Here is a 114599-nt window from a genome sequence, read left to right as displayed (position 1 = left end):
GCTGCTCATGCCGAGCCAGTCGGACGAGTTCCAGCCGGCCGAATTCCTGCGCCTCCCGGTGGAGGCGATCTTCGGCGCCGCGCTGCTGATCGTTCTGCCCCGCCGCCCGCGGATCGCGCTGTCGGTGGCCGCCGGGCTGGCCCTGGGCGTGCTGACCGTCCTGAACATCCTCGACATCGAGTTCAACGAATACCTCGGGCGGGGCTTCAACGTCGTCCTCGACTGGTCGCTCTTCAGCGACGCGCAGGGCTACCTCCAGGACACGTTCGGCCACGGCGGCGCGCTCGGCATAGCGGCCCTGGCCGTGGCGCTCGTGATCGCGATAGTGGCCCTCATGACGATGTCGGTCGTCCGGCTGGGCAACCTGGTGTCCCGGAACACCGCCACGGCGACCCGTACGACGCTGGTCCTGGCCATGGCCTGGGTCACCTGCGCGACGCTCGGCCTGCAGTACACGGGGGTGCCGATCGCCTCCGAGCACGTCGCGCTGGTCGTCCAGCAGCGGGCGGCGCGGGTGCGGCAGACCCTGCGGGACGAGGCCGCGTTCGCCAAGATCTCCAAGAAGGACGCCTTCGCGAACACGCCGCCCGGCGAGATGCTCACCGATCTGCGCGGCAAGGACATGATCATCACGTTCATCGAGAGCTACGGCCGCAGCGCGATCGAGGACCCGCTCATGGCGCCGCGCGTCGACGCGACGCTGACCGCGGAGAACAAGAAGCTGACCCGGGCCGGTTTCGCGGCGAAGAGCGGCTGGCTCACCTCGGCGACGTACGGCGGCAGCAGCTGGCTCGGCCACTCGACGTTCCTGTCGGGCCTGTGGATCAACAACCAGCAGCGCTACCGCACGGTGACCGCCGGCGACCACCTCTCCCTGATCAGCGCCTTCAAGAAGACCGGCGACTACGACACCGTGGGCGTCATGCCGGGCATCCAGAAGGGCTGGCCCGAGCAGAAGTTCTACGGCATCGACAAGCTCTACGACGCCTTCCACCTCGGCTACAAGGGCCCGAAGTTCAGCTGGTCGACCATGCCCGACCAGTACGCCCTGACCGCGTTCGAGCGCCTGGTGCACAGCAAGAAGCACGACAAGCCGCTGATGTCGACGATCATCCTGACCTCCAGCCACCAGCCCTGGGCACCCATCCCCAAGACGGTCCCCCAGGACCAGGTCGGCGACGGCTCGGTCTACAACGCCATCGAGAAGGCCGGCAAGCGGCCCTCCGACATCATCACCAGCTCGCCGAAGTCGAAGGTGGAGTACGGCAAGGCGATCTCGTACTCGGTCACGAGCCTGATCAACTACCTGGTGAAGTACGGCAACAAGAACACCGTGCTGATCTACCTCGGCGACCACCAGCCGATCGCCCGGGTCAGCGGCGACCACGCCAGCCGCGACGTGCCCGTCTCGATCGTCGCCAAGGACCCGAAGGTGCTCGACAAGATCGCCGACTGGGGCTGGACGGACGGTCTGCAGCCCGAGCACGACGCCCCGGTGTGGAAGATGAGCTCCTTCCGCGACCGCTTCCTGACGGCGTACGGATCCACTCCGCACCCGTAGGTCCCGGCGGGAGCGGCTCCTCGTCCGCGGGCGGTGGTCACGGCCGGAGCCGTCGGCCGCCGCCCGCGGTCGTGATGCGGGCGGCGGCGGGAACCGGTGCCGTCGTCACAGCCAGGTCAGCCGCCAGAGGCGGAAGACGCCGGTCCCGTCGGACAGGTACTGGCCGCCGCTGACGTCCTCGCTGCTGACGACGTAGTCCTTGCGCTGCCACAGCGGGATCAGCGGGACGTCCCGGGCGACGTCCGTCTGGAGCCGCCGGAACGCGTCCGCCGTACGGCTCCGGTCGGCGTCCTTCCGGGTCTCCTTGATCAGCCGGTCGACGTCCTTGCTGCTGTAGCCGTTCTTCATGGTGTTGCCGGTGCCGACGAGCGGCGCCCCGAAGGTGTCCGCGTCGGGATAGTCGGCGACCCAGCCGACCGCCCAGGCGTCCAGTCCGCCCTCCGCGTACTTCTTCTGGAACTCGGTCCACTCGAACCCCTCGGTGGTCACCTTGAACAGCCCGTCCGCCTCCAGCTGCTGCTCGAGCTCGGCCGCCTCCTCACCCGCGGCACCCCGCCCCTCGGCGAACCCGTAGGTGAAGCGCACGGGCAGTTGGACCCCGGCCTCGGCCAGCAGGGCCCGCGCCTTCTTGGGGTCCGGCTGCGGATAGTCGTCGAAGAACGAGGTCGCGTGTCCCGTGATCCCCGCCGGGATCAGCCCGTACAGCGCCGCGGTGGTCCCCCGGTACGTCCGGGCGACCAGCTTCTCGCGGTCGATCAGCAGGGCGAGGGCCTGCCGCACGCGCCGGTCGTGCAGCGGCGAACTCCCGCGCACGTCGAGGACGAGGTTGCGGGTCTCGGCGCTGTCGGCCTCCGTGACGCGCTGCGCGGGGTCGCTCGGCGAAAGCGCGGCGAGCTCGGCGGACGGCAGCTGACGGGCCACGACGTCCAGTTCCTTCGCCCTCCATCCCACCAGCAGCGCCTGCGAGGTGGCGTAGTAGCGCAGGACGACCGGACTGCCGGGGCCGTCGACCGCGCCCTCGTAGCGGGGGTTGGGGGCGAGGACGGCCTTCACGCCCTGCGTGTACGTCTTCAGGACGTACGGCCCCGTGCCGTCGGCGCCGGTGTCGGTGCGCAGGCTGCGCCGGGGGTAGCTGGTTCTGTCGACGATCGACCCGGCGCCGGTCGCCAGTTTGAACGGGAAGGTCGCGTCGGGCGAGGACAGATGGAAGGTGACGGTCAGGCCGCGGGCGTCCACGCTGCCCAGGGTGGACAGCAGCGAGGCGGGTCCCACCTCGTCGTTGATGCGCTTGACCCGGTCCAAGGAGAACTTCACGTCCTCCGCGGTCACCTCGCGCCCGCTCGCGAACGTCAGGTCGTCACGAAGCGTGCAGCGATAGGTGCGCAGCCCCGCGTCGGTGAACGCGCAGCTCCTGGCAGCGTCCGGTTCGGGCTCGGCGCCGCCGGGCTCGAAGGTGAGCAGCGACTGGAAGACATTGCTGAACAGGGCCCAGGATCCGGCGTCGTAGGCACCGGCCGGGTCGAGCGATGTGACGGCGTCCGTGGTGCCCACCGTGATGGTGCGGTTGCTGTTCTCCCCCGCCGGCATCAGCTGCCGGCCGGCCACACCGACGCCCGCGACGACGAGCAGCGCAACCAGAATCCATAAGCGAACCGATCGCATCGGTGCCCTCCCCAGGCGCCCCGCACGTCACTCCCCTAGTGACGCGGATCACCTAACCACAGGAGTTTCAGCCGGGGAAGGGAATCGGGAAGAGTGCCCGGGAGCGGCGAAAACGATCTTTTCCGCCGCTCCTCACAGGGGATTCTCAGGCTTCGCGCGAGGCCAGTTCGACGACCGTGATGTCCGAGGGCGCGCCGACGCGGGTCGGCGGCCCCCAGGCTCCCGCGCCCCGGGAGACGTACAGCTGCGTGTCGCCGTAGCGCTCCAGGCCGGCGACCGTCGGGTTGGCGGCGGCCGCGACGAAGTTGCCCGGCCACAGCTGTCCGCCGTGGGTGTGTCCCGACAACTGGAGGTCGACCCCGTGGCGCACCGCTTCATGGATCTGCACCGGCTGATGGGCGAGCAGCACACAGGCCCGGGTCCGGTCGCGGTCCCCGAGCGCCTTGCCGAAGTCGGGCCCCTGTCCCTCGCTCTCGCCCTGGAGGTCGTTGACGCCGGCGAGGTCGAATCCCGCCAGCTCGGTCCGCGCGTTCTCCAGGGGATGGATCCCGAGCTCCCGCACCTCCCGGATCCACTGCTCGGCTCCGGAGAAGTACTCGTGGTTCCCGGTGACGAAGTAGGACCCGTGCCGGGCTCGCAGGCCGGCGAGCGGCGCGGCCGCGGGGCCGAGGTTCTTCACGCTGCCGTCGACCAGGTCGCCGACGACGGCGATCAGGTCGGGCTGCGTGGAGTTGATCGTGTCGACGACCTTCTGGGCGAAGCCGCGTCCGAGCACCGGTCCGAGGTGGATGTCGCTCACGACGGCGATCCGGAAGCCGTGGGCGGACCGGGGCAGCTTGGCGAGCGGCACGGTGACCCGCTTCACCCCGGGCCCGCGCAGGACGCCGTACGTCCCGTGGCCCACGGTCCCCACCGCGACGGCCGCGGCCGCGCCGCCCACGACCCGTGAGACGAACAGCCGCCGCGACGGCGCCCGGAGGGCCCCCGCCGGTTCCGCGGGCTCCGCCCCGGCCCCCGGTTCAGCCGATCGCGCCGGCTCCGCGGGTCCCGCCTCCCCCGTCGGTTCGGCCTGTCCCGCCGGTTCGGCCGGCCCCTCAGGTTCCGGCGACGCCGCCGGCTCCGCGGGTCCCGGCCGTTCCGTCCCCGCCGGTGCCGTGCCGGAGGCGGGGCGCACGCTCTCGCGCGGCTCCGCCTGTCCGGTCACGGCGGGGGACCCGGCCCCGCCCGTCTCCCGCCGTCCGGCGGCCCGGCGCTCCAGGGCCCACCGCAGGACCGGCCGTACGAACTCGCCGGCCAGCAGCGCCAGGACGAGGTAGAGGCCCAGCGGCATCCACAGGAACCCGGGCCAGGACAGCGTCCGCTGGAGCCAGAAGGGGGCGCCCGCCCGCTCGCTCGCGACGGCGCCGACCATCAGCAGCGGCCCGGCGACGAAGACGGCCGCGCCCAGCCGCCGGACCGGTCCGGGGCCGTTCGTGGTGTCCCGCACCAGCCGGCGGTAGGCGTACCAGTGCAGTCCGCCGAGCACGGCCAGCGCGGCCAGGCCCGCCGACACGAACAAGATGACCATGACGCCGTATCCCCCGTTATGACGTCTGGCGCAAAGCGCGTACGCCGCGCAACCCGATGACCCCGACGACCGTCCCAAGGACAAACGACACGACGGCGAGCGTCAGGTGCACCCAGAAATACGCGGTCGGATCACCCGCGTCGTCGAAGGCGAGCCCACTGGCGTCTTTCCAGAGATTCTTAGCGAAAGTGACCCAAATGACCCAGCTCCACACCCCGAAGGCGAGCAGGAACCAGGACACGGGGCGGCTGAGCTTCATGCGTTCAGTATCGCCGTCGCCCACCGTGATCCGGCGCCGGGGTGGAGCGGGCGGGACGGCTTCCCCGAACGGTGACGGGAATTCAGGTCACAACCCCTGTACGTTCTCGATCGTGCCCGCCTCGAAAATGACCATTCAGCGATCTCTACTGATCACTTCCGCCGCCTTGTTGACCCTTTCTCTTGCTGCGCCCGCGTTCGCCGACACCACCGACGCGAGCCCCACGGAGAGCCCCACCGCCTCCCCGTCGGCCACGCCCCCGGCGGCCATGTCGACCCTCGGCGGCGAACGGCTCGGCCGGCCCGGCAACCAGGTGAACCTCGGCGCCGGCGCCCCCGTCCTGCCCGCCGACGTCACCGCCCGCTCCTGGATCGTCGCCGACGCGGAGTCGGGCGACGTCCTGGCCGCCCACAACGCGCACTGGCGGCTGCCCCCGGCGAGCACCCTGAAGATGCTGTTCGCCGACACGGTGCTGCCCAAGTTCCCCAGCACCACCTCGCACAAGGTGGCCCCCTCCGACCTGGCGGGCATCGGCGCGGGCTCCAGCGTGGTGGGCATAAAGGAGAACCAGACGTACACCGTCCACGACCTGTGGCTCGGCGTCTTCCTGCGGTCCGGCAACGACGCCGTGCACGTGCTGTCCGCGATGAACGGCGGCGTCCCCGAGACGGTCAAGGACATGCAGGCGCACGCCGAGGACCTCCAGGCCCTCGACACGCACGTGGTGAGCCCGGACGGCTACGACGCCAGGGGGCAGGTGTCGTCGGCGTACGACCTGACGCTGTTCGCCCGTTCGGGGCTCCAGAAGAAGGACTTCCGGGAGTACTGCTCGACGGTGCGGGCCAAGTTCCCCGGCGTGACGGCCAAGAAGGGGAAGGGCGCGGCGGGCCGCTCGACCTTCGAGATCCAGAACACCAACCGGCTGCTGGCCGGTGACAGCGACGTGACCCCGTACCAGGGCATCGCGGGGGTGAAGAACGGCAACACCACCAACGCCGGCGCCACCTTCACGGGTGTCGCCGAGCGCGGCGGCAAGGTGCTGCTCGTCACGGTCATGAACCCGGAGAAGAAGGAGCACAACGAGGTCTACAAGGAGGCCGCGCAGCTGCTCGACTGGGGATTCCAGGCCGCGGACAAGGTCCAGCCGGTGGGCGAACTGGTCGCGCCCAAGGGAGTCGACACCACCGCGCAGCCGGGCGCGAACGCGTCGGACGGAACGAGCCCCGGCACGGGCACGGGTTCCGGTACGGGCACCGCGCACGCCTCCACGAAGCCGGTGGCGGCCTCCGCCTCCGCGGCGAAGGGCGGTGCGAGCGGCATCGGCGTCGCGCTCGGCCTGGCGGGCGGCTTCCTCGTGCTGCTCGCGGCCGGCGTCTTCCTGGTCAACCGCCGCTGGCCGCTGCCGGACCTGATGCGCCGCCGCCGCTGACCACCCGGGGCTCCGGAGCCTTCGCGTTCTTCGGAGCCCCCTCGGGTCCCTCAGGCCCTACGGGGTGGCCGGTTCCCGGGAGCCGGCGGGCTCGTCCGGAGCCTCGGGTCCGTCCGGAGCCGTCGTCTCCCGGTCCCGCCCCTCGCTGCGTGTCGCCGTCCAGGCGGCGGAGTACAGCAGCAGTTTCGAGGTGAAGTTGATCCACAGGAGCAGCGCGATCGGCACCCCGAAGGCGCCGTACATGCTCTTCGACGCCACGCCCCGCATATAGCCGCTGAGCAGCAGTTTGAGCAGCTCGAACCCGACGGCGCCGATCAGCGCCCCGACGATCAGCCGGTGGCGCGGCGGCTCGACGCCGGGCAGCAGCGTGAGGACGTACAGCAGGACCAGGAAGTCGGCGAGCACGGCCACCGCGAAGGCGATGACCTGGAGCAGCGTGCTCCCCCAGCCGTTCTCGTCGACGCCCACGTGCCGCGCCGACCAGCCCATCGCCGTCGACGCGAGGGTGGAGACGGCGATGGTCAGGAGCACCGCGCCGCCGAGACCGACGAGGACTCCCCCGTCCTTGAGCTTGCGCAGCAAGGGGTTCTCCTCGCTGTCGGGCAGCTCCCAGACCGCGCGCAGACACTCCCTCATCTGGCCGACCCAGCCGATGCCGGTGATCAGCAGCAGCACGCCCGCGACGAGCCCGATCGTGCCCGCGTTCTGGACGAGGGCGTGGATGTCGAGCTGGTCGGAGATGCCCGGCACCTGATCGGCGAGCTTGTCCTGGAGGTCCTTCTGCTGCTGGGGACTCAACGTGGCGGCGGCGATCGCGGCGGCCACGGTCAGCAGCGGGAACAGGGCCACGAAGCTGATGAAGGTCATCGCGGCGGCGAGCCGGGTCCACTTCACGCGGTCCAGCCGTTCGTACGACCGCCACGCGTGTGTGGTCATCAGACGCACGACCAGTGGCCCCACGCCGGGAATCTTTTTCAGCCAGTCCATGATCCGACTCCACCCTCACCTCGGAAAACCAGTGCACGGGTACCCCAGAAACGCAGGACAGTGGCGAGCGCCATGCCGGTTCCCGCACCGGAGACGGTGTCCGCGCGCGGCGAGGTGAACCCGAACCCGTAGTGGCCGACGGCGATGCACAGCAGCTGCACGAGCGCGCCCGCGGCGTTCACGGCGAGGAAGACCGGGTACGGGCGCGGCCGCGGGCCGCGGGCCGCGGGTGTGCCGGTAGGTGCCGTGCGCGTTCCCGGCGTAGGCCACCGAGCAGCCCGCGAGGAAGGACAGCGCCTTGGCGGTCAGCGGGTCCGGGCCCGCCGGACCGCGGAGCCGGACGAAGAGGCCGAGGTCGGTGGCCATGGTCGTCAAGCCGCCGATCCGTCGCGTCACGGTCGTCGAGGTCGTCCATGTGATGCCACTTTTCTAGGGAGTGACACCAGAACTATGGAGATCTTTAACGACATCCCATTAATCACCCATTTCGGTGAGGAGCCGGGAGTGCTGGGGAGATTGCCCCGTTGTGCCCCCTCGGCGGCGCTACGGTCACGGGCATGCCCGCCGACTCCGTCTCCGTCACGGGTCGGGGCCGCACCGCCCCGGCCACCGCCCGTCCGGTCCGCCCGCGCACCTGCGGGGAGGCGGCCGCCGTCCGGGAGTGCGGGGCGCGGGGAGGGGTCGCCCGGGGGCTCGGACGGGCGTACGGCGACGCCGCGCAGAACGCGGGCGGGGCGGTGCTCGACATGACGGGCCTGCCGGGCCTCGGTCCCTTCCTCTACGAGCTGGACGAGGAGGTGGCGGGCGCCGGGGGGCGCGTGTACCTCGCCAAGGACGCGCGGCTGCGGCCCGACCTGCCGGCCGCCATGTATCCGCGGCTCGGCGCGTTCCGGTCGCTGCGCCGGGAACTGGACCCGCGGGGCGTCTTCACCTCGGACCTGTCCCGCCGTCTCGGCCTGTAGCGCCCCTCGCCGCTCCCGCCCCGCGCCCCTTCCCGTCCCCGTCCGGTTCCCCGTCTGAAGGAGCTAGCTGTCATGAAGGACGCCTTCGGTATCCCCCGGTCCCTGCTGGTCCTCGGCGGCACGTCCGAGATCGCGCTGGCCACCGCGCGCCGGCTGATCACCCGGCGCACCCGCACGGTGTGGCTCGCCGGACGGCCGACGCCAGCCCTGGAGGAGGCCGCCGAGCGGCTGCGCGGGCTCGGCGCGGACGTCCGTACCGTCGCCTTCGACGCCCTCGACCCCGAGTCCCACGAGGCGGTGCTCGGCAAGGTCTTCGCCGAGGGCGACATCGACATGGTGCTGATGGCCTTCGGAGTGCTCGGCGACCAGGCCGTGGACGAGAAGGAACCGGTCGCGGCGGTCCGGGTCGCGCAGACGAACTACACGGGCGCGGTGTCCTCGGGCCTGGTGTGCGCACGGGCGCTGCAGACGCAGGGGCACGGCTCCCTGGTCGTGCTGTCCTCGGTCGCGGGCGAACGCGCCCGCCGCTCGAACTTCATCTACGGATCCAGCAAGGCGGGCCTGGACGCCTTCGCGCAGGGTCTGGGCGACGCCCTGCACGGCACCGGCGCGCACGTCATGGTCGTACGCCCCGGGTCGGTCCGCACGCGGATGACGGCCCATCTGCCTCGGGTGCCGCTGTCGACGACGCCCGAGGCGGTGGCCGCGGCGATCGAGCTGGGACTGCGGCGCCGTTCCGAGACGGTGTGGGTGCCGGGGGCGCTCCGGATGGTCATGGCCGCGCTGCGGCACACGCCTCGGACGCTGTTCAGGCGGCTGTCGCTCTGAGGTCCGGCGCCCGGCGCAGCGCCGGGACAGGCCCTAGAGCGCCGGCAGTGTGGTGTCCCGCTCGGGCGAGGAGGCCTGCGGGGGCACCACGGCACTGCCGAAGGCGAACTCGCGGAGCTTGCGCCACACACCGTCGGCGCCCTGTTCGTAGAGGGCGAATCCGGTGCAGGGCCACGCGGCCTCGTACCCGGAGAGCGCCTCGAAGGCGTGGTCCATGGCCTCTTCGCCGATGCCGTGGGCCACGGTGACGTGCGGGTGGTACGGGAACTGCAGCTCGCGGGCGACGGGGCCCGAGACGTCCCGGACCTGCTGCTGCAACCAGGTGCAGGCCTCGGCGCCCTCGGCCACCCGTACGTACACGACCGGTGACAGGGGGCGGAAGGTGCCCGTGCCGGACAGCCGCATCGGGAACGGGCGCCCGGCGGCCGCGACCTCCACGAGGTGCGCCTCGATCGCGGGCAGCGCCGAGTCCTCGACCTCGGTCGGCGGCAGCAGGGTGACGTGCGTGGGAATACAGCAAGCCGCGGGGTCGCCGAAGCCCGCGCGCCGCTCCTGGAGCAGGCTGCCGTGAGGCTCCGGGACCGCGATCGACACACCGATCGTTACGGTCCCCACGTCGTCTCCTGTCGTTGTCGGTGCTCAGGGCTGTTCGGTGGTGCTGCGCGGGCGGGGGCGACCGCTCGGCCTGCTCCGCTTTCGACTGTACGGCGGTACGACCCTCAATCGGCCGTCACAGGGGTGTCGCGCTCGTCTCGTACTGACTGCCGAAGGTGGTGTGGTAGGGGCCGTGGCGCCGCCGAGGCCGGGGCGCGCCCGGCTTCGGCGGCGGCCCCGGCCGTCAGTGCTTGGCAGGCAGGAATCCGACCCGGTCGTACGCCTGGGAGAGCGTCTCCGCGGCGACGGCGCGCGCCTTCTCGGCACCCTTGGCCAGGATCGAGTCGAGGGTCTCGGGGTCGTCCAGATACTGCTGGGTGCGCTCCTTGAACGGCGTCACGAAGTCGACCATGACCTCGGCGAGGTCCGTCTTGAGCGCGCCGTACATCTTGCCCTCGTACTCCTGCTCCAGCGCGGCAATCGAGGTGCCGGTGAGGGTGGAGTAGATGGTGAGGAGGTTGCTGACGCCCGGCTTGTCCACCGCGTCGTAGCGGATGACGGTGTCGGTGTCGGTGACGGCGCTCTTGACCTTCTTGGCGGTCACCTTCGGGTCGTCGAGCAGGTTGATGAGGCCCTTCGGCGTCGACGCCGACTTGCTCATCTTGATCGACGGGTCCTGGAGGTCGAAGATCTTCGCCGTCTCCTTGAGGATGTACGGCTTGGGGATCCTGAACGTCTCGCCGAAGCGGCCGTTGAAGCGCTCCGCGAGGTCACGCGTGAGTTCGATGTGCTGGCGCTGGTCCTCACCGACCGGGACCTCGTGGGCCTGGTACAGCAGGATGTCCGCCACCTGCAGGACCGGGTACGTGAAGAGGCCGACGCTCGCGCGGTCGGCGCCCTGCTTGGCGGACTTGTCCTTGAACTGGGTCATGCGGGAGGCCTCGCCGAAACCGGTGAGGCAGTTCATCACCCAGGCGAGCTGCGCGTGCTCGGGGACATGGCTCTGGACGAAGAGCGTGCAGCGCTCCGGGTCGAGGCCGGCGGCGAGCAGCTGCGCCGCCGCGAGCCGGGTGTTGGCGCGCAGGTCCGCGGGGTCCTGCGGGATCGTGATCGCGTGCAGGTCGACGACCATGTAGAACGCGTCGTGGGACTCCTGGAGCGCCACCCACTGGCGGACGGCGCCGAGGTAGTTGCCGAGGTGGAACGAGCCTGCCGTGGGCTGGATTCCGGAGAGCACGCGAGGACTGTCAGAGGCCATGTTCACCATTCTCTCAGGTACCGGGGCCCGCTCCGGAACTGGCCGGAAAGAGACGGGACCCGGGTGGGCCGCCGCCGCGGTCCCGGGAACCGGGCCCTCCGGACCTCCGGCCCGTCGGCACAGACGGTCACCATTTCGCTCAACTGAGCGTCTTTCCAGCACTCACCGTCAGGAAAGTGCAACGGTGAGGTGACATTCCTGCTGGAGGGGGTGTTTTTCGAGGTCACCGGCGCTTAAGAATGCCGAATCGCCCGGTACCGGATTCGGCAGGGCGGAGCGCTGCTCGGACGTCGCCGTCGAGGGGAACCCCCGGCGGGTCCGTCGGCGCACCCAGGAAGTGGCACAACGGTGTGCGGGCCGGCTCTGCGTCGGCCGTTTGGGGGTTCCATGCGCGGGCTTCGTGAACTGGTCACGGTGGTGGGGGCGTTGGGTGCGACCACCGCTGCGGTGGTGTCGGTGGCACCGTCCGCCCTGGCCGGCCCGACGGCGAGTGCGCCGGTGGTCTCCCAGGCCGTGCTGGAGAGCGCTGCGGAGCTCTCCTCGGTGGACAGCCCGGACGTCGCCCTGACCATCGCCGGTGACACGGGACGGACGACCACGCTGCACAACGAGGATCCGGACTTCGGACGGCTGTGGCGGCTGCTGTCGCCCCGGTACACGGGAACGGAGAAAGCGCCCGACGGGTGGAAGGACGGCCACCTCCCCGAACCGCAGGCCACGGTGATCTGGGGGGTCACGGGTCCCTCGGACGGGACGCGGACCGCCCATCGGACACCCGGCGGTGACGTCACCATCAGCCGCCAGGACCAGGTGTACCTCTCCGTGGACGGTACGCCGTGGGTGCGGTCGAACCTGTCGCCGGACTCGATGAACCACGACATCCGCTGGCATCCGGCGTCGCGCTCGGTGTTCGACGAGCTGGTGAAGGACGGCAGGCTCTTCGGCTCCGGGGTGACCGTGTCCGCCCCCGAGGTGGAGCTGGACCCGGCGGCGTGGGCGGTGCCCGGACTCGCGGCGGGCGTGGCGCTCGGCGCCGGGGCCGCGTGGTTCATCTCGCAGGCGGCGTTCCGGGCGCGGCGCGCGAACGCCGGACCGCTGCTGGGGCCCCGCCAGGAGCTGATCGAAGCCCAGTGACCGACCGCCCCACCGCCCCGGCCCGCCGTCCCGATCCCGGCCCCGCCCAGGGCCGGACGGCCCATGAGCCGGTACGGCGCCGGTGACGGCCCCGGCCCCGGCCCCGGTCCCGGTCCCGGTCCCGAGGCTGGAACCGGTCCCGGCGCCGGTGCGGTCCGGCGCCGGTGACGGGCGTCAGCCGAGGTCGATCTCCGGGTAGAGGGGGAAGCCGGTGAGCAGGTCGCTCGCGCGGTGGGCGATCTCGTCGGAGATCTTCGGGTCCAGGACGTGCTGCGCCTTGGACGGGGCGCCCTTGGCGGTGGTGCCGGGCTCGGCCGCGGTCAGGACCCGGTCGATCAGCGCGGCGATCTCGTCCATCTCGGTCGCGCCGAGACCACGGGTGGTGAGCGCGGGCGTGCCGATGCGGATGCCGGAGGTGTACCAGGCGCCGTTCGGGTCGGCGGGGATCGCGTTGCGGTTGGTGACGATGCCCGAGTCGAGCAGCGCGGACTCGGCCTGGCGGCCCGTCAGGCCGTAGGAGGAGGCGACGTCGATGAGGTTGAGGTGGTTGTCCGTGCCGCCGGTGACCAGGGTGGCGCCGCGGCGCATCAGGCCCTCGGCCAGGGCACGCGCGTTGTCGACGACGGCCTGGGCGTAGTCGCGGAACTCGGGGCGGCGGGCCTCGGCGAGCGCGACGGCCTTGGCGGCCATGACGTGGGGCAGCGGGCCGCCGAGGACCATCGGGCAGCCGCGGTCGACCTGCTCGGCGAGGCTCTCGTCGCACAGGACCATGCCGCCGCGCGGGCCGCGGAGCGACTTGTGCGTGGTGGTGGTGACGATCTGGGCGTGCGGGACCGGGTCGAAGTCGCCGGTGAGGACCTTGCCCGCGACCAGGCCGGCGAAGTGCGCCATGTCGACCATGAGGGTGGCGCCGACCTCGTCGGCGATCTCCCGCATGATCCGGAAGTTCACCAGACGGGGGTAGGCGGAGTAGCCGGCGACGATGATCAGCGGCTTGAACTCGCGGGCGGAGACGCGCAGGGCCTCGTAGTCGATGAGGCCGGTGGCGGGGTCGGTGCCGTAGGAGCGCTGGTCGAACATCTTTCCTGAGATGTTCGGGCGGAATCCGTGGGTGAGGTGACCGCCGGCGTCCAGGGACATGCCGAGCATGCGCTGGTTGCCGAAGGCCTGGCGCAGTTCGGCCCAGTCGGCCTCGGAGAGGTCGTTGACGTTGCGGACGCCGGCCTCGGCGAGGGCCGGGGCCTCCACGCGGGCGGCGAGGACGGCCCAGAAGGCGACGAGGTTGGCGTCGATGCCGGAGTGCGGCTGGGCGTAGGCGTGTTCGGCGCCGAACAGTTCACGGGCGTGCTCGGCGGCGAGGGCCTCGACGGTGTCCACGTTGCGGCAGCCGGCGTAGAAGCGGCGGCCGACAGTGCCCTCGGCGTACTTGTCGCTGAACCAGTTGCCCATGGCCAGGAGGGTGGCCGGGGAGGCGTAGTTCTCGGAGGCGATCAGCTTCAGCATGTCCCGCTGGTCGGCGATCTCCTGGCCGATGGCGTCGGCGACGCGGGGCTCGACGGCCCTGATCACGTCGAGGGCGCTGCGGAAGGCGGTGGACTCGGTGGAAAGGGGCTCTGGCATGACGGCCTCCGGACGTTGTCTTCAGCGTTCACGGGTCGGCCCAGGCGCACGGCACTCGGTTGCCGCGACTCCTCGCCCGGAACTCCGGGCCCCTCACGACGGCCTGCTTCTCCGTCCTGAGGTCCGGGATCGCCCCGGGGAAGCCACAGCGCGGGTGCCGCTCCCCGATGGTCGGTCCCATCCCAGCGCGCCAGTCACGGCCCCGCCGGTCAGCCTACCGGGCGCGCCGGATCACCGGGGTCCCCGGTCCACCATGCGAGCGACGATAGGAAAGAGGACACAAGCCCGCCCTCGCGCGAACGGAGATCCCGTGACCACCATGGATGCCAGGGAGACGACGCAGGCGTTCATCGCCTCGGCCGACGCGCACAGCGCGCACAACTACCACCCGCTGCCGGTCGTCGTGGCGACGGCGGACGGGGCCTGGATGACGGACGTCGAGGGGCGCCGTTTCCTCGACATGCTGGCCGGATACTCGGCGCTGAACTTCGGCCACGGCAACCGGCGGCTGATCGAGGCGGCCAAGGCGCAGCTGGACCGGGTGACGCTGACCTCCCGGGCGTTCCACCACGACCGGTTCGCGGACTTCTGCCGGGAGCTGGCCTCGCTGTGCGGCATGGAGACGGTGCTGCCGATGAACACCGGCGCGGAGGCGGTGGAGACGGCGGTGAAGACGGCCCGGAAGTGGGGGTACAAGGTCAAGGGCGTCCCCGCCGGGATGGCGAAGATCGTGGTCGCGGGCAACAACTTCCACGGGCGTACGACGACGGTCATCAGCTTCTCGACGGACCCCGAGGCCCGGGCCGACTTCGGCCCGTACACACCGGGGTTCGAGATCGTGCCGTACGGGGACCTGACGGCCCTGCGGGCGGCGGTCACGGAGAACACCGTGGCCGTGCTGCTGGAACCGATCCAGGGGGAGGCCGGGGTGCTGGTGCCGCCGACCGGTTACCTGCCGGCCGTGCGGGAGCTGACCCGGGAGCGGAACGTGCTGTTCGTCGCGGACGAGATCCAGTCGGGGCTGGGACGGACCGGCCGTACGTTCGCGTGCGAGCACGAGGGCGTGGTGCCGGACGTGTACGTCCTCGGGAAGGCGCTCGGCGGCGGGGTGGTGCCGGTGTCGGCGGTGGTGTCGAGCGCGGAGGTGCTGGGGGTGTTCCGGCCCGGGGAGCACGGGTCGACGTTCGGCGGGAATCCGCTGGCCTGCGCGGTGGCCCTGGAGGTGATCGCGATGCTGCGGTCGGGCGAGTACCAGGAGCGGGCGGCCCGGCTCGGGGAGCGTCTGCACCGGGAACTGGGCCTGTTGAAGGACTCCGGTCACGTCACGGCGGTGCGCGGGCGCGGCCTGTGGGCGGGCGTCGACATCGCTCCCGGGCACGGAAGCGGCCGGGAGGTCTCGGAGAAGCTGATGGAACGGGGCGTCCTCGTCAAGGACACCCACGGTGTCACGATCCGGATCGCCCCGCCGCTGGTCATCACCGAGGAGGACCTGGACTGGGGGCTGGCCCAGCTGAGGGCCGTCCTCGGGGCATAGGGCCCCTGGCCTCCCGCTCCGGCTCCGGCTCCGGCCCCGGCCCCGGCTCCGGCTCCGGCTCCGGCTCTACAGGATCACGTGGGGCAGGAAGCGGGCGTACTCGTCCGTGACGAGGCCGGAGGACTCCCGGATGCCGAGGCCCGCCGGCTCGTCCCCGACGACCCACGCCCCGAGGACGACCCGGTTGCCGTCGAAGGACGGGAGCGGCACCAACTCCTGGTAGCAGCAGTCCTCTTCGCGTACGACGGGGGCGGCACCGGGTTCGTGGATCGTCACACCGGCGCCCTCGCGGCCGAGCAGGGGCTTGGCGACGTAGCCGGTCGTACGGGCCAGTTCACGCGGGCCGTCGAGGTGGGCGGCGAGCAGGTTCGGGTGGCCCGGGTACAGCTCCCACAGGACGGCGAGGAGGGCCTTGTTGGACAGGAGCATCTTCCAGGCGGGCTCGATCCACAGGGTCGTGCCGGTGCCGCCGCCGTTGTCGAGGGTGTCCAGCACATGGCCGGCGAACGCGTCGGTGGTGAGCCATTCCCAGGGGTAGAGCTTGAAGCAGCTGCGGATGAAGCCGAGCCGGTTGTCGACGAACCGCCCGGAGAGGGGATCCCAGCCGATCTCCTCCATGGAGATCCAGTCCGTGTCGAGACCGGCCTGCTGCGCGGTCTCCTTCAGATAGGCGACCGTCATCAGGTCCTCGCCGAGCTCGTCCTCCGCGGAGTGCGCGAAGTAGAGCGGGCTGCCGGGCGGGAGCAGGGCGCCCTGCCTCTTCCAGGCCGCGACGAGGCGTTCGTGGAGGGAGTTCCACTGGTCGGCGCCGGGGAAGCGGTCCTCCATCCAGAACCACTGCGGGCTCGCGGCCTCGACCAGCGAGGTCGGTGTGTCGGCGTTGTACTCGAGGAGTTTCGCCGGGCCCGTTCCGTCGTAGCGGAGGTCGAAACGGCCGTAGACGGAGGGGAGTTCGGCGCGCCGGTGCCAGGACTCGGCGACGGCCGCCGCGACCCGGGGGTCGTCGATGCCGAGGTCGGCGAAGCGCTCCCGTTCGACGATGTGAGCGGCCGCCGTCAGGCACATGGCGTGCAGTTCCCCGACGACCTCCTCCAGCGCCTCCACCTCGGGCAGCGAGAAGGCGTAGTAGGCGCTCTCGTCCCAGTAGGGGCGCAGGGAGTCGTCGGGGTGGCGGGTGAGCGGGTAGACGAGCCCCTGCTCCTCGACGGTCTGCTGCCAGCCGGGGCGGGGGTCGATCGTGCGGCGTTCCATGGGGCGGGCGGGTTCTCCGTCTCGGCGGGCGGGGGTATTCCGTGTCTTGGCGGGCGGGCGGGTCGGGGCCGGAGCCCTCGCTCCGGCCCGCCGGGGCCGGGGATCAGCGGCCGGGGCCGCGGATCAGCCGCCGGAGCCGCCCTTGCCGCCGCCGAAGCCGCCGCGGTGGACGCCGCCGCCCGAACCGCCGGAGCCGCTGGGCCTGGTGAAGGAACCGCTGTCGATCCAGCCGCTCTTCTTGCTGCCGCCGTAGTACCAGGTCCCGCCGGACGAGGTCGTGGCGGACGTGCAGTTCTTGTCGGCGACGACCTTGTAGCCCTTGCCGGCGTTGTAGCTGTCGCGGTCGACGCAGCGCTTGTCCGGCTCCGAGGAGCAGGCGGTGAGCGCCACCGCGAGAAGTCCCATGCCGCCGAGGACGACCGTGCCCGAGCGCAGTTGACGCCGTACGTCCGCCATTTTCTTTCCCCCGCTTGCTCTCTTCGGATCAGTTCTTGAGCGAAAGAGACAGATTAGAGGCTGCATGGCGCGTTCACTACGGCCCCCGGCCGACACACCGTCCCCTAGAGTCACTTCGTGTTCTTTGGAATGGTGTGCGCCCTTGGTGCCTCGGTCTGTTTCGGTACGGCGACGGTTCTGCAGGCGATGGCCGCGCGGGCCGCGGGTGCGGGCGGGACGGGCGGCGGCGCCGCGGCCCTGCTGCTGCGGGCGCTGCGGCAGTGGCGCTATCTGGCGGGCCTCGGCCTCGACGGGGTCGGGTTCGTGCTGCAGATCGTCGCGCTGCGGTCGATCCCGATCTACGCGGTCGGCGCGGCCCTCGCGGCGAGCCTGGCCGTCACCGCGGTGGTCGCCTCACGGCTGCTGCGGGTGCGGCTGAGCCGGGTCGAGTGGAGCGCGGTGGCCGTGGTGTGCGCCGGGCTCGCGATGCTGGGGCTGGCGTCCGGGGCGGAGGGGGACCGGACGGGGTCCCTGGCGCTGAAGTACGCGATGCTGGGGACGTCCGTGGCCGTCCTGGTGCTGGGGCTCGTCGGCGGACGGCTGCCCGACCGGGGGCGGGCGCTCGCGCTGGGTCTCGGGGCGGGGTTCGGGTTCGGCGTGGTCGAGGTGGCGGTGCGGCTGATCGCCGACCTCGATCCGGGGACGCTGCTGGCCAATCCGGCGACGTACGCGCTGCTGATCGGCGGCGGTGCCGCGTTCCTGCTGCTCACCACGGCCCTGGAACGGGGTTCGGTGACGACGGCGACCGCCGGGCTGGTCATCGGGGAGACCATCGGGCCGGCGCTGGTGGGAGTGGTGTGGCTGGGCGACCGTACGCGCGAGGGACTGACCTGGCTGGCGGTTCTCGGTTTCGCCGTGGCGGTGGCGGGGGCGCTGGCGCTGGCGCGGTTCGGCGAGGCCCCGGAGACGGAGGAGCGGACGTCCGTGTCGGTGCCGTCGTGACGCCTCACGGACCCGCGTGCCGTCATGACACCTCACGGACCCGCGTGCCGTCATGACACCTCACGGACCCGCGCGGAGTCGTGACGCCTCACGCGTCTTCGTGAACCCGCTCGGGCAAGGTCCCCTCAGGGGAGCGCCCGGCACAGCGCGTCCAGGGCGCCCGACCAGGCGTGGTCCGGCGGGGTGCCGTAGCCGACGACCAGGGCGTCCTGGTGCGGGACGAGCGCGTCCGGGTGGCGGTGGTGGGAGAGGCCGTGGACGGCCAGACCCTGGAAGGCGGCGGCCTGGACGACCGGCCCCTCGGTGCCGGGCGGAAGCCGGAGCACGGCGTGCAGCCCGGCCGCGATGCCGGTGGCGTGCACGTCGGGGGCGCGGGCGGCGAGAGCCGCGACGAGGGCGTCCCGGCGGCGCCGGTAGCGCAGCCGGGCGGCGCGGACGTGCCGGTCGTAGGCACCGGAGGTGATGAACTCCGCCAGGGTCAGCTGGTCCAGTGCCCCGGTGGACCAGCCGCCCTCCCCCTTCAGGGAGACCACCTCGTCCACGAGCGAGGGCGGCAGGACCATCCAGCCGAGGCGCAGCGCGGGTGCCAGGGACTTGCTGGCGGTGCCCAGATGGACCACGTGGTCGGGGTCCAGACCCTGCAACGCGCCGACGGGCTGCCGGTCGTAGCGGAACTCGCCGTCGTAGTCGTCGTCCAGGACGAGTCCCCCGGTGCGGCGGGCCCAGGCGACGACGGCGGCCCGGCGGTCCGGGTGCAGCGGCACACCCATCGGGAACTGGTGGGCGGGGGTGAGGAGTACGGCCCGCACGCCCGCCATGTCCCGTGTGTCGGTGCCGAGTTCGTCGAACGGCAGGGGGGTCGTGCGCAGGCCCGACCGGTGCAGGAGGTTCCAGTGCACGTCGAGCCCGTACGACTCCACGGCGACCGAGCGCGGCCCCCGTCGGCGCAGGACCGTGCCGAGCAGGGTGAGGCCGTCCGAGAAGCCGGAGCAGATCACGATGCGCTCGGGGTCGGCGCGGACGCCCCGGGCGCGGGAGAGATAGCCCGCGAGGGCGGTGCGCAGTTCGGGACGGCCGCGGGGATCGCCGTAGCCGAGGGCTTCGTGCGGGGCGCGGGTCAGGGCGCGGCGGGCCGCCTTGAGCCAGGCGGCGCGCGGGAAGGACGCGAGGTCGGGACGCCCGGGAATGAGGTCGTAGGCGGGCCGGGCCGGTTCGCGGCGGCGTGGCGCGGCCTCCCGCGCCGGTCGTACGACGCTCCGCTCCGCCACCCGCGTGCCCGAGCCCTGGCGTGCGGTGAGCCAGCCCTCGGCGACGAGGTCGGCGTAGGACTCGGCGACCGTGTTGCGGGCGATGCCGAGGTCGGCGGCGAGCGAGCGGGAGGACGGGAGACGGGTCCCGGGGGCCAGCCGGCCGCTGCGGACGGCCTCGCGCAGCGCTTCCGTGAGCCCCTTGCGGATACCGGAGCCGGTCGGCTCGACATGGAGGTCGACACCCAGAGTGGCCCATGTTTTCCCCATGGGAATGGACCATACCCCTGGGCTACTCCCCTCGTAGGGTCGATCGCATGACGACGCAGGACATGACCACCCGGCACACCCCGACGACCCCCGCGGCCTCCGCCGCCGGCACCGGCACCGGCACCGGCACCGCGCCGTACGCGCCCGAGCACTCCCCCCGGCTGGCCTGGGCCGAGCTCGCCCCCGACGTCTACAAGGCGATGGTCAGGCTCGACGCGGCGGCCCGGCACGGGGTGGACCCCGTGCTCCTCGAGCTGGTGAAGATCCGTGCCTCGCAGCTCAACCACTGCGCGTTCTGCCTGGACATGCACACCAAGGACGCGCTCGCGGCGGGTGAGAGCGTGGAGCGGATCGTGCAGCTCGGCGCGTGGGAGGAGTCGCGGCACTTCTACACGGAGAAGGAGATCGCGGCGATCGAGCTGACCGAGGCCGTCACGGTGATCACGGAGGGCTTCGTGCCGGACGAGGTGTACAAGCGCGCGGCCCGGCACTTCGAGGAGGCCGACCTGGTCCGGCTGATCGCCTCGATCACGATGATCAACGCCTGGAACCGGTTCGCCGTGACCTGCCGCATGGTGCCCGGCCACTACCGGCCGGGCGGGCACAAGTGACGGCCGGGCGCCGGTGGGCGGGGGGGCACCCGGTGACGAGCGGGGCGGAGCGGTTCCGGGCACTGCACCACGGGCGGGTGCCGGGCGATCCGCTGGTGCTGCCCGGTCCCTGGGACGCGGTGAGCGCCCGGGTGTTCGCGGACGCGGGGTTCCCCGCGCTCGCCACGCCCAGCGCGGGGGTGGCCGCGTCGCTCGGGTACGCGGACGGGGACACGCCCGCCGACGAGATGTTCGCCGCGGTCGCGCGGATCGCCCGGGCGGTCGACGTGCCGGTGTCGGCGGACGTCGAGGGGGGTTACGGGCTGGCGCCCCGGGAGCTGGTGGAGCGGTTGCTGGAGGCCGGGGTCGTGGGCTGCAACCTGGAGGACTCCGAGGGCGGAGTACTCAAGGACGCGGCCCGGCACGCCGACTGGCTGGCCGAGGTGCGCGGCGCGGCGGCGGACCTGCTCTTCGTGAACGCCCGGGTCGACGTCTTCGCCCACGGGGACGGCGATCCGGGGCAGGCCATCGGGCGGGCCGCGCTGTACGTCGCCGCGGGGGCGGACTGCGTGTATCCGATCGGGGCTCCGGCGGAGGTGCTCCCGCTGCTGCGGTCGGGCGTCCGGGGACCCCTGAACGCGTTCGCCCGCCTCGACGGGACGTCCCCGGCCGAACTGGGTGAACTGGGCGCCACCCGGGTCACGTTCGGCCCCGGACTGCAGCGCCGGGCGGCCGAGGCGCTGGGGGACGTCGCGGCGAAGCTGCGGCCCTAGGGCGGTGGCGTCGGAACGGTCCGGGACCGGACCGCCCCGACGGCCTGCCCCGGCCGCGCGGGGTCCCGCGCGGCCGGGTGGCCGGGTCACGACGGCAGCCAGGCCCGCCAGGTCGACCGGTGGCGCTCCACCCACTTCTTCGCCGCCTCCTGGGGTGTCAGCCTGTCGTCGGCGATCATCAGGGAGACCTCGTTCTGGTCCGCGGTGGTCCACCTGAACCTCTTCAGGAACGCCGCCGCCTTGCCGCCGGTCTTCGCGAAGCCGGCGTTCAGGTACTTCTCGAGCGGGGTGTGCGGGTAGGCGCAGGCGACCTTCGCCGCGTCCGCGTCACAGCCCTCCTTGTGGGCGGGCAGCTTCACCTCGGTCATCGGGACCTTCTCGAAGAGCCACTGGGGTGAGTACCAGTACGTGAGGAAGGGCTTCCCCTCCTTGGCGAACTGCTTCATCTGCGTGATCTGCGCGGCCTCCGAACCGGCGAACACCACCTGGTAGTTCAGGTGCAGGTTGTCCACCAGTGCCTTGTCGTTGGTGACGTACGAGGGGGAGCCGTCGAGGAGCTGCCCCTTGCCGCCGCTCTCGGGGGTGCGGAGCCGGTCGGCGTACTTGTTCAGGTTCTTCCAGTCCGTGACGTCGGGATGCCGCTTCGCGAAGTACGTCGGCACGTACCAGCCGATGTGCCCGGTCACGCCCAGGTTCCCGCCGGGCACGATCGTCCTCTTGTCCCGGACGTACCGCTTCTCCTGGTCGGGGTGTCCCCAGTCCTCCAGGATGGCGTCGACGCGGCCCTGGCTGAGGGCGTCCCAGGCGGGTACCTCGTCGACCTGCACGGTGTCGACGCGATAGCCCATCTCGTGTTCGAGGAGGTACTGCGCGACGGCCACATTGGACTGGGCGCCGACCCACGACTGCACGGACAGGGTCACCGTCCGCGAGCCCCGGGCGTTCGCGAAGGGCGAGGCCTGCTTGGTCATGTCGGCGGCGCCGCAGCCGGTGAGCAGCAGCAGAGCCGACGCGCCGGCCACCGCGGATGTCGTACGAACACGCATGTCAGGCTCCCTTCTCGGCGCGGTGCCCGGTGGGCTGGGTCACCCGGTCGAGCATCAGCCCGAGGCAGACGATCGCGGCGCCCGCGACCAGTCCGGTGGCCAGGTCGCCCTGGGCGAGGCCGAACACGACGTCGTAGCCGAGCGCGCCTCCGCCCACCAGGCCGCCGATGATGACCACGGCGAGCACCAGGACGACGCCCTGGTTGACGGCCAGCAGCAGCGCGGGCCGCGCCAACGGCAGCTGGACCTGGCGCAGTTGCTGCCCCGCGGTCGCGCCGAGGGAACGGGCGGACTCCAGCGCGGCCGGGTCGACGGCCCGCAGCCCCTGGGTGGTGATGCGGACCACGGCGGGCAGCGCGTAGACGACCGCGGCGGCGACGGCGGGGGCGCGGCCGACACCGAACAGCGCGACCACGGGGATGAGGTAGACGAACTGCGGCATGGTCTGGAAGACGTCGAGGACGGGCCGGAGCAGGCGCTCGAAGCGTTCGCTGCGCGCGGCCGCGATCCCGGTGGCGAAGCCGAGCACCAGGGTCACGGCGACCGCCGCGAGCACCTGGGAGAGCGTGTCCAGGGACGGCTTCCACGCACCCAGCACGCCGATCGCGGCCATGGCGAGGACGGCGGTCAGGGCGGTGCGCCAGGTGCCGATCAGCCAGGCCAGGGCGGCGACCGTCAGCAGCACGGCCCACCAGGGCAGCCACTGGAGTCCGTCCCGGAGCGGGTCGAGGACCCAGGTGGTGAAGTGGCCCGCCCAGTCGGCGGTGCCGCCGATGTACGGGACGCCCGAGTACAGGTGGCCGGTCATCCAGTCGACGGCGCGGTTCACCGGTTCGGCGAGGTTCACGGCCCAGGCGTCGGGCCAGTCCGCCCGGCCCGCGAGACGGCCGGTGAGCGCGACGGCCACGACGGCGAGGACGGCGAGCGCCGTGTACAGCCGGGGCGGGTTCCCTCGGGCCGCTCCGATCCGTTCCCCGGCCGCGGCCGTGACCCGGTCGAGGACGACCGCGAGGAGCACGATCGGGATGCCGGCGGCGAGGGCGGCGCCCACGTCCACCGAGGCGAGGGCCTGGTAGACGCGGTCACCGAGACCGCCGGCGCCGATCACGGAGGCGATGACGGCCATGGACAGCGCCATCATGATCGTCTGGTTGAGGCCGAGGAGGAGTTCCTTGCGGGCCAGCGGGAGGCGGGCGGTGAACAGGCGCTGGCGGGCGGTGGCGCCGAGCGAGGCGACGGCCTCCATCACGCCCTCGTCCGCGTCGCGCAGGCCGAGCGCGGTGAGGCGGGCCATGGGCGGGGCGGCGTAGACGACGGTGGCGAGCACGGCCGCGGGGACGCCGATGCCGAAGACCAGCACGACGGGCAGCAGATACGCGAAGGCGGGAAGCACCTGCATGGTGTCGAGGACGGGGCGCAGCGCGCGGTGGGTGCGGTCGGAGAGCCCGGCGGCGAGGCCGAGCAGCAGGCCCAGGACGACGGAGGCGAGCACGGCGACCGCCATGACCGCCAGTGTCTGCATGGTGGGCACCCACATGCCGAGCAGTCCGCAGACGAGGAAGGCCGCGCCGGTGCCGAGGGCCTGCCTCGCTCCGGCGGCCCGCCAGGCCACGAGGGCGGCCAGGGCGGTCACTCCGGCCCAGCCGGCCGCGAGGAGCAGCAGGTAGACGGCGCGTACGGACAGGACGACGGCGTCACTGACGTAACCGAAGAAGTACAGGAACAGCGGGTGGCTGTCGCGGTTGTCGATGATCCAGTCGCCGGCTCTGCCGAGCGGTCCGGTCAGGTCGACGGTCAGGGCGTGCGGCCAGCTGCCGCCGGACCAGCGGGCCTCGGCGAGGGGCACGAGCACGGCCGCGACGGCGGCGAGCAGCACGAGCTTGGCGACGGCCGGATGCCTGAGGCGGCCGGGCAGGGCCGTGCGGGGAACGGACGCGGTGACCGCTGCCATCACGCCGCCTCCCCGATCGCGTCCGGGCCGGCGACGACCTGGAGCAGCCGCTCGTGGTCGACGACACCGAGGCAGCGGCCGTCGTGGACGACGCAGGCGGCCCGGCCGGTGCGGGCGACGGCCTTGATCGCGTCGGCGACCACGGTGTCGGGGGCGAGCGCGCCAGGGTGGTCCGGTCCGCCGCAGTCCCCGGCCCGCATGGCCGTGCGGACGGTCATGACCTGTTCGCGGGGCACGTCCCGGACGAACTCGCGGACGTAGGCGTCGGCCGGGTAGCCGACGATCTCCTCCGGGGTGCCGAGCTGGACGATCCGGCCGTCGCGCATCAGGGCGATGCGGTCGCCGAGGCGCAGGGCCTCGGTCAGGTCGTGGGTGATGAAGACCATCGTGCGGCCCTCCTCCCGGTGCAGCCGGACGACCTCGTCCTGCATGTCACGCCGGATCATCGGGTCGAGCGCGCTGAACGGCTCGTCGAAGAGCAGGACCTCGGGGTCGACGGCGAGCGCCCGGGCCAGCCCGACGCGCTGCTGCTGACCGCCGGACAGCTCGGCCGGCCGGCGCTGCTCCATGCCTTCGAGGCCGACCTTGGCGACGACCTCGGCGGCCCTCGCCCGGCGTTCCTCGCGCGGGACGCCCTGGATCTCCAGGCCGTAGGCGACGTTGTCGAGGACCGTGCGGTGCGGCAGCAGGCCGAAGTGCTGGAAGACCATGGCGGCGCGGTGGCGGCGCAGTTCGCGCAGCCGGCCCTTGTCCATCGCGAGGACGTCCTCGCCGTCGATCGCGATGCTGCCCGAGGTGGGTTCGATCAGCCGGGTCAGGCAGCGCACGAGGGTGGACTTGCCCGAGCCGGACAGGCCCATGACGACGAAGACCTCGCCCTTGTGCACATCGAAGCCGACGTCGCGGACGGCGGCGGTGCAGCCGGTCGCCTCACGCAGCCCGGCGGCGTCCAGGGAGGCGAGTTCCGGGTCGCCGGGGACCCGGTCGGCCTTCGGACCGAACACCTTCCACAGGCCGCGTACGGAGAAGACGGGGCCGGCGGGGGGCGTGGCGCTCCCGGCGCCGGTGGACGTGACGCTCCCGGCGTGGTCGGGCGTGGTGTTCCGGGTGCTGTCGGTGGGCGTGTTCATCGCGCGTCACCCCCGATCAGGTCGGCGGCCTTCTCGCCGACCATGAGCACCGCGACCATCGGGTTCACGGCGGGCATGGCCGGGAAGACGGAGGCGTCGGCGATCCGGATGCCGTCGAGGCCGTGGACCCGCAACTCGGGGTCCACCACGGCGCGTTCGTCCAGGAGCCCGCCGATGCGGCAGGTGCCCGCCGGGTGGTACACGGTGTGCGCGACCTGGCGTGCGTACGCGCTCAGCTCCTCGTCACCGGTGACGTCGGGCCCGGGGCACACCTCGCGCCTGAGCCAGCCGGCGAGCGGTTCGGCCGCGGCGATCTCCCTGGCGATCCTGATGCCGTCGACGAGCGTGCGGCCGTCGTAGTCCTCCTCGTCCGTGAAGTACCGGAAGTCGAGGGCGGGTTTGACGTCCGGGTCGGCACTGGTGAGGTAAAGACGGCCGCGGCTGCGCGGTTTGGGGATGTTGGGGGTCATCGAGACGCCGTGCGCGGGACGTTCGTAGCCGATGCGCTCCGGATTGTCCGTGAAGGGGATCTGGTAGAAGTGGAACATCAGGTCGGGGCCCGGCTGTTCGGGATCGCGGCGCACGAACAGGCCCGCGTCGGAGTCCATCGCGGAGTTCTCCGGGATCGGCCCGTGCGTCTCCCAGACGATCACCGACTCGGGGTGGTCGAGCAGGTTCTCGCCGACGCCCGGCAGATCGTGGACGACGGGGATGTCCAGCTCCTCCAGGTCACCGGCGGGCCCGATGCCGGAGTGCAGCAGCAGACGGGGCGAGTCGACGGCGCCCGCGCACAACAGGACCTCGTGGCGCGCGCGGACGAGCACCTCCTCGTCGTCCTTCGTGCGGACGTGCACGCCGGTGACGCGCTTCCCCTCGAGTTCCAGCCTGTACGCCCAGGTCTCCAGCAGAAGCGTCAGATTGGGCCGCGCGTCCATCACGGGGTGCAGGTACGCCACCGAGGCGCTCGACCTCTTGTTGTCCTCCGGGTGGTAGGCGAGGTCGAAGAAGCCGGCGCCCTCGGTGAACGGCTGCCGGTTGAAGCCCTCCACCAGCGGCACGTCGAGGGCGGTGCGGGCGGCGGCCACGAAGTCCCTCGCGACGGCGTTCCGGTCGTTCTCGTCGACGGGGACGATGTTGTTCAGGAGCCGCGCGTAGTACGCCTCCATCGACACCGCGCCCCAGCCCTTGGCGCCGGACGCCTCCCACTCGTCCCAGTCGGACGGCAGCGGCTTGAACGCGATCAGCGTGTTGTGCGACGAACAGCCGCCGAGCACCCGGGCACGGCTGTGGCGGATGTGCGAGTTGCCGCGCGGCTGCTCGGTGGTCGGGTAGTCGTAGTCGAGCTCCCCGCCGAGCAGGTCCGTCCAGCGGCGCAGGGTGAGGACGTCCTCGCGCCCCACGTCGCTGGGGCCGCCCTCGATGACGGCGACGCTGACATCCGGGTTCTCGGTGAGGCGGGACGCGATCACGGAGCCCGCCGTGCCGCCGCCGATGACGACGTAGTCGTACGTTTTCTCGTGCTGGGACATGAAGGGAGTGCTCCAAAAGGCCTTGAAAGGTGGGGTACTTGCCGGGTGCCGGAGTCAGCCGGCGAACCAGCGGACCGGCGCCGGCGCGAGGTTCTGGTAGATGTGCTTGGTCTCGCGGTACTCGGCGAGCCCGGAGGGGCCGAGTTCGCGCCCGGTGCCGCTGCGGCCGAAGCCGCCCCATTCCGCCTGCGGGAGATAGGGGTGGAAGTCGTTGATCCAGACGGTGCCGTGGCGCAGCCGCCCCGCGACCCGGCGGGCGCGGCCCGCGTCGGCGGTCCACACGGCGCCCGCGAGCCCGTACTCGGTGTCGTTGGCGAGCGCGACGGCCTCGCTCTCGGTGCTGAACGTCTCCACGGTCAGGACGGGCCCGAAGACCTCCTCGCGGACGACCCGCATCCCGCGGTGGCACCGGTCGAGCACGGTCGGCTCGTAGAAGTACCCGGTGGCGGGCCGGACTTCGGACGGCTCGGGCCGCCTGCCGCCGGCCCGCAGGACCGCGCCCTCGGCCAGCGCGGAGGCGACGTACTCCTCGGTCTTGGCGCGCTGCTGCCCGGAGACGAGCGGGCCGCACTCGACGCCGTCCTCGGTGCCGCGCCCGAGCCGGATCGCACCTGCCCTGCGGGCGAGTTCGGCGACGAACCGCTCGCGCACCGGCTCCTCGACGATGAGCCGCGAACCGGCGGAGCACACCTGACCGCTGTGGATGAAGGCGGCGTTGAGGGCCTGGTCCACGGCGGTGTCGAAGCCCTCCTCGGTGGCGCAGGCGTCGGCGAAGACGATGTTGGGGTTCTTGCCGCCGAGTTCGAGCGCGACCTTCTTGACCGTGTCGGCGGCGGCGCGCGCCACCTTCGTACCGCTGGCAAGGCCTCCGGTGAAGGAGACGAGGTCGACGTCGGGGTGCTCGGCGAGGCGGGCGCCGACGGTGTGCCCGGGGCCGGTGACGAGACCCGCGACACCGTCGGGCAGGCCCGCCTCGGCCAGCAGCCGGAGCAGGGCGACGGTCGTCAGCGGGGTGATCTCGCTCGGCTTGACCACGAAGGTGTTGCCGGCGGCGAGAGCCGGAGCGATCTTCCAACTGGCCTGCAGCAGCGGATAGTTCCAGGGGGTGATCAGCGCGCAGACACCGACGGGCTCATGCACGACGACGCTGTGGACGTCGGCCGAACCGGCGTCCACGACCCGCCCGCCGCCCTCCCCCACCACGAGGTCGGCGAAGTAACGGAAGGCGTCGGCGACGCAGTCGATGTCGACGCGCCCCTCCTCCAGTGTCTTGCCGGCGTCACGGCTCTCCAGCAGCCCGAGCTCCTCGCGGTCACGGACGAGCAGGCCGGCCACGCGGCGCAGCAGGGCGGCGCGTCCGGCGACGGGGGTGTGCGGCCAGGTGCCCTCGTCGAAGGCGCGGCGGGCGGCGGCGACCGCGAGGTCCGCGTCCTTCTCGTCCCCCTCCGCGACCACGGCGAACGGCTCGGCGTCGGCGGGGTCGAGGATCTCGCGCGTCGCACCGGAGAGCGCCGCGCGCCACTCGCCGCCCACGTGGATGGTCTGTTCTTCCTGCTGTCCGGCCATGGTCGGTGTTGCCTTCCGTTCCTGTTCGATCCCCCTGTGTCACGCGGGCGTCGCCCCCGTGAGCTGTGAGCGCCTGCCCCTCGACCCCGGCCGCATGCGCGATCCCGTACCCGAAGTGCGCCGGGTCACTGAAAAATCCCATGAAAAACACCGAGAACGGACACCCGGCAGTGATGGACAGCCGATTTTCCTTTGACTAAAGTCAAAGGACGAGATGCTTGCCGGGCGGAGAGCCGAAAGAAGATGGGGCCAGTGTCAGCGGACTCGGCGACCACGGACCAGGTGACGGCGCTGCGGCGGTTCAACCGCTACTTCACGCGGCGCATCGGAGCCCTCGACGACCACTACCTCGGCCAGGACCGCCCGCTCGGCGAGGCCCGGCTGCTGTTCGAGATCGGAACGGCGGGGGCCTCCCTGCGCGAACTGCGGGCCCGGCTCGGCCTGGACGCCGGGTACCTGAGCCGGATGGTGCGAGCCCTGGAGACTCAGGGCCTCGTCCGGGTGAGCGTCCATCCCGGGGACAGCAGACTGCGGGTCGCCGGTCTCACGGCCGCCGGGCAGGCCGAGATCAAGGAGCAGAACCGGCTGGCCGACGCACTCGCCGAGGGACTGCTCAGCGGCCTCGACGCGCACCGGCGGGCCGAACTCACCGCCGCCCTGGACACGGCACACCGGCTGCTCCGGCTCGCCGCGATCACCGTCGGGACGGTCGACGGCGCCTCTCCCGACGCCCGCGCCTGCCTCGCCGCGTACGCGGCCGACATCGACGAACGGTTCCCCGAGGGCTTCGACCCCGCCGCCCTCGTCCGGCCGCACGAGGTGTCGGGCGACGCGGGCGCCTTCCTCGTCGCCTACGAGGAGGGCCGCCCCGTGGGCTGCGGAGCGCTGCGCCGCCTCGGCCCCCGGGAGGGCGAGATCCGCCATGTGTGGGTGGATCCCGGGGCCCGCCGGCTCGGTCTCGGACGCCGCATCCTCGACGGCCTCGAACAGCGGGCCGCGGAGCGCGGGTTCACCGTCGTACGACTCGACACGCACGCCGTGCTCACCGAGGCCCAGGAGATGTACCGGGCGTGCGGCTACACGGAGACCGCGCGGTACGACGACAACGTGTACGCGGCGCACTGGTTCGAGAAGCGGCTGCCCGTCGACGCGCAGGAGCCGCCCGCCCGTTGAGCGTGCGTCAGGTGGGGTTCGCGCAGGCGTACCCGCTCGGGCAGAAGGAGTTCACGGCCGTCGCGAGCTGTTGGGTCATGTCCGTGCCCGGCGGGCTGCCGGCGACGATGGCGTACGGCGTACCGTCGGCGGCCTGGAAACGGTGGTCGATGTTCTGGGTGGGCCCGGTCTCCTTGCTGTCGTAGCGGTAGCTGAACTCCGTCCAGTCGGTGCCGCTGCGCCGGTCCAGGTACTGGTAGCCCCGGGCCCCCTCCGCGATGGACTGGGCCTGCGCCGAGGACTCCGACACGGAGTCCTCCTTGATCTCGAACACCAGGAGGCTGCGGACGCCGTCGGGTGCGGTGTACGTGACGACGGGCGCCAGCTTGCCCTGCTTCTCCTGACGCGCCCAGCCGGCCGGCACGTCCACGGTGTAGCCGACCGGATCGACCGAGCGGCTGTATCCCGGAGCCGGCGCCGGGGCGGTCGTCACCGCCGGAGCGGTGTACACGCCGTCGCCGCCGGAGGCGTTCGAGGTGTCCGGGGTGACACCGGGCTGTGTCGTCGTGACGGTGGCCGAGGGACCGGACGTGTGCGCCTGCGGATGCCGCGCCGAGTCGCCCCGGGTGACCGCCCACAGTCCGCCGCCCACACCGCCCGCCAGGACGGCCACGGCCACGATCACCAGGAGCAGCCGCCGCGCGTCACCGGAACCCGGCGGTCTGCCACCGCCCCCGGGCGGCACGACACCGCCGGGCCATGTGGGCGGCTGCGACTGCTGATGCGACCAGGCGGCCTGGGCCTGCTGCTGGGACTGGGCCCACTGCTGCTGGGGCGGCGGCTGAGGCGGCACGGAGCCCACCGGCGGAGGGGCATCAGGCCGCAGCGGCCCCGCCTGCGTGGCCGCCGCCCACCACTGCTCCCCGGTCGGCGGCGCCCCGCCGGCGTCCACACCGTCCTGAACTCCACCGTCCGGCAGGCCCGTTCCGTCGTCGACCCACTGCCGACGGTCCGCGTCCCATCGCTGCGCCATCCGTCGCCCCCGCTCCCCGTCGGCCCCACCCGACGGCCCGATCTCGGCACGTTTCCCGCCGAACCTCTGCCGCGCCTGTGCCCCCCGGCGGACCGTACGTAACGACGATAGTAAGGATTACGCCATCAGCACGCCTTTTTATGGCGACAAAGCACATACGTTCACTACGTACTTTCCGTACGCCCAACGTCCCCGAACACACCGATGCCCGGGTGGTGACAACCACCCGGGCATCGCAAGCACTGCGGCGGAACGAACGCCGCCGGACCGATCTGGACGAACCCCGCTCCAGTTCAGCCCGGTTGGCGTCGGATCAGATCAGGCCGAGGGCGCGGACCGCCTCGCGCTCCTCCTCGAGCTCCTTGACGGAGGCGTCGATGCGGGTGCGGGAGAACTCGTTGATGTCCAGGCCCTGGACGATCTCGTACCGGCCGTCCTTCGTGGTGACGGGGAAGGAGGAGATGAGACCCTCCGGCACACCGTACGAACCGTCCGACGGGATACCCATGGAGGTCCAGTCACCCTCGGCGGTGCCGTTGACCCACGTGTAGACGTGGTCGATGGCGGCGTTGGCGGCCGAGGCGGCGGAGGACGCGCCACGGGCCTCGATGATCGCCGCACCGCGCTTGGCGACGGTCGGGATGAAGTCCTCGGCCAGCCACTTCTCGTCGTTCACGACCTCGGCGGCGTTCTTGCCGGCGACCGAGGCGTGGAAGATGTCGGGGTACTGGGTGGCGGAGTGGTTGCCCCAGATGGTCAGCCGCTTGATGTCGGCGACCGTGGTGCCCGTCTTCTTCGCGAGCTGGGTCAGCGCGCGGTTGTGGTCCAGACGGGTCATGGCGGTGAAGCGCTCGGCGGGTACGTCCGGAGCGGCGGCCTGGGCGATCAGCGCATTGGTGTTCGCCGGGTTGCCGACGACCAGGATCTTGACGTCGTCCGCGGCGTTGTCGTTGATGGCCTTGCCCTGCGGCTTGAAGATGCCGCCGTTGGCGGAGAGCAGGTCACCGCGCTCCATGCCCTTGGTGCGGGGGCGGGCGCCGACGAGCAGACCGACGTTGGTGCCGTCGAAGGCGACGTTCGGGTCGTCCGTGATGTCGATGCCCTGAAGAAGCGGGAAGGCGCAGTCGTCGAGCTCCATGGCGGTGCCCTCGGCGGCCTTCAGCGCCGGCGTGATCTCCAGCAGGCGCAGCTTGACCGGCACGTCCGCGCCGAGCAACTGGCCGGAGGCGATGCGGAAGAGCAGGGCGTAACCGATCTGGCCGGCCGCGCCGGTGACGGTGACGTTCACGGGAGTGCGAGTCATGGCGTTCTCCGTATGACAGCTGGCGGTGGGGCGTCCCTGCCCCGGGTGCAGGATCGTCCCCTGCAACCACCGCAATGATCGATCAAAGGTTCCGATGATCGATCTCTCGGCGTCAAGAGAGATCCGCCGCCAGGCTATCGCGCATCCGGGACGCCGGACGTCAGGGTCCGTGTGGCCCACCCCACAGATACCCCCGTGCACCCCCGGGACAGGCGGTCGCCGGGCCCGGGAGAGGGTGAACTCGGCGACCGCCAAAGGGGTTACCAGGGACTCCGGGAAGGGATCTCCCCCCTTCCCGACGGCACCGGATCCCATGGGGGTACGGACCGCCTGCCCCCTCGGAACCACCTCAATCCCCCGAACCGGAAGTTTTCTCCGGCCCCCGAACTCCTTTCACCCCCTCCGCCCCTGCCCGCCCCCAAGGTCTCGGCTTCGCTCGACCAGGGGGGACCCCCATCACCCCTGGGGCTCCGCCCCGGACCCCGCTCCTCGAACGCCGGAGGGACTGAAACTCACGCAAGCCACGACGCACCCGCAGTCGGCCGCGCACGGAAGGGGCCGTGCCGGTACATCAGATGCCCGCAGGCCGGACGGATCGGAACCCACGCCCACTTCGAAACCCCGGTGGGATCCGTCCGGATGCGGGCGGATGTACCGGCACGGCCCCGACCCACCCACCGCACCGCACCGCACCCGACGAACGGCCCCGCCCTGCCCCGCACCCGAAGCGCGAACACCGCGCCGACGCCCCCACTACGAGGTGCACACCCGCTGCCCCGACTGCAACCCCAGGCAAGCCCTCACGGAACCAACGTCCTTCACCGCCACCATCGGCGTGTACGTATCCACATCCGTACCGACCACAGCCGTCTGCTTCGCCGCACCGCCCGACGACACCTCGACCCGGTCACCCACCGCCGCCCGCGTGACCCGGGCCCAGGCGACCCCGCACGTCTTGCTGTACCGCACCTCCACCAGCGCGGTCCCCACCGTCACGCTGGTCGTCGTCCCGGCCAGGCGACCGGCGCACCCCATGCTCTCGGGGTCCTTCCCGACGCACGAGGCCCCGGCGCACTTCACCCCCGGCGGCAGATCGGGCCGGGCACGCGCGGAGGCCGCCGGTGTCCTGGGCGTACCGCCCGCGCCCTTCTTCTCCCCGCCCCGGGTGAGCTGGACGGCGGCGACGACGAGGGCCGACACCACCACGACACCGGCGACGACCGTCGTCAGCCGGCGCGTCCTCAGTCGGCGCGTCCTCAGCGCGGCGTCCCCCTTCGGGCCGGCACCGACGGGCCGCGCGTCCTGGGGCTCCGGCATCCCGGCCGCACGGGCCGACCCCACCGGACCGGCGACGGAACCCCCCGCCTCCACGCCCCCCGGCACGGCCCTCGACCGGGCTATGCGCAGAGCCTCCATCGTCGTGTCGTGGCGCATCTCCGAACGGCTCCAGGCACGCTCGGCCAGCTCCCACATCGTCGCCAGATGGACGGGACTGGTCCCGGTGACCTCGGCGAGCGCGACGACCGCCCCCTTGGGCGCGAGCAGCCCGCCGTTCAGGTACCGCTCCCAGGACGTCCTGCTGTAACCCGTGCGGTCGGCGACGCCCGCGACACCCAACCCGCTCCGGTCGACGAGCAGTCGCACCTGCCCGACGAACTCCGCGACCTGCGGATCGAGTTCATCCGGCAGAGCCTTCCAACGAGGCATTCTCTCCCCCACTTTTCCCCCGGTACGGGCCCAACTGCCGCCGTACGCCCGCCGGTCCGTGGTCCAGTGTTCCACCGGCCCGCACGGGAGGGCAGGGGCGAAGGGCGAGGGGTGAGCGGACGGGAACGGCAACGACCGCCCGGGAGGCCGGAGTTGGGGCGGTTCCCGTCACACGGCGCGCACACCGTGCCGGAATGGTCACTTCCGTGCCACAGCGGACCGCGGGCTGTTGAACAGGCCGTTCTCGTGCACAAGGGTTGACCCCGGGCGGAACACTCGCCCGACCGCGGTCCGTCCTTGACTCGGGGGAGAGGACGGGCCGCCGTCGTTCCCGGACCCGGAGAACGACGGGGCCCGCCCTCCCCGAAGGAGAGGACGGGCCCCGGCACGCTCAGGCCTGCCGGCACGCACGCCGTCCGCGGTTCAGCGGACCGTGAAGTGCAAGGTGTCGTCGAGGAACGGGATCTCCAGCAACGGGCCGGGCTGGGCCATCAGCGCGAGCACCACGATGGCGCCGCCCAGGACGGTGTAGGTGAGCATGTCCGTGAAGCGGGAGCGGACCGCGAGCATGCCGACGCTGGGCAGCATCCATCGCATCACGGCACCCCCGAGCAGCGCGGCGCCGATCAGGATCGTGCCGACGCGGAACACGTCGAGCGCGGTGAGCAGCAGGCCGAGCGCGACGGTGGACAGCACCGCGAGGATGGGCCACTGACGCGCGGGCGCCGGGGCGTCCCCGGACGCCGCCCGGCCGCCGCCCTCGGGCCGTGCCGTGTCACGCGTGAACAGCGGGAAGCGCCGCGTGGTGCGCCGCGGCTTCCCCTGGGAGTCGGGGGCGCTGATCGCGTCCCGGACGGTCTCCTCCTCCACCCGATCACCCTCGGCCCCGGACGCGCCCCCTGCCCCAGCCCTCGCCCTGGACCCGGACGCGACCGCAGCCTCGGCCTCGGACGCGACCTCAGCCCCGACCGCAGCTTCGACCTCGGCCTCGGCACCAGCACCAGCCTGGCCCTCGCTCCGGCCCTCGGCCCGGTCCTCGGGCTCCGCCTCGGCCCCGGTGACGGCGTCGCGCAGCGCGCTCTCCGCCTCCCGCACGGCCGACTCGGCGCCGCCGCGCGCCGCGCCGGCCCCGGACTCGTGGGTGTTGCCGTCAGCCGACACTGCGCTCCGCCGCTTCCACCACGTTGACGAGCAGCTGGGCACGGGTCATCGGGCCGACACCCCCCGGGTTCGGGGAGATCCAGGCGGCGACCTCGGCGACGTCCGGGTGGACGTCGCCGACGATCTTGCCCTCGGCGCTGCGCGAGACACCGACGTCGAGGACGGCGGCGCCCGGCTTCACGTCCTCGGCCCTGATGAGGTGCGCGGAACCGGCGGCGGCGATGATGATGTCGGCGCGCTTGAGGTGCGCGGAGAGGTCACGGGTACCGGTGTGGCACTGGGTGACCGTGGCGTTCTCGCTGCGCCGTGTCAGCAGCAGCGGCATCGGACGCCCGATGGTCACGCCGCGGCCGACGACCACGACCTCGGCACCCTTGATCTCCACTCCGTAGCGGCGCAGGAGCGTGAGGACACCGTTCGGGGTGCAGGGCAGCGGGGCGGGCTCGTTGAGGACGAGACGCCCGAGGTTCATCGGGTGCAGGCCGTCCGCGTCCTTGTCCGGGTCCATCAGTTCCAGGATGCGGTTCTCGTCGATGCCCTTGGGGAGCGGCAGCTGGACGATGTAGCCGGTGCAGGCGGGGTCCTCGTTCAGTTCGCGGACCACCGCCTCGATCTCCTCCTGGGTGGCGGTCGCGGGCAGTTCGCGCTGGATGGAGGCGATGCCGACCTGGGCGCAGTCGCGGTGCTTGCCCGCGACGTACTTCTGGCTTCCGGGGTCGTCCCCGACCAGGACCGTCCCGAGGCCGGGCGTGACGCCCTTTTCCTTCAGGGCCGCCACGCGGACGGTCAGGTCGGACTTGATCGCGGCTGCGGTGGCCTTGCCATCGAGAATCTGGGCGGTCATGCCCCCCATCCTCCCGGATGACGCGGCCCAGGTTCCAATCCGGGTCCGCACCGGCTCCGTAACGGCCTTCCAGCCACCTCCCGGAGGCCGCCAAACGCCCGATTCACCCGTATCCGGCCATGATCACTCATTGCACTTGGACAACACATACGGAATCGCGCTGGACAAGTAAGAGACTGCTAAAGAACGATGAGCACACACAGTGTCGCGGGCAGTACCGGGGGGACGGACCGCTCTGTAGAAATTCCTCCGAACCGTGCCGCGCGTAGTCCCCGCACCAGGCAACGGAGGAAACCCGCCATGAGTTTCGGCGACCCGAACAACCCCTACGGCCCCCCGCCGCAGCAGCCTCCCGCCGCACCGCCGGCCGCTCCCGTCTACGGGTACCCGCAGGCCCCGCCGAGCGTGCCCCCACAGGGTTACGGCTACCCGCAGCAGCCCGCGTACCCCGGCTACCCGGGCGGCAACATGATGCCGCAGAGCATGCCCGGCCTGCTGATGACGGCCCGCGTCTTCCTGTTCATCATCTCCGCGGTCCAGATCCTGGGAGCGCTCGCCTGGTTCTACGTCGCCGCCTTCGTCAGCGACGTCGGGGACGCGGCGGACCGCTACAGCACGTCGTCCGACGACCCGTTCAACACGTTCAGTGACGGCGCCGGCGCCGCGTCGGGCCTCATCGTGCTGCTCGCCCTGATCGCGACGGGCCTGGCGGTCCTGTCGATCACCCTGGGCGTGAAGTTCAGCAAGGGCGGCCAGGGCGTCCGCATCACCACCGTCATCTACGGCGCGCTGGGCGGGATCGTCGGCCTGCTCGCGCTCTTCGCGGGCCTCGACTCCGGCCTGGCCTCCGCCATCCTCTTCCCCCTGATCTGGGTGGTGTTCGCGGCCATCATCACGGCTGCCCCGGTCGTGCCGAGCGGCACGGCCTGGTTCAACCGCCCCCGCTACTGAGGGTCCGTACACGCCGAGGGCCGTGTCCCACCCCGTGAAGGGGGGACACGGCCCTCGCGTTTCGTACCGGATCAGTGGAAGAAGTGCCGCGTCCCGGTGAAGTACATCGTGATGCCCGCCTTCTTCGCGGCCTCCACGACCAGCTCGTCGCGGACCGAGCCGCCGGGCTGGACCACGGCCTTGACGCCCGCGTCGGCGAGGATCTCCAGGCCGTCGGGGAACGGGAAGAACGCGTCCGAGGCGGCGTAGGAGCCGCGGGCGCGCTCGGCGCCGGCCCGCTCGACCGCGAGCTTCGCGGAGTCGACACGGTTGACCTGGCCCATGCCGACGCCGACCGAGGCGCCGTCCTTGGCGAGCAGGATCGCGTTGGACTTCACCGCGCGGCAGGCACGCCAGGCGAAGGCCAGCTCGTCGAGCTCGCCCTCGCTCAGGGCGTCACCGGTCGCCAGCGTCCAGCTCGCCGGGTTGTCGCCGGCGGCCTGGAGCCGGTCGGTGACCTGGAGCAGCGCGCCGCCGTCGACGGGCTTGATCTCGACCGGGTCGGCCGGAGCCCTGTGGGCCCGCAGCACGCGGATGTTCTTCTTCTTGGTGAGGGCCTCGAGGGCGCCGTCCTCGTACTCCGGCGCGACGATGACCTCGGTGAAGATCTCCGCGACCTGCTCGGCCATCTCCTTGGTGACCGGGCGGTTGACCGCGATCACACCGCCGAACGCGGACAGCGGGTCACAGGCGTGCGCCTTGCGGTGCGCCTCGGCGACGTTCGACGCGACGGCGATCCCGCACGGGTTGGCGTGCTTGATGATCGCGACGCAGGGGTCCTCGTGGTCGTACGCGGCACGGCGCGCGGCGTCCGTGTCCGTGTAGTTGTTGTACGACATCTCCTTGCCGTGCAGCTGCTCGGCCTCGGCGAGGCCGCCCGTGCCGGAGGTGTAGAGGGCGGCGGGCTGGTGCGGGTTCTCGCCGTAGCGCAGGGTGTGCGCGCGCTGCCAGGTGGCACCGAGGAAGTCGGGGAACTGCCCCGCGGCGGAGCCGCTGTCCGCCGCAGCGTCGACCGGCGCGTAGTCGGAGGCGAACCAGGAGGCGACGGCGACGTCGTACGCGGCCGTGTGCTGGAAGGCCTCGGCGGCGAGCCGCTTGCGGGTGCGCAGGTCAAAGCCGCCGCCCTGGACGGCGGCGAGGACGTCGCCGTAGCGGTCGGGGCTGGTGACGACGGCGACGGAGGGGTGGTTCTTGGCCGCCGCGCGGACCATCGAGGGGCCGCCGATGTCGATCTGCTCGACGCACTCGTCGGGGGTGGCCCCGGACGCGACGGTCTCCTTGAACGGGTAGAGGTTGACGACGACGAGGTCGAACGGCTCGACGCCGAGCTCGGCGAGCTGCTGGCGGTGGCTCTCCAGGCGCAGGTCGGCGAGGATCCCGGCGTGGACCTTGGGGTGCAGGGTCTTGACGCGGCCGTCCAGGCACTCGGGGAAGCCGGTCAGCTCCTCCACCTTGGTGACGGGCACGCCGGCCGCGGCGATCTTCGCGGCGGTGGAGCCGGTGGAGACGAGCTCGACACCGGCCGCGTGCAGCCCGCGGGCCAGCTCCTCGAGTCCGGTCTTGTCGTACACGCTGACGAGCGCGCGCCGGATGACCCGCTTGGTGCCCTCGGTGCTCTCGGCCGTGACTGTGCTGTCGGCGGTCACTGGATAACTACCTTTCGTCCCTCAATGCGATAGCCGTTGCGGGCGAGCCGCCCCACGACATCGACGAGCAGCCTTCGCTCGACTTCCTTGATGCGCTCGTGCAGAGCGCTCTCGTCGTCCTCGTTGCGGACCTCGACCACGCCCTGGGCGATGATCGGTCCGGTGTCGACGCCGTCGTCGACGAAGTGGACGGTGCAGCCGGTGACCCGGGCTCCGTACGCGAGCGCGTCACGGACGCCGTGGGCGCCGGGAAAACTGGGCAGCAGCGCGGGATGGGTGTTGACGAACCGTCCGCCGAACCGGGCGAGGAATTCCTTCCCCACGATCTTCATGAACCCGGCGGACACGACGAGGTCGGGCTCGTACGCGGCGGTCGCCTCGGCGAGCGCCTGGTCCCACTCGTCCCGGCTGCCGTGGTCCTTGACCTTGCACACGAAGGTCGGGAGCCCGGCACGCTCGGCCCGCGCGAGCCCCTCGATGCCGTCCCGGTCGGCACCGACGGCCACGATCTCGGCACCGTAGGCCGCCGGGCCCGCCTCCGCGACGGCGTCGAGCAGGGCCTGCAGATTCGTACCTGATCCGGAGACCAGCACGACGAGGCGCTTGGTCTTGGCCACGAGGGGGCCCTTTCTCGGGGGAGCGTTTGTACGGTCGTACGAATGCTTCGCGCCCCGGGATACGGGGAAGTCTACGAAGCGGCCGACCGTCAGCAACGATACCGGCACACCGGGCGGCCCCCACGGGACGGGGGCGAGGCCGGAAGGTAGCGTCTGGGGAGGATCCACCCGGGAACACCTCCGGCACGGGGAACGCCCTGTGCGCGCGGGACGTTGACCTGGGACGAGAACGAATGTCCGGGGCGTGATCCCGGCACCGCCTGCGGCACGGGCCCCGGAGACATCCGGAGCGCGTACCCGGGGGTACGAAACTCGGGACGCGAGTCCGGAGTGCGAAGCCGTGTGGACACGCCGCCTGCCAGAACCACCAAGGGGAAGACGCTCACCTGATGCCGGACCGCAGTCTCCGACTCCCTCCGCTCCTGCTGCGCGAGCGGCGCCCTTCGTCCACCCCGCCGAGGCCGGGCGGGGACGGCTCCACCGGCGGGCCCGGCTCCGCGGACGGGAACGGCGGCTCGGCGGGCACGAGCGGCTCGGACGGGCACGGACCCGACGCGCCCGGCACTCCCCCGACCGGCCCGTCCTCCTCCGGCCAGGACGACAACCCGTTCGCGCCGCCGCCGGAGGGGACACCCGACCGGCCCTGGCAGCCGCGCCGGCCCGGTCAGGGCTCCGGCGAGAACGGCGGGGACGGACAGCAGGGCCCGGGGCACTCCCCCTGGGGCAGCCAGTGGAGCGACCGGCAGCCCGGTCCCTCCAGCGGCGGCGGCTTCGGCGACCGGCCGCGCGCGCCGCAGGGACAGGGCGGCCCCGAGGGCCCCGGCGGCACGCCCGGCGGGGGCATGCGCTGGGACCCCACGGACCCGGCCCAGCGCCGCGCCCGTTACGCACTGCTCTCGGGCATGTGGGCGTTCTTCTTCGTCCTCTTCGGCTGGCCGTACGTGGCCCTGCTGCTGGGCGCGCTCGCCCTGTACTGGGGCGGCAGCGCGCTCCGTTCCAGGTCGCGCACGCCGGACCCGGACGCCCCGGCGCCCGATCCGAACATCCGCCCGCAGATGACGGCCGCGGTGAGCGGCATCATCACCGCGTCGCTGGCCATCGTGCTGGTCGCGGGAGTCTTCACCGCCCACCTCGTCTACAGCGACTACTACTCCTGCACGAACGACGCCCTGACGAACGCCGCGAAGAAGTCCTGCAACGACCTTCTTCCGAAGGATCTGCGCGGACTGCTGGGCACCCACGACTGACGCCCCTCCTCCTGCCCGGGGACCGTCACCGGGCAGGAGACCGGTCCACCGTGGGCTCCTGCCCGGAGTCCCGCCGGACCGTGCGCGCCCACCGGTCCCCGCCCGCCCCTGACCTGCGGGCCGCAACCGGTCCCGGGGCGCGGGGCAGAAGACCGGTCCGGTTCCGGCGGGCTCCCCGGCGGCTCCGGCGGACTCCCCGCGGCCCGGAGAGGTCACGGGGATGTTCAGGCCGGGCAGGCGCGCATCCGACGCACACGCGCCGGCCGGAACCCCGGAGGAACCTGCGGGGCCCGCCGGGACCCGCAGGACCTCACCCAGGCCCGCGAGAGCCGGTGCGGGTCAGCGGGGCGAGCTGCTTCCCGGCGCGTCCGGGCCCGGCCCCTCCGCGCCGCCCTCGGTTCGCGGCCCCCGCCCGTCGGGGTTCTCGGACATCTCCCGGTGCTCCGTGCCGTCCCGGTTCTCCGCACCGTCCTGGTGTTCCGGGTCCTCGGGATCCTTCCCGTCCGACGGGTGCTCCCGATCCTCCGGGTCTTCGGACCCGGGAGGAGCACCCGCCTTCCTCAGCGCCTCCCAGCGGGTCTCCCTCGACAGGTCCCCGTACCAGGCACCCGCGGGGGCCTCCCCCGGCAGCAGGTCGTACGGCTCGAAGGGGTCGTAGGAGTCGTCGGGGTCGTAGGCCTCGTACGGGTCGAAGCTCTCGACGACGGACTCCAGCACCGTGGGGCCGGTCCAGCCGGCAGTGGACGGCGACCCCTGGAGCGGGACCGGCATCGGCACCGAGGAGGTGCCCCGGCGCCACGGCGTCCAGGCGCGCATCCGCGACCGTGGAGTCACCCCGGTCCCGCGGGCGTCCGGGCGAGCCCCCGCGCCCCTGACCGCCGCGCGCCCCCGGTTCCTCCACTCGGCCGCGCCCACCGCGACGGGAATCCCGACGACCGCCGTCCACACCGCCGCCACGGGCCCCACCTGCCACCACACCGGACCGAAATGGCTCAGGGCGTGGACCCCCAGCGGCCCCCCGGCCAGCCCGGCGAGCACACCGAGCGCGGCACCGCACCCTCCGGCGGCGATCGAGACAACGGCCACCGTCCGCCCGAGCGGCCAGGACTCCTCCCGGCCCGCCGTTTCCGGCGCGGCCCCCGCCCGCACCGCGAACCACGCCACCGTCACCGCGGCGGCCAGCGGCACCAGCCCGCTCAGCCAGGCCGCCGGTGCTCCGGACCCCGCTCGCGGCAATGCCGCGAGCAGCGGAAACGCGGGGAGCAGATCGGCCACGGTGTGCGTCCCCGGCGCGGCCAGCGGACCGGCGACATGACCCGCGCTCAGGACGACCCCGGGCCCGAGCCCGTACGCCGCCCCCCACACGGCCGCGTTCGGCACCAGGACCAGACACAGCAGCAGTACGGCGAACCGGCCCGACCACACCCCGGTGAGCTGGACGAAGGAGGCGCGTGCGGTGTCCCCGTGCCACACGAGCGACGCCGCCACGAGCAGGGCCCCGCCGCCGACGAGGACCGCGACCCCGGCCGCGGCGGCCCGTGCGGCGGCGCCGAGCACCCGGTCGTCGGCGGCGACGAGACGGCGAACGGACGAGAGCGGACGCCCTCCGGCCGTTCCGGTCGAACGCCCCGCGGTCCGGCGCCCGCCGGGGAGCGGAAGCACCGTCGCGGCCCGCCTCCCCCGGAGTGGCCTCGGGCTCCAGGGGCGCCCGTGCGCCGTCCAGACCCCCGCCCCCGCGGCCGTCACCGCGAGCAGCGGCAGACAGATCGCCGCCCAGGCCCAGGAGGGGCGCAGCGTGCCGCCCGAGGCGTACAGCGCGGCGGCCCAGCCGACGGAAAGATAGCCGGCCACGACACCGGCCCACGCCGTACGCGGCGACGACTCCGACGTGACGTCGGCCGCCTCCCGTGCGGCCCGGTGCAGCAGCCACACGGGAAGGGCGAGCAGGAGAAGCGGCGTCACCCCCACCGGCATCGGCACGCCTGACAGGGTGTCGGTGCGGATCAGCTCCACACCGTGGGCGAGCAGCCAGAGCGCGGCGGCGGCATGCAGCGCCCCGCCCGGCCCGCTGTCCGGGTACGGCGAACTGATCCACAGCGCCATGACGAGGACGGCGAACGAGGCGAGGCCGAGCCCTGCGGCGAAGGCGCCGCCCAGGAGGCTCGCGGCCAGTCCGGGTGATCGGTCGCGCATCCGGGTGAGCAGGTGCGACAACGAGAGCCTGCGGTCGGTGATTTGGGTCACGACCCTCATGCTCCCAACGACACGCGCTTTCCCGTCGTAACAGGCGAACCCCGGATGTGTCGCTCAATATGCAGTTATGTACTTCTTCGTACGAAGGGGCAACCTGTGGAACCCGACCTGACACAGGGCCCCGCCTCCCCGCTGCCGGCGCCCAAGGAGCGCCGTCGTCTACGCGAGAACCGGTCGCTCACACAGGCCGACATGGCCGCCCGGCTCGGCGTCAGCCGGGCGACGGTGCGCTCGTGGGAGGCCGGCCGCTCGGCCCCGCGCGGCCCTGTGCGGGAGGCGTACACGAGGCTGCTCCTGGCCGATCCGGCCCTCCCCCGGGCGGAGGTGAACACCCCTCAGGAGGACGTCGCCCCCGAGCTGGTGGGCGCGGGGACGGGAACGAGGGCAGGGGCGGGGACGGGGACGGGGACGGGAAAGAAACCTTCCTCTCGAGTCGGGGAGCGGCCCGGGAGGAACCGGGTCGAGGCGCGGATCGCCGAGGAGCTGCTCGCCGGGGACGGGAACGAGGACTCCGGGCTCTCGGAGCCGTCGCTGACGCCCGCTCAGGCCTTCGACGCGCTCTACTCGTTCTGCGCCCCCGCCCTCGTACGACAGGCCTATCTGCTGACCGGGCGGCGCGAACTGGCCCGCGAGTCCGTGGAACGGGCGTTCCAGCAGGCCTGGTACCGCTGGCCCGAGGTGGCCGTGGACCCCGACCCGGCCGGATGGGTGCGCGCGACGGCGTACGAGTACGCGCTCTCCCCCTGGCACCGGCTGCGCCCCCGCTACCGTCACCCGGAGGCACCACCCGCCGACGCCGCCGACCGTGCCCTGCTCGACACGCTCCTCGACCTGCCGCCGGTGTACCGCCGCACCCTGGTGCTGTACGACGGCGTGGGGCTCGGGCTGCCGGAGACCGCGGCCGAGACGGAGGCGAGCACGCCCGCGGCGGCCAACCGGGTGCTGCACGCGCGCGAGGCCGTCACCGCGCGGCTGCCGGAGCTGACGTCGCCGGAGGATCTGCACCGGCGGCTCGCCGAACTCGCGAGCGCGGAGCAGCTGCGGGCCGCGAAGCCCCGCACGGTCCGCTGGTACGGCGAGCGCCGGGCCCAGCAGTGGACCCGGGCGGCCATCGCCTTCACCGCCCTGCTGATCGGGGTGACCGTCCTGACGCTGGGCACCGCCCCGGACCACTACGAGGCCCCCCTCGCGCCGCCGGAGACCATCCACGGCCTGCCGCCCCGGGCCGCTCCCGGGCCGCTCTCCGCGGCGGAGGTCAAGCTCCGCGCCCGGCTGAGGGCCCAGGAGATGAACGGCCCGGAGCGACTGATCCCGGAGAACCGCTGACGTCCGTGACGCGGAACGCCGGGAACGCGGAACGCCCGTGACACGGAACGCCGGTGGGCCCGCACCCCCGAAAAGGGTGCGGGCCCACCGGCGTTCGGTCGGGCGAGGACTCAGCCGGCGAGGATCTCGCGCGCCAGCTTGGCCGTCTCGGTCGGCGTCTTGCCGACCTTGACGCCCGCGGCCTCGAGGGCCTCCTTCTTCGCGGCGGCCGTGCCGGAGGAGCCGGAGACGATGGCGCCGGCGTGGCCCATGGTCTTGCCCTCGGGCGCGGTGAAGCCGGCGACGTAGCCGACGACCGGCTTCGTCACGTTGGCCTTGATGAAGTCGGCCGCGCGCTCCTCGGCGTCGCCGCCGATCTCGCCGATCATGACGATCAGGTCGGTGTCGGGGTCGGCCTCGAACGCGGCGAGCGCGTCGATGTGCGTCGTACCGATGACCGGGTCGCCACCGATGCCGACGGCGGAGGAGAAGCCGATGTCACGGAGCTCGTACATCATCTGGTACGTCAGCGTGCCGGACTTCGAGACCAGGCCGATGCGGCCCGGCTTCGTGATGTCGCCCGGGATGATGCCGGCGTTGGACTGGCCCGGGGTGATGAGACCGGGGCAGTTCGGGCCGATGATGCGGGTCTTGTTGCCCTTCGACTTCGCGTACGCCCAGAAGGCGGCGGAGTCGTGGACGGCGATGCCCTCGGTGATGACGACCGCGAGGGGGATCTCCGCGTCGATCGCCTCGACGACGGCGGCCTTGGCGAAGGCCGGCGGCACGAAGAGGACGGACACGTTGGCGCCGGTCTTCTCCATGGCCTCGGCGACCGTGCCGAAGACGGGGATCTCGTTGCCGTCGATGTCGACGGAGGTGCCCGCCTTGCGCGGGTTCACGCCACCGACGATGTTCGTCCCGTCCGCGAGCATGAGCTTGGTGTGCTTCATGCCCGTGGCACCGGTCATGCCCTGGACGATGACCTTGCTGTCCTTGTTGAGGAAGATAGCCATGGCTGTTTAGTCCCTCGTCCCTTACTTCGCAGCCGCGAGCTCGGCGGCCTTGTCGGCCGCGCCGTCCATGGTGTCCACGCGCTGGACCAGCGGGTGGTTGGCGTCCGACAGGATCTGGCGACCCAGCTCGGCGTTGTTGCCGTCCAGACGCACGACGAGCGGCTTGGTGACTTCCTCGCCCTTGTCGGCGAGCAGCTGGAGCGCTTGGACGATGCCGTTGGCGACCTCGTCACAGGCGGTGATGCCACCGAAGACGTTGACGAAGACGGACTTGACGTCCGGGTCGCCGAGGATGATCTCCAGGCCGTTCGCCATGACCGCGGCGGAGGCGCCGCCGCCGATGTCGAGGAAGTTGGCGGGCTTGACGCCACCGTGGTTCTCACCGGCGTACGCGACGACGTCGAGGGTGCTCATGACGAGACCCGCGCCGTTGCCGATGATGCCGACCTCACCGTCGAGCTTGACGTAGTTGAGGTTCTTGGCCTTGGCGGCGGCCTCGAGGGGGTTGGCGGCCGCGTGGTCGACCAGCGCCTCGTGGTCGGGCTGGCGGAACTCGGCGTTCTCGTCCAGCGACACCTTGCCGTCGAGGGCGATGACCTTGCCGGAGGCGACCTTGGCGAGCGGGTTCACCTCGACGAGGAGGGCGTCCTCCTTGATGAAGGTGTCCCACAGCGTCACCAGGATCTCGGCCACCTGGTCGGCGACCTCGGCCGGGAACTTCGCCTGGGCGACGATCTCGCGGGCCTTCTCGATCGACACGCCTTCGTTGGCGTCGACCGGCACCTTCGCGAGGGCGTCGGGGTTCTCCTCCGCGACGACCTCGATCTCCACGCCGCCCTGGACGGACGCCATGGCGAGGAAGGTGCGGTTCGTGCGGTCGAGGAGGTACGAGACGTAGTACTCCTCGACGATCTCGGGCGCGGTCTCGGCGATCATCACCTTGTGGACCGTGTGGCCCTTGATGTCCATGCCGAGGATGTCCGTCGCGCGGGCGACGGCCTCGTCCGGGGTGGCGGCGAGCTTGACGCCGCCGGCCTTGCCGCGGCCACCGACCTTCACCTGGGCCTTGACGACGGACTTGCCGCCAAGACGCTCGGTCGCCTCGCGGGCTGCCTCAGGCGTGTCGATGACTTCACCGGCCAGCACCGGTACACCGTGCTTGGCGAAGAGGTCCCTCGCCTGGTACTCGAACAGGTCCACGCGCGTCCGTCCCTATCAGTGATCTCGCGGTTCGTTGGATGCGTGGGCGTGCCGCGAAGGGCAACGTGACGTCCGCTGTCACAAGGGTGGCGCACACGGTGTCCGAGCGCGCGGCATGTCCGTCTCGCAGGTTATCGCCGCGGGGCACGGGACCCTAAATCGCAGATCACACCTCAGCGGTGATACCTGTCACAGATCGGGCCCGGACGGCCCCTCACCAGGCCCGGAATCACCTGGTGAGGCCCCTGTGAGCAGCTGCGGAGGGCCCGGCGCGGCCGGCCTCGCGGCTCGGGGGCCGGCCGCGCCGGGCGCTCAGGGGTCCGGTCGGGTGGATCCGCCGGCTTTCGGCCGTCCGGGTCCCCCGACCCGCCGGGAACGGGCCGCCCTCGGTGAGGACGGAGCCGCTCGCACCGCGTCCGGCCGGTCGGGACGGGCCCGCTCGCACCGCGTCCGGCCCGGTCGGGGCGGGGCCGCTCACGCCGTGTCCGGCACCGGCAGCGGCCGCTTCTCGATCGCCGCCGCCATCACCTCGGGGAACAGATCGGGTGTGCAGGCGAACGCCGGCGCGCCGAGCGCCGCGAGCGCCGCCGCGTGCTCGCGGTCGTACGCGGGCGCCCCCTCGTCGGACAGCGCCAGCAGCGCCACGAACTGCACCCCGGACGCCTTCATCGCCGCGACCCGCTTCAGCATCTCGTCACGGATCCCGCCCTCGTAGAGATCGCTGATGAGGACGACGACCGTGTCGGCCGGTCTGGTGATCTGCGACTGGCAGTAGGCGAGTGCCCGGTTGATGTCCGTGCCGCCGCCGAGCTGGGTGCCGAAGAGGACGTCGACCGGGTCGGCGAGCTGGTCGGTGAGGTCGACGACGGCCGTGTCGAAGACGACGAGCCGGGTGGCGATGGACCGCATCGACGCCAGCACGGCACCGAACACGGAGGCGTAGACGACCGACGCCGCCATCGACCCCGACTGGTCGATGCAGAGGACGACCTCCTTCTTCACGGACTGCGAGGCCCGCCCGTAGCCGATCAGCCGCTCGGGCACGACCGTGCGGTACTCGGGCAGGTAGTGCTTCAGGTTGGCCGCGATCGTGCGGTTCCAGTCGATGTCGTGGTGGCGGGGTCTGCTGATCCGGGCGCTGCGGTCGAGGGCGCCGGTGAGCGTGGCCCGGGTTCGGGTGGCGAGCTTCTTCTCCAGGTCCTCCACGACCTTGCGCACCACGGCCCGCGCGGTCTCCTTCGTCGTCTCCGGCATGGCCTTGTTGAGGGAGAGAAGGGTGCCCACCAGGTGCACGTCGGCCTCCACCGCCTCCAGCATCTCGGGCTCCAGGAGCAGGGCGGAGAGCCCGAGCCGGTCGATGGCGTCCCGTTGCATCACCTGGACGACGGAGGAGGGGAAGTAGGTCCGGATGTCGCCGAGCCAGCGCGCGACCGACGGCGCCGACGCCCCGAGCCCCGCCGAGCGGTCCCGCCCCGGCCGCCCGCCGCCCCCCTTCCCGTAGAGCGCGCCCAGCGCCCCGTCCATGGCGGCGTCCCGGCCGGAGAGCACGCATCCGGTGCCGTCCGCCTCGTCGCCGCCGAGCACCAGCCGCCATCGCCGCAGCCGCTCGTCTCCCGCGGTCACCGCCGCCTCGGTCATGGAGCCACCTTCACAAGATCGTTTTCGGTGCCGGTGTCTGCGTCGGTCTCGGTGCCGGTACCGGCGTCGCCGGGATCGCCCAGCCCCAGCAGCAGGCTCAGCAACGGCAGGACGGCGTCGGCGCGGCCGGTGTCGAGATCGGGGGCGAACCCGGGTATGCCCGAGCCGGTGGCCCCGGCGTTCGTCCGCGGGGCCGGGCCGCGCCGGACGAGCTCGCCCAGGGTCCTGCGCACCCCCGGCTCGTACGCCGAGAACGTCCGGCGCAGCAGCGGCAGCACGTCCGTGAACGCCTCCGCCGGCACCCCGGTGAGCCAGGTGTCCACCAGAGCGAGCAGCCGTTCGTCGTGCACGAGCAGCATGCCGCCGCCGGAGCCTCCCCCGACGAACCCCTCGATCCACGCGGCCCCGTCCGCGGGCTCCGTCCCCGGCGACAGCACGAGGCCCATGAGCCGTGCGGCCTCCTCCTGCGCCAGCTCCCCTTCGTCGAGGAGCAGCCGGACCGCCCGGCCTCTGACGACCCCCGGCACGGTTTCCCGCGCGGCGAGCACCCGCAGCACCGCGTGCCAGCGCCCTCGGACACCACCGGGCTCGACGGCCCCCGCGGTCGCCTCCCCCAGCAGTCCCACCGCTCCGTGCACGGCGTCGACGTGGCCGCGCATCTCCGCGGCGGCGTCGCCGTCGAGGGCGGCGCAGGCCGGGGGGAGACCGACGAAGACGCGTTCGGCGAGGCCGGCCGCGACGCCGGCGAGAGCACGGGTGTCCGTGCCGCGCACGTCGCCGTAGCGCAGGGAGCGGACGAGTGCGGGCAGGGCCTGCGCGAGATGGCCCACGTCCGCGTCGAGGGCGGCGCGGTCGGCGAGCACCCGCATCACCACGGGCAGCGCGTCCGGCAGCTCGGCGAGCAGGCAGCGCTCGGCGAGGGCCGTGACCTCCGCGAGCGAGGGCGCGCCGACGGCATCCGCCTCGGCCCTGGCCGTCGCGGCGGCCAGGACGGTCGTGCCCCACACCCCGGCCTCGGCGACCCGCACCGACAGCTCCGGCTCCCAGCGGAGCCGCCAGGTCTCCCGGAAGGTGCCCGTGCTGCCGCGGGACACCACGGGCTCGCCCCACGCGATGCCCAGGAGCCGCAGCCGGTGCAGCAGGGTGCTGCGCCCCGCGTCGGTGTCCTTGCGCAGATCCAGCTCGATCTCCCGCTCGAGCGGCTCCGGCTTGAGCCTCAGCCGCCGCTGCGCCCGGGCGAGGTCCCGCTGCAGCGGCACCGCCGGCGCGGACTCCGGCACCTCCCCGAGCACCTCGCCGACCACGAGCCGGTCGCGCACCAGGACCAGCGGGACGTCCGAGCCCTCGCACATCACGGCGCGGACGGCGTCGGTCGTCTCGGTCAGTCCCGGCAGCGGGCGACCGCGCATCGCGGCGAGCGTGCCGGCCAGTCGCACGGCCTCGATGACGTGGGCGGACGACACGCCCCGGTCCTCGTCGCGCAGCAGCCGGGCCACCTTGGTCATCCACCGCTCGACCGGCCGGTCGGGGGCGCTGAACAGATGTCCGTACCAGCCCGGCGAGTCGATGCCCGCCCCGTACCCGCTCGCGCGGGACAGCCGGCGGTGCGTCCAGGGCACCCACGTCAACTGGACCTTGGCCTTGGGCAGGCCCTTGAGGAGGGCCCGGTCGGCGCCGACCGTGGCCCGCTGCCGCAGCGCGGGCACGTGCCAGGCCCCGCACACCACGGCCACGCCGTCCGTGAACTCCCTCTGCGCCGCCCGGATCTGGAGCCGCATGTACGCCTCGCGCACCAGGTCCCGGTCGTGTCCTCCGGCCCCGTACGCCTCGCGCAGCGACGTCATGGCCTCCTCCAGGACGGCGAACGGCGCGAACGGGTCGTCCGCCGCACCGGCCCGGTGCTCGACGACGTCCTCCCACCAGCGTTCGGGATCGTCGTAACCGGCCGTCTCGGCGAGCACCGCGAGGGGGTCGATCCGCACGGCGCCGGTGTCGCGGGGACGTCCGGGACCCTCGGCCGCGGCCGGCCCTCCGGGACCGCCCGCGAAGCCGCGATCGTGCGAGAGGCCGGGGTCGTCCCCGGGCCCGGCCTCTCCTCCGGGGCCGACGGCGTCGGCGTTCCCGGCCGGGAGCGTGCCCTCGGAAGGCGCGGCCCCCGGCCCGTCCCGGTCGGGGTCCGTCTCCTCCCTCTCCCAAGCCAGGGTGTGGGCGGCCGGCAGGTCGATGAAGCGGGCCTCCACCCCGTGCTCCAGGGCCCACTGGATCGCCACCCACTCCGGTGAGAACTCGGCCAGCGGCCAGAAGGCCGAGTGGCCGGGCTCGTCCGTGACATGGGCGAGCAGCGCCACGGGGGGCCGCATGTCCTTGTCGGCGGCCAGCGGGACGAGGGCGTCCGCCTCGGGCGGCCCCTCGATCAGCACGACCCGGGGAGCCGCCGCCTGAAGCGCCGCCCGTACGGCCCGCGCCGACCCGGGCCCGTGATGCCGCACCCCGAGCAGCAGGGGCCCCGGGTCCCGGACCCCCGCTCCACCCTCCGGCGCGGGCGGCCCGGCGTCCCGCCCGGCCCTCATACGCTCACCTCGCGGCAGGCGCGGTAGAAGTCCTTCCAGCCGTCCCGCTCGCGGACGACCGCTTCCAGGTACTCCTGCCAGACGACACGGTCGGCCGCCGGGTCGCGCACGACGGCGCCGAGGATGCCGGCGGCGACGTCGCTCGCCCGCAGGACGCCGTCGCCGAAGTGGGCGGCCAGGGCCAGGCCGTTGGTGACGACGGAGATCGCCTCGGCCGTGGACAGCGTGCCGCTGGGCGACTTCAGCTTCGTCCGGCCGTCGGAGGTGATCCCGTCGCGCAGCTCCCGGAAGACGGTGACGACACGGCGGATCTCGTCCACGCCGTCGGGCACGGCGGGCAGGTCCAGGGAGCGGCCGATCTGGTCGACGCGGCGCGAGACGATGTCGACCTCGGCCTCGGCGCTCTCCGGCAGCGGCAGCACCACCGTGTTGAAGCGGCGGCGCAGGGCGCTGGAGAGTTCGTTGACCCCGCGGTCGCGGTCGTTGGCCGTGGCGATCAGGTTGAACCCGCGCACGGCCTGCACTTCCTGGCCCAATTCCGGTATCGGCAAGGTCTTTTCGGAGAGGATCGTGATCAGGCTGTCCTGTACGTCCGCGGGCACCCGCGTGAGTTCCTCGACGCGGGCCGTCATGCCCTCGGCCATGGCCCGCATGACGGGGCTCGGCACGAGCGCGTCCCGGCTGGGCCCGTGCGCGAGCAGCTGCGCGTAGTTCCAGCCGTACCGGATGGCCTCCTCCGGGGTGCCGGCCGTGCCCTGCACGAGCAGTGTCGAGTCGCCGCTGACCGCGGCCGCCAGGTGCTCGGACACCCAGGTCTTCGCGGTGCCGGGCACCCCGAGCAGGAGCAGGGCCCGATCGGTGGCGAGGGTGGTGACGGCGACCTCGACGATGCGGCGCGGCCCCACGTACTTGGGGGTGATCACGGTGCCGTCCGGCAGGGTGCCGCCCAGCAGATACGTGGCCACGGCCCAGGGCGACAGCAGCCAGCGTTCCGGGCGGGGCCGGTCGTCCTGAGCGGCGAGCGCGGCGAGTTCGGCGGCGAAGGCGTGCTCGGCGTGCGGTCGCAGCGCCTCGCCCGGCCGGCTCTCTCCCCTCTCTCCCGCGGGTGTGTCAACGGACGTCGGTTCAACGGACACGGACATGCCTCGGTCCCCCTCCAGCTCGGCCGGTTCGGATCTGGTTCCACCGTGCACCACGCCACTGACAGTGCACTCCGACCTGCGCAAATGTGCTCGCGAAGGTCGATTGTCAGTGGCGGGATCTACCTTCGATGGCATGACACAGCAGGCGGTGCGCTGGACGGCGGATCAGGTGCTGGCACTGGCGCCTGACGCCGCGTCGCGCAAGGCGGGGAGCAAGCTCGGCGCGGCCGGACCGTGGTCGGAGGCGGGCACCACCGAGGAGGGGACGGTATGGGGACTGTGCAGGGGAAGTGGCAGCAAGCCGTATCAGACGGTCGTCGACATCGCGGACTCGGCGGGTCCCGCTTACAAGTGCAGCTGCCCGAGCCGGAAGTTCCCGTGCAAGCACGCGCTGGGGCTGCTGCTGCTCTGGGCGGGGGCCGACGGAGCGGTGCCGTCCGGGCAGGCACCGGACTGGGCCGCCCAGTGGCTGGAGGGAAGACGCAGGCGCGCCGAGGACAGGCCCGCGGCGGGCGCGGGATCTGGAGCCTCCTCGACGGCTGATCCCGAGGCGGCGCGGCGCAGGGCCGAGCGGCGGGCCGAGCGGATCACGGCGGGGGCGGCCGAGCTGGAGCAGCGGCTGGCGGACCTGCTGCGCGGCGGCCTCGCCTCCGCCGAGCGGGCGGGGTACGGGATGTGGGAGGAGACGGCGGCCCGGATGGTCGACGCGCAGGCCCCCGGTCTGGCGTCGCGCGTACGGGAGTTGGGGGCGATCCCGTCGTCGGGACCGGGCTGGCCCGTGCGGCTGCTGGAGGAGTGCGCGCTGCTCCATCTCCTCGACCAGGGCTGGCTGCGGCGCGAGCGGCTGCCGGACGACCTGGCCGCGACGGTCCGCTCCCGCGTCGGACTGCCCGGCTCCGCGGACGGCCCGCCGGTGCGCGACCGCTGGTTGGTCCTCGCGCAGTACGACGTGGCGGACGCCCGGCTCACGACGCGCAGGATCTGGCTGTACGGCGCCGAGTCCGGCCGTACGGCGCTGCTCCTCTCGTACGGCGCGGCGGGCCGGGCACCCGAGCTGGCGCTTCCGGTGGGGCTGGCCTTCGAGGCGGAGCTGTCCGGGTACCCGGGAGCCGGCCAGGTGCGGGCGGCGCTGGGCGAGCGGTTCACCGCCCCGGCACCCGCGGCGATACGGCCGGCGGGGCTGACCACGCACCGGGCCGCCGCCCGGTACGGAGAGGCCCTGCGCTCCGACCCCTGGCTGGACTCCTGCCCGGTCACCCTGGAGCGGGTCGTCCCGGTCCCGGACGGCGACTCCTGGCAACTCGCCGACGCGGACGGCGAGTCGGCCCTTCCGCTCAGCCCCGCCTCACGGTCCCGCCCCGAACTGTGGCGCCTGGTCGCCCTGTCCGGCGGCGCACCGGTCACGGTCTTCGGCGAGTGCGGCCACCGCGGCTTCACTCCGCTGACGGCCTGGCCGCAGGGCGAGGGCGCGGCGGTGCCGCTGTGCTGACCGCGCTCGCCGCCTCCGCCGCCGCCCTGACCACCCTCATCGCACTCGCCACCCTCGCCACCCCGGCCGGCGGCCCGGTGACCGGCTCCCGCTGACGCGCTCCGTACGGAAAGGACAGGACGCTCATGAACACGACCCCGGCTTCGGCGGGCGCGCCCGCCGGCGGTTCCTGGGAGGAACTCGTCACCGTGGCGCTGCTCGGCACCGAGCGGCGCGCGCTCGGGGGACGACACCCCGGGCAGCAGGCTCCTGTGGCGCTGCTGGACGCGGCGGCCGTGGAGACCGTGCGGCGGCGGGCCGGAGTGCGGCCGGCCCGGGCGGCGGCCCGTCCGGAGCCGGCGGCGCCGGACCCGAGAACCGCGCTGCCGCCCGCCGCGGCCCGAAGGCTGGCGACGCTGCTGGCGGACCGCCCCGGCGCGGGCGGCGGGGGCCGCAGGGGCGCGGCGCCCGACCTCATGGAACTGCTGCCCCAGTGGCTGGCCCTGGCGAACGCGCGCGGATTCGCCGCACCCCCGCAGACCCTTCCGGCGCTCCTCGACGCGGCCCGGGGGCGCACGGACCTGCGGCCCGCGGCCCTCGCCTTCGCCGGGCCGCGGGCGCTGTGGCTGGCCCGGCTGAACCCGGAGTGGCGGTTCGCGCTGCGTTCCTCGTCAGGAGGCGCCGCCGCACCGCCGGAGGAGCCCGACCGCATACAACGGCTTTGGGAGGAGGGCCTGTTCGCGGAACGGGTCGCGCTCCTGGCGGCGGTGCGGGCCAAGGACCCTTCCGCCGGACGCGAGTTGCTCGCCGCGACCTGGGCGACGGAACGGGCCGAGGACCGGCTGATGTTCCTCGACTCGCTCCGGTCCGGGCTGTGCGCCGAGGACGAGGCGTTCCTCGAACGGGCCCTGGCCGACCGCAGCCGCAATGTGAGAGCGACGGCGGCCGAGCTGCTGTCCGCCCTGCCGGGGTCCGCGCTCGCCGCGAGGATGGCGGCCAGGGCGGTCTCCTGCGTGGCCGTCGACCGCACCGGGGGGACACCGGTGATCGCGGTCGAGGCGCCGCACGAGTGCGACGCGGCGATGGAGCGGGACGGGGTGGTGCCGAAGCCTCCGACCGGCCGAGGTGAACGGTCCTGGTGGCTCGGCCAGTTGGTCGAGGCGGCACCTCTCGCCACCTGGCGGGAGCGGCTCGGCGGGCGTTCTCCGGAGGAGGTGGTGGCCCTGCCCGTGGCGGACGGCTGGCAGGGGGAGCTGCATGCCGCGTGGTGCCGGGCGGCGGTGCGCCAGCGTGATCCCGCGTGGTCGCGGGCGCTCCTCGGGGCACCCTCCGCTCCGGAGGCCGGGGGGCCGGGGGCGGTGTCACTGGCCGAGCGGGCCAAGCTGCTCGCCACGCTGAGCGCCGGGGAGCGGGCGGAGTGGGTGGCCGGATTCATCGGTACGCACGGGCTGTCCGAGGCATTCCAGCTGCTCGGGGTGTGCGCGGTGCCCTGGGCGGGGGGCCTCGGGCAGGCGGTGATCGACGCGCTCGACATCGCACGGGACGCGGGGAGTTTTCCGTGGAGCTTCAGCGGGGTGATGGGGCTCGCCGAGCGCTGCCTCGACCCCGCGGAGGCCGGGCGGCTCGAAGGTCTCACCTCGGTCCCCGGCGAGTCGGAGCGCGCGGCACCGGGGGCCGGTGACTACTGGGCCGAGGCCTTCCAGCGGCTTGTGACGACCCTGCGGCTGAGAGCGGTCATGTCCGCCGAACTCACGGTGCCCTGACCGCCCCCTTCCGCCACCTCGCCTCGCTCGGGCGACGGCTGCCGGTCCGGTCCGGGTCCCGACCCGGACCGGACCGGCAGCCTGCCGCACGTGCCGGCCGCGATGCCGGCCGGCCCCGCACCCCGGCCGACGCCGGGTACCGGCCCGACCGCACGGCCCGTCGCCCGCTCCCCGGGCACCAGGCACCAGGCACCAGGCACCAGGCACCGGAGAACGGTGTCCGGGTGACGGCGAGGGACCTGCGGCGCACGGGACGGCGGAGGCACCTGGGAGTCACACGGGCGCGGCGAGGGCACCCGGCGGTCGCCCGGACCAGCGCAGGCCCAGGCGGTCACACGGCGTGGCGCGGGCGCCCGGTCAGGCGCCGGCCGGCTGCCGGACGTTCGCCCGTACCCAGTCCACGATGGACACCGTCGTCGCGCCCGGGGTGAAGATCTCCGCGACACCCTTCTCCTTGAGCGGGGCGATGTCCGCCTCGGGGATGATGCCGCCGCCGAAGACCTTGATGTCCTCGGCCTCGCGCTCCTTGAGGAGGGCGATGACCGCCGCGAAGAGCGTGTTGTGGGCACCGGACAGGATGGACAGACCGATCGCGTCGGCGTCCTCCTGGATCGCGGTGTCGACGATCTGCTCCGGGGTCTGGTGAAGCCCGGTGTAGATGACCTCCATACCGGCGTCGCGCAGCGCCCGCGCGATCACCTTGGCCCCGCGATCGTGGCCGTCGAGCCCCGGCTTGGCCACCACCACGCGGATCGGACCCGCTGCCACACCCATCACTGCCTCCATGAACGGACTACTTCAACCTGCAACCGACGAAAGCTGCCGACACATGCCTGCGACGACCACCGCGGACGACGGCCGACGACCGATCGATCGTTCACCGACTGACCAGTATTGACTACCTGTTGTCACCAACGGGTGCCCGTCGACCGCGCCGACTACTGACCATCGACACATATCGCTCAGTTTTCCGCTCGCCACACCGGATCACTCCCGATCACCGATCGCACCAAGCGGCACAGGCGTCCCGGGCCCTTTCGGCCCGGGAAGTGAACGAACGTTATCGCCAGCATCCCGCAACCGGCAGTTTCGCGGTGGAGAGCGAGGGGGAAATCACACACTGGGACAAGTTCGCCGCGCACGGTTCCGTATCGCGGCACTGGCGCCGCAGCGACCTGCGGCGTACGGGCCACGGCCGGAGCGGGCGCAAGAAGAGCCGCGACCAGGTGGCCGCACCATCGCGTCGTCAGCGGGACGGCGTGGTGCTGGGGCACATCGGGGACGGCACGACAACGGGGAGCGAGGCCGGACACAGGAGGATCACGGGAACACGAGGACGACTCCACGCCACGACGCGAAGCCGGCGCATCCAGCACGGCGGATCGTCGGGGAGCCGGGGTCGGCGTCGTATTCCGCGCTCTTCGGCCGAGCACTCCACAGCGTCACCGGTCTCGCACGCCGCGGACGCGCCGTCGGCCGCCTCCGTCGCCGACGTCACGGCTTTCCACTAGGGCACACGGGGGACGGAGTGGTCCTCCCGCGTGCCGACTGGAGGTCGGCCATGAAGGTCACCGAGGCTGCGTCGCCCTTTCTGCCCCTGTGCCAGCGCCTGTTTCCGACGAAACTGGCGGGGCTCTCGGTGGCCCTGTTGAAGGCCACGGCCCTGGAACTGGCGATCCTCGCCGGGCACCTCCTCCTCTATCCCTCCGGCATCACCCAGGAACGCCGCACCGGACACCCGCTCCCCTCGCCCGACGTGGCAGCCCCGCTGCCCACGGAGGCCAAGCCGCCGGTCGTCCTGCTGCACGGCTTCATCGACAACCGCTCCGTCTTCGTCCTGCTGCGCCGCAACCTCGCCCAGCACGGCAGGCAGCACGTCGAGTCCCTCAACTACTCCCCGCTGACGTGCGACATCCGTACGGCGGCGGAGCTGCTGGGCCGGCACATCGAGGAGATCTGCGAGCGCACCGGCCACGACCGGGTGGACATCGTCGGACACAGCCTCGGCGGGCTGATCGCGCGCTACTACGTGCAGTGCCTCGGCGGCGACATCCACGTCCGCACCCTCGTCACGCTCGGCACCCCGCACTCGGGCACCCGCGTGGCGCCCTTGATGAACGCGCACCCGATCGTGCGCCAGATGCGTCCCGGTTCCCCGGTGATCGAGGAACTGACCGGTCCCGCTCCGGGCTGCCGGACGCAGTTCGTCAGCTTCTGGAGCGATCTCGACCATCTGATGGACCCGCTGGAGACGGCCTGCGTCGAGCATCCCGACCTGCTCGCCCAGAACGTCCGCGTGAGCGGTGTCGGCCATCTCGCGCTTCCCGTGCATCCGGCCGTCGCGACCGGAATCCGGCAGGCACTCGACATCGAGATGCCGGGCTCCCGCGCCGCGGCCCGGAGGGGCGGCCTCACGGTGGCGTGAGAGCGGCACGGAGCGACTCAAGGGTGGCCCGAGGGCGGCCGTCGGGAGGGCTGACGGCCGCCCGACGGCGCTCCCGGCACCCGAAAAACTCGAACGTTTATCGAACGCCAGGCCAAGGCCTTGTCCGCCCGCCCCCGAAACACGGCTGAATGCCCGTTTCCCGTGAAGGGGAAACCTGCCGAAGATTGTCGCGCCCGCATACCGCCGGGTACAGTCGCCGCACTGCTCTGCCAGCCAATGTTGTCTAGGCGAAAGAGAAGTTGGTGAACGACCGTCACCCGTCGGGGATCGCGACTCCCCCGGCTCCGGCTTCCGACGCCGCCTCGGCGCTCTACGCGCCCTATGGCGCGCAAGAAGCCCAGTACGGCGACTTCACCGCGTACGGCGACCACTCCGCCACGGCTTTCGACCCGGGCGCGAACGCGGCCTTCGCGGGCACGGACTTCGGCGGCGACCCGCTCTTCGGCACCATGCCGGGCGGGGCCGGCACCGGCTCGTACGACGCCACGCAGTGGGGCGCGGGATACCAGCAGCCGCTGGGCTACGACCCGTACGCCGCGCAGCACACCGGCTACGACACCGGCGCCCACGACACGACGGCCTGGACCAACGGCTACCAGCAGCTCACCGACATCCCCGCGCAGCACCCCGGCCCCGACTCCTCGGGCCAGTGGGACGCGAACGCCTGGATCCAGCCCGAGCAGCCGCTCGACGGCACCCAGCAGTGGACCGTGCCGGCGCAGCAGACGGGCTCGTACGACGCCACGCAGTGGAACAGTGCCGGCGGCCAGGACGCGTACCAGGGGTACGAACACCCGCGGACCGAGATGTACGAACAGCCGCAGGGCGAGTCGTACGAGCAGTCGCAGGCGGAGTCGGCGTCGTACGGCCATGAGCTCACGCAGCTCGACATGACGTACGAGGGACCGTCCGGCCCGGCGGAACCGGTTCCCTTCGACCAGCAGGCGACCGCGACCTTCGACCGGGCGGTCCACGACCCGCTCACCTCCGACGAGGACGAGGACGAGTCCGAGGCGGCCGAGGACTTCGCGGACACGGACGGCCCCGACGACGACTACGACCCGTACGACGAGTCGCACGAGAGGCCGCTGCTCGACGGCGTGGAAGAGGTCACCCCGGTCCGGCGTCCCGCGCCGCGGAAGGCGTCCCGCTCCCGGCGCCGCAGCCCCGCGAAACGTTCCGCACTGCTGACCGTCGCGGTGCCCTCGGCCTGTGTGATGGGGGTCGCGGGGATCGCCGCCGCCTCCGTGGGCGGTGTCGGCGGCCTCGGCGGGAACGACTCGAAGGACACGACGGCCAGCGCCTCCGACGCGACCGCGGTGAAGCCGTCGGCCGCCAACATCAAGCTGGACTCCCAGCTCCAGAGTCTGTCCGCGGGCGCGAACGACTTCGCCGACCGGGCGAGCCGCACGCAGGAACGTATCGACCTCAAGACCCAGCAGGCGACGGAGAAGAAGAAGGCGGCGGAGGAGGCGGCCCGCAAGGAGCGGCTGCGTCCGAAGTTCGTCCTCCCCGTGATGCAGCGGGGCCTGAGCGCCTACTTCGGCCAGGCCGGCATCAACTGGATGTCCGTGCACACGGGCATCGACTTCCCCGTCTCCTACGGGACGCCGGTGATGGCCGCGACCGACGGGACCGTCCGGACGCAGTGGAACAGCGCGTACGGCAACATGCTGATCCTGACCGCGATGGACGGCACCGAGACGTGGTACTGCCACCTCTCGACGTACAAGGTCCCCTCCGGCACCGTCGTCAAGGCCGGTGACCAGATCGCCTTCTCCGGGAACTCCGGCAACTCGACCGGCCCGCACCTGCACTTCGAGGTCCGCCCGGCCGGCGGCGCGGCGATCGACCCGCTGCCGTGGCTGCGCAGCCACGGCCTGGACCCGACGTAACCGACCGGGCCGAACGACGGCCGCCGGAACCCCGGCCGTTCTCGGACGGCCCGGGGTCCCCGCGATCCGGTCCCGCGACGGCGAGCGCTCCCGCGGACTACAGCTTCTCCACCGGCGCGTACCGCAGCAGCAGCCGCTTCGGCTTGGGCTCTCCGAAGTCGACCGTCGCCTCGGCGTTCGCGCCCGTCCCCTTCACACCGACGACGGTGCCGAGGCCGAACTGGTCGTGCGTGACCCGGTCCCCGACGGCCAGCGAGACCACCGGCTTCTCGGTGGCACCGCGCCGGGTGGCGAACCCGGAGGCACCCGAGGCCGCGGACCGTGAACGCGAGGACGACAGGGAGGCGGCGACACCGGAGACGGGACCGGCGGGCCTGGACGCCGTCGCTCCCGTGCGCTTCCAGTCCAGATGGGCCGCCGGGATCTCCTCCAGGAAGCGGGAGGGCGGGTTGTACGAGGGCTGCCCCCACGCACTGCGCATCGAGGACCGGGTGAGGTAGAGCCGCTCCCGCGCGCGCGTGATGCCGACGTACGCCAGGCGCCGCTCCTCCTCCAGCTCCTTGACCTGTCCGAGCGCGCGCATGTGCGGGAAGACGCCGTCCTCCATGCCGGTCAGGAAGACCACGGGGAACTCGAGGCCCTTGGCGGTGTGCAGGGTCATCAGGGTGATGACGCCGTTGCCGTCCTCCTCGTCCGGGATCTGGTCGGAGTCGGCGACGAGCGCGACCCGCTCCAGGAACGCGGAGAGTCCGGCCGGGGTCTCGCCCTCGCCGGTCTCCTGCTCGAACTCCAGGGCCACGGCGGCGAGTTCCTGGAGGTTCTCGATCCGGGTCTCGTCCTGCGGGTCGGTCGAGGCCTGCAACTCGGCGAGATAGCCGGTGCGTTCGAGGACGGCCTCCAGGATGGTGGCCGGGCCCGCGCCGGACTCGACGATCGTGCGGAGGTCCTCCATGAGCGTGTTGAACCGCTTGACCGCGTTGGTGGACCGCGCGGCCATGCCGTAGGCCTCGTCGACACGGCGCAGCGCCTGCGGGAAGCTGATCTTCTCGCGCTGCGACAGGGCGTCGATCATCGCCTCGGCGCGGTCGCCGATGCCGCGCTTGGGCACGTTCAGGATGCGGCGCATCGGGACCGAGTCCTCGGGGTTGGCCAGCACCCTGAGGTACGCCAGGACGTCCCGGACCTCCTTGCGCTCGTAGAAGCGGACGCCGCCGACGACCTTGTACGGCAGGCCGACGCGGATGAAGACCTCTTCGAAGACGCGGGACTGCGCGTTCGTGCGGTAGAAGACCGCGACGTCGCCGGCCCTGGCCTCGCCCGCGTCCGTGAGCCGGTCTATCTCGTCGGCGACGAACTGCGCCTCGTCGTGCTCGGTGTCCGCGACGTAGCCCGTGATGTTCGAGCCCGCGCCCGCGTTGGTCCACAGGTTCTTGGGGCGGCGGGACTCGTTGCGCTCGATGACCGCGTTGGCGGCGGACAGGATCGTCTGGGTGGAGCGGTAGTTCTGCTCCAGCAGGATCGTCGTCGCGTTCGGGTAGTCCTCCTCGAACTGGAGGATGTTGCGGATGGTCGCGCCGCGGAAGGCGTAGATCGACTGGTCCGCGTCACCCACGACGCACAGTTCGGCAGGCGCCAGGTCGTACGCGCCGGGCGATCCGTCCGCGGGGTGCCCGGAGGTCCCCACGAGTTCCCGGACGAGCGCGTACTGCGCGTGGTTGGTGTCCTGGTACTCGTCGACCAGGACGTGCCGGAAGCGGCGGCGGTAGTGCTCGGCCACGTCCGGAAAGGCGCGCAGGAGGTTGACCGTGGTCATGATCAGGTCGTCGAAGTCGAGCGCGTTGGCCTCGCGCAGCCGCGACTGGTACATCGCGTACGCCTGGGCGAGGGTCTTCTCGAAGCCGTCGGCGGCCTGCGCCGCGAAGTCCTCCTCGTCGATCAGCTCGTTCTTCAGGTTCGAGATCTTGGCGCTGAAGGACTTCGGCGGGAAACGCTTGGGGTCGAGGTCGAGATCACGGCAGACGAGCGCCATCAGACGCTTGGAGTCGGCGGCGTCGTAGATCGAGAACGACGAGGTGAAGCCGAGCGACTTGCTCTCGCGGCGCAGGATGCGCACGCAGGCACTGTGGAAGGTCATCACCCACATCGCGTTGGCGCGCGGGCCCACGAGCGCCTCGACGCGCTCCTTCATCTCGCCCGCGGCCTTGTTCGTGAAGGTGATCGCGAGGATCTGGCCGGGGTGGACGTCGCGCTCGCCGAGCAGGTGCGCGATCCGGTGGGTGAGCACGCGGGTCTTGCCGGAACCGGCGCCGGCCACGATGAGCAGCGGGGAGCCGGAGTGCACCACGGCCGCGCGCTGGTTCTCGTTCAGTCCGTCCAGCAGGGCCGCCGGGTCCACGGCGGGCCTGGGCGCGCCGTCGCGGTAGTACGCGTCCCGGTTCGGCGGCAGGTCGAACTTCCCGCCGAACAGATCGTCCGGAACCTGCTCCGGTACGTGCTCGTCCTCGGGCGGTGGCGGGGGTTCGTCCTCGTGGGCCGCGGAGGGCTGGAGGGCCGCCAGGAAGCTGTCGTCAAAAAGGCTGCTCATCGCTCTCCGAGTCTAGGCCGCCCCACCGACAGCCCGCCGCCACCTCGAGAACTCGGCCCGAAGTCGTGACGAGGCGCCCGGCGGACACCAGGGGGACTACCGGCAGACACCAGGGACGCCCCCTGCCTCCGCCGACAGCCCACCCCGCAACAGTGCGCGACCGTACGGGCACCTGACGTGAGGGGGCCGACCGACCCGCGGGCGGGCCATGCACCCCGGCACCCTCGGCACCCCGGCACCCTCGGCCGCACCTGCCGCACCTGCCGCACCTGCCGCACCTGCCGCACCTGCCGCACCTGCCGCACCTGCCGCAATGGTCACGAAAACGTATCGGACGTATCGGGCATCAACCTTCACACGGGCCACACCGGTTGGCTAGCGTGCTCGAAGGCCGCTCGACCGCATCCGGCGAACACCGCCGGGCCGGGCGGCCTCCGCCGAGTCCGGTGCGCCGCGAGGCCCTGGAGCCGGGGACCCACCGATCTGGGGTGAATCGGTCCAACCGCCTTGTGGGGCACGGACCGTAGGGCAGCCTTCCGGAACCTCCCGCCCGAACCCGACAGCTAACTCGGTAGGCGGATGACGGAAGGAGTCGCCTCTCTTGGCGTCACATCGCAAGGCGCGTCCCACCGGTGCGCGCATCGCAGGCATACGGACCCCCGCCCTCGCCACCGCGGCCCTCACCTCCGTGGCCCTGCTCTCCCAGACCGCCAACGCCGCCCCCTCGGCCGAGCCCCGGCCCAGCATCGAAGAGGTCTCGAAGAAGGTCGACGGCCTCTACCACCAGGCCGAGACCGCCACCGACAAGTACAACGCGACCCGGGAGAAGACCGCCGAGCAGCGCAAGCGCGTCGACACCCTGCTCGACGACGTCGCACAGCGCACCGAGAAACTCAACACCGCGCGCGCGGAACTGGGATCGTTCGCCGCGGCGCAGTACCGCACCGGGGCCGCAGCGCCCGACACCGCGACCCTGCTGCTCGCGGACAACCCCCAGGACTACTTCGACCAGACTCAGCTGATGAGCCGTCTGACGACCCGCCAGAAGGCGGCCGTGGACGACTACATCACGGAGCAGGCCGCCACCGCCAAGAAGCGGACGGAGGCCACCGAGAGCCTGGAGTCGCTGACCGCGTCGCAGAAGGCGCTCAAGACGTCCAAGGCGGATGTGCAGCGCAAGCTCTCCGAGGCCCGTGACCTGCTCTCGAAGCTGAACTCCGAGGAAAAGGCGCGGCTGGCGGCGATCGAGAAGAAGAAGCAGGAACAGGCCGCGGTCAAGGCGGCGGAGCTGGCACGGCAGCAGGCCGCCGCCGAGAAGACCGCGCAGGCGCAGTCGTCGTCGGACGGCACCGCCGACTCGACCACCGGGTCGCCGGCCGGGTCGTCGGCCGGGTCGTCGTCGGGATCGACGCCCGCGGGCTCCTCGTCGAAGGCGGCCGAGGCGCTCGCGTTCGCCCGCGCGCAGATCGGCAAGCCGTACGTCTGGGGCGCCACCGGCCCGGACTCCTACGACTGCTCGGGACTGACCCAGGCCGCCTGGAAGGCCGCGGGCGTCAGCCTCCCGCGCGTCACCTACGACCAGGTGAACGCCGGCACGACGGTCTCCCTCGCCGACGCCCGGCCCGGCGACCTGGTCTTCTTCTACGACGACATCAGCCACGTCGGCATCTACATCGGCGACGGCATGATGATCCACGCGCCGAAGCCGGGAGCGTACGTCCGCGAGGAGTCGATCTACTACGACGGCACCTCGGCGATCCACAGCGTGGTGCGCCCGGCGTAGCCCGGGACGTAAAAGCCCCTCTCGCGGGGCACGCGCGCGGGGATCCGCGGATCCTCTCGCGCGTGCCCCGCGTTTTCGCCCCCGCCCGAGCGTGCCCCACCCGCAAACCGTCGCGGAGGTCCCTAGCATCGGGCGCATGCCAGACACACCGGACATGCCGGACGCCATCCCGCTTCGCGCCTGGTGGACCGGGTGGGCACCCGCCGCCGGGGCCGCCGTCATGGCCACCGGCATCCTCTCGATCGGGCTGCACCTGACCGGCCACGAGACCCTCTCCCGGATCGCGCTGGTTCTCGCGTCGCTCGCCTGGATCGGGCTCGCCTCGGACTTCCTCGCCCGGCTGGTGGGCGACCGGGAGCACTGGGTGCGACGGGCCGGCACCCCCGCCGGGCTCGACGCGGTCGCGGCGACCACCGTGCTCGGCACCCGGTTCTCGGCGCTGGGGTGGCGGGGGCTCGCCGAAGTCCTGCTCGCGCTGTCGGCCGTGCTCTGGCCGGTCCTGCTCCTGGCCGTCCTGCGGCACTGGCGGCGCCGTATGGCCGGAGAGGTGTTCCTCGTCTGCGTGGCCACGCAGGGGCTCTCGGTCCTCGGGTCGGCGATCGCCGTCGAGGCGGGCTCGGACTGGCTCGCGCATGCCGCGATGACGCTGTTCTGGGTAGGGACCGCGCTCTACGTGCTCTCGTTCGCGTCCTTCGACCTGTGGGAGGTGAGGAAGGGGGCCGGGGACCACTGGGTGGCGGCCGGCGCGCTGGGCATCTCGGCGCTGGCCGGGGCGGGACTCGTCGCGGCGCACGACGTCGATCCGTACCTGTGGAACAACGACGACCAGGGCGTCCTGCGCGCCACGACCGGCGCGCTGCTCGCGCTCGACCTCGCCTGCTACGTCCTGCTGGCCGTCGCGGAGGTGGTGTGGCCGCGGCCGCGGTACGACGTACGGCGCTGGTCGACCGTCTTCCCGATGGGGATGACGGCGGTGGCGACGCTCGCGGTCGCGGTGGTCCTCGACGTCTTCCGGCTCAGGGGGCCGGGACAGGTGCTGCTGTGGATCGCGGTGGCGGCGTGGCTCGCGGCGGTCGTGGGCACCGCTCTCGCCTTCAGGTCCGCCGTGCGGGAGCGAGGGCGCTGATCAGGTACGGAGGGCGTCGATCAGATACGGAGGTCGCCGATCAGGTCCACAGGACGGCGATGAAGATGTTCGTGACGGTCAGCAGGCCGACCAGGCCGAAGAGGCGCTTGTCGACCGTCTCGTCGTCCCGCTTCACATAGACGAGCCCGAGGATCACGATCAGCAGGGCCAGCTTCACGCCGATCTTGACGGCGTTGACCGTGTTGCCCTCGGCCTGGTTGAGCCCGACCAGGGCGACGCCGGTCACCAGCATGGTCAGCGCGCCGTGCAGCATCGCCGGGACGAAGCGGGCGGTGCCCTGGCCCATCGCCTTCATCTGGGTGAAGAAGCCGCCGAGGAGCGCGGCGATGCCGATGATGTGCAGGCCGACGAAGAGATGGATGAGTACGTCCATGGGGCCGGAGCCTAACCGCACCCCCTGACGCCCCTCCCGACCGGGCCACCCCGTCCGACCGGCCACCTCTCCCGCCGGGCCGTCTCCGCCCGCCGGGCCACCCCGGCCCACCGGCCTCCGTCGCCACTCTCTCTCCACCGGACCATCGCGTGTCACACATAGCACCGGCATCGCGCGTGCCGTCCGGGATTCACCGCATCGGTCATCACCCTGCGTGAAGTCGACCCGGCACCGCCAGGAACCCTGCCACATACGGTCACCCGGCGATCCAATCCAGATAGTTCCGTACATAGCGTTACCAACCGCGCGTTCTCAGGTTTAGCGTCCTCCACCAGGTGACCGGCTCCCCACCACCGTCCGGGCCAGGGACGGCAGTCGGACACCACCGCCGAGAAGGTCCGGCGGCGGCCGCTCCCCCTGTGTGAGCCGCCGCCGGACGTGTCACCGCTTGACCGCACCCGCAAGGGCGGTCGCACGGAAGGATGTGGGCCCTCGTGGCAGCGCACCGCAAGGCCAGACAGCGCTCGATCGGCGGAAACACAGCCCGCACAGCGGTCACCATCGCCCTCGCGGGCGCGGCGACGGCCACCGGCTTCGACGGCGTCGGACACGCCGACCCCCAGCTGACCCCGGCACAGGTGAAGGCCCGGGTCGACAAGCTGTACGAGGAGGCGGAGGCCGCCACCCAGAAGTACGACGGCGCCAAGGAGAAGGCCGGCCAGGCGGAGGCGAACCTGAGCAAGCTCCGCGACGAGGCGGCCCGCCGCGAGGACAAACTCAACTCGGCGCGGGACGCGCTGGGTTCGATGGCGGCGGCGCAGTACCGCAGCGGTGGACTCGACCCCGTGGTGCAGCTAGCCCTCTCCGACCACCCCGATCAGTACCTGGAGGGAGCCGCGTTCGCCGAGCGGGTCGGCACCCGGCAGTCGGCGGAGATCACCGGGGTGCGCAAGCAACTGCGCGAACTGGAGCAGTTGCGCGGTGCGGCGCACATCGAACTGGCCGCGCTCAAGTCGCGGCAGGCCGAGCTGAAGCAGCAGAAGAAGACGATCAACGAAAAGCTCGGCGCGGCACGCCGGTTGCTCGACCGGCTCACTCCGCAGCAGCGCACGCAGTACGCGAAGCGGGGCGGCGCGGACGACCAGCAGCACGTCTCGCGCGACGCGGCCCGCGACCCCGCGCCGGTCGCGTCGTCCGGTACCGCCGGAGTCGGCTCCGGTGCCGCGGCGCCCAACTCCCGCGCGGCGGCCGCCGTCGCCTACGCGTACTCGAAGCTCGGCAGCCCCTACGTGTGGGGCGCCACCGGCCCCGACGCCTTCGACTGCTCCGGGCTCGCCCAGGCCGCGTACCGTTCCGCGGGCATCTCCCTGCCCCGCACGACCTATTCCCAGATCAACGCGGGCCGGCGGGTCACCCTCTCCGAACTGCAGCCCGGCGACCTGGTGTTCTTCTACGCGGGCATCACCCACGTGGGCATCTACATCGGCAACGGCCAGATGATCCACGCGCCGAATCCGTCGGCGCCCGTGCGGGTGGCCCCGATCAGCGAGATGCCCTTCGCGGGAGCCACCCGGGTCGCCTGACCACCGGGTCCCGCCGGGTCAGACCAGTCGTCGCGCCGTCGCCCAGCGGGTCAGCTCGTGGCGGTTGGAGAGCTGGAGTTTGCGCAGGACCGCCGAGACGTGCGACTCGACCGTCTTGACGGAGATGAACAGCTGCTTGGCGATCTCCTTGTACGCGTACCCCCGGGCGATGAGGCGCAGGACCTCGCGTTCGCGCTGGGTGAGGCGGTCCATGTCCTCGTCGACGGGCGGGGCGTCGGTGGAGGCGAAGGCGTCGAGGACGAATCCGGCGAGGCGCGGGGAGAAGACCGCGTCGCCGTCCTGGACGCGGAAGACCGAGTCCACGAGGTCCGTACCGGTGATCGTCTTGGTGACGTATCCCCGGGCGCCGCCGCGGATCACGCCGATCACGTCCTCCGCGGCGTCCGACACGGACAACGCGAGGAAACGGACCGGCTGCTCGGCGTCGGCCATCAACGGAGCGCAGCGGCGCAGCACTTCGACGCCGCCGCCGCCGGGAAGGTGGACGTCGAGGAGGACGACCTCGGGGCGGGTGGCCGTGATGACCGTGACCGCCTGGTCGACGTCCGCGGCCTCGCCGACCACCTCGACGCCGGTCCGCGCGGTCTCCCCGATCTCGGCCTGGACTCCCGTACGGAACATGCGGTGGTCGTCGACGAGCACGACGCGCACCCGGCGCCCGCCCTCGGAGCCGGCCGCGGACGTAGCACCCGCGGACGCGTCCGCACCGGGGGCCTCCGCGGCCGAACCGCCGGACTTCACAGGCTCGTTCGTGTCGCTCATGACGTTTTCTCCGCCCTCTCCATCTCCAGCTCGACCTCCGTGCCGCCGTCCGGCACGGCGCGCAGCCGCGCCGTTCCGCCGTTGCGCTCCATGCGGCCGATGATCGATTCTCTGACGCCCATGCGGTCGGCGGGTATCGCGTCGAGGTCGAAGCCCGGACCGCGGTCGCGGACGGACACGAAGACCGTCCTTTCCTCGACCTCGGCGTAGACCTGCACGGCGCCGCCCTCGCCACCGTACTTGGCCGCGTTCACCATCGCTTCCCTCGCCGCCTGCATCTGCGCGGTCAGGCGGTCGTCGAGCGGGCAGTCGCCCACGACGACGACCTCGATGGGAACGCCGTGCTTGTCCTCGACCTCGGCGGCGTGGCCGCGGACCGCCTCCGCGACGGTGTCCGGCTCCTCGGCCTCTTCCTTGCCGCTGCCGTCCGGTTTGTAGAGCCAGGCCCGCAGATCGCGCTCCTGGGCGCGGGCGAGGCGCCGCACCTCGTTCGCGTTCTCCGCGTTGCGCTGGATCAGGGTCAGGGTGTGCAGCACCGAGTCGTGGACGTGGGCGGCGACTTCGGCCCGCTCCTGCGCGCGGATGCGCATCAGGCGCTCCTCGGAGAGGTCCTGGGTCATCCGGATCAGATAGGGGCCGGCGAGCAGCGCGATACCGACGAGGACCGCGAGCGCCGCCTGCAGCACCGAGCCGAGATGGGCCGCGGAGCCCTGCAGGACGAAGATCCCGGAGACCCCGGCGGTGACGAGCAGCACGCCCGCCGCGGACCGCAGGAGCGTGAGCGTGCGGCGCCTGCGGCCGACCTCCGCCCAGCGGGCCCGCCGCGCGTTGTCCGCCTGGCGCCAGACCAGGGCGACGCCCGCGCCGACGAGGACCGTCGGCCACAGGTACGCCTTCGTGCCGCCGCCGAGATTCACGTTTCCGACGAAGACCATGGCCACGACGACCATGAGGAGAAGGGCGACGATCTGGCCCTTGTCCGGCTTGCGGGCCACGAGTCTGCGCCGGCCGTCGGGCGAGGTCTCGGTGGTGAACGCCGATGTGCGGCCGGAGCCGACGCCGCCGACGCCGAGCGGCACGAAGAACCAGAACGCGGCGTACAGCAGCGCGCCCAGCCCGTCCGCCATGAACAGCCCGGCGAACACCAGCCGCACCCAGACCACGGGCAGCCCGAGATGCCCGGCGAGCCCGCGCGCCACGCCACCGAGCCAGCGTCCGTCGCTGCTTCGGTAGAGCTTGCGCGGGGGCCTCGGGTCGTCGGCGGGCATGACTGCGGCTTCCGGCATGCCATCGATGTTCACACGCCCGGCAGGCCGGAGCATCAGGGTCGGCCCCCGATACTCCCCTGATCTTCGGGAACCGGCGTTCGAACGGTCCCCGCCCTCCCCTCCGGGCGGATATCAGGGTTCGGCCAGGGTCATCCCGACTGCCGCCGTGCCGCCCCGCCCGTCACCATGGACGCATGACAGATCAGCAGCACGCGGCGGCGGCGCCGGACCCGGACACCGCTCCGGGCGATGAGCCGCGCGCTCACCGGGAGGCGGCCACGGCAGGGCCGGCGGACGCCGATGCCGTCCCCTCCTCCGGGGTGCCGCGCAGGTTCCGGCGCGACCGCCGGCAGAAGATGCTCGGCGGGGTGTGCGCCGGGCTCGGCCGGCAGTGCGACATGGACCCGGTGATCTTCCGGATCGTGCTCGCGGTGCTCGCCGCGACCGGCGGCATCGGCCTCATCTTCTACGGCTTCGCCTGGCTCTTCGTCCCGTACGACGACGAGGAGGAGAACGAGGTCCGCAAGCTGCTCACCGGCCGTGTCGACGGTCCCGCGCTGACCGCCGTGCTGTTCGCGCTGGTCGGCTGCGGGGTGTTCCTGTCCATGCTGAAGAACGGCAGCGTGCTGACGTTCGCCGTCGTCCTGTCCCTGCTGCTGGCGGGCGCGGGCTACTGGTCGCAGAACCGCGGCGCCGCGGACCCGGACCCCCTGGCCGCGCAGGCCGCCGCCGACGCCCCGCCGGAGGCGAAGGCCCCGCCCGTCCCCGACTCCTATCCCTCCTGGTGGCGGGACCCGATCGTCAAGGACGGTTCGCACGTCGGCGGCACCGGCTACATGTGGGGCCCGACGGAGACCCGGGACCGCGACGTGGCGGCCGCGCTCAACATCGCCCGCGGCACCTCCCGCCCCAGCCCGCGGACGGAACGGGAACCCGGACAGCGCGGCCCCCGTCCCATAGGGGGCCGGATCTTCCTGCTCGCCCTCCTGGCGGGCGGCCTGACCACGGGCCTGAACTGGCACGACCGGGCGCTCGGCACCAGCCTCCAGGCCGGACTGGCCGCCGCGCTCATCGTGTTCGGCCTGGGCATCACCGTGAGCTCCTTCCGCGGTCGCACCGGGGCGGGAACGGTCTTCCTGGCGGTGATCACGGCCGGCCTCCTCGCGGCGTCCGCGGCCCTGCCGAAGGACATCGGCACGCACTGGGTCCGGACGAACTGGACCCCGGCGACCGCGGCCGACGTGAAGCCGGCGTACGACCTGGGCACCGGAGTGGGGACGCTCGACCTCAGCCGGGTCGACCTCGCCCGGGGACAGACGGTGAAGACGAACGCCGAGGTCGGCGCGGGCCGCCTGAAGGTGATCGTCCCCAAGGACGTGACCGTGCGGCTGACCGTCGAGGTGGGCATCGGAGACATCCAGCTGCCGGGTGACGACAAGAAGGACGTGGACGTGGAACCGGGCAAGCACAAGCAGGTGACCCTGCCGCCGGCGGCGGGCGCCAAGAAAACAGGCACCCTGGATCTCGACCTCCAGGTCGGCGTCGGCCAGGCGGAGGTGGCCCGTGCCGCGTCATGAGTTCCAGCCCGGAAAGCTGGTGGCGGGTCTGTTCCTCACCGCCGGGGGCATCGCCTACGCCGGGGACGCGGGCGGCTGGTGGGAGACCCGGTGGTTCGCCATCATCCCCGTCGTGGTCGTCGGCCTGTGCCTCGCGGGCGCGGCGGCGACCGTGAACCGCGCCGCCCGCAGACGCCGCGCGAGCCGGAAGCCCCGGGGCGTGAACTCCTAGGAAGCGGTGGCGCGGAGCGTCAGTAGGCGCTCCGTTGCCGGCGCCGTCGGCTGATCACGGAGTCCAGCGACCAGTAGGACGCCCCGGCCAGCACGAGGGGGGTCCAGCAGAACAGGTACGGGAGGTCGTTGCCGTAGTAGTACGGGTCGGAGGCCCAGCTCACGGTCAGCCACAGGCTGAGCGAGATCAGCGCGCCGCCGAGGGCGGCGAGGCGGGCCAGCAGCCCTATCAGCGTGCCGATCCCGACGGCGAGTTCACCGAACGCGATGGCATAGCCGAAGCCGACGGGGTTCTTCAGGGACAGATCGACGAGGGCCGGTATGGCGGAGGAGTCGCGCACCGTGCGCATCATGTCGCCGATCGAGCCCGAACCGGAGGCCTTCATGAAGGCACTGTTCGTGAGTTTGTCGAGGCCGGCGTAGATGAAGGTGACGCCCAGGAAGATCCGCAGCGGCAACAGGGAGTACCGCGTGGCGGTCTCCCGCCAGCTCCGTCGCTCCTCCAGATACTGGGTGTGAGTATCCGTCCGCGTACCGTGAGTCATCGTTCTCCGCCACCTCTCACCCGCGTGCCGTTGACCACTCAACAGACCATACGTACGAATCGGTTCCCCTACTCAGTCCCCGGAACCCTTTTCCGCCCCCGACTTCCCGGATCCCCCGAGCACAAGCCTTCTTCGCCCCCTCCGCCCCTACCCTTCCCACCCCTGGGGCTCCGCCCCAGACCCCGCTCCTCAAACGCCGGAGGGGCTGAACTTTCCCCGGCCGGGGATGAAATGCGGACCGGCCGGGCTGGAATGCGGACCGGCCACCCCGACGCACCCGCAGCCGGGAACGCGCAGAAGGGACCGTGCCCAAGCCACTGCGCACCCGCAGTCGGGTACGCGCGGGGGGCCGTGCCCAAGCCACGACGCACCCGCAGCCGGGTACGCGCGGGAGGGGCCGTGCCGGTACATCAGATGCCCGCAGGCCGGACGGATCGGAACCCGCGTCCATGTCTCGACGCCGGTGGGATCCGTCCGGATGCGGGCGGATGTACCGGCGCGGCCCCGACCCACCCACCGGCCGGCACCGCCCCTGGTGACGCCAGCGCCAGCGACCCCTCAGTCCGTCACGTCGATCTCGTACCGGTTCGTCTCGACCCCCGCCGCCGTGACCACCTGCACCTCCACCCGCCCCGGCTCCACATCCACCGGCACCGGCACCGTCAGCACCGCGTCCGTCGGATTGCTGAACCCCCCGGACACCGGCACCAACGGCACATGCACATGCACCGCCCCTATCCGCACGACCATCCGCGACAGCCGGTCCGCGGTCTGCGCTCCCGGCGGCACGAACCCGGCACCCCGGATCTCGATGTCGTCCCCGGTGCGGATCGGCGCGTCCAGATCGCCCGCCTCACGGGAGCGGACCACGGAGAGGATCACCGGCCGCCCGCCCTCGGCGTACTTCCCGGCGAGATAGGTCGCGGCCGACACCAGCACCAGCAGGGCCAGCCCCCACGGAAGATCGGGCAGGGCCGAGGGCCGCCGGCCCAGCCGGACCACGGCGAAGACGAGAGCGACCCCGCTGATCACGACGTACTGGATGTCGGCGAAGGCGCCCCGCCCGGAGTCGTCGGTCAGCAGGTCCGCGGCCCGCGGCCGGTCCGCGCGGACCTTCTGCAGCCGCTGCCCCAGCACCCTCAGCCCGACCACCCGCCGGACCAGCACCGCGACCCCGCAGACCACGGCGACGACGGTCACGACACCGGCGGCCCGGGCGAGTTCGAGTCCGGCGATGAGGTCGTCCCGGCGGCCGTGCTCCGAGGCCACCGCCAGCTGCCCCACGAGCACGAGCACCGCGTACACCACGAGCAGCACCCAGCCGCCGGCCACCGCGCGGGAGGTGGAGAGCCGGTTGTCCTCGCCGATGACCGGCGCGAGGGCCCCGCCCCGCGCCCGGTGCAGCCGGGCCGCCCCGGTCAGCAGTCCGGCCAGGACGACCGCGGCCAGCAGCCCCGCCGTCCGCGCCGCCGTCCAGCCGGCCCCGATGGCGGTGAGCGCCTGCACGAGCAGGAGGACGACGACGGCGGCCCAGACGGTCTGCGCGGTGTACCGCCACAGCCGGCCCAGCCACGCCTCGCCCTCCAGGCGGCCGCGTTCGGCGACGAGGTCCGCGGACTGGGTGAGCTCGTCGGACACCCACTGCCGGGACGCGGAGGCGGAGTGCGCGACACCGGCGGGCAGCCCCTGCCCGGCCGCCAGCGCGTCACGTTTGGCGAGGAACGCGGCGACGGCCCGCCGGTGCCCCGTACGCGCCCCGTGCGGACAGTCCCCGCACGTGCAGCCGCCCTCGTGCCCGCCCGGTCCCCCGCCGGGCTCTCCGCCCGGACCACCGCTCCGCCCGGTGCCCGAACCGGCCCCCGGCCCGGCACCGTGCCCCGCACCGTGTCTCGCCTCCTGCACCGCCACGCCCACTGCCGCCTTCCCGCGCCGGAAAAAATCCCGTAAAGCCGTTTATGTCACGAACATCCGGCTGCCGCGCCCCCACCCGACAACTCTCCTGTGATGAATGCGAATTGTGCCGTACGAAGCACCATGCGCATGCGCCAGGTCGGCTCTGCGCGGGTGAAGCGAGCACCCCTTCGTTGACCCGGCTGCGACAATTCGTCCATGGCCGAGATCATCCAGCGCGACGGGGCCTGGGCCTTCGACGGCAGCACGGTCAGGATCACGCCGGGACTGCATCGCAGCGTGCCGCTGTTCCGGCAGACGTACGGGGAGATCTCCGTTCCGCTGGAGGCGGTGTCGGGTGTCGTGCACGAGCCCGAACGCAGGGGCGGCCGACTGCGTCTGCGGCTGCGCGAGGGCGCCGACCCGCTGCTCCAGGCGACCGGCGGCCGGCTGCCCGACACGGCGGACCCCTACAGCCTGTCGGTCGGCACCGACCGTTCCGGAGTGGCCGAGTACGTGGCCGAGGAGATCCGCCGCGCGCTGCTCCTCGACCGGATCCCCAAGGAACCCGCGACGGCGTACCTGCTCACGGGGCCGCCCGTGCCGGTGTCCGTCCGGTCCAGCGACGGCACGGTCTCCTTCGACGGGACGCAGGTGCGCATCGACTGGGCGGACACCTCCGACCGGGTCAAGCGGGCGACGGGCCCGCGGATCATCGGCCTGGGCGATCTGGTCCAGGTCGAATGGCTGCCCAGCTCCGGTTACGGGGACGGTTTCCTGCGCTTCGTGACGGGCGAGGCGGTGTTCTCCAAACTGCCGCCGGAAAAGGACCCGTACGCCCTCGACCTGTGGGGCAGCACCCGCCGCGACCTGCTCACCGCGCTGGTCGCCACCGCGGTCACCGCCCGGCTGCCGCACCCCTCCACGCGCGCCGGAGCGTTCGCGGAGCGGCCCCGGCCGGTCCCGGTGGTGCCGCCGCAGTCCGAGCATCACGACGTCCTGCTGCGCCGGCTGCGGGAGCTGGGCGAGCTGCACCGTGACGGCGTCCTGACGGACGAGGAGTTCGCCCTGACGAAGGCGGCGGTCCTCCGGGGTTTCTGAAGCCCGGCCGGCAGGACCCGATGCCGCGGGACTAGCTGAGCAGATCCGGTTCGCTGCGGCTGATGTCCTGCCACAGCGGCTGGTAGTTGATCCATGCCACCAGGTCGCCGCCCAGCTGTTCGCGGGTGGCGGCCGCCTGCTTGTGGCCGATGAGGACGGGCCGGCCCGCGGCCTTCGCGGTGAGCTGGACCTGGCTGGACCGTTCCATGGACAGGAACCACCAGGCCGCCGCGTCCACGGAGTCCCCGACGGTCAGCAGCCCGTGGTTGCGCAGCACCAGCGCCTTGCGGCTGCCCAGCGCGGAGGCGATCCTGCGCCCCTCCTCGGCGTCGACGGCGACCCCGGAGTAGGCGTCGTACAGGGCGTGATCCTCGTAGAAGGCACAGCTCTCCTGGGTGATCGGGTCGAGCAGGTCGCCGAGGGCCGCGAGGGCGCGGCCGTGCACGGAGTGGCAGTGGGCGACGGCGACGACGTCGGGGCGGGCCGCGTGGACCTGGGAGTGCACGGTGAACGCGGCCTGGTTCACGTGGTAGCGGCCCTCGATCACCTGGCCGTCCTGGTTGGCCATGACGAGATCGCTCACGGTGACGTGCTTGAACGGCATGCCGAACGGATTGACCCAGAAGCAGTCGCTGTACTCCGGGTCGCGTGCCGTGATGTGTCCGGAGACGCCGTCCTCGAAGCCGAGCCGTCCGAACAGCCGCAGCGCGCCGGCCAGCCGTTCCTTGCGGTGCCGCCGTTCGTCGTCCGTGGACTCGTGCATCGGCGGCATGGCGAAGCGCAGCTGGTCGGTGGGGCGGGGCAGCGGCGGAGTGGGCCCGTGCATATGTCCTCCAGCACTGGCGTGTTCGGTACGAGCGGAAGTTACCCGGGGTCAGCGCAGGAGAACAGGGGTGTTCCATGAGAGAAAAATCAGGACGGCGGAGAGACGCATCCGGATACGAAAGAGAGACACAGCCGAATCCCGACAGGAGATGTCGGGTATGAACGCCAGACTCGCTGCCATGAACTGGGCAGCTCTCTCCACCGCCGAACCGGCCCTCGCCGACACCGTCGAACAGCGCTTCGGCGCCTTCACCCATCACGTCCTCGCGACCCTCCGCAAGGACGGCTCGCCCCGCACCTCCGGCATCGAGGTGCGCTTCCTCGGCGGCGAGCTGTGGCTCGGCATGATGCCGGACTCCCTCAAGGCGCTCGACCTGCGCCGCGACCCGCGCTTCGCGCTCCAGGCGAATCCGGGTGCCGGTACGGACATGGGCGGCGGCGACGTACGGATCAGCGGACGGGCGATCGAGGTGGGCGACGGCGTCCCCGCCAAGGCCGCGTACGTGAAAGAGGTGGAACCGCCGGAGCCGTTCCACCTCTTCCGCACCGAGCTGACGGAGGTCACGCGGACCTACGTGGAGGACGACACGTATCTGGTCGTCCAGGTCTGGAAGCCCGGCGCGCCGGTGCGCACGCTCAAGCGGACCTGAGGGGGGAGGGTCACTCCCCCGGGGGCGGGAGGACTACTCCCACTCGATGGTGCCCGGGGGCTTGCTCGTCACGTCGAGCACGACGCGGTTGACGTCCGCGACCTCGTTCGTGATGCGGGTCGAGATCTTCGCCAGGACCTCGTAGGGCAGCCGCGACCAGTCGGCCGTCATGGCGTCCTCGCTGGACACCGGACGGAGCACGATCGGGTGGCCGTAGGTCCGGCCGTCGCCCTGGACGCCGACGCTGCGCACGTCCGCGAGCAGGACCACCGGGCACTGCCAGATGTCCCGGTCGAGACCGGCGGCGGTGAGCTCCTCGCGGGCGATGGCGTCGGCCTGGCGGAGCAGGTCCAGACGCTCCTTGGTCACCTCGCCGACGATGCGGATGCCGAGACCGGGGCCGGGGAACGGCTGGCGCTGGACGATCTCCTCCGGCAGGCCGAGCTCCTGGCCGACCATCCGGACCTCGTCCTTGAACAGCTTGCGCAGCGGCTCGACGAGCTCGAACTCCAGGTCCTCGGGGAGGCCGCCCACGTTGTGGTGGGACTTGATGTTGGCGGTGCCGGTGCCGCCGCCGGACTCGACGACGTCCGGGTAGAGCGTGCCCTGGACCAGGAACGCGACGTCCTCGCCCTCGGCGGCCTCGGCGATGATCTCCGCCTGGGCCTGCTCGAAGACGCGGATGAACTCGCGTCCGATGATCTTCCGCTTCTCCTCGGGGTCCGAAACGCCCTTGAGCGCGGTGAGGAAGCGCTCCTCCGCGTCCACGACCTTCAGCTGCACGCCGGTCGCGGCGACGAAGTCCTTCTCGACCTGCTCGGTCTCGCCCTGGCGCATCAGACCGTGGTCGACGTACACACAGGTGAGCTGGGAGCCGATGGCCTTCTGCACGAGGGCCGCGGCGACCGCGGAGTCCACGCCGCCGGACAGACCGCAGATCGCGCGCTTGGTGCCGACCTGCTCGCGGATCAGGGCGACCTGCTCGTCGATGACGTTGCCGGTGGTCCAGGACGGGGTGAGACCCGCGCCGCGGTACAGGAAGTGCTCCAGGACCTGCTGGCCGTGCGTGGAGTGCATGACCTCGGGGTGGTACTGGACGCCGTAGAGCTTCTTCTCGTCGTTCTCGAAGGCGGCGACCGGGACGACGTCCGTGGAGGCCGTGACGGTGAAGCCCTCGGGAGCGGCGGAGCAGGCGTCGCCGTGCGACATCCACACCGGCTGCTCGTCCGGGGTGCCCTCGAACAGGGTGGAGCCGGACTTCGAGACGTGCAGCGGGGTGCGGCCGTACTCGCGGGCGCCGGTGTTGTCGACCGTGCCGCCGAGGGTGGTGGCCATCAGCTGGAAGCCGTAGCACATGCCGAAGACGGGGACGCCCGCCTCGAAGATCTCACGGTCCAGGCGCGGCGCGCCCTCCGCGTAGACCGACGAGGGACCGCCGGAGAGGATGATCGCGGCGGGGTTCTTGGCGAGCATCTCCTGGACCGGCATGGTGCTCGGCACGATCTCGCTGTAGACCCGGGCCTCACGGACTCGACGGGCGATGAGCTGGGCGTACTGCGCACCGAAGTCGACGACCAGGACGGTGTCGGGGGCGGCGGGGGACGCTTCTGGCACGGTCTGCCTTCCGGCGGTGAGCAAAAGGGTGTGTACGGCCGATTCTACCGGGGGCCGCGGCGGGCCTGGCGCCGGTGGGGTTCCGGGCCCCCGGTCTCACCATCCGAACCGGCTTGGCCGGCTCCGCCGCGGGCGTGCATACTGCCGTCATGCTCACGCACACGACCTTCCTGTTTACCTATGGCAACCGGCCCACCGGCTGCCATGGTCGTGCTGCTTGAGCAACTGACAAGCGACTTCCCAGGCGCCCCGGGCCGACAAGGCCCGGGGCGTCTGCCGTTTCCGGGCCCTGCCGCCCCGGGGCACCCCTTCCACCGAGGAGCCCCACCATGGCCGACGTACTCGACAAGACCGGCGCCCGCACCGACGAGGCCGCCGATGTGATCACCGGTGCCCGTGAGCGCATCGACGCCCTCGACGACCGGATCATCGGTCTCGTGCAGGAACGGATGGCCGTCTCGGCGGTGATCCAGGAGGCCCGGATCACCTCCGGCGGACGCCGGGTGAACCTCTCCCGCGAGATGGAGGTCCTCGGCCACTACCGGGACGCGCTCGGCAAGCCGGGCACCTCGCTGGCCATGACCCTGCTCGAACTGTGCCGCGGCCGGATCTGAGAAGCGGCCGGATCCGGGCCGCGCCGCGGGGGTCCGACCCGCGTACCCGGCGCACGCACGTACGCATTCGCTCTCACCCGTACGGCGCGTGACCGGGGTGCCGCGGGCATCGTTTCTTCAGGTGTCCGTGTCAGCCAGGGGCGGGCCCGAAAGAACCACGCGTGGCTTCACTGGAGCGATGAGACGTACGGATCGTGCCGTACGTCGTGGGACCTCGCTCCAGGTCGTGCGACCGGACGGCAGGGGACAGCAGCCCGGTCGCTCAAGGAAACGGTCGGCCCCGGGGACGCCCGGGGCCGTCCGACGGAATCTGCCCGGGCCGTCGTCGGACGCGCGCCCCCGTGTGCCGCCGCGCACGACCGACGGCCCCTCCCGTGATCCGGCGGCGCTTCCCCCGACGCCGCTTCGAGGCACCGGCCCGCCCTGACGCCGGTGCCGTCGGAAGAAGGGCCCCGCGGACACGCGTCCCGCGGGGCCCTTCACCGTGCACCGGACGCGGACGCCGGGGCACGGAGACCGGGACACGGGCGCGGTCAGGTGCGGGACAGCGTGCCGCAGCCCTTCTCGGGCGAGTTCGACAGGTCATGGCTGCGGTCGTACGGGTCGATCGCCGGGCCCGTCGGCGTCGCGCCGGCGGGCGCCGCCGAGTCGAACTGCGGGTGCAGGAAGCCGTCGTGGACGTCGCAGGCGGAGTTGCCTATCTCCTGGGTGTAGTAACTGATCGTCACCTTGCCCGGTGTCACCCGGTACTTCCTCGGGTCGAGGAACGCGACGTCGAGGACGCGGCGCACGATGGTGCGCGTCACCTCGTCCGCGTTCCCGTCGGCCGGGGACACCGGGTAGACGAAGGTGTAGTCGGCGTGGATCGCGACGGACCCGTTCTTGCCCTCCTTGAACGTCATCCGGCCCCGCGCCTTGACCACGTGCCCGACCAGGCGCACCTCGTGCGGGTCGAAGCGGCTGAACAGGGTCACCGGATCGTGCTTCTCGTCCGGCGCGCGCAGCATGCGGTCGACGTCGTCGGCCATCCGGGGCTGCTGGGGGTCGAGGACGGCGATGGCCGCCGCGGGGCGCTCGCCGCGCAGGGTCGCCGGGTCGAGGTTGGCCCCGACGAGCAGGTTCTTGGCGTCCCGCAGCGCGGTGGCCACCTGTTCCTTCGTCAGGGCCCCGACCGGGGTGGCCTTCGGCACGATGATCGCGGCGGCGCCGTCGGCCCAGCGTTCGGCCGGTGATCCGGCGAACGGCCGTTCCCTGGTGGGGGTTCGAGAGGACGCGGCGGAGGGCGGCGCGGTCGGGGCGGCCGTCTCGGCGGGCAGTTCGGGGCCGGCCGACGCGGACGCGGCCGAGCCGCCGAAGAGGTCGTCGGGCAGCAGGGACGGCTTCATCGCGACGACGGCGACGGCCACGGCGAGCGGGACCCCGAGGATCGCCCACACCTTGCGGCGCCGGGCGGCCCGTTCGTCCGTCTCGCTCCGGGCGGGGCCCGTGCGCCAGCCCTCGGGCTGCGCGGCCGGCCGCGCCCCCTTCTTCTTCCAGGTACTCCGGCGGGCGGCCTGCTCGGCCTCCCGCTCGTCCTGCAGGCGCAGCCGTTCCGTCACCATGCGCGCCCGGGCGGAGGGCTCCTTGGGAGCCGAGGCACGGATGTCGCGTTCGCTGTCGCGTGCGAACTGTTCCCACACGTCGTCAGGAACCGTCGGTTCACCGGTTTCCCCGGGCTGCTGATCAGACACGAGGACCATTTCTAAGCGTCTCGAACGGACGTGCGCAAGCCGGACATCGATGTGACCCAGCCCACATAAGAATTCCGTGAGGGACAGGACAACCATTACCGGACTCCGCGGGTCTCCTCTGCAGAACCAACGGTCACATCCGCGCCGACACGCGGGGCTCCACCCACAAACAACATAATCGCGCCGCGAGTTCACGGCGCACTGGACTACCGAGGTCTTCATGAAGCTTCGCCGTGCCATGGCCACTGCGGCCGCGACGGCTGTCATAGCCCCGCTCGCGTTGCTGTCGGTCGCGCCGGCCGCGTTCGCGGAAGAAAGCCCGTCCCCGAGTGCGAGCGTGTCCGAGTCCGCAACCGAGTCGCCGTCGCCGAGCGTGTCCGAGTCGGCCCCCGAGCCGGGCAACTCGGAGTCGGCGTCGGCCTCCGCGTCCGTCTCCGCCCCCTCCTCCGCGTCCGCGTCCGCGCCGGCCCCGAGCGGCTCCGCCTCGGCGTCGTCGCCCGCGCCGAGCGCCTCCGCGTCGGAGTCGGAGTCCCCCGAGCCCGAGCCCTCCGAGTGCTCGGACTCCAAGGTCGACGTCTCCATCACGGGCCTGCCCGGCAAGATCGCGGCGGGCAGCGGGTGGCACAAGTTCTCCCTGAACGTCCTGAACAACTCCGACTCCACCCTGAGCGACCTCGGCTTCTTCGCCGGCGCGTCCTCGGACAAGGCCGGCGAGGACCTGTTCGAGAGCAAGCAGGTCCAGCTCCAGGCGTACAACCCGGACGACAAGGTCTGGGAGAACGTCGACGAGGGCGGGCAGGCGGTCGGCTTCGTCGGCTACACCGACGAGCTCAAGCCCGACTACGAGGTCGACATCCCGCTGCGCATCAACGTGCACTCCAGCGCCCCGGTCGGCGCCGGCTTCTCCCTCGGCGCCAGCATCTACGGCGACGCCGACTCGGAGTGCACCGGCTACGGCGAGGTCGCCTACAAGTTCCAGATCGTCAAGGCCGGTACGGACACCGACGGCACCAAGCCGCAGGAAGGCGGCAAGGCCCCGGTCTCGGACAAGCCGGCCGACAAGAGCAACACGCCTCAGGTCGACGGCAGCCTCGCCGAGACGGGCTCCAGCTCCGCGCTGCCGATGATCGGCCTCGCCGGCGGTATCGCCGTGGTCGCCGGTGCCGGTGCGCTGGTCGTCGTCCGCCGCCGCAAGTCCGGCGCGAGCGCGTAACACCGCGGTACGACGGGACCGGCGCGGGCGTCGGTCCCGTACGAGGACGAAGAGAAGGACCTGCGCTCGGAGGGGGGCGCAGGTCCTTCTCGCGTCGGGGCCCGGCTACTGCTTCGGCGGCACCGCCGGCATGCCCAGGAACGGCAGCCGCAGCGCTCCGAAGGCGTCCGCGGGGACGACGGGGCGGTGCGGCTCGACCGCCCCGAGACGCTCGTACGAGGCTCCCGGCGCCGGACGCGGATCGGCCTCGCCCTTGTTGGGCCAGAACGACATGGCCCGCTCGGCCTGCGCGGTGATGGTGAGCGACGGGTTGACGCCGAGGTTCGCGGAGACGGCGGCACCGTCGACGACGGAGATGCCCGGGTGGCCGTAGAGCCGGTGGTACGGGTCGATGACGCCCTCCTCCGCACCGGCGCCGATCGGACAGCCGCCGAGGAAGTGCGCGGTGAGCGGGGTGCCCATCAGCTCGCCGACGTTGCTGCCCGGGAAGCCGTTGATCTCCTCGGCGAGGACGGAGGCGGCCCGTGAAGCGGCCTCGATCTGCTTGGGGTTGGGGGCACCGTGCCCCTGACGCGCCGTCAGCAGCCCCTTGCCCGCGCCCTTCGGCTTGAGGTAGGTCGTCAGGGAGTTGTCGAGGGACTGCATCACCAGCCCGATGATGGTGCGTTCGGACCAGCGGCGGTTGGAGAGCGACCGGAGCACGAGCAGCGGATGCCGGGCCGCGTTGACGAACCACCCGGCCACCCTCGACGAGCCCTCGGCGTAGGGGACTTGAAGGATGGACATGCCGCCCATCGCATTGGATCCCTTGCCGTAGCGGACGGGTTCGATGTGGGTGTCCGTGTCCGGGTGGATCGAGGACGTGATGGCCACGCCCCGGGTGAAGTCGGCCTTCGCCCCGTGCGCCTTGCGGTAGCGGCGGTCGTCGGTCTGCGCGCCCACCAGTGCCTCGGAGTTGGTGCGGGTCAGCTCGCCCAGCCGCTGCGACAGGTACGGCAGTTGACCGCCGGCCTTCATGCGGTGCAGCAGCGTCTGGGTGCCGTAGGTGCCGGCCGCGAGAACGACCCGGTGCGCGGTGAACGTCCGCCCTTCCCCCTTGCGGCGGTTGTCCGTGGGCAGGGTCTGGACGGCGTAGCCGCCCCGCGAGTCGTCGGTGAGGGACACGACGGTCGTCATGGGGTGGACGACGGCGCCCGCCTTCTCGGCGAGGTGGAGATAGTTCTCGTTGAGGGTGTTCTTGGCGCCGTGACGGCAGCCGGTCATGCACTCGCCGCACTCGGTGCAGGCCTTGCGCGAGGGCCCGGCGCCACCGAAGTACGGGTCGGCGACCTCCTCGCCGGGCTTCGCCCCGGCCGAGCCGTCCGCGTCCCGTCCGTCGCCGAAGAAGACGCCGACGGGCGCCATGTGGAAGGTGTCGCCGACGCCCATCCGCTCGGCCGCCGCCTTGAGGTGCACGTCCGACGGGGTCATGGTCGGGTTGAGCCGCACGCCCAGCATCCGCCGGGCCTGGTCGTAGTACGGCTTCAGCTCCTCCTCCCAGTCGGTGATGTCCTTCCACTGCGGGTCCTCGAAGAACGGCTTCGGCGGTACGTAGAGGGTGTTGGCGTAGTTGAGCGAGCCGCCGCCGACACCCGCCCCGGCGAGCACCATCACATTGCCCAGCAGATGGATGCGCTGGATGCCGTACATGCCGAGCCGCGGGGCCCAGAGGTAGTTCTTGATGTCCCAGGAGTTCTTGGGGAGCGTGTCGCGGGTGAAGCGCCGGCCGGCTTCGAGGACACCGACCCGGTACCCCTTCTCCGTCAGGCGCAGGGCGGTGACGGAGCCGCCGAAGCCGGATCCGACGACGATGACGTCGTAGTCGTACGTCTCCTCGCCCGTCTCCTCGTACCTCTCCTCGTCCGGCTGTTTCTGGACAGAGCTCTCCTGTGACACGTGCCGCTCTCCTCGTCGAGAACCGGTTGGGATGCGTGGACCGTGGGCGGGGGCCCGCGAAGGGACGGCACCCCTAGCGCAGCCGGAACGCCTTCATGAGCTTCAGGCTCCGGCTCATGAGCGCCGCATACTTCTCGTCGTCCATGCCGAGGGACGGCGCCATCGGCAGCAGCCTCTGGTGGGCGACGGTCTGCGCCTCGGTGTACTTGAGGATGCCCTCGGAGCCGTGCCGGCGGCCGAGGCCGGAATCCTTCATGCCGCCCATCGGCGACTGGACGCTGCCGTACGCGGGCGCGTACCCCTCGTTGACGTTGACCGTGCCGGTCCGCAGCCGGGCCGCGATCGCACGGCCGCGCCGCCCGTCCTTCGTCCAGACGGAGGAATTGAGGCCGTACGCGGTGGAGTTGGCGCGCTCGACGACCTCGTCCTCGGTCGTGAAGCGGTAGATCGAGACGACGGGCCCGAAGGTCTCCTCGGCGCAGACGGCCATCGGGGCCTCCACTCCGTCGAGGATGGTGGGCTCGTAGAAGTAGGGGCCGATGTCGGGCCGGGCGACACCGCCGGCGACGACCCTGGCCCCCTTGGCGACGGCTTCCTCGACATGCCGCGTCACGGTCTCCAGCTGCCGCTCCCCGACCAGCGAGCCCATGTCCGCCCCGTACGCGAGGGACGTGCCGAGCCGCATGGCCCGGGTCTTGGCCGCGAACCGCTCGACGAAGGCGTCGGCGACCGACTCGTGGACGTACAGCCGCTCGATGGAGATGCAGAGCTGACCGGCGGAGGAGAAGCAGGCGCGGACGGCGCCGGTGGCGGCCTTCTCGAGGTCGGCGTCCTCCAGGACCACCATGGCGTTCTTGCCGCCGAGTTCGAGGGAGACGCCGACGAGACGGGCGGCCGCGCCCTGGGCGACCTCACGGCCGGTCCGGGTCGACCCCGTGAAGGAGACGTAGTCGGCGCGGCGGACGACCTCCGGTCCGACGACCGGGCCCTCGCCGATGACGACCTGGAAGACCTCGGCGGGCAGTCCGGCCTCGATCAGCAGGTCACGCGCCCACAGGGCGGTCAGGCAGGTCTCGGTGTCGGGTTTCATGACGACCGCGTTGCCCGCGACGAAGGCCGGCAGCGCGTCGCCGACCGACAGCTCCAGCGGGTAGTTCCAGGGCGCGATCTGGCCGACGACACCGCGCGGGTGGCGCAGTTCGGTGACCTTGGTGAGGGTGGGCATGGCGCCCGCGTGGCGCTTGGGGCGCAGGTAGGAGGGTGCCTTGAGTCCGTAGTGCCGCGCGGCGATGAGGACGGCCTGGACCTCTTCGTGGGCGTGCAGCCGGGTCTTGCCGGTCTCCAGCTGGATGAGGTCGAGCACCTCGGCCTGCCGGGCGAGCACGAGGTCGTGGAAGCGGAGCAGGACGGCGGCGCGGCGCCGTACCGGAGTCGCCGCCCAGGCGCCCTGGGCGGCACGGGCCCGTTCGAAGGCCTTCTCGACGTCCTCCGGGGTGGATTCGGGCACGTCGGCGAGCTTCTCGCCGGTGAACGGCGTGTGGTTGACGGTCCGCCCGGACCCGGCCACCCCCTTGGTGAGCTGTGCGACGAGCTCGGGGGTGACCACATCGGCGGCGGTACGGGCGCCGGCCGGGGCGGGGGCGAGGGGGTTGGTGCCGAGGGGGGCGGGGGCGGTGGCGGCGGTCGCGTCGGCCGCCGGGGCCTCGTCCACGGCGGCGGGCTCCGCGGCGGCGGGCGTCTCACCGGCACTCGCCTCGGCGTCCGCGGCGGCCGCTGCGGCGGTCCCGTCGGCCGGTGCGGCGGTCCCGTCGGCCGGTGCGGCGGTCCCGTCGGCCGGTGCGGCGATCTCGTCGGCCGACGTGCCGGGCGCGGTGTCCGCGTCCGCGGCGGACGTCAGGTCCGTGTCGGTCGCGGCGGCCACGCCGACCGCTGCATCGGTACCGGCCGTCTCATCGGCGCCGGTGCTGTCCGTGGCCTGCTCCGCGGCCTGCGAGTCCGTCATGAGCCGCAGGGTATGCCTCCTCGCCCCCTTTGGGTACCCGTCGGTAATGGCCTTTCACGGAGCACTCACATACCGCCAGTGATCACTGGCAGTAAACGTGCTGATCAGGGCGTTGTCGGTCCGACGATCACCGGTGGACCGGTTCTCACGGTTTGTCGACGTCCAGGTTCGCGATCGCCGCCTCCGCGACCTCTCGGCCCCGCGCGGTGAAGTCGCCCTTGCCCGGATAGCCGACCGTGAGCCGGTACATGTCGCCGGCCTTCGACCGGTAGTAGAAGAGCCTGACCTCGCGGGGGCGGGGATTCTGGCTGTCGTCGGTCCTGTACGTCACCGTGTTCTCGGCGGACTCCCTGCCCCGGTACGTCGTCCTGGCGTCCGGCGTCGTCCGTGGGCCCGCCGGCATGTTCAGTTTGTAGGCGCCGCTCGCCTTGAACTCGCCGTCCTCCGCGTACATCTCGGCCCGCGCCGAGTCCTTGATCGCCTTGCTCGCGTCCTCGGACCTCCTGGCGAGGCTCAGCCCGATCGAGATGCTCCCGCTCGGGTCGGTGAACGTGACCCAGTGCTCCTTGTCCGACGTCCGGTCCGGCGTTCCCTCCTCGTACCCGGCGGGCACCGCCAGCGTCGCGGCGACGTCCGCCACGTGCCGCTTGCGCCAGCCGTCCGGCAGCGGCCCGGCGAACGGGTCCGCGATCACCAGGTACGCCGCCACCGCGGCCGTGACGACCACGGCGGCGATCGATGCCGCGAGGCCGATCAGGGTCCTGCGGCCGATCCGGATGCCCCCGCCGCCGGACGCCGGGATCCCGTCCGGGCCCCCGGCGGGCCCGACGCCCTCGATCCGCGTGACCGGCGTCGGCGCCGGGGCGGGCGGCCGCGCGGCCTCCTCCAGGAGACGCCGGACCTCGGCCGCCGCGGGGCGCTGCGACGGTTCCTTGGCGAGCAGGCCGTTGATCGCCCGCGTGAGCGGCGCACCCGCCGAGGCGGGCGCGGCCGGGATCGCGTTGAGGACCGACTGGAGCGTGGCGGGGGTGTTGCTGCGCCGGAACGGCGAGACGCCTTCCGTGGCGGCGTAGAGCACCACGCCGAGCGACCAGAGGTCGGAGGCGGGACCGGGGCGCACTCCGAGCACGCGCTCCGGGGCGATGTACTCGGGTGAGCCGACGAAGCCTCCGGTGTCCGTCAGGCTCGTCTCGCCCTCGGTCCGGGCGATCCCGAAGTCGGTGAGCACGACGCGGCCGTGCGGGCCGAGGAGCACGTTGTCGGGCTTGACGTCCCGGTGCAGGACGCCCGCCGCGTGCGCCGCCTCCAGGGCGCCGAGGACCTCCAGGCCGACGCGCGCGGCCTCGCGGCTGCCGAGGGTGCCCTCCCTGAGGGCGTCGCCGAGCGAGCGGCCCCGCACCAGCTCCATGACGATCCAGGGCTGTCCGTCCACGACGGCGACATCGTGGACGTTCACGACGGCGGGATGGTCGAGCCGCGCGGCCGCACGGGCCTCGCGCCGCATCCGCTCGTGCGCGTCGGCCCGTTCGCGCTCGGGAAGGCAGTCCGGGACACGGGGTTCCTTGACGGCCACCTCACGGTCCATGATCTCGTCCCTGGCCCGCCACACCGTGCCCATGCCGCCGTGTCCCAGCTTGGCGAGCAGGCGGTAGCGCCCGGCTACGAGCCGGCCCGTCCCCGGCTCCTCCGAGGGTCCCGGCGCGGGGGCCCGGGTCCGTTCGGGGGCGGTGGCGCCGGGCGTGCCGGAGGAGTTGTTCGGGTACGGGACGGCGACCGGGATCTGCGGCTGCCGGTCCGGCACGGTGGTCCCCGGCGGCCGGACCGGTCCCTGGCCCTCCGCCAGCTGCCCGGGCTGCCGGAGGGACTCGTGGTCCTCCGCCGGCCATCCCGGCACCACGGCCCCCGGTTGCCGCTCCCGCGTCGCGGGTCTCGGCGGTTGCAGACTGAAACTCGTCGGCTCGTCGCCCCGGTGAGGGACTCCCCCGTCGTCGCTCATGCGTCCATCTGTATCGCGGTGGACGCTCCGTCATCCAGCCCCTGCGCCGACCGGTCACAGACCCGTGACGCGGGCATCCCTTATCTCCCGTTTGCGGGTTCCCCCGTCACGGGACCGCGAACGTGTCCACCGCGACGTCGAAGTACTCCTTCGCCTCGGTCACCCGGCCCACCGGCGCCGAGACCCAGACGTCGTACATCCGGCCGCCCTCCTCCCAGCACAGGTCGTAGGTGTGCCGGGGGCCCTCGGCCGTGGTGAAGCCGTTCCAGGTGAACTCCCAGAGGGCGGCGGTGTGTCCGTCGTGCACCGTCCGGGCGACCGTGCCGTTTCGGTAGCCGGGGTTGCTGGAGGGTCCGGAGGCGTCCGCACGCTGCATCACGCCCAGCGGACCGCCCGACGCGGGATCGGCCGTCTTGATGCCGATGCGGAAGGTGTCCCCCGACGACATGTAGAAGATCCGCTCTCCCTGCGGGTCGCGGGTGAAGCCGTCGGGCACGGCGAGCGAGAAGCCGTTCGGATCGGAGGCGATGCGGTAGCCCGAGGGTGCGGTGCGGGCGGTGGTGGACGAAGTCCGGTGGCCGGTCGCCGTGCCGGTGGGCCCGGCCTCGGTGGGCGGGGCCGACCGCGGACCGGACGTCGGGGAGGCGGTGGAGGAGGTGCCCGGGGCGCGGGGCGTGCCCGGCGCGCTCGACGAGGCGGGTTTGCCGTCCCCGCCGCCGCCCATCAGCAGCGCGGCGGCGGACACCCCCGCCCCGGCCATCGCGGCGACCAGCGCGGCGACGACGAGGAGGCTGCGCGTGGACTGCCGGGGCGGGGAGTCGGCCACGGTGGCGGCGGAGCCCGGCGACGGCTCGGGGGGCGCGGGTCTGCGCAGGGACACCTTGGGTACGTCCCGCCGCGTCGGCGTGTACGGGACCAGCAGCCGCGGGGTGCGGCCGGTGTCGCGGAAGGCGCGCAGCATCCGCTCCGCCTCCGCCGCGTCGAGCCGCCGCTCCGGATCGCGCTCCAGCAGCCCTCGTACGACCGGCAGGAGCGGGGCGGCCTGGGCCGGCGGACGGATCTCGTCGACGACGACGGCGTGCAGGATGCCGCCGAGCGAGTCGCGCCGGAAGGGCGACGCCCCGCTCAGCACCGCGCACAGCAGCACGCCGAGCGACCACAGGTCGGACTCGGGGCCGGTCCGTGCCCCGGCCATCCGTTCGGGCGCGGTGTACTCGGGCGAGCCGACGAAGGATCCGGTCTCGGTGAGCGTCGTGGCGCCCGCGACCTGGGCGATCCCGAAGTCGGTGAGCACGATGCGGCCGGTGCCCGCCTCGACGAGGACGTTGGCGGGCTTGAGGTCGCGGTGCAGGACGCCCGCGTCGTGCGCGCGGCGCAGCGCTCCGAGCAGGTCGATGGCGATACGGGCGGCCTCGCGCGCGTCGACCGGTCCGTCCGCGGAGATCCGTTCGGCGAGCGAGCCGCCGTCGATCAGCTCCATGACGATGTACGGGCGTTCGTCGTCCTCGACGACGTCGTGGACGACGATGATGTGCGGGTGGTGCAGCTGCGCCACGGCCCGTGCCTCGCGCAGGGTGCGGTCGCGCTGGAGCCGGGACTCCTCGGCCGAGAGCGAGTCGTCGAGTGTCAGCTCCTTCACCGCGACCCTGCGGCCGAGCAGTTGGTCGGTGGCACGCCAGACGACGCCCATGCCGCCCCGGCCGATTCTGGTCTCCAGCCGGTAACGGCCCGCGATCACACGGGCGTTCTCCCCCTCGGTCCCCATGCGCCCCATCATGCCTCACCGGACGGATCCCCTCCGTGGCGGCGACCGGCCAAGCATGCCGCCGCCCCGGGACAGCCGGTGGCGCGCTCCAGGCAGCTCGAGCTCGGATCAGCCCTCCTGGAAGCTCCGCAGGATCCGGCCGAACTGCTCTTTGGTGGTGGTCCATTCGCCGGCCGGCGAGGACTCGTAGACGGCGTACTCGGTGCCGTCACTCTTCATGTACCCGACGTCGATCGCATGGTAGGGCCCCGGGAAGTAGTGCGGCGGGTCCTTGGCCAGGGCGTCCCACGTGTACTCCCAGCGGGCACCCGGCTGGTCCCGGAAAAGCTCCTCCTTGAGGAGCAGTTGCCGGTAGTCCCGCAACCGCCCCGAGAGGTTCTCGTCCAGGTCGCTCATGTGCTTGTACGAGGAGCCGAAGTCCGGATCGGTGTCGACGGCGACCCGGACGAGGTGCTTGCCCTTGTCGGGTGAGTAGTCGACCTGCCGGAGGCCGTCCTGGTCGATGGAGACGGACGGCTTCCACCCCTTGGGCAGGGAGATGCTGAAGCCCACCTCGTCGTGCCGCTCCCAATCGGCGGGAACCACCCCCTGACCGGCCTTGCCGCTCGGCTTGGCGCTCGGCTTGGCGTCGGCACTCCGGGTCGACGGCGCGGAGGCGGAACCGCCGGGGCTGCCCGTGCCGAAGTGCTGCAGCCCGACCGCGACACCCCCGCCGACGACCGCCGCGAGGGCGACGACCAGGGTGAACGTACGCAGACGGTGCCGCTTCACCGGCGCGGGCACGATCGTCACCGGCGGATACGGCGTGGTGGCGGCCGTCTGCACGCGGGTACCGGTGCCGGTCCCCGTCTCCGCCGTGTCGTACCCCGCCGGCCCCATCGGCGCATACGACCGCGTCGCACTCGACAGTCGCCCCTCCGCCGCCTCGGCGAGCATCTGCTCGGCCTGTGCCGCGTCGGGCCGCTCGGCCGGATCCTTGCGCAGCAGCGCGGCGAGGACGGGTCCCAGCACACCCGCGCCGACCGGTTCGGCGGGTTCCTCCTCGACCACGGCCTGCATGGTGCTGATGGGCGAGGTGCGCCGGAACGGCGACCTGCCCTCCACGGCCGTGTACAGCGTGGCCCCGAGGGCCCAGAGGTCGGAGGCCGGACCGGGGTCGTGGCCGCGCACCCGCTCGGGCGCCAGGTAGTCGACGGAACCGACGATCTCGCCGGTGCGCGTGATCGTCGTGTCCCCCTCGACCTGGGCGATCCCGAAGTCGGTGAGCAGGACACGGCGGTCGGACGACAGCAGGACGTTGCCCGGCTTCACGTCCCGGTGCAGCACACCGGCGGCGTGCGCGGCGCGCAGCGCGCGCAGCACCCACAGACCGATCCGTGCCACCTCGGTGGGTTCGAGGCGTCCCTGCTCCTTGACCTCGTCGGCCAGCGAGTTGCCCTCCACCAGCTCCATGACGATCCACGGCCGGCTGTCGTGCTCCAGCACGTCGTGGATGGTGACGACGGCCGAGTGGTTGATCCGGGCCGCGGCGCGTGCCTCGGCGTGGGTCCGGGCGAGCAGCCGGGCCAGGTCGCTCTCGGCGACGTACAGCGCGGCTGTCAGCTCCTTGACCGCGACGGCGCGGTGCAGCACCTCATCGTGGGCGCGCCAAACCCGGCCCATGCCACCGCTGCCGATGGATTCGACAAGCCGGTAGCGGCCCGCGAGGAGCAGGCCCTGCATCTGATTCACGTTTCCCCGCAATGGTCTTGACAGGGTCAGACTAAAGAGCGGTACCCACCCTGGGAACAAGCGGGGTCGTACGGAGACCTCACTGTGACGGTTGTCGCTTCCTTGTACGGAAGGGAACCGTTTGGTGTTCAACCACCCCCGCCTGCCCAAACACGGCGCTCAGCGCCCAAAAGGGGTGCTCAGCGGGTGACTTGGTACGTCGACGACGCCTGTTCGTACAGCCGTGTCACCTCGTCGCGCTCGGCGTCCGGGCCGCGCACCTGCACCACGTGGTAGTGCCCGGCGACGAGGATCGCGAGGTTGCGCACGTAGAGCGAATGCCCCGCGGAGTCCTGCCAGGTGAACTGCCCCTCGGCCATGACCTTGCCGCCCACGTCGATGCGCCGCATCCCGCTGGAGGTGGCCCAGGTCGAGTCCCGGAAGGGCTGCAACTCCTTCTCGCTCTCGCGCTGGTAGGTCATCGGGTCGCTGCCGTACGTGGCCGTGCCGTCCCGTCCGGGGACGACGATGAGCTCGAAGTCCCCCTGGGAGTAGACGACCTGGCCGCTGCCGTTCCTCGGCGAGCGGGTCCAGCCGCTCGCCACGGCGACCTGGAATCCCTCGGGGTCCTTGCGGAGGGTGAATCCCCGGGCGACGCCGGGATCGGAGGCGGTGTGCGAGGAGTCCGAACTCGATTTCCCCGAAGGGCTCCTGCCGGGGTCCGGCGAGGCCTGGTCGGAGGTGGGCGCGCTGCTCGCCGTCGGGTCGCCGCCGGACCGCGTGGCGGGGCCGGCCTGTCCCGCGTTGCCGGTCCGTCCGTCGGCGGCGCCGCTCCGGTCCGCCTTGGGCATGAAGGCGACCGCGTACGCGACCGCCGCGGCCAGCAGGAGCAGGACCAGCAGGAGCAGGTTCCGGCCCAGCCGGCGGGGCGCCGCGTTCTCCTGTCTGGCCCGCTTGTGGCGGGCGTGCGGGCCGGTCGCGGGCAGCCCGGCACGGCGCCTGCGGACGAGCTCTCCCCGGCGCCTGACGATCGGCAGCCGGCTCGGGTCGACGGGGGGCACGGGCACGACGTGCGTCCCGGCCTCGGGCTCCGGCGCGGACCGCACCAACGAACGCAGCCAGCCGCGCAGTTCCTCGAAGTCGAGCCGCTCGGTGGGGTCCTGGCGCAGCAGCGACTCGACGACGGGCCGCAGCGGCCCGCACTCCTCGGCGAAGGCCGGCGGCTCCGCGCACACCAGCTGGACCAGCTCGGCGGTGTTCTCCTCCGGGTAGGGGGCGTGTCCCTGCACGGCGCGGAAGAGCAGCGCGCCGAGCGCCCACAGGTCGGTCGCCGGTCCGATCGGGGCCGCCAACTGCCAGTTCTCGTGCACCGGTCCGGCCTGCTCCGGCGCCCAGCGTTCGGTGACCGGCCCGACCACGGTCATGCGCGCCTGCCGGGCCCGCTCGGCCGCGAGCGCGGTGGCCGGCCCCCGGCGCGGCGGCGTCCCGGCGACCGGGTCGCCCCAGCCGCCGGTGCGCCCGGAGTCGTGCGGGGCGGGGACGGGGCTCTGCGGGGTGCCCGGCGTCCAGGTGTGTCCGGGTGTCGTGAATCCCCCCGGGGGCACGGGCACTCGGGTGCCGCCGGGTGCCTGGAATCCGCCGGTGGGCCGGCCGTCGTCCGCGGTCCCGCCGTCGCCGAGCGGTCCTCCGGGTGCCGGGGCGCCGGGACGGGGGCCGTGTCCCGTGGCGTAGGGGGTCCGGCCGGACGCGGGCGCGGAGTGGCCGTACGCCGTGCCACCGGGCGCGGGCCCCCCGCCCGGTCCCGGGGGGAGGGTGGGGCGCGCCCGGCCGTCGCCCCCGCCGAGGGCTCCGGCGGGGCGCGGCTGCGTTCCGTACCTGCCGCCGCCGACTCCGTACGGGTCGGCTATCTGGCCCGGGGGCGCGCTGTTCGGGTGCTGTCGGCCGGCCTGGCCGGGCAGCTGCGGCGGGGTGGGGACCTCGGTCCCCGGGGAGGTGTCGTACCGGCCGTCCTGGCCGGTACGACCGCCGGGCGCCGGGGGCCGGGGTGCCGGAAGGGCGAGCGGGTCGCCCCGCCGCTCCCCCTGCACGCGGGCGGCGGCACGCGCTCCGGCGCGGTACGCGGCGATGGCTCCGGCGCGCGCGGCACGGACGTCGTCCCCGGCGTCCTCGCCGCCGCCGTGCGGTCGCGGTCCGCCGTCCGGCCCGGCCGCTCCCCCGGGACCGCCCGGACCCGCCGGACCGCTCGCTTCGAGCGCGCGCGGGCCACGGCCCGCCACGGGGGCTCCGGGGACCGGTGCCCCGGGGACCGGCGTTCCCTGCTCGGCGCGGGCCTCGATCGCCGCCCGCCGGGCCGCCTCGGCGTCGGCGCCGCTCGTGGCCGCCACGGCGACACCGTGCGCGGCCCCGCCCGATCCGCCGACGGGGCCTCGTCCGCCGGCGGCACCCCGGAGAGTGCCCGCCCCGGCCGGGCCGCCGTCACCGGGCTGCCCGGCACGGGGGCCGGAGCCGCGGCCGGCGGTGAAGTCGTCCTCGGGCGCCGGCACCGGGTCGTATCCGCACAGCGCCTCTTCGGCGGCCCCGGCCGCCAGCCCGGTGAGCAGGACGCGTCCGTCGTCGCAGATGAGCACCGTGCGCGCGGTGATGTTCCGGTGCACCCAGCCGTGCGCGTGCAGGACCCGCAGCGCGGTCAGGACGTCGGCTGCGACCTCGGCGGCGCGGTAGGGGCTGAGCGGCTTCTCGGCGAGCAGCGCGGCCAGCGGCCTCGCGGGCACCAGCTCGCTGACGATCCACAGCGAACCGCCCTCGGCGAACACGTCGAAGACCTGGTCGAGCCGGGGGTGGTCGGGAATCCGCGCGGCCGCCTGCGCCGCGTCGATCGCGCGCAGCACCGCCGGTTCGGCGGGCCGCCGGGTGGTGCGGGCCGACGCCCTCCGCACGCCGCCGTCCCGGGCCACGAACCCGTCGGGCAGCCCGTCCGCGTCGAGCACCTCGGCCTCGACGACCTCGGGCAACGGCACCTGCCGGACCAGGACTTCCTGCCCGCTGTAGGTGTCGAAGGCCCGGCTCTCGGCGAGTTCGTACTCGTCGGACGGCGGCCGGGGCAGGCGGTAGCGGTCGGCGAGTACCCGTCCCGCGTAGTCGTCCACGATGCTCCCCCAGCCGACCGGTTGGTCAATTCCGTTCGCCGTGCGTTCCGTTGTGGCTTCGTTCGGTCCGCAACCACTCACGATACGTGCCCGAGGCAACCCGCAGAGCGGGGATGCCGGATCTCGGGGCCGGTTCGTCGCGGAACGTCACCTGGGGGTGCCGTCCGGATCGGTCCGGATATCGGTCCGGACGGCACCCCAGGCGAGCGGCGCGTCACTTCTTCGGCTGGAAGGTCCCGGTCAGCGTCGCCCATGTGCTCTTGCGCAGCGCGCTGCCCCAGGCGGAGTCCTTCGCCGTGTACATCAGCGCGTACCCCTGATGCGCGTTCACCACGAACCCGCGGTCGATCGTGTGGAACTTGGTGCCGCCGTCCACGGAGGTGAACTCCCAGTCGGCCGTGTTCCAGTTCCGGTAGTCCACGCTCTCTATGCGGATCCTCGAGTACTGGGAGCGCGTCATGTAGCGCTCCTGGTTCTTCCAGTCCGCGACCGGGTCGTCCTTGGGCGTCGACGTCCAGCCGACGAGGAGCTTCTGCCCGTCGGGGCCGGTGAACCGGGCTCCCGCGGCGTCCTGCGACACGTACTCCCACCCCTTCGGCAGCCCGATGGAGAAGCCCTGGCCGCTCTTGTACGTCGACACGGCGGTGGATCCCGAGCCCGGCTCCTTGCCGCCGGATCCCGAATCGTCCGACGAGCTCGTGTCCGAGTCCGAGGACGTGTTCGCGGTGTCGTCCGAACCGGAGCCCGACGTGGAACCGGACGTGGAGCCGGACTTGTCGCCGCTGTCGGTGTGCGCGGCGTCGCTCTTGCCCTTGCCGCCGCTCTTGCCGCCGCCGCTCTTGTCGCCGCCGGAGCCCGTTCCGCTGGAGGCCGTGGCCTTCGCGCCGCCGCCCGTGCCGCCCTTGGCGCCGTTGTCGTCCCCGCCGCCGATCGTGATGGCCAGCACGGTGCCGACCACGGCCAGCGCCACGACGACCGCGAGGATCACCAGCGTCCGCAGCGGCACGACGTCGGTCAGCGAGGCCTTCGGCACCGGGCGTGCCGGGCGCTCGGGCGCCACCGGCCAGCCGGACCCCGAACCGCCGCGCCGGCCGGCCGCGCCCGCGGCACCGGTGGCCGCGCCGGAGTTCACCGGCTTGCCGTCGGAGCCGCCCGTCTGTCCCGGCACGGACGCGTTCACCGCGGTGGTCGGCGCGGAGGTGCCGCCGGCCGGGCCGGCCTCCGCACCGGTTCCTGAACCGGTCTGCGGGGAGGCCGTCTTGGCGGCTCCCTCCGCCCCGGCGGAAGCCGAACCGCCGGCCGCCTTGGCGCGGGCCGTCGCCGCCGAGGTGGCAGCCCCGGCCGAGGTCGCGGCCTTGCGCACCGACCGCAGGGCCCCGCGCAGCCGCTCCGAGGGCTCCTCGCCCTTCTTGGCGCCGGAGGCCGAGCCGCCCGCACCCCGCCGCGACGTCTTCTCCGGCAGCGGCGGCATGGCCACGACCTTCGTCGCGTCCTGCGGCTCCGGCACGCTCTTCTCGGGCGCGGGCGCGCTCAGCACCTCGTTGAGCATGGCCCGTGCGCCCGCGTCGTCCAGCCGCTGCTCGGGATCCTTGGCGAGCAGGCCGTAGATCACGTTCTCCAGCGGGCCCGCGTTCTTGGGCTTTTCGACCGGCTCGGTCATCACCGCGGTGAGCGTCGCGATCGCGGAGCCCTTGTCGTACGGCGGCACGCCTTCCACCGACGCGTACAGCAGACCGCCCAGCGACCACAGGTCGGCGGCGGGTCCGGGCTTGTGACCGCGGGCCCGCTCCGGCGAGATGTAGGAGGGCGCGCCGACGAGCATCCCGGTCGAGGTGATGGACGGGTCGCCCTCCACCTGGGCGATGCCGAAGTCGGTGAGCACGACCCGGCCGTCATGGTCGATCAGCACGTTCGACGGCTTCACGTCCCGGTGCAGGATGCCCTCGCGGTGCGCCGCCTGCAGCACGTCGAGGATGGCCAGACCCACCTCGGCGGCACGCCTGGGCGTGAGCAGTCCGTCCTCGCGGATGACCTCGGCGAGGGACTTGCCCCCGATGAGCTCCATCACGATCCACGGCCGGTTGTCCTCGTCGACCACGTCGAAGACCGTCACCGCGCCGTTGCTGCGGATCCGCGCGATGGCCTTGGCCTCCCGCAGCGTGCGCGTGATCAGCCGGCGCTTCTCGTCCTCGTCGATGGCCGACGGGAACCGCAGCTCCTTCACGGCGACCGTACGGCCCAGGGTCTCGTCCTCGGCGCGCCACACCGTGCCCATGCCGCCGCGGCCGAGAACATCCCCCAGCCGGTACCGCCCGGCGAGGAGACGTTCGCTCTTGTCCTGACGGGATGCTCCCGCCCGCTCCGCCTCCGACATGCGTCCCCTCATGCAACCCGCCCTGACAGAGCCTCCATTGTCCCTCACCCGACAAGTGCCCAGCGCCCTGGGGGCCCCTGGAACCGCAACAGCTCGGCCGGCGGGACGTCCGGACCCCGCCGACGGCTCGCCCACGACCGCGTCCCGGACACCCCGACCACCCTGCGACCACGCCCGCGCGGGTCCGCCGCGCCCGGCCCGAAAACCGGCCCCCGCCAGGGTCCCGGGCACAGAAACGTGTCCCATGATGGGCCGCGACAAGGAAGGACCCAGCGATGCCACTGCCCCGGACACCTCGGACACTTCTGGCCATACCCGTGTCCCTGGCACTGCTCGCCGTGGTCCAGAGCGGCCTGCGAGAGCAGTCCCCGGTCGCCGCGCGGACGCCCGTCGCCCGGACCGTGGACGCCGCGCTGACCCGCCTCGTGACCCGTGGCGGCGCCCCCGCCGCCGCCCTGCTCGTGGGCGACGCGTCCGGTTCACGCTTCGCGAGCACCGGGAACGGAATGGCTCGTTCCGATCATTTCCGTGCCGGGAGCATCACCAAGTCGTTCATCGCGACGGTCGTCCTGCAGCTCGCCGCCGAACACCGGCTGTCCCTGTCCGACTCCGTCGACGGCCATCTGCCCGGCCTGGTGCGCGGCGCGGGCAACGACGGCCGCCGCCTCACGCTGCGCGCGCTGCTCCACCACACCAGCGGCCTCTACGACTTCACCCGGACGACCCGGGGCGCCGTCCCCGTGACTCCGCTTCAAGCCCTGCGCATCGCACTCACCCATCCCCCCGTCGGCCGTGGCCGCTACGCCTACTCGAACACCAACTACGTGCTGCTCGGCATGATCATCGAAAAGGTCACCGGCCACTCGTACGCCACCGAGGCCGAGCGGCGCATCATCACCCCCCTCCACCTGACCGGCACTTCGTTCCCGGGCGGCCGCACGTCGCTTCCCGCGCCGCACGGCCGCGCGTACGCCGCCGACGGCTCCGACGTCACCGAGCTCGACCCGCGCGTGGCCGGCGCGGCGGGTGAGCTGGTGAGCACGCTGGCCGATCTGAACCGCTTCTACGCGGCCCTGCTCGGCGGCCGACTGCTGCCCCCGCGCCGACTGCGCGAGATGCTCGACACCCGCGCCGCACACGGCTCGTACGGCATGGGGCTGTTCCCGGTGAAACTGCCGTGCGGGACCACGGTGTGGGGGCACAACGGCCGGATCACCGGCAGCTACGTGCGCAGCGCGGCCACCGTGGACGGTCGTCACGTCCTCACCTTCCGGGTGAACACGGGCGGGGTCACGGACCCGACGCTCGAACCGGCCCTGCTCGCCGCCGAGTTCTGTCCCCGCACCCCGTAGAACGGACGGGCCCCGGGCAAAGGTCCCGGCTCGCCACACCCGTTCGAGTGACATCGGCGGACTCCGACGGGCTCCGGCGGACTCCGGCGGACTCCGGCGGACTCCGGCGGGGAGCGGCGGGGAGCGGCGGGGAGCGGCGGTCAGAACGGCACGATGTCCGGAGCCCCCAGCCGGGCCGCGTCCGCCGTCAGGTCGTCCGGCTGGCGCTGGGACTCCCGCTCGGCCTCGACCCGCTTCTCGTAGTGCTCCACCTCGCGCTCGATCTGGCCCTTGTCCCAGCCGAGGACCGGCGCCATCAGCTCGGCGGCCTCGCGGGCGCTGCGGGTGCCCCGGTCGAAGGTCTCGATGGAGATGCGGGTGCGCCGGGTCAGGACGTCGTCCAGGTGGCGGGCGCCCTCGTGCGAGGCGGCGTAGACGATCTCCGCCCGGAGGTAGTCCTCGGCGGCCGGCAGGGGTTCGCCGAGGGACGGGTCCGCCGCGATGAGGTCGAGGAGTTCCTCGGCGAGCGACCCGTACCGGTTCAACAGGTGCTCCACCCGCACCACATGGATGCCGGTGCGGGCGGCGATCCGCGCCCGCGCGTTCCACAGCGCCCGGTACCCCTCGGCGCCGATCAGCGGAACGTCCTCGGTGACGCATTCGGCGACGCGCTGGTCGAGGCCGTGCACCGCCTCGTCCACCGCGTCCTTGGCCATCACCCGGTACGTCGTGTACTTGCCGCCGGCCACGACCACTAGTCCGGGCACCGGGTGGGCCACGGTGTGCTCGCGCGACAGCTTGCTGGTGGCGTCCGACTCCCCGGCCAGCAGCGGGCGCAGCCCCGCGTACACCCCTTCGACGTCGTCACGGGAGAGCGGCAGGGAGAGCACCGAGTTCACGTGCTCCAGCAGATAGTCGATGTCCGCGCTGGAGGCCGCCGGGTGCGCCTTGTCCAGGTCCCAGTCGGTGTCGGTGGTGCCGATGATCCAGTGGCGGCCCCACGGGATCACGAACAGCACGGACTTCTCGGTGCGCAGGATCAGTCCCGTCGAGGAGTTGATCCGGTCCTTCGGCACGACCAGGTGGATGCCCTTGGAGGCGCGGACGTGGAACTGGCCCCGCTCCCCGACCATGGCCTGGGTGTCGTCGGTCCACACGCCCGTGGCGTTGACGATCTGCCGGGCGCGGACCGCGTACTCGGCGCCGCCCTCGACGTCGCGCACCCTGGCCCCGACCACCCGCTCGCCCTCGCGCAGGAATCCGGTGACCCGCGCGCGGTTGGCGACCTTCGCTCCGTACGAAGCGGCCGTGCGCACCAGGGTCGCCACATAGCGGGCGTCGTCCATCTGGGCGTCGTAGTACTGCAGGGCGCCGATCAGCGCGTCCTTCTTCAAGGCCGGTGCGACGCGCAGGGCGTGGCGGCGGGTCAGATGGCGGTGGCCGGGCAGGCCCCGGCCGTGGCCGCGGGCCATCGACATGGCGTCGTACAGCGCGACGCCCGAGCCCGCGTACAGCCGCTCCCAGCCCTTGTGCTGCAGGGGGTAGAGGAACGGGACGGGCTTGACCAGATGGGGTGCGAGCCGTTCGAGAAGCAGGCCGCGCTCCTTCAGCGCCTCGCGGACGAGCGCGAAGTCGAGCATCTCCAGATACCGCAGGCCGCCATGGATCAGCTTGCTGGATCTGCTCGACGTGCCCGACGCCCAGTCGCGCGCCTCGACCAGACCGGTGGACAGGCCGCGCGTGACGGCGTCCAGCGCGGTGCCCGCGCCGACCACGCCCGCGCCCACGACCAGCACGTCCAGCTCACGCTCGGCCATTCCCGCCAGTGACTCGGCACGCTCGGCCGGCCCCAGTGTCGCTGTCCTCACCGCTGCCTCCCGCTGTAGGTCGCGCTGGCCGCACCTGTCCGGCGACGCCCGGCTCACATCCCCCTGCCCAAAGTCTGACCGTCTCTCCCCTCATCGGCCACCGTCCGCCCGCAGCGTGTGGACAACTCTCGGCGACGCGCAAGGAATCTTGATCGATAAATCCCGCAAATCGGTCATATTTACTCCTAGTCTGACATTGCTCTCGCCCATCCTGTCCACAGGGCTTGCGCACCTGTCCCACATCGGTTACAGGGAAGGACGGCCCACTCCATGCCCGCAGACCTCGCCGTCATCGGACTCGGTCACCTCGGCCTGCCCCTGGCCCAGGCCGCCGTCGCCGCCGGCATTTCCACCCTCGGCTACAGAACGGGGCCGGAGGGCGGCTCCCTCAGCCCCGCGGAACTGCGCCGGATGCTCTCGGGGGGCTTCCGGCCCACCACGAACCCGGCCGAGCTGGGCCGCGTACGCACCGCCGTCATCTGCGCACCGACCCCTCGGGGCGCGGACGGCGACCTGGACCTCGGCCAGGTGGAGTCGGCGGCCCGCGCCCTGGCCGCCCGGCTGCGCCCTCACACCACGGTGATCCTGGAATCGCCCGTGCACCCCGGCACCACCGAGGGCTTCCTGCTCCCGCTGCTCGAAACCGGCTCCGGACTGCGCGCGGGGCGCGATTTCCACCTCGCCTACTCGCCCAGCCGGGTCGACCCCGGCAACCGCGACTTCACCCCCGCCGGAACGCCGAAGGTCATCGGTGGCCTCACCCCCGCGTGCACCGAGTCGGCCGCCGCCTTCTACGGACGGCTCACCGACAAGGTCGTCCGCGCGCGCGGCCCCCGCGAGGCGGAGACCGTGCAGGTCCTGGAGACCAATTTCCGGCACGTCAACATCGCGCTCGTCAACGAGATGGCCGTGCTCTGCCACGACCTGGGCGTCGACCTGTGGGACGTGATCCGCTGCGCGGAGACCAAGCCGTTCGGGTTCCAGGCGTTCCGGCCCGGCCCGGGAGTCGGCGGACACGGGATCGCCCAGGACCTCGGCGACTCCTCCGGACGCCCCCTGCGCATGGTCGAACTGGCCCGGCAGGTCAACGACCACATGCCCCGGTACGTCGTCCAGCGCGCCGCCGCGCTGCTCAACGAGCACGGGAAGTCCGCCCGCGCCGCGCGGGTGCTCCTGCTCGGCGTCACCTACAAGGCGGACATCGCCGACCAGCAGGGCACCCCCGCCCACGAGATCGCCGTACGGCTGATGGAACTCGGCGCCTCCGTCAGCTACCACGACCCGCACGTGCCGGCCTGGAGCGTCCTCGGGCGGCCCGTACCGCGCGCGGACTCCCTCTACGAGGCCGCGGCCGACGCCGACCTGACGATCCTGCTCCAGCAGCACCGCACCTACGACCTGCAAGGACTGTCCGTGAAGGCCCAACTCCTCCTGGACACACGGGGAGCGACCCCGACGGGAGCGGCACACCGGCTCTGACCTCAGGAAATCACCTCACCGATTGTCACTCCCCCCTGCTAATCTGCGGCAGCTCTCGCACACGCGTGCGCCCTGCCCCGGGCGCCGACAGGCGTGCGCGACGTCCCTGGCACACGCCCTGTGCGCCAACATCCCTGGGGGGGAACCACATGAGTGAGTCGACGCCGCCGTCCGGTCCACCGGTCGACGCCAACCCGTACGCGGACGCGCCCGCCGCGCCCGCCGCGCCCGCCGACCAGCCGCCCGTCCCGCAGCCGGGTGACCCGCAGCAGGCCGCGCCGCAGGGCCCGCCGCAGCCCGGCTTCCCGACCGCGCCCGTCGCTCCGGCGGCCCCGGCGCGCGGCAACTTCGCGCTCGGTGTCCTCGCCTCCGTCGGCGCCGGTGTGCTGTCCGCGATCCTGTACGGCATCGTCACCGGCCTCACCAAGCACGAGATCGGCTACGCCGCCATCGGTGTCGGCTTCCTCGTCGGCATCGCCACGGGCCGCGTGGGCGGCCGCAGCCAGAGCCTCCCGGTCGTCGGCGTGATCGTCTCCGTCGCCTCGATCTACCTCGGCCAGCTGATCGGCGAGGCCATGATCATCGCGAAGCACTTCGACGTCGCCTTCAACGAGGTCTTCTTCGACCACCTCGACGTGGTCCAGGATCTGTGGAAGTCCGACGCCGACTTCATGACCTTCGTCTTCTTCGCGATCGCGGCCTACGTGGCGTTCCAGAGCACCCGCAAGGCCGGGCACGGTGGCTGACATGCCCGTCTGGCTGTTCCTGATGGTGCTCGGGCTCGCGGCCTTGGTGGCCGGGGGCTGGGTCGCCCTCGACATCCGGGGCGCCGCGGCGGCGATGGTGGCCTCCCAGCAGCGCGGCCACGACCTGCGGGCCGCCGCGACCGGTGACTTCTCGCCGCCGGTCCGGTGGGTCACCGCGTTCGGCTTCCGGGCGTTCGGGGCGGCCATCGGTCTGGCCGGCCTCGTCCTGTTCCTCGGGGGCGTCCTCGAACTGCTCACCAACGGCTGACCGCCCCCGAACACACGGGAAGGGCCCCCACCAATCGGTGGGGGCCCTTCGCGCGTACGACGTGAGAACGCCGGTGGAACCGTGCGGCTAGCGCTTGTGCTGCGAGTCCGCGACCGTCACCTCGACGCGCTGGAACTCCTTCAGCTCGCTGTAGCCGGTGGTGGCCATGGCGCGGCGCAGGGCGCCGAAGATGTTCATCGAACCGTCCGGGATGTGCGACGGGCCGGTGAGGATCTCCTCGATGGTGCCGACGGTGCCGAGGTCGACCTTCTTGCCGCGCGGCAGCTCCTCGTTCACCGCCTCCATGCCCCAGTGGTGGCCGCGGCCGGGCGCGTCGGTGGCGCGCGCGAGCGGGGAGCCCATCATCACGGAGTCGGCGCCGCAGGCGATGGCCTTGGGGAGGTCGCCGGACCAGCCCACCCCGCCGTCGGCGATGACGTGCACGTACCGGCCGCCGGACTCGTCCATGTAGTCGCGGCGGGCCGCGGCGACGTCCGCGACGGCGGTGGCCATCGGGACCTGGATGCCCAGCACGTTGCGCGTGGTGTGCGCGGCGCCGCCGCCGAAACCGACCAGGACACCGGCCGCGCCGGTGCGCATCAGGTGCAGGGCCGCGGTGTACGTGGCGCAGCCGCCGACGATCACCGGGACGTCGAGTTCGTAGATGAACTGCTTCAGGTTCAGCGGCTCGGCGGCACCGGAGACGTGCTCGGCCGACACCGTCGTACCGCGGATGACGAAGATGTCCACGCCCGCGTCGACGACGGCCTTGGAGAACTGCGCCGTGCGCTGCGGGGACAGGGCGGCGGCGGTGACGACTCCGGAGTCGCGCACCTCCTTGATGCGCTGCCCGATCAGCTCCTCCTTGATGGGAGCCGCGTAGATCTCCTGAAGACGGCGGGTCGCGCTCTCCGAGTCCAGCCCGGCGATCTCGTCGAGCAGCGGCTGCGGGTCGTCGTACCGCGTCCAGAGGCCTTCCAGGTTCAGGACGCCGAGGCCGCCCAGCTCGCCGATACGGATCGCGGTGGCCGGGGAGACGACCGAGTCCATGGGGGCGGCCAGGAACGGCAGCTCGAAGCGGTACGCGTCGATCTGCCAGGCGATCGAGACCTCCTTCGGGTCCCGCGTACGGCGGCTCGGGACGACGGCGATGTCGTCGAAGGCGTACGCCCGGCGGCCGCGCTTGCCGCGCCCGATCTCGATCTCAGTCACGTTGTGGCCTTTCCGTCTTCGCTTCTGCGCCTCCCAGTATCCCCGACGCCCACGACGAGGGCGGCCCCGGAACCTCCGGGACCGCCCTCGTGGCGGGCTTCCACGCGCGAGTGGAAGCCTTTTCAGGTGTACGGGTGACTACTTCAGGCGGCTGTAGTTCGGCGCCTCGACCGTCATCTGGATGTCGTGCGGGTGGCTCTCCTTGAGGCCCGCCGAGGTGATGCGGACGAACCGGCCGCGCTCCTGGAGCTCGGGCACGGTACGGCCGCCGACGTAGAACATCGACTGGCGCAGACCGCCGACCAGCTGGTGGACGACCGCGGAGAGCGGGCCGCGGTAGGGCACCTGGCCCTCGATGCCCTCGGGGACGAGCTTCTCGTCGGAGGCGACGCCCTCCTGGAAGTAGCGGTCCTTGGAGAAGGAGCGCTGCTCGCCGCGGGACTGCATGGCACCCAGGGAGCCCATGCCGCGGTACGACTTGAACTGCTTGCCGTTGATGAACAGCAGCTCGCCCGGGGACTCCTCGCAGCCCGCGAGCAGCGAGCCGAGCATCACCGTGTCGGCGCCCGCGACCAGGGCCTTGGCGATGTCGCCGGAGTACTGGAGGCCACCGTCGCCGATGACCGGGACACCGGCCGCCTTGGCGGCGAGCGACGCCTCGTAGATGGCCGTGACCTGCGGGACGCCGATGCCGGCGACGACGCGGGTGGTGCAGATGGAACCGGGGCCGACACCGACCTTGATGCCGTCGACGCCCGCGTCGATCAGGGCCTGCGCGCCGTCACGGGTGGCGATGTTGCCGCCGATGACGTCGACGCCCGAGGAGTTCGACTTGATCTTGGCGACCATGTCGCCGACCAGCCGGGAGTGGCCGTGCGCGGTGTCGACGACGATGAAGTCGACGCCCGCCTCGATCAGGGCCTGGGCACGCTCGAAGGCGTCACCCGCGACACCGACGGCCGCGCCGACCAGCAGACGCCCCTCGGAGTCCTTGGCAGCGTTCGGGTACTTCTCGGCCTTGACGAAGTCCTTGACCGTGATGAGGCCCTTGAGGACGCCCGCGTCGTCGACCAGCGGAAGCTTCTCGATCTTGTGGCGGCGCAGGAGCTGCATCGCGTCGTGGCCGGAGATGCCGACCTTGCCGGTGACCAGCGGCATCGGCGTCATGACCTCGCGCACCTGGCGCGAGCGGTCGGTCTCGAAGGCCATGTCGCGGTTGGTGACGATGCCGAGCAGCTTGCCGCCGCCGTCGGTGACCGGCACACCCGAGATGCGGAACTTGGCGCAGATCGCGTCGGCCTCGCCGAGCGTGGCGTCCGGGTGCACGGTGATCGGGTCGGTCACCATGCCGGACTCGGAGCGCTTGACCAGGTCGACCTGGTTGGCCTGGTCCTCGATGGACAGGTTGCGGTGCAGAACACCGACGCCGCCCTGACGGGCCATCGCGATCGCCATGCGCGATTCGGTGACCTTGTCCATGGCGGCGGAGAGCAGCGGGATGTTGACCCGGACGTTCTTCGAGATGTGCGAGGCGGTGTCGATCTGGTCGGGCGCCATGTCCGACGAGCCCGGCAGCAGCAGCACGTCGTCGTAGGTCAGCCCGAGTGTCGCGAATTTGGCGGGCACTCCGTCGACGTTGGCAGTCATGACACCTTCCCCAAATGGCCTTGATCGGTGCGGATGTCCATGCTAACGGGAAGCATGGCTCACTCATTCCACGGTTGAGGGTGGGCTTCGGCTTCGTATGTTCGTACGGGACGACGGCCGTTCCCGTTCAGACCCGTTCCCGGCGAGGATCCGGAGCGACCGGCAGGGGCCCGGCGACTGGTGGGGCGGACGCCCGCCGACGCTCCCTCCCTGTGGTGGAGGCGGCGCAGCACCGTGCCGGCGGGCCCGATCCGCGCCGTCGGGGGCCGTCACCTTTTGCCTGCAATTTGCGGAGGGGAAGGGACCGGGGTGCCCCGGCGCACGGCGACGACCGCTCGACCGGGGTGACCGGCATCACCGGAAAGTGTCACGCAGGTCTTGACATGAGGTCTTGACGCGACCGGCTCGACGCGCCCCTGCCATCCCTCGACACGACCGGCTCGACAGAACCGCGCCGCCCTCGACACGACCCGCTCGACGCGCCCCTGTCATCCCTCGACTCGACGCGACCCGCCCGGCAGGACCATGCCGCCTCGGCCCTGTCACCGCGGCCCGACCCGGGCCGCGTCACCGCGCGGCCCGACCGGTTCTCCTACTGCTCCGCCAGTGCCCGCAGCCGGCTCAGCGCCCGGTGCTGGGCCACCCGGACGGCGCCCGGCGACATGCCCAGCATCTGGCCCGTCTCCTCGGCCGTGAGGCCCACCGCGATCCGCAGCAGGAGCAGCTCGCGCTGGTTCTCGGGCAGGTTGGCCATGAGTTTCTTGGCCCATTCGGCATCGCTGCTGAGCAGCGCGCGCTCCTCGGGCCCCAGGGAGTCGTCGGGCCGCTCCGGCATCTCGTCGGACGGGACGACCGTGGACCCCGGATGACGCATCGCGGCACGCTGGAGGTCGGCGACCTTGTGTGCGGCGATCGCGAAGACAAACGCCTCGAAAGGCCGACCGGTGTCCTTGTACCGCGGCAGCGCGAGGAGCACCGCGACACAGACCTCCTGCGCCAGATCCTCCACGAAGTGCCGCGCGTCTCCCGGAAGCCGGGACAGCCGGGCGCGGCAGTAACGCAGCGCGAGCGGGTGTACGTGGGCGAGCAGGTCGTGCGTGGCCTGTTCGTCGCCGTCGACCGCGCGAAGGACGAGCGCGCCGATCCCCGTCGTCTCGTCTTCACGCATCGGTCCATGGTGCCTTGGCGTCGTCCTGTCCGTGGCACCGCGTCCATAGTTGTGCACCGAAGCGTTATGAGCAGGTGCGCCGGAACTCATCTCCTGCGCCCTCCCCTTCCGCTCGACCGACTTGTCCCCAAGGAACTCCACACCTCAAGGATGCGGCATCCGCCGGGAAACGGGGATCGGACACCGAAGAGACCCTCTCCGAGGGCCCGGCCCCACCCGCCGTCCGGCGGGCAGGGACTACTGCCGTCTTACCCATACCCGCGAGGCGGCTCACCTAGCGGACCAGGCCCCACCGGAATCCGAGCGCGACCGCGTGCGCCCGGTCCGAGGCGCCGAGCTTCTTGAAGAGCCGCCGCGCGTGGGTCTTGACCGTGTCCTCGGAGAGGAACAGTTCACGGCCGATCTCCGCGTTCGAGCGTCCGTGGCTCATTCCTTCGAGAACCTGGATCTCACGCGCGGTGAGCGTGGGCGCGGCGCCCATCTCCGCCGAACGCAGTCTGCGCGGCGCGAGCCGCCAGGTCGGGTCGGCCAGCGCCTGGGTCACGGTGGCCCGCAGTTCGGCCCGCGAGGCGTCCTTGTGGAGATAGCCGCGGGCGCCGGCGGCGACGGCGAGTGCCACCCCGTCCAGGTCCTCGGCGACGGTGAGCATGATGATGCGCGCACCGGGGTCGGCGGACAGCAGCCGCCTGACCGTCTCCACGCCGCCCAATCCGGGCATACGTACGTCCATCAGAATCAAATCCGAACGGTCGGCCCCCCAGCGGCGGAGGACTTCCTCGCCGTTGGCCGCCGTCGTCACGCGCTCGACGCCGGGCACGGTCGCAACCGCGCGGCGGAGCGCTTCTCGGGCAAGCGGGGAGTCGTCGCAGACGAGGACGGATGTCATGACCGTCCTCCGCAGCTGATGCGCGTCACCTTGAGCCTCCAGGCTGTTACGAATCGTCACCTGTGCGGTCGACACTCGCAGGCGGATATGGCCACCTACCCGAGCGCTTGTTCCTTCAACCGCCTCAGCCATCTCAACGATGGTCACTCGAAAGAGTTACGGGGCAGTCGGCCGTCATCGGCACTGTACGTGAGGACGCGAACACGGTGCAGACATGCGCGCCGACCCTCAACGTTTCATCACAACCCATGCCCCATTTAGCCTGTTTTCTTCCCATTTGCTGGTGTCTGAGGCTAGATTCGCAATGAGTCATATTTTCATCTCCTTAGATCGTAGATGTACGGTCGGTGGGCACAGAGCAGCCCAGAACGGCAACAAGGGGACACGCAATGGCAGATTTCTCCCGCCTTCCCGGTCCGAACGCGGACCTCTGGGACTGGCAGCTCCTCGCGGCCTGCCGAGGGGTCGACAGCTCGCTCTTCTTCCACCCGGAGGGCGAGCGTGGTGCGGCACGGAGCGCTCGTGAGAACTCGGCCAAAGAGGTCTGCATGAGATGCCCCGTGCGCGCAGAGTGCGCGGCACACGCGCTGGCGGTGCGCGAACCGTACGGCGTGTGGGGCGGGCTGACCGAGGACGAGCGCGAAGAGCTCATGGGACGGGCACGCAACCGACTGGTCTCGGCGGCGGCCACCGGAAACACCTCTGCCCCGAACGACTGAAGCAACGTTTCTGCCGGGTGGGTGCGCACCGGCCCGTCCATGACGGTCCGGCTCCCTCGCGGGCAGAGTCCTAGCGGGCCGCCGCCCGTGCCAGGCGGTCCAGCGTCGCGGCCACCGCCGGCACCTCGGCGAGGTCCGGAAGGGTGAGGGCGACGATCTCGCGGCACACCGCCGGCTCCACCGTCACGGTCCGCGCCCCCTTCGGACGGACGGACTCGATCGCGAGCTCCGGCAGGACGGCGACCCCGAGTCCCGCACCCACGAGCCCGACCACCGCCGGGTAGTCGTCGGTGGCGAAGTCGATGCGGGGCTCGAAACCGGCACCGCGGCAGACCTCGACGAGCTGGCCGCGACAGCGCGGGCAGCCCGCGATCCACGACTCACCGGCGAACTCGCCGATCGCGACGGACCCCGAGCGCGCGAGCGGGTGCCCCTCGGGCACCAGGCCGACCAGACGGTCCGTCAGCAGGGGCCGCACGACGAGGTCGTCCCACTCCTCCACGCCCGGAGCGCTCTCGTAGCGGAAGGCGAGCGCGATGTCGCAGTCACCGGCCCGGAGCTTCTCGACGGACTCGGGCGGTTCGGCCTCCTCCAGGGAGACCCGTGTGCCGGGGTGGGCGGCGCGCAGCGCGGCGAGGGCCGTGGGCACGAGGGTGGAACTGCCGCTGGGGAAGGAGACCAGACGGACGCGGCCGGCGCGCAGACCGGCGATCGCGGCGACCTCCTCCTCCGCGGCCGTGAGGCCGGCGAGGATGCTCGCCGCGTGCTTGACCAGGGCCTCGCCCGCCTGGGTCAGGCGCATCTCGCGCCCCGTCCTGACGAGCAGGGGGGTGCCCACGGACGACTCCAGGGCCTTCATCTGCTGGCTGACGGCAGGCTGGGTGCAGCCCAGTTCGCGGCCCGCCGCCGAGAAGGATCCGGTGGTGGCGACGGCGCGCAGGACACGGAGATGACGGGCCTCGATCACCCTTCGAGCATAAGCGCGCCTTGGGTACTGTGCCCAATATCGCGTCGACGCTTTGACCTGTATCACCTAGCTTGATGTCATGAGGCTTCTGTCACTGAACCTGGGCCGGGCGCAGGCCGTCGCGTACACGGACCAGCCGGAGGGCGTGACCGGCATCGGCAAGCGGCCGGTCGACGGGCCGGTCCGCGTGACCGCGCCGGGGCCCAAGGGGACGGGCGGGAGCGGGCTCGCCGGGGACGCGGTGTGCGACCTGCGGCATCACGGCGGTGACGACCAGGCGGTGTACGCGGTCGCGCGCGAGGACCTCGACGACTGGGAGCGCGAGCTCGGCCGGACGCTGCCGAACGGCGTGTTCGGCGAGAACCTCACGACGCTGGGGCTCGACGTGTCCGGCGCGCTGATCGGGGAACGCTGGCGGATCGGTTCCGGTGTCGTCCTGGAGGTCACCTGCGGGCGCATCCCGTGCCGCACCTTCCAGGAGCACCTCGGCGAGAAGCGCTGGGTGAAGCGGTTCACGCAGCGGGGTGCGCCGGGCGCGTACCTGCGGGTGATCGAGCCCGGCGAGATCCGCTGCGGGGACCCGGTCGAGATCGTGCACCGGCCGGACCACGACGTCACCGTCGCCCTCCAGTTCCGTGCCGCGACGACCGACCGGAAGCTGCTGCCGCGGCTGCCGGCCGCGGGCGAGGCACTGCATCCGGAGGCGCTGGCGGCGGCGCGGGAGTACGTGGCGAAGTACGGCGGGTAGGGCCCCTCCGGCGGATCGTGCCGCGGACGCCGGACAGGCCCCGGGGGCGTCCGGCATCGGCGGCGGGGGGCCCGGCCTGTCACTACCCTTGCGCCATGACAACGGCTCTGATTACGGGATCGACCGCGGGGATCGGTGCCGCCTTCGCGCGGCGGCTGGCGGCGGACGGGCACGACCTCGTGCTCGTGGCGCGCGACACGAAGCGGCTGCGGGAGCAGGCGACCGAGCTGCACGACCGGCACGGCATCGAGGCGGAGGTGCTCACGGCGGACCTGGCGACGGACGAGGGCATCGAGGAGGTCGCCGGCCGGCTGTCCGACCGCAAGAATCCGGTCGACCTGCTGGTCAACAACGCCGGCTTCGGCAACAAGGGCCGCTATCTGGACGTGCCGATGGCGGACGAGCTGAAGATGCTCAAGGTGCACTGCGAGGCGGTGCTCCGGCTGACGTCGGCGGCGGCCGAGGCGATGCGGGAGCGCGGCCGGGGCGGTGTCGTCAACGTGGCGTCGGTGGCCGCGTTCGTGCCGCGGGGTACGTACGGGGCGTCGAAGGCGTGGGTCGTGCAGTTCACGCAGGGCGCGGCGAAGGATCTCGCGGGCAGCGGGGTGCGGCTGATGGCGCTGGCCCCGGGCTTCGTGCGCACCGAGTTCCACGAGCGGGCCGGCATGGGCACGGACAACATCCCGAACTGGATGTGGCTGGACGCCGACAAGCTGGTCGCGGCGGCGCTGGCGGACCTGGCGCGCGGGAAGTCACTGTCCGTTCCGGATCCGCGCTACAAGGCACTGATGGGACTGGTCAAGGTGACACCGCGGGCGCTGCTCGGCGGGGTCTCCTCGAAGACGGGACGCAAGTACGGTCCCCAGTAGTCCGCGGGGGAGACCCTCCGACGGCGAGCCTCGTCGCGTGCGGGGCCGGACGGTGAGGCCGGACGGGCAGGTCGAAGAGGGATCTGTCGGGGCCGGGCGGGCGGCGACAGGCTGAAGGGGTCGAAAGCACCGGGCGGCCCGCTGGTGAGGCGCCCGGGACTTCACGGCTCCCTACGCTCCGTCCCCATCACCGAGGAGACTCCCATGGCGCTCACTGCCGCCCGGACGGCCCACAGCGGCGCGTCCACCACGTCCGCGGACCGTTCCGACCTCGCGGTGCGCTCGCGCCTCGCCGCGTTCAACGCCTTCCTGCTCAGCGGGCTGACCCTGTGGCTCGGCCTGGTGACGCTGAACAACCTGAACGACTTCGGGACCAACCGGGCGCTGATCAGCCGCATGCTGACCATGGCCGACCTGATCCACGACCCGGTGCGCGGCAACGGCCTGCAGTGGCGTGCGCTGCCGGACTCGATGGCGACACCCACCCTGATCGGCGTCATCGTCTACGAGATCCTCACGGTCGCCCTGCTCGCCCGGGCCGCGGTCCTGCAGGTGCGCCGGGCGCGCGGCCTCCGGTCCGGCATCGCCACCACGCAGCACACCAACCTGGCGCTGGGCGCGTTCGTCGGCCTCTTCCTGCTCTTCCTGACGGGCGGCATGTGGTTCGGGTACTGGATCTACATCGGCGCCGCGCAGCAGGTCCACTTCACCGGCCTGATCATCGGTCTGCTGGCCGCGCTTCTGGTCAATCTCCCCTCGGTGACCGGGGCGCAGCAGGAGCAGTGAACCAGCCGGTGACCGGCACCCCCGTCGGCGGTCCTTCCGATACTCCTCCTTCCCCAAAGGGAGTACCGGAAGGGCCGCCGATGGGGGATGTGTGTCCGGTCCGGCGTTCATTACCGTCCTCGGCCATGGGGGTACACACCGCACGACTCAGCGCTCAGCTCACGCAGACCGGCACGGAGATCGCTCCTCCTCCCGGCGCCTTCGACACCGCCCGGCACCCGGCCCGCAGGACGGGCGGCATCGGCCGCACGAACCTCACCGGTGCCTCGGACGCTCCACGAAAGATTCCCGGCCTCCGTCTCTTCGTCGAGGAAGCACGCCCCAGCGTCCAGCTCATCTTTCTGATGCGTTTTCTGACCGGCGCGGTCCTCGCGGCCGGCGGACGGTTCTCCGGTCTCGGAGCGTCCGTGTTCGTGGCGGGAATCGGCTGGATGCTCGCGACGCTGTTCACGTACGGGATCAACGGGGTGTGCGACGTGCACGAGGACCTGGTCAACAGGACGGGCCGCCCCATCGCACGGGGGGATCTGCCGCCCGGGATCGCGGCGGTGTGGACCTGGCTCTGCGCGGCCGGCTCCGTGATCGCGATGCTGTCGACCGGCAGCACCTTGCTCACCACGTACGACCTGCTGTTCCTGCTGCTCGGATACGCCTACTCCGCGACCCCGCTCCAGTTGAAGCGGACCGCCGCGGGAGCCTCCGGTTCGGTGCTCCTGATGGGGCTGCTGACCTACGCCGCGGGGTGGACGGCCGCCGGCCGGACGCTGCCCACCGGGCCGGATCTCGCCGTCGCGTGCGCGATGTCGCTGTGGATGGCCGCGGTGGGCGCGGTCACCAAGGACTTCTCGCACGTCGCCGGCGACGCGGCGGCCGGGCGGCGCAGCTCGGTCACCGCCTGGGGCGACGGGACGGCGCGGCTCGTCGCGGCCGTCGGGGCGCTCGTGGTGGCCGGGGGGTTCGCGGCCGTGGCCGGACACCGTCCCGCGCTGCTGGGACCGGCGGCCGCCGTGCTGCTCTGCGGCGCGGTCGCGGTGACGGTCCTGTGCCGTACGACCCGGGGGGACGAGGCCAGGGGGCGCACTCCGTACCGCGCCTTCATGGTGACGCAGTATCTGGTGCATCTGGCGATCTTCGCGAGGCTCGTCTGGCCGACGCCGTAGGTGCGTGCCGTTCCGTTTCGGCCCGCCCCGCCCGCATCGCGGCCTGGTGTGGACGTGTCTCCCCGAAGTCCCCGGGGGACACGGACATGCCGGGCCGCCGCGTTGCCCTCAGGCTCCGCGGCGCGGGCCGGCTCCGAAGCGGGGTTCGGCGGGGACACGGCCCGGAGCGGGGATCAGCCGGCGTTCGACCGCCTTGTTGACGGCGTCGATACGGGAGACGGCGTCGAGCTTGGCGAAGATGTTGCGCATGTGGCGCTTGATGGTGCCCTCGGCGATCCCGAGCCGCACGGCGATCTGACGGTTGCTCATGGCCCGTGCGACCAGGCCGAGGACCTCGACCTCGCGTTCGGAGAGGGTGCCCTCGGGTGTGGCCGGTTCGGGGCGCAGGCTCGCGGGCGAGACGGAGACCGTGACCGTGCGCCCGCTGCCGCCGTCGCCGTCGCGTACGGCGGAGACCAGCGTCTCGCGGCCGGCGCTCTTGTGCAGGTATCCGCTGACCCCGAGCCGCAGCAGCTCCTGCACCAGTTGCTGGCCGTCGTACATGCTGAGCACGATGATGCGCAGGCCGGGGTCTCGCTCCAGGAGCCTGCGAACGGTCAGCGGCGGGTCGTTGCGGGGCATCTCGATGTCGAGCAGGACGACATCGGGACGGTGTTCTGCGGCGAGCCGGACGGCGTCCTCGCCGTTGCCCGCCTGGGCCACCACCTGGAATCCGGGCTCGGTGCGCAGCAGATCGCACAGGGCTTCGCGCAGCAGGGTGTGGTCGTCCGCGACGAGGATGCGGACGATGCCGGTGTGCTCGCCGCCCGCCATGGGCTTGTCGTGCTCGTTCACCGGACGCCGTGGCCTTCCTTGATGGGTATCCAGATGGTGACGTGGGTCCCGCGACCGCGCGCCGAGTCGATGTGGAGGGTGCCGGCGACGAGGTCGGCCCGCTCCTGCAGCCCGGTCAGGCCGTTGGCGCGGTCGCCCGCGCGGGTCTTCGCGGTGTCGAAGCCGAGGCCGTCGTCGATGATCTCGGTCTGGATCTCGTGCGGCGCGATGTCGATGTGGACCACGATGTTGCCCGCCTCCGCATGCCGGAAGGCGTTCCGCAGGCATTCGCGGACCATGATGAACAGCTCCTCGGACACCGGCTGCGGAATCCATTCGTCCAGGCCGCGCACCCATACCCGGACCGGGGCCACCGAGTCGCCCATCGAGGCCACGAACTGGTTGATCGCCTCCTCCAGGCAACCGGAGACGGACGGGCGGCGCAGTTCGGTGACGAGTTCCCTGGTCCGCGCGAGCGTTTCCAGGATGGCCGCCTGGGCGGACCGTACGGTCGGGGGCATGTCGCCGCCCTGCCGGCCCAGCTCGACCTCGTACAGCTCCAGTTGGCGCATGGCCAGGCTCAGCGAGTTGCCGACCTGGTCGTGGATCTCGCGGGCCAGTTTGCGGTGGCCCTGTTCGTGCACCTCGCGGACCCGGCCGAGCATGAAGGAGTCGTACGCGATCGAGCCGACCTCGAGGCGGCGGCCGATACCCTGCTGCAGGGCGCGGACGGCGACGGTGTACCCGTCGACGCGCCCGGAATCCTTCTCGTCGACGTCCTCGACGCTCTTGAGCAGGTATTCGAGCACCGTGTCGAAGAGGATGACACCGGCGCGCACCGAGTGGGTGAGGTGGATGCTCTGCTGGACGCGGATCGCGCCCAGGTCGACCACTTCGGCGATCTGGCTGTCGGTGACCGTGGTCCGTCCGAGCGCGAGGCTCTCGGCACAATCGGCGAAAATTCGACGGGCTTGAAGCTCGCATTGCTGCCACGCTCGGGGCTCGCCGACGAGTGGGCTGCTGATGGCGCGCAAGCGCGCCGCATAGGCGGCGACGGCCTCGTCCTCGTAGGACCTGAAGTGGCGCGCAGAAACACTTCCGGCGCCAATACGGTCGGCGCTGCTGCCACTCCGACGGCCCGTTAATTCGCTCAAAACGCCCTCCTCCCCCGTGGCCCAGAGCCACCCCCACAGCGTCTGATCCGGGTGCAGAGTAAGCCAATCGGCAGAGGCCCGGCAGAAGGTGGCGCAAAAGAGCCCCTTCGGAATTCACTTGAAAAAGCAACTGGATGGCCGACAAAAACAGGCCCGGCAGCGGGGGACTGCCGGGCCTGTCGGGGGATGGCCTCTCGGTGGGTCCGGGCGCATGCCCGGGTATGCGCCCGGCCGTTACGAGCGGCGGCGGAGCACCGCGGCACGCACCTTCAGGAGCGTGGGGAGCAGGGCGTAGACCACGGCCGGGACGACCACGCCGGTGACGATCAGGTTGCGCAGCAGCACCGGGAGGCCCATGACATAGGGGCCGATCAGGAGCTGCGCGACGGTCAGGGCCGAGAAGACCGACAGCCAGGTGAACAGGAACCGGGTGTGGATGGAGGGCAGTGCCGCCGGGGGCGCCGCCTGGGTCCGCACCGGAGGCCGGGGAGTGGCAGTCGTCGTGGTGGCGGCGATGGCCTCGGTGGTGCCGGGAGCAACGGTGGTCATGGCGGATTCCAATCCGGTCGGCGTCTGCGCTGCTGAACATCTGGATCGCTGGATCGCTCCGCCGGCCATGGAGCCGGTCGGTGCGGGGTGCTGACGGTGCGGGGTCGTACTGAGTCCTGGGGCCGGGACCGCGGTGCCTTGGTCCCGGCGACACCACAACTAAATCAACCAACCAGTTGGATGTCAACCATCCAGTTGGTTGGCAATCGGGGGCGTGCGCCCTAGCCTGGAGTCATGACACGGGATCCGGGCCTCACCAAAGAGCGGCTGCTCGCCGCCGCGACGGAAGAATTCGCAGCTCACGGGATTGCCGGCGCTCGCGTCGACCGCATCGCCGCGAGCGCGGGAGTCAACAAGGAGCGCATCTACGGCTACTTCGGCAACAAGCAGAAGCTCTTCGACGCGGTCGTGGGCCGCGCCCTCGACGAGGTCGCCGAGGCCGTGCCGTTTCACAGCGGGGACGATCCGGCCGAGTACGTCGGGCGGGTCTACGACTTCCACCGCGACAACCCCGTGCTCGTGCGGCTCCTGCTGTGGGAGGGCCTGCACTACCGCAACGAGGTGCTGCCGGGCGAGGACAGCCGACGCGGTCACTACGAGGACAAGATCGCCGCACTCGCGGGGAGCCTGGGGTTCGCCCGGGCCCTGGGCGAGGAGGTGTCCACCGAGGTCGCTCCCATGCTGCTGACCTTGATCGGTCTGGCCGTGTGGCCTCACGCGGTGCCGCAGATGGCCCGGTTGATCCTGGACCCGGCCGCGCCCGAGACGGATCTGCGCGAGCACGTGGTGGAGTTCGCGAGGCGGGCTGTCGCGGCGCGGGTCGAGGTCTGAGGCGAGGGGCCCCGGGCCCAGGGTCAGAGGTCCCTGGGCCCGGGCCTGGTCTGGGGGCCGGGCCCGGAGCCCGGACCCAGGGGGCTGGGCCTGGAGTCCAGACCCAGGGGGCCGGGCCTGGAGCCCAGACCCAGGAGGCCGGGCCCGGAGCCCGGACCCAGGAGGCCGGGCCTGGAGCCCAGACCGGGGGGCCGGGGCCCGCCGCCCCCTCAAGAATTCGGGACCCTCTCCGCTCATCACCGCCGGACGCCACCGCAGACCGGGGACCAGTTCCGGCTCGCCGCCCCTGAAGAGTTCGGGGCCTTCTCCGTGCACCGCCGCCGGACGCCTGACGCAGGCCAGGGACCGGGTCCGGGCCGCCGCCCCTCAAAAGCCCGGGCTTCCGGGCATTGCCGCCGG

89 protein-coding genes, 3 pseudogenes and 1 riboswitch (1 of these 93 only partly in view) are annotated in these 114599 nt (G+C 72.3%); of the genes and pseudogenes, 37 read left to right on the top strand and 55 right to left on the bottom strand.

Going from position 1 to position 114599, the window contains the following annotated elements; genetic code table 11:
- On the top strand, positions 1-1561 hold the 3' portion of the coding sequence (locus tag ACH4S8_RS28800; protein WP_398399030.1) for a sulfatase-like hydrolase/transferase. 551 nt of this gene lie to the left of the window's left edge; 1561 of the gene's 2112 nt are visible here — the last part of the coding sequence; its start codon lies off the left edge, out of view; it ends in the stop codon at positions 1559-1561.
- Between the two features lie 105 nt (positions 1562-1666).
- Here the strand turns inward: ACH4S8_RS28800 and ACH4S8_RS28795 are convergent, their stop codons facing one another.
- The 3 genes from ACH4S8_RS28795 to ACH4S8_RS28785 all read right to left on the bottom strand — a co-directional run bounded on the left by ACH4S8_RS28795 (position 1667) and on the right by ACH4S8_RS28785 (position 5049).
- A complete protein-coding gene (locus ACH4S8_RS28795; protein ID WP_398399028.1) occupies positions 1667-3223 on the bottom strand; it encodes an ABC transporter substrate-binding protein in 1557 nt (518 codons plus the stop codon).
- A 145-nt stretch (positions 3224-3368) separates the two neighbouring features.
- Positions 3369-4790, bottom strand: coding sequence for a metallophosphoesterase (locus ACH4S8_RS28790; protein ID WP_398399026.1), 1422 nt, complete (start codon positions 4788-4790; stop codon positions 3369-3371).
- 16 nt (positions 4791-4806) lie between these two features.
- Positions 4807-5049, bottom strand: a complete 243-nt coding sequence (locus ACH4S8_RS28785) for an SCO4848 family membrane protein (RefSeq protein WP_355759704.1) — start codon at positions 5047-5049, stop codon at positions 4807-4809.
- A gap of 127 nt (positions 5050-5176) precedes the next feature.
- Here ACH4S8_RS28785 and ACH4S8_RS28780 point away from each other — a divergent pair, with 127 nt between their 5' ends.
- Positions 5177-6478, top strand: coding sequence for a D-alanyl-D-alanine carboxypeptidase family protein (locus ACH4S8_RS28780; protein ID WP_398399023.1), 1302 nt, complete (start codon positions 5177-5179; stop codon positions 6476-6478).
- 57 nt (positions 6479-6535) lie between these two features.
- Here ACH4S8_RS28780 and ACH4S8_RS28775 read toward each other — a convergent pair whose 3' ends face one another.
- Both ACH4S8_RS28775 and ACH4S8_RS28770 read right to left on the bottom strand, forming a co-directional pair.
- On the bottom strand, positions 6536-7465 hold the full coding sequence (locus ACH4S8_RS28775) for a YihY/virulence factor BrkB family protein (RefSeq protein ID WP_398399021.1): 930 nt from the start codon (positions 7463-7465) through the stop codon (positions 6536-6538).
- Positions 7453-7885: pseudogene (locus ACH4S8_RS28770) on the bottom strand (GtrA family protein). Before ACH4S8_RS28770 ends, ACH4S8_RS28775 begins: the two are co-directional and overlap by 13 nt.
- A 137-nt stretch (positions 7886-8022) precedes the next feature.
- On the opposite strand from ACH4S8_RS28770, the pseudogene ACH4S8_RS28765 reads away from it, so the two are divergent.
- The 3 genes and pseudogenes from ACH4S8_RS28765 to ACH4S8_RS28755 all read left to right on the top strand — a co-directional run.
- A pseudogene (locus tag ACH4S8_RS28765) lies at positions 8023-8223 on the top strand (decaprenylphosphoryl-beta-D-ribose oxidase); the annotation flags it as partial.
- A pseudogene (locus ACH4S8_RS28760) lies at positions 8218-8427 on the top strand (D-arabinono-1,4-lactone oxidase); the annotation flags it as partial. The pseudogenes ACH4S8_RS28765 and ACH4S8_RS28760, both read left to right, overlap by 6 nt.
- 72 nt (positions 8428-8499) lie before the next feature.
- A complete protein-coding gene (locus ACH4S8_RS28755; protein WP_398399019.1) occupies positions 8500-9255 on the top strand; it encodes a decaprenylphospho-beta-D-erythro-pentofuranosid-2-ulose 2-reductase in 756 nt (251 codons plus the stop codon).
- 33 nt (positions 9256-9288) lie between these two features.
- Here the strand turns inward: ACH4S8_RS28755 and ACH4S8_RS28750 are convergent, their stop codons facing one another.
- On the bottom strand, positions 9289-9870 hold the full coding sequence (locus ACH4S8_RS28750) for a 2'-5' RNA ligase family protein (RefSeq protein ID WP_398399017.1): 582 nt from the start codon (positions 9868-9870) through the stop codon (positions 9289-9291).
- A gap of 223 nt (positions 9871-10093) precedes the next feature.
- The gene (gene trpS, locus ACH4S8_RS28745) at positions 10094-11107 is read right to left on the bottom strand and encodes a tryptophan--tRNA ligase (RefSeq protein ID WP_398399015.1); all 1014 of its coding nucleotides are present in this window, start codon (positions 11105-11107) and stop codon (positions 10094-10096) included.
- Positions 11108-11494: 387 nt separating this feature from the next.
- Between trpS and ACH4S8_RS28740 the strand changes: the two genes are divergently transcribed.
- Complete coding sequence (locus ACH4S8_RS28740) at positions 11495-12241, top strand: hypothetical protein (protein WP_398399012.1); 747 nt, start codon at positions 11495-11497, stop codon at positions 12239-12241.
- Between the two features lie 174 nt (positions 12242-12415).
- Here the strand turns inward: ACH4S8_RS28740 and ACH4S8_RS28735 are convergent, their stop codons facing one another.
- On the bottom strand, positions 12416-13861 hold the full coding sequence (locus ACH4S8_RS28735; RefSeq protein ID WP_398399010.1) for a glycine hydroxymethyltransferase: 1446 nt from the start codon (positions 13859-13861) through the stop codon (positions 12416-12418).
- A 319-nt stretch (positions 13862-14180) separates the two neighbouring features.
- Here ACH4S8_RS28735 and rocD point away from each other — a divergent pair, with 319 nt between their 5' ends.
- Positions 14181-15395, top strand: coding sequence for an ornithine--oxo-acid transaminase (gene rocD / locus ACH4S8_RS28730; RefSeq protein WP_398399186.1), 1215 nt, complete (start codon positions 14181-14183; stop codon positions 15393-15395).
- 66 nt (positions 15396-15461) lie between these two features.
- Here rocD and ACH4S8_RS28725 read toward each other — a convergent pair whose 3' ends face one another.
- On the bottom strand, positions 15462-16646 hold the full coding sequence (locus tag ACH4S8_RS28725; protein WP_398399008.1) for a glutathionylspermidine synthase family protein: 1185 nt from the start codon (positions 16644-16646) through the stop codon (positions 15462-15464).
- Positions 16647-16769: 123 nt separating this feature from the next.
- The gene (locus ACH4S8_RS28720; protein ID WP_398399006.1) at positions 16770-17102 is read right to left on the bottom strand and encodes a hypothetical protein; all 333 of its coding nucleotides are present in this window, start codon (positions 17100-17102) and stop codon (positions 16770-16772) included.
- A gap of 129 nt (positions 17103-17231) precedes the next feature.
- Here ACH4S8_RS28720 and ACH4S8_RS28715 point away from each other — a divergent pair, with 129 nt between their 5' ends.
- Positions 17232-18083: a hypothetical protein gene (locus ACH4S8_RS28715; protein WP_398399184.1), complete on the top strand. Its 852-nt coding sequence runs from the start codon at positions 17232-17234 to the stop codon at positions 18081-18083.
- A 125-nt stretch (positions 18084-18208) separates the two neighbouring features.
- Here ACH4S8_RS28715 and ACH4S8_RS28710 read toward each other — a convergent pair whose 3' ends face one another.
- Complete coding sequence (locus ACH4S8_RS28710; RefSeq protein ID WP_398399004.1) at positions 18209-19600, bottom strand: PLP-dependent aminotransferase family protein; 1392 nt, start codon at positions 19598-19600, stop codon at positions 18209-18211.
- 62 nt (positions 19601-19662) lie between these two features.
- Here ACH4S8_RS28710 and ACH4S8_RS28705 point away from each other — a divergent pair, with 62 nt between their 5' ends.
- Together ACH4S8_RS28705 and ACH4S8_RS28700 are read left to right on the top strand one after the other, a co-directional pair.
- Complete coding sequence (locus ACH4S8_RS28705) at positions 19663-20211, top strand: carboxymuconolactone decarboxylase family protein (RefSeq protein ID WP_398399182.1); 549 nt, start codon at positions 19663-19665, stop codon at positions 20209-20211.
- Positions 20212-20243: 32 nt separating this feature from the next.
- The gene (locus tag ACH4S8_RS28700; RefSeq protein ID WP_398399002.1) at positions 20244-20963 is read left to right on the top strand and encodes an isocitrate lyase/phosphoenolpyruvate mutase family protein; all 720 of its coding nucleotides are present in this window, start codon (positions 20244-20246) and stop codon (positions 20961-20963) included.
- A gap of 86 nt (positions 20964-21049) precedes the next feature.
- Here the strand turns inward: ACH4S8_RS28700 and ACH4S8_RS28695 are convergent, their stop codons facing one another.
- From ACH4S8_RS28695 to ACH4S8_RS28675, 5 genes are read right to left on the bottom strand one after another with little or no spacing between them, the layout of a single operon-like run.
- Complete coding sequence (locus ACH4S8_RS28695; protein ID WP_398399000.1) at positions 21050-22009, bottom strand: ABC transporter substrate-binding protein; 960 nt, start codon at positions 22007-22009, stop codon at positions 21050-21052.
- 1 nt (position 22010) lies between these two features.
- The gene (locus tag ACH4S8_RS28690; RefSeq protein ID WP_398398998.1) at positions 22011-23960 is read right to left on the bottom strand and encodes an ABC transporter permease; all 1950 of its coding nucleotides are present in this window, start codon (positions 23958-23960) and stop codon (positions 22011-22013) included.
- Complete coding sequence (locus ACH4S8_RS28685) at positions 23960-25090, bottom strand: glycine betaine/L-proline ABC transporter ATP-binding protein (protein ID WP_398398996.1); 1131 nt, start codon at positions 25088-25090, stop codon at positions 23960-23962. Before ACH4S8_RS28685 ends, ACH4S8_RS28690 begins: the two co-directional genes overlap by 1 nt.
- Entirely contained in the window at positions 25087-26619 is a 1533-nt protein-coding gene (locus ACH4S8_RS28680) for a GMC family oxidoreductase (protein WP_398398994.1), read from the bottom strand. The genes ACH4S8_RS28685 and ACH4S8_RS28680 overlap by 4 nt, the downstream gene beginning before the upstream one ends.
- Before the next feature lie 54 nt (positions 26620-26673).
- Entirely contained in the window at positions 26674-28185 is a 1512-nt protein-coding gene (locus ACH4S8_RS28675; RefSeq protein ID WP_398398992.1) for an aldehyde dehydrogenase family protein, read from the bottom strand.
- Positions 28186-28428: 243 nt separating this feature from the next.
- On the opposite strand from ACH4S8_RS28675, the gene ACH4S8_RS28670 reads away from it, so the two are divergent.
- On the top strand, positions 28429-29358 hold the full coding sequence (locus ACH4S8_RS28670; protein WP_398398990.1) for a GNAT family N-acetyltransferase: 930 nt from the start codon (positions 28429-28431) through the stop codon (positions 29356-29358).
- Between the two features lie 7 nt (positions 29359-29365).
- Here the strand turns inward: ACH4S8_RS28670 and ACH4S8_RS28665 are convergent, their stop codons facing one another.
- The 5 genes from ACH4S8_RS28665 to ACH4S8_RS28645 all read right to left on the bottom strand — a co-directional run bounded on the left by ACH4S8_RS28665 (position 29366) and on the right by ACH4S8_RS28645 (position 35385).
- The gene (locus tag ACH4S8_RS28665) at positions 29366-30370 is read right to left on the bottom strand and encodes a hypothetical protein (RefSeq protein WP_398398988.1); all 1005 of its coding nucleotides are present in this window, start codon (positions 30368-30370) and stop codon (positions 29366-29368) included.
- A gap of 313 nt (positions 30371-30683) precedes the next feature.
- Positions 30684-31673 (bottom strand): malate dehydrogenase, encoded by a 990-nt coding sequence (locus ACH4S8_RS28660; RefSeq protein ID WP_398398986.1) that lies wholly within the window; start codon positions 31671-31673, stop codon positions 30684-30686.
- 753 nt (positions 31674-32426) lie between these two features.
- Entirely contained in the window at positions 32427-33380 is a 954-nt protein-coding gene (locus tag ACH4S8_RS28655) for a DUF2690 domain-containing protein (RefSeq protein WP_398398984.1), read from the bottom strand.
- 423 nt (positions 33381-33803) lie between these two features.
- Positions 33804-34454, bottom strand: coding sequence for a DUF3017 domain-containing protein (locus ACH4S8_RS28650; RefSeq protein ID WP_398399180.1), 651 nt, complete (start codon positions 34452-34454; stop codon positions 33804-33806).
- A gap of 76 nt (positions 34455-34530) precedes the next feature.
- A complete protein-coding gene (locus tag ACH4S8_RS28645; protein WP_103552807.1) occupies positions 34531-35385 on the bottom strand; it encodes a bifunctional methylenetetrahydrofolate dehydrogenase/methenyltetrahydrofolate cyclohydrolase in 855 nt (284 codons plus the stop codon).
- A gap of 300 nt (positions 35386-35685) precedes the next feature.
- Here ACH4S8_RS28645 and ACH4S8_RS28640 point away from each other — a divergent pair, with 300 nt between their 5' ends.
- Positions 35686-36336: a hypothetical protein gene (locus tag ACH4S8_RS28640; RefSeq protein WP_398398981.1), complete on the top strand. Its 651-nt coding sequence runs from the start codon at positions 35686-35688 to the stop codon at positions 36334-36336.
- A gap of 71 nt (positions 36337-36407) precedes the next feature.
- Here the strand turns inward: ACH4S8_RS28640 and purH are convergent, their stop codons facing one another.
- Positions 36408-38021 (bottom strand): bifunctional phosphoribosylaminoimidazolecarboxamide formyltransferase/IMP cyclohydrolase, encoded by a 1614-nt coding sequence (gene purH / locus ACH4S8_RS28635; RefSeq protein WP_398398979.1) that lies wholly within the window; start codon positions 38019-38021, stop codon positions 36408-36410.
- Positions 38018-38638, bottom strand: coding sequence for a phosphoribosylglycinamide formyltransferase (gene purN / locus ACH4S8_RS28630; RefSeq protein ID WP_398398977.1), 621 nt, complete (start codon positions 38636-38638; stop codon positions 38018-38020). The genes purH and purN overlap by 4 nt, the downstream gene beginning before the upstream one ends.
- Positions 38639-39027: 389 nt before the next feature.
- Between purN and ACH4S8_RS28625 the strand changes: the two genes are divergently transcribed.
- Positions 39028-39885, top strand: coding sequence for a hypothetical protein (locus tag ACH4S8_RS28625; protein ID WP_398398975.1), 858 nt, complete (start codon positions 39028-39030; stop codon positions 39883-39885).
- A 339-nt stretch (positions 39886-40224) separates the two neighbouring features.
- Here the strand turns inward: ACH4S8_RS28625 and ACH4S8_RS28620 are convergent, their stop codons facing one another.
- Positions 40225-42138, bottom strand: coding sequence for a DUF6350 family protein (locus ACH4S8_RS28620; protein ID WP_398398973.1), 1914 nt, complete (start codon positions 42136-42138; stop codon positions 40225-40227).
- Positions 42139-42246: 108 nt separating this feature from the next.
- On the opposite strand from ACH4S8_RS28620, the gene ACH4S8_RS28615 reads away from it, so the two are divergent.
- Positions 42247-43464, top strand: a complete 1218-nt coding sequence (locus ACH4S8_RS28615; protein ID WP_398399178.1) for a helix-turn-helix domain-containing protein — start codon at positions 42247-42249, stop codon at positions 43462-43464.
- A gap of 110 nt (positions 43465-43574) precedes the next feature.
- Here the strand turns inward: ACH4S8_RS28615 and sucD are convergent, their stop codons facing one another.
- The 5 genes from sucD to ACH4S8_RS28590 all read right to left on the bottom strand — a co-directional run bounded on the left by sucD (position 43575) and on the right by ACH4S8_RS28590 (position 51009).
- Entirely contained in the window at positions 43575-44459 is an 885-nt protein-coding gene (gene sucD, locus ACH4S8_RS28610; protein WP_037626785.1) for a succinate--CoA ligase subunit alpha, read from the bottom strand.
- Positions 44460-44480: 21 nt separating this feature from the next.
- Positions 44481-45659 (bottom strand): ADP-forming succinate--CoA ligase subunit beta, encoded by a 1179-nt coding sequence (gene sucC / locus ACH4S8_RS28605; RefSeq protein ID WP_037626788.1) that lies wholly within the window; start codon positions 45657-45659, stop codon positions 44481-44483.
- Between the two features lie 474 nt (positions 45660-46133).
- The gene (locus ACH4S8_RS28600; RefSeq protein ID WP_398398970.1) at positions 46134-47297 is read right to left on the bottom strand and encodes a VWA domain-containing protein; all 1164 of its coding nucleotides are present in this window, start codon (positions 47295-47297) and stop codon (positions 46134-46136) included.
- Positions 47294-49867 carry a DUF5682 family protein gene (locus ACH4S8_RS28595; protein WP_398398968.1) on the bottom strand — a complete coding sequence of 858 codons (2574 nt, stop codon included), beginning with the start codon at positions 49865-49867 and terminating at the stop codon, positions 47294-47296. The genes ACH4S8_RS28600 and ACH4S8_RS28595 overlap by 4 nt, the downstream gene beginning before the upstream one ends.
- Positions 49864-51009, bottom strand: coding sequence for an AAA family ATPase (locus tag ACH4S8_RS28590; protein WP_398398966.1), 1146 nt, complete (start codon positions 51007-51009; stop codon positions 49864-49866). The genes ACH4S8_RS28595 and ACH4S8_RS28590 overlap by 4 nt, the downstream gene beginning before the upstream one ends.
- A 133-nt stretch (positions 51010-51142) precedes the next feature.
- On the opposite strand from ACH4S8_RS28590, the gene ACH4S8_RS28585 reads away from it, so the two are divergent.
- Both ACH4S8_RS28585 and ACH4S8_RS28580 read left to right on the top strand, forming a co-directional pair.
- Positions 51143-52498 (top strand): SWIM zinc finger family protein, encoded by a 1356-nt coding sequence (locus ACH4S8_RS28585; protein ID WP_398398964.1) that lies wholly within the window; start codon positions 51143-51145, stop codon positions 52496-52498.
- A gap of 125 nt (positions 52499-52623) precedes the next feature.
- On the top strand, positions 52624-54240 hold the full coding sequence (locus ACH4S8_RS28580) for a DUF5691 domain-containing protein (protein WP_398398962.1): 1617 nt from the start codon (positions 52624-52626) through the stop codon (positions 54238-54240).
- Positions 54241-54597: 357 nt separating this feature from the next.
- On the opposite strand, the gene ACH4S8_RS28575 is transcribed toward ACH4S8_RS28580, so the two are convergent.
- Entirely contained in the window at positions 54598-55014 is a 417-nt protein-coding gene (locus ACH4S8_RS28575) for a cobalamin B12-binding domain-containing protein (protein ID WP_037626795.1), read from the bottom strand.
- A gap of 787 nt (positions 55015-55801) precedes the next feature.
- Here ACH4S8_RS28575 and ACH4S8_RS28570 point away from each other — a divergent pair.
- Entirely contained in the window at positions 55802-56665 is an 864-nt protein-coding gene (locus ACH4S8_RS28570) for an esterase/lipase family protein (RefSeq protein ID WP_398398960.1), read from the top strand.
- Between the two features lie 263 nt (positions 56666-56928).
- A complete protein-coding gene (locus ACH4S8_RS28565) occupies positions 56929-58581 on the top strand; it encodes a M23 family metallopeptidase (protein ID WP_398398958.1) in 1653 nt (550 codons plus the stop codon).
- Positions 58582-58678: 97 nt separating this feature from the next.
- On the opposite strand, the gene pcrA is transcribed toward ACH4S8_RS28565, so the two are convergent.
- Positions 58679-61165 carry a DNA helicase PcrA gene (pcrA, locus tag ACH4S8_RS28560; protein ID WP_398398956.1) on the bottom strand — a complete coding sequence of 829 codons (2487 nt, stop codon included), beginning with the start codon at positions 61163-61165 and terminating at the stop codon, positions 58679-58681.
- 425 nt (positions 61166-61590) lie between these two features.
- Positions 61591-61759, top strand: a riboswitch (cyclic di-AMP (ydaO/yuaA leader).
- Positions 61760-61766: 7 nt separating this feature from the next.
- On the opposite strand from pcrA, the gene ACH4S8_RS28555 reads away from it, so the two are divergent.
- Complete coding sequence (locus tag ACH4S8_RS28555) at positions 61767-62948, top strand: NlpC/P60 family protein (RefSeq protein ID WP_398398953.1); 1182 nt, start codon at positions 61767-61769, stop codon at positions 62946-62948.
- Between the two features lie 136 nt (positions 62949-63084).
- Positions 63085-64074, top strand: coding sequence for a tellurite resistance/C4-dicarboxylate transporter family protein (locus tag ACH4S8_RS28550; RefSeq protein ID WP_398398951.1), 990 nt, complete (start codon positions 63085-63087; stop codon positions 64072-64074).
- Positions 64075-64114: 40 nt separating this feature from the next.
- Here ACH4S8_RS28550 and ACH4S8_RS28545 read toward each other — a convergent pair whose 3' ends face one another.
- A complete protein-coding gene (locus tag ACH4S8_RS28545; RefSeq protein WP_398398949.1) occupies positions 64115-64468 on the bottom strand; it encodes a hypothetical protein in 354 nt (117 codons plus the stop codon).
- Between the two features lie 494 nt (positions 64469-64962).
- Between ACH4S8_RS28545 and ACH4S8_RS28540 the strand changes: the two genes are divergently transcribed.
- The gene (locus ACH4S8_RS28540; RefSeq protein WP_398398947.1) at positions 64963-66051 is read left to right on the top strand and encodes an NlpC/P60 family protein; all 1089 of its coding nucleotides are present in this window, start codon (positions 64963-64965) and stop codon (positions 66049-66051) included.
- An 18-nt stretch (positions 66052-66069) separates the two neighbouring features.
- On the opposite strand, the gene ACH4S8_RS28535 is transcribed toward ACH4S8_RS28540, so the two are convergent.
- Positions 66070-66834 carry a LuxR C-terminal-related transcriptional regulator gene (locus ACH4S8_RS28535; RefSeq protein WP_398398945.1) on the bottom strand — a complete coding sequence of 255 codons (765 nt, stop codon included), beginning with the start codon at positions 66832-66834 and terminating at the stop codon, positions 66070-66072.
- Entirely contained in the window at positions 66831-68156 is a 1326-nt protein-coding gene (locus tag ACH4S8_RS28530) for a PspC domain-containing protein (RefSeq protein ID WP_398398943.1), read from the bottom strand. Before ACH4S8_RS28530 ends, ACH4S8_RS28535 begins: the two co-directional genes overlap by 4 nt.
- A gap of 140 nt (positions 68157-68296) precedes the next feature.
- Between ACH4S8_RS28530 and ACH4S8_RS28525 the strand changes: the two genes are divergently transcribed.
- A complete protein-coding gene (locus tag ACH4S8_RS28525; protein WP_398398941.1) occupies positions 68297-69679 on the top strand; it encodes a PspC domain-containing protein in 1383 nt (460 codons plus the stop codon).
- Positions 69666-69890 carry a hypothetical protein gene (locus ACH4S8_RS28520; RefSeq protein WP_398398939.1) on the top strand — a complete coding sequence of 75 codons (225 nt, stop codon included), beginning with the start codon at positions 69666-69668 and terminating at the stop codon, positions 69888-69890. The genes ACH4S8_RS28525 and ACH4S8_RS28520 overlap by 14 nt, the downstream gene beginning before the upstream one ends.
- Before the next feature lie 19 nt (positions 69891-69909).
- Here ACH4S8_RS28520 and ACH4S8_RS28515 read toward each other — a convergent pair whose 3' ends face one another.
- Entirely contained in the window at positions 69910-70434 is a 525-nt protein-coding gene (locus ACH4S8_RS28515) for a DoxX family protein (protein ID WP_398398937.1), read from the bottom strand.
- Positions 70435-70992: 558 nt separating this feature from the next.
- Complete coding sequence (locus tag ACH4S8_RS28510; RefSeq protein ID WP_398398935.1) at positions 70993-72342, bottom strand: hypothetical protein; 1350 nt, start codon at positions 72340-72342, stop codon at positions 70993-70995.
- Positions 72343-72543: 201 nt separating this feature from the next.
- Here ACH4S8_RS28510 and ACH4S8_RS28505 point away from each other — a divergent pair, with 201 nt between their 5' ends.
- Complete coding sequence (locus ACH4S8_RS28505) at positions 72544-73425, top strand: DUF4429 domain-containing protein (protein ID WP_398398932.1); 882 nt, start codon at positions 72544-72546, stop codon at positions 73423-73425.
- A 31-nt stretch (positions 73426-73456) separates the two neighbouring features.
- Here the strand turns inward: ACH4S8_RS28505 and ACH4S8_RS28500 are convergent, their stop codons facing one another.
- Complete coding sequence (locus tag ACH4S8_RS28500) at positions 73457-74251, bottom strand: class II aldolase/adducin family protein (RefSeq protein WP_398398930.1); 795 nt, start codon at positions 74249-74251, stop codon at positions 73457-73459.
- A gap of 178 nt (positions 74252-74429) precedes the next feature.
- Here ACH4S8_RS28500 and ACH4S8_RS28495 point away from each other — a divergent pair, with 178 nt between their 5' ends.
- Positions 74430-74900 (top strand): pyridoxamine 5'-phosphate oxidase family protein, encoded by a 471-nt coding sequence (locus tag ACH4S8_RS28495; protein ID WP_398398928.1) that lies wholly within the window; start codon positions 74430-74432, stop codon positions 74898-74900.
- Positions 74901-74933: 33 nt separating this feature from the next.
- Here the strand turns inward: ACH4S8_RS28495 and guaA are convergent, their stop codons facing one another.
- Positions 74934-76514, bottom strand: coding sequence for a glutamine-hydrolyzing GMP synthase (gene guaA, locus ACH4S8_RS28490; protein ID WP_398398926.1), 1581 nt, complete (start codon positions 76512-76514; stop codon positions 74934-74936).
- A gap of 329 nt (positions 76515-76843) precedes the next feature.
- On the opposite strand from guaA, the gene ACH4S8_RS28485 reads away from it, so the two are divergent.
- Positions 76844-77128 carry a chorismate mutase gene (locus tag ACH4S8_RS28485; RefSeq protein WP_355976090.1) on the top strand — a complete coding sequence of 95 codons (285 nt, stop codon included), beginning with the start codon at positions 76844-76846 and terminating at the stop codon, positions 77126-77128.
- A gap of 533 nt (positions 77129-77661) precedes the next feature.
- Here ACH4S8_RS28485 and ACH4S8_RS28480 read toward each other — a convergent pair.
- Entirely contained in the window at positions 77662-78867 is a 1206-nt protein-coding gene (locus ACH4S8_RS28480) for a hypothetical protein (protein WP_398398923.1), read from the bottom strand.
- Positions 78868-79078: 211 nt separating this feature from the next.
- On the opposite strand from ACH4S8_RS28480, the gene ACH4S8_RS28475 reads away from it, so the two are divergent.
- On the top strand, positions 79079-80071 hold the full coding sequence (locus tag ACH4S8_RS28475; RefSeq protein ID WP_398398921.1) for an LAETG motif-containing sortase-dependent surface protein: 993 nt from the start codon (positions 79079-79081) through the stop codon (positions 80069-80071).
- A gap of 105 nt (positions 80072-80176) precedes the next feature.
- Here the strand turns inward: ACH4S8_RS28475 and ACH4S8_RS28470 are convergent, their stop codons facing one another.
- The 7 genes from ACH4S8_RS28470 to ACH4S8_RS28440 form a co-directional block, all read right to left on the bottom strand.
- On the bottom strand, positions 80177-82006 hold the full coding sequence (locus ACH4S8_RS28470; RefSeq protein WP_398398919.1) for a GMC family oxidoreductase N-terminal domain-containing protein: 1830 nt from the start codon (positions 82004-82006) through the stop codon (positions 80177-80179).
- Between the two features lie 73 nt (positions 82007-82079).
- Positions 82080-84008 (bottom strand): succinic semialdehyde dehydrogenase, encoded by a 1929-nt coding sequence (locus tag ACH4S8_RS28465; RefSeq protein WP_398398917.1) that lies wholly within the window; start codon positions 84006-84008, stop codon positions 82080-82082.
- A gap of 145 nt (positions 84009-84153) precedes the next feature.
- The gene (locus ACH4S8_RS28460) at positions 84154-86004 is read right to left on the bottom strand and encodes a protein kinase (RefSeq protein WP_398398915.1); all 1851 of its coding nucleotides are present in this window, start codon (positions 86002-86004) and stop codon (positions 84154-84156) included.
- Between the two features lie 106 nt (positions 86005-86110).
- The gene (locus ACH4S8_RS28455; RefSeq protein WP_398398913.1) at positions 86111-87769 is read right to left on the bottom strand and encodes a protein kinase; all 1659 of its coding nucleotides are present in this window, start codon (positions 87767-87769) and stop codon (positions 86111-86113) included.
- Positions 87770-87877: 108 nt separating this feature from the next.
- Complete coding sequence (locus ACH4S8_RS28450; protein ID WP_398399176.1) at positions 87878-89491, bottom strand: serine/threonine-protein kinase; 1614 nt, start codon at positions 89489-89491, stop codon at positions 87878-87880.
- 188 nt (positions 89492-89679) lie between these two features.
- Positions 89680-92625, bottom strand: coding sequence for a protein kinase (locus ACH4S8_RS28445; protein WP_398398910.1), 2946 nt, complete (start codon positions 92623-92625; stop codon positions 89680-89682).
- 214 nt (positions 92626-92839) lie between these two features.
- On the bottom strand, positions 92840-94999 hold the full coding sequence (locus ACH4S8_RS28440) for a serine/threonine-protein kinase (protein WP_398398908.1): 2160 nt from the start codon (positions 94997-94999) through the stop codon (positions 92840-92842).
- A gap of 275 nt (positions 95000-95274) precedes the next feature.
- On the opposite strand from ACH4S8_RS28440, the gene ACH4S8_RS28435 reads away from it, so the two are divergent.
- Positions 95275-96351, top strand: a complete 1077-nt coding sequence (locus ACH4S8_RS28435; protein WP_398398906.1) for a serine hydrolase domain-containing protein — start codon at positions 95275-95277, stop codon at positions 96349-96351.
- A 140-nt stretch (positions 96352-96491) separates the two neighbouring features.
- On the opposite strand, the gene ACH4S8_RS28430 is transcribed toward ACH4S8_RS28435, so the two are convergent.
- The gene (locus tag ACH4S8_RS28430; protein WP_398398904.1) at positions 96492-98198 is read right to left on the bottom strand and encodes a glycerol-3-phosphate dehydrogenase/oxidase; all 1707 of its coding nucleotides are present in this window, start codon (positions 98196-98198) and stop codon (positions 96492-96494) included.
- A 270-nt stretch (positions 98199-98468) separates the two neighbouring features.
- On the opposite strand from ACH4S8_RS28430, the gene ACH4S8_RS28425 reads away from it, so the two are divergent.
- The 3 genes from ACH4S8_RS28425 to ACH4S8_RS28415 all read left to right on the top strand — a co-directional run bounded on the left by ACH4S8_RS28425 (position 98469) and on the right by ACH4S8_RS28415 (position 100691).
- Complete coding sequence (locus ACH4S8_RS28425) at positions 98469-99677, top strand: nucleotide sugar dehydrogenase (RefSeq protein WP_398398902.1); 1209 nt, start codon at positions 98469-98471, stop codon at positions 99675-99677.
- Between the two features lie 149 nt (positions 99678-99826).
- On the top strand, positions 99827-100423 hold the full coding sequence (locus tag ACH4S8_RS28420; RefSeq protein WP_398398900.1) for a hypothetical protein: 597 nt from the start codon (positions 99827-99829) through the stop codon (positions 100421-100423).
- 1 nt (position 100424) lies between these two features.
- On the top strand, positions 100425-100691 hold the full coding sequence (locus ACH4S8_RS28415; RefSeq protein WP_398398898.1) for a hypothetical protein: 267 nt from the start codon (positions 100425-100427) through the stop codon (positions 100689-100691).
- 87 nt (positions 100692-100778) lie between these two features.
- Here the strand turns inward: ACH4S8_RS28415 and ACH4S8_RS28410 are convergent, their stop codons facing one another.
- The 4 genes from ACH4S8_RS28410 to ACH4S8_RS28395 form a co-directional block, all read right to left on the bottom strand.
- Positions 100779-101903, bottom strand: a complete 1125-nt coding sequence (locus ACH4S8_RS28410; protein ID WP_355765811.1) for a GuaB3 family IMP dehydrogenase-related protein — start codon at positions 101901-101903, stop codon at positions 100779-100781.
- Positions 101904-102041: 138 nt separating this feature from the next.
- Positions 102042-103550 (bottom strand): IMP dehydrogenase, encoded by a 1509-nt coding sequence (gene guaB, locus ACH4S8_RS28405; RefSeq protein WP_398398895.1) that lies wholly within the window; start codon positions 103548-103550, stop codon positions 102042-102044.
- Between the two features lie 592 nt (positions 103551-104142).
- Entirely contained in the window at positions 104143-104718 is a 576-nt protein-coding gene (locus ACH4S8_RS28400; protein WP_326785994.1) for a sigma-70 family RNA polymerase sigma factor, read from the bottom strand.
- 274 nt (positions 104719-104992) lie between these two features.
- Complete coding sequence (locus ACH4S8_RS28395; protein ID WP_003948568.1) at positions 104993-105604, bottom strand: response regulator transcription factor; 612 nt, start codon at positions 105602-105604, stop codon at positions 104993-104995.
- 389 nt (positions 105605-105993) lie between these two features.
- On the opposite strand from ACH4S8_RS28395, the gene ACH4S8_RS28390 reads away from it, so the two are divergent.
- Entirely contained in the window at positions 105994-106323 is a 330-nt protein-coding gene (locus tag ACH4S8_RS28390) for a WhiB family transcriptional regulator (RefSeq protein WP_398398892.1), read from the top strand.
- 70 nt (positions 106324-106393) lie between these two features.
- Here ACH4S8_RS28390 and ACH4S8_RS28385 read toward each other — a convergent pair whose 3' ends face one another.
- Entirely contained in the window at positions 106394-107290 is an 897-nt protein-coding gene (locus ACH4S8_RS28385; RefSeq protein WP_398398890.1) for a LysR family transcriptional regulator, read from the bottom strand.
- A 79-nt stretch (positions 107291-107369) separates the two neighbouring features.
- Here ACH4S8_RS28385 and ACH4S8_RS28380 point away from each other — a divergent pair, with 79 nt between their 5' ends.
- From ACH4S8_RS28380 to ACH4S8_RS28365, 4 genes are all read left to right on the top strand, one after another.
- Entirely contained in the window at positions 107370-108038 is a 669-nt protein-coding gene (locus ACH4S8_RS28380; RefSeq protein ID WP_398398888.1) for an MOSC domain-containing protein, read from the top strand.
- 95 nt (positions 108039-108133) lie between these two features.
- The gene (locus ACH4S8_RS28375) at positions 108134-108907 is read left to right on the top strand and encodes an SDR family NAD(P)-dependent oxidoreductase (RefSeq protein WP_398398885.1); all 774 of its coding nucleotides are present in this window, start codon (positions 108134-108136) and stop codon (positions 108905-108907) included.
- A 204-nt stretch (positions 108908-109111) separates the two neighbouring features.
- The gene (locus ACH4S8_RS28370; RefSeq protein WP_398398883.1) at positions 109112-109693 is read left to right on the top strand and encodes a DUF2165 family protein; all 582 of its coding nucleotides are present in this window, start codon (positions 109112-109114) and stop codon (positions 109691-109693) included.
- A 125-nt stretch (positions 109694-109818) separates the two neighbouring features.
- A complete protein-coding gene (locus ACH4S8_RS28365; RefSeq protein ID WP_398398881.1) occupies positions 109819-110853 on the top strand; it encodes a UbiA family prenyltransferase in 1035 nt (344 codons plus the stop codon).
- Positions 110854-110961: 108 nt separating this feature from the next.
- On the opposite strand, the gene ACH4S8_RS28360 is transcribed toward ACH4S8_RS28365, so the two are convergent.
- The 3 genes from ACH4S8_RS28360 to ACH4S8_RS28350 form a co-directional block, all read right to left on the bottom strand.
- Complete coding sequence (locus ACH4S8_RS28360) at positions 110962-111666, bottom strand: response regulator (RefSeq protein WP_398399174.1); 705 nt, start codon at positions 111664-111666, stop codon at positions 110962-110964.
- Between the two features lie 17 nt (positions 111667-111683).
- Positions 111684-112700: a sensor histidine kinase gene (locus ACH4S8_RS28355; protein ID WP_398398879.1), complete on the bottom strand. Its 1017-nt coding sequence runs from the start codon at positions 112698-112700 to the stop codon at positions 111684-111686.
- A gap of 354 nt (positions 112701-113054) precedes the next feature.
- Positions 113055-113369, bottom strand: a complete 315-nt coding sequence (locus ACH4S8_RS28350) for a hypothetical protein (RefSeq protein WP_398398877.1) — start codon at positions 113367-113369, stop codon at positions 113055-113057.
- A 234-nt stretch (positions 113370-113603) separates the two neighbouring features.
- On the opposite strand from ACH4S8_RS28350, the gene ACH4S8_RS28345 reads away from it, so the two are divergent.
- Positions 113604-114200, top strand: a complete 597-nt coding sequence (locus tag ACH4S8_RS28345; protein WP_398398875.1) for a TetR family transcriptional regulator — start codon at positions 113604-113606, stop codon at positions 114198-114200.
- Positions 114201-114599: the final 399 nt, after the last annotated feature.

This window comes from Streptomyces sp. NPDC021080, from assembly GCF_044333225.1.
Taxonomy (GTDB): domain Bacteria; phylum Actinomycetota; class Actinomycetes; order Streptomycetales; family Streptomycetaceae; genus Streptomyces.
The sequence above is the reverse complement of the archived record's forward strand: the minus strand, read 5'-3'. Positions and strand labels throughout refer to the sequence as shown.

Excerpts from the sequence above, each read along its gene's own strand:
- ACH4S8_RS28365 (WP_398398881.1), top strand. The coding sequence starts at position 109,819 with ATGGGGGTACACACCGCACGACTCAGCGCTCAGCTCACGCAGACCGGC.
- ACH4S8_RS28360 (WP_398399174.1), bottom strand. The coding sequence starts at position 111,666 with ATGGCGGGCGGCGAGCACACCGGCATCGTCCGCATCCTCGTCGCGGAC.
- ACH4S8_RS28720 (WP_398399006.1), bottom strand. The coding sequence starts at position 17,102 with ATGGCGGACGTACGGCGTCAACTGCGCTCGGGCACGGTCGTCCTCGGC.
- pcrA (WP_398398956.1), bottom strand. The coding sequence starts at position 61,165 with ATGAGCAGCCTTTTTGACGACAGCTTCCTGGCGGCCCTCCAGCCCTCC.
- ACH4S8_RS28400 (WP_326785994.1), bottom strand. The coding sequence starts at position 104,718 with ATGCGTGAAGACGAGACGACGGGGATCGGCGCGCTCGTCCTTCGCGCG.
- ACH4S8_RS28755 (WP_398399019.1), top strand. The coding sequence starts at position 8,500 with ATGAAGGACGCCTTCGGTATCCCCCGGTCCCTGCTGGTCCTCGGCGGC.
- ACH4S8_RS28670 (WP_398398990.1), top strand. The coding sequence starts at position 28,429 with ATGGGGCCAGTGTCAGCGGACTCGGCGACCACGGACCAGGTGACGGCG.
- ACH4S8_RS28505 (WP_398398932.1), top strand. The coding sequence starts at position 72,544 with ATGGCCGAGATCATCCAGCGCGACGGGGCCTGGGCCTTCGACGGCAGC.
- ACH4S8_RS28480 (WP_398398923.1), bottom strand. The coding sequence starts at position 78,867 with ATGGTCCTCGTGTCTGATCAGCAGCCCGGGGAAACCGGTGAACCGACG.
- ACH4S8_RS28375 (WP_398398885.1), top strand. The coding sequence starts at position 108,134 with ATGACAACGGCTCTGATTACGGGATCGACCGCGGGGATCGGTGCCGCC.
- ACH4S8_RS28465 (WP_398398917.1), bottom strand. The coding sequence starts at position 84,008 with ATGACGGACTCGCAGGCCGCGGAGCAGGCCACGGACAGCACCGGCGCC.
- ACH4S8_RS28685 (WP_398398996.1), bottom strand. The coding sequence starts at position 25,090 with ATGAACACGCCCACCGACAGCACCCGGAACACCACGCCCGACCACGCC.
- ACH4S8_RS28450 (WP_398399176.1), bottom strand. The coding sequence starts at position 89,491 with ATGCAGGGCCTGCTCCTCGCGGGCCGCTACCGGCTTGTCGAATCCATC.
- ACH4S8_RS28485 (WP_355976090.1), top strand. The coding sequence starts at position 76,844 with ATGGCCGACGTACTCGACAAGACCGGCGCCCGCACCGACGAGGCCGCC.
- guaB (WP_398398895.1), bottom strand. The coding sequence starts at position 103,550 with ATGACTGCCAACGTCGACGGAGTGCCCGCCAAATTCGCGACACTCGGG.
- sucD (WP_037626785.1), bottom strand. The coding sequence starts at position 44,459 with ATGGCTATCTTCCTCAACAAGGACAGCAAGGTCATCGTCCAGGGCATG.
- ACH4S8_RS28570 (WP_398398960.1), top strand. The coding sequence starts at position 55,802 with ATGAAGGTCACCGAGGCTGCGTCGCCCTTTCTGCCCCTGTGCCAGCGC.
- ACH4S8_RS28535 (WP_398398945.1), bottom strand. The coding sequence starts at position 66,834 with ATGAGCGACACGAACGAGCCTGTGAAGTCCGGCGGTTCGGCCGCGGAG.
- ACH4S8_RS28740 (WP_398399012.1), top strand. The coding sequence starts at position 11,495 with ATGCGCGGGCTTCGTGAACTGGTCACGGTGGTGGGGGCGTTGGGTGCG.
- ACH4S8_RS28680 (WP_398398994.1), bottom strand. The coding sequence starts at position 26,619 with ATGTCCCAGCACGAGAAAACGTACGACTACGTCGTCATCGGCGGCGGC.
- ACH4S8_RS28715 (WP_398399184.1), top strand. The coding sequence starts at position 17,232 with ATGGTGTGCGCCCTTGGTGCCTCGGTCTGTTTCGGTACGGCGACGGTT.
- ACH4S8_RS28370 (WP_398398883.1), top strand. The coding sequence starts at position 109,112 with ATGGCGCTCACTGCCGCCCGGACGGCCCACAGCGGCGCGTCCACCACG.
- ACH4S8_RS28655 (WP_398398984.1), bottom strand. The coding sequence starts at position 33,380 with ATGCCTCGTTGGAAGGCTCTGCCGGATGAACTCGATCCGCAGGTCGCG.
- ACH4S8_RS28500 (WP_398398930.1), bottom strand. The coding sequence starts at position 74,251 with ATGCACGGGCCCACTCCGCCGCTGCCCCGCCCCACCGACCAGCTGCGC.
- ACH4S8_RS28580 (WP_398398962.1), top strand. The coding sequence starts at position 52,624 with ATGAACACGACCCCGGCTTCGGCGGGCGCGCCCGCCGGCGGTTCCTGG.
- ACH4S8_RS28395 (WP_003948568.1), bottom strand. The coding sequence starts at position 105,604 with ATGACATCCGTCCTCGTCTGCGACGACTCCCCGCTTGCCCGAGAAGCG.
- ACH4S8_RS28460 (WP_398398915.1), bottom strand. The coding sequence starts at position 86,004 with ATGAGCGACGACGGGGGAGTCCCTCACCGGGGCGACGAGCCGACGAGT.
- ACH4S8_RS28595 (WP_398398968.1), bottom strand. The coding sequence starts at position 49,867 with ATGAGGGCCGGGCGGGACGCCGGGCCGCCCGCGCCGGAGGGTGGAGCG.
- rocD (WP_398399186.1), top strand. The coding sequence starts at position 14,181 with ATGGATGCCAGGGAGACGACGCAGGCGTTCATCGCCTCGGCCGACGCG.
- ACH4S8_RS28600 (WP_398398970.1), bottom strand. The coding sequence starts at position 47,297 with ATGACCGAGGCGGCGGTGACCGCGGGAGACGAGCGGCTGCGGCGATGG.
- ACH4S8_RS28425 (WP_398398902.1), top strand. The coding sequence starts at position 98,469 with ATGCCCGCAGACCTCGCCGTCATCGGACTCGGTCACCTCGGCCTGCCC.
- ACH4S8_RS28530 (WP_398398943.1), bottom strand. The coding sequence starts at position 68,156 with ATGCTCCGGCCTGCCGGGCGTGTGAACATCGATGGCATGCCGGAAGCC.
- ACH4S8_RS28350 (WP_398398877.1), bottom strand. The coding sequence starts at position 113,369 with ATGACCACCGTTGCTCCCGGCACCACCGAGGCCATCGCCGCCACCACG.
- ACH4S8_RS28550 (WP_398398951.1), top strand. The coding sequence starts at position 63,085 with ATGCCAGACACACCGGACATGCCGGACGCCATCCCGCTTCGCGCCTGG.
- ACH4S8_RS28690 (WP_398398998.1), bottom strand. The coding sequence starts at position 23,960 with ATGGCAGCGGTCACCGCGTCCGTTCCCCGCACGGCCCTGCCCGGCCGC.
- ACH4S8_RS28590 (WP_398398966.1), bottom strand. The coding sequence starts at position 51,009 with ATGTCCGTGTCCGTTGAACCGACGTCCGTTGACACACCCGCGGGAGAG.
- ACH4S8_RS28725 (WP_398399008.1), bottom strand. The coding sequence starts at position 16,646 with ATGGAACGCCGCACGATCGACCCCCGCCCCGGCTGGCAGCAGACCGTC.
- ACH4S8_RS28345 (WP_398398875.1), top strand. The coding sequence starts at position 113,604 with ATGACACGGGATCCGGGCCTCACCAAAGAGCGGCTGCTCGCCGCCGCG.
- ACH4S8_RS28695 (WP_398399000.1), bottom strand. The coding sequence starts at position 22,009 with ATGCGTGTTCGTACGACATCCGCGGTGGCCGGCGCGTCGGCTCTGCTG.
- ACH4S8_RS28435 (WP_398398906.1), top strand. The coding sequence starts at position 95,275 with ATGCCACTGCCCCGGACACCTCGGACACTTCTGGCCATACCCGTGTCC.
- ACH4S8_RS28380 (WP_398398888.1), top strand. The coding sequence starts at position 107,370 with ATGAGGCTTCTGTCACTGAACCTGGGCCGGGCGCAGGCCGTCGCGTAC.
- ACH4S8_RS28665 (WP_398398988.1), bottom strand. The coding sequence starts at position 30,370 with ATGGCGCAGCGATGGGACGCGGACCGTCGGCAGTGGGTCGACGACGGA.
- ACH4S8_RS28390 (WP_398398892.1), top strand. The coding sequence starts at position 105,994 with ATGGCAGATTTCTCCCGCCTTCCCGGTCCGAACGCGGACCTCTGGGAC.
- ACH4S8_RS28440 (WP_398398908.1), bottom strand. The coding sequence starts at position 94,999 with ATGTCGGAGGCGGAGCGGGCGGGAGCATCCCGTCAGGACAAGAGCGAA.
- ACH4S8_RS28625 (WP_398398975.1), top strand. The coding sequence starts at position 39,028 with ATGCCGGACCGCAGTCTCCGACTCCCTCCGCTCCTGCTGCGCGAGCGG.
- ACH4S8_RS28640 (WP_398398981.1), top strand. The coding sequence starts at position 35,686 with ATGAGTTTCGGCGACCCGAACAACCCCTACGGCCCCCCGCCGCAGCAG.
- ACH4S8_RS28785 (WP_355759704.1), bottom strand. The coding sequence starts at position 5,049 with ATGAAGCTCAGCCGCCCCGTGTCCTGGTTCCTGCTCGCCTTCGGGGTG.
- ACH4S8_RS28660 (WP_398398986.1), bottom strand. The coding sequence starts at position 31,673 with ATGACTCGCACTCCCGTGAACGTCACCGTCACCGGCGCGGCCGGCCAG.
- ACH4S8_RS28545 (WP_398398949.1), bottom strand. The coding sequence starts at position 64,468 with ATGGACGTACTCATCCATCTCTTCGTCGGCCTGCACATCATCGGCATC.
- ACH4S8_RS28495 (WP_398398928.1), top strand. The coding sequence starts at position 74,430 with ATGAACTGGGCAGCTCTCTCCACCGCCGAACCGGCCCTCGCCGACACC.
- trpS (WP_398399015.1), bottom strand. The coding sequence starts at position 11,107 with ATGGCCTCTGACAGTCCTCGCGTGCTCTCCGGAATCCAGCCCACGGCA.
- ACH4S8_RS28525 (WP_398398941.1), top strand. The coding sequence starts at position 68,297 with ATGACAGATCAGCAGCACGCGGCGGCGGCGCCGGACCCGGACACCGCT.
- ACH4S8_RS28575 (WP_037626795.1), bottom strand. The coding sequence starts at position 55,014 with ATGGGTGTGGCAGCGGGTCCGATCCGCGTGGTGGTGGCCAAGCCGGGG.
- ACH4S8_RS28675 (WP_398398992.1), bottom strand. The coding sequence starts at position 28,185 with ATGGCCGGACAGCAGGAAGAACAGACCATCCACGTGGGCGGCGAGTGG.
- ACH4S8_RS28795 (WP_398399028.1), bottom strand. The coding sequence starts at position 3,223 with ATGCGATCGGTTCGCTTATGGATTCTGGTTGCGCTGCTCGTCGTCGCG.
- ACH4S8_RS28420 (WP_398398900.1), top strand. The coding sequence starts at position 99,827 with ATGAGTGAGTCGACGCCGCCGTCCGGTCCACCGGTCGACGCCAACCCG.
- ACH4S8_RS28790 (WP_398399026.1), bottom strand. The coding sequence starts at position 4,790 with ATGGTCATCTTGTTCGTGTCGGCGGGCCTGGCCGCGCTGGCCGTGCTC.
- ACH4S8_RS28415 (WP_398398898.1), top strand. The coding sequence starts at position 100,425 with ATGCCCGTCTGGCTGTTCCTGATGGTGCTCGGGCTCGCGGCCTTGGTG.
- ACH4S8_RS28585 (WP_398398964.1), top strand. The coding sequence starts at position 51,143 with ATGACACAGCAGGCGGTGCGCTGGACGGCGGATCAGGTGCTGGCACTG.
- ACH4S8_RS28645 (WP_103552807.1), bottom strand. The coding sequence starts at position 35,385 with ATGACCGCCCAGATTCTCGATGGCAAGGCCACCGCAGCCGCGATCAAG.
- ACH4S8_RS28705 (WP_398399182.1), top strand. The coding sequence starts at position 19,663 with ATGACCACCCGGCACACCCCGACGACCCCCGCGGCCTCCGCCGCCGGC.
- ACH4S8_RS28780 (WP_398399023.1), top strand. The coding sequence starts at position 5,177 with ATGACCATTCAGCGATCTCTACTGATCACTTCCGCCGCCTTGTTGACC.
- ACH4S8_RS28735 (WP_398399010.1), bottom strand. The coding sequence starts at position 13,861 with ATGCCAGAGCCCCTTTCCACCGAGTCCACCGCCTTCCGCAGCGCCCTC.
- ACH4S8_RS28515 (WP_398398937.1), bottom strand. The coding sequence starts at position 70,434 with ATGACTCACGGTACGCGGACGGATACTCACACCCAGTATCTGGAGGAG.
- ACH4S8_RS28475 (WP_398398921.1), top strand. The coding sequence starts at position 79,079 with ATGAAGCTTCGCCGTGCCATGGCCACTGCGGCCGCGACGGCTGTCATA.
- ACH4S8_RS28710 (WP_398399004.1), bottom strand. The coding sequence starts at position 19,600 with ATGGGGAAAACATGGGCCACTCTGGGTGTCGACCTCCATGTCGAGCCG.
- ACH4S8_RS28620 (WP_398398973.1), bottom strand. The coding sequence starts at position 42,138 with ATGAGGGTCGTGACCCAAATCACCGACCGCAGGCTCTCGTTGTCGCAC.
- ACH4S8_RS28775 (WP_398399021.1), bottom strand. The coding sequence starts at position 7,465 with ATGGACTGGCTGAAAAAGATTCCCGGCGTGGGGCCACTGGTCGTGCGT.
- ACH4S8_RS28455 (WP_398398913.1), bottom strand. The coding sequence starts at position 87,769 with ATGGGGACCGAGGGGGAGAACGCCCGTGTGATCGCGGGCCGTTACCGG.